The organism is Burkholderia sp. AU4i (assembly GCF_000466765.1).
GTDB classification, from domain to species: Bacteria; Pseudomonadota; Gammaproteobacteria; order Burkholderiales; family Burkholderiaceae; genus Burkholderia; species Burkholderia cepacia.
This window is the reverse complement of the sequence record NZ_ASSI01000014.1, coordinates 1-87749: the sequence shown is the minus strand read 5'-3', so window position 1 is coordinate 87749 and position 87749 is coordinate 1. Positions and strand designations below refer to the sequence as shown.

The following is an 87749-nucleotide window of genomic DNA, read 5'->3' as shown; positions in this document are numbered from 1 at the left end:
TCGACCTCGCCGCGCACGAGCGCCGCAATCTCGATCCCGTACTCGTGCGGACCGCGTGTGAACGATGCCGGCCCGGTGTGGCGTTCGCGTTCGTCGGGCAGGTCGACCCACTCGGCGTCGCCGTGCCCGAGCCCTTCCAGTTCGAGCGCGCTCAGGAAGCCTTTCAGCGCGGCCGCGCGCCAGAAGTCGATGCTGATCGGATGGCGCGGCAACCCGAGCCGCCGGCCGCGCAGATCGCGCACGGTGCGGATGCCGCGCTCGGGCAGCGTGACGATCGCCTGGAACTCGTTGGTCCACGACAGGCCGATCACGCGCGTATCGGCGCCGCGTGCCCGCGCCCACAGCGCCGGAATGTTGCCGCCCTGCCGGAACGAGGACGGGAGGCTGTGATCGAAGTGCGATTCGCGCTTGCCGGCGTCGGCCGTTTCCTGCAGCGAATGCAGCGCGATGCCGTCCGGCCCGAACTCCTCGTCGAACCAGCCGCGGTGCACGGCGATGCCGAGCGCGGTCGGCACCGGGCAGCGCGTGTACCAGAGTGCGTCGCGGGCCGTGGCCTGCGCAGCGAGTGTCGTCATGGTGAATGTCCTTGTCGTTGGAATGCGGGGGAATGCCGTTGCACTCACGCGCCGGCCACGCGCAGCGCCGCCTGCGTGCCGCGCGCGTTCAGCGCGCCGTCGACGAGCGGCAGCACTTCCTCGCCCACGCGGTACGCCTCCTCGAGATGCGGGTTGCTCGCGAGGATGAACGTCGACACGCCGATGTCGACGTATTCCGCGAGCCGCTCGGCCACCTGCTCGTGGCTGCCGACGATCACGCAGCCGGGGCCGCCGCGAATCTGCGACATCCCGGCCCACAGGTTCGGGCCGACGATCAGGTCGTCGAAGTGCTGCGTGTTGCCCTGGTGCAGCGCGAACTGGCGTTTCGCACCGACCGATTCCGACGACTCGCCGCGCCCGCCGAAGCCGTTGCGCGTCGCGTCGCCCACCGTCGCGAACATCTGCCGCAACTCGGCCCACGCCTGTGCCTCGGTCTCGCGTGCCAGGATGTCGATGCGCATGCCGAAGCGCAGGTCGCGCTCGGCGTTCTGGCGATCGAGCGCGCGGCGGGCCGCATCGATCACCTCCTTCTGTTTCGCGAGCGGCTCGCCCCAGCTCAGGTGCACGTCGCCGTGCTTCGCGGCGACCGCGAGCGCGGCATCGCTCGCGCCAGCCAGGTAGATGCGCGGCGGTTTCTGGCCGCTCAGCGGCGGCAGCAGGCCGCCGCCTTCGACGCGGTAAAAGCGTCCGTCGAACGTGAACGGCTCCCCGGCCGCGACACCCTTCACGACGTCGAGGAATTCGTCCGTGCGCGCATAACGGCTGTCGTGGTCGATGAAGTCGCCGTACGCGCGCTGGTCGGGGCCGCCACCGCCCGTGACGACGTTCCACTCCACGCGGCCACGGCTGATCCGCTGCAGGCTCGCGGCCATCTGCGCCGCGTAGACGGGATGCACGAAATGCGGCTGCAGCGCGATCAGGAGCCGCAGCCGGCGCGTCTCGCGCGCCAGCGCGGCCGCCACGACCCACGGCTCCTCCGTGAAGCGGAAGATCGGGATCAGCGCGCCGTGGAAGCCGGCGATATCGGCCGCGCGCGCGACCTGCGACAGATAGTCGATGTAGCCGAATTCGTCGTCGTCGACTTTCGGCGCGACGCGCGACGCGCGCTGGCGGTTCCATTCGCCGCGTGTATGCAGGTCGTGTGCGCGCCTGCCGTCGCCATGCATCGGCAGGCGCCACAGAAATTCAACAGCCATCGGGGTTCTCCTGGTCGGGCCATTCGGATTGCGTGCGGCATCGCCGTGCCGCCCGTGTGCAGCGCTGTAAAGCACGCGGTGTGCCAACCCGTTCGCAGCAACACCTGCGCGGCCGCCTGCAAACCTGCACGGCGCCTTGCACGCCAAGCGCCGACGGCAACCGGATCGCACCCGCCCGGCCGTGGCCGGCACGGTCGCGACAGGCCCGTGCCGTGCTGCTGCATCGGCCGCACCGCTGCTGCGCGCGCAACAGCGGCCCACGCGAATGTTGCTGGCGCAACAGGCCACCCATCGACACACGCATCGGCCTTTCCGCGCGACGCCCGCACCGCGTGCGGCCGCGCCGTTTCCGTTCACTGGCCCGGAACTTGCAACGCTGACCGGCCCGCGCGTGCGCACCGACACCGAGCGGCACCGCGCGCGACCGCGCTTCGACCATGCTTACGCAGAGAGGGAATCTCACACATGACAGACAGGCCCGATTCGTCATCGGACAAGCAGCAGACGTTCTGGTACGCCCGATCGCCCGTGCCGACGCCGCTCGGCATCGCCGTGCATCTCGGCTGGCTCAACGGCGAGACGTCGGCCGACGGCGTCGCGATCCGCTCGCCGCGCGGTGCCACGCGGCACGACGTGTCGTCGATCAGCGACCACACGCTGGCGCAGTCGTTTCGCCAGGGCGGCAGCATCCCCGCGATGTGGGCGCGCTCGAACGGCGCGAACACACGCGTGATCGGGCTGTCGTGGGTCGACGAATCGCAGTTGATCCTCGCGCGGCCCGAGTCGGGCATCCGCTCCGTGAAGGCGTTGCGCGGGCGCCGCGTCGCGATCCCGAGCCGCCCCGACGACCGCATCGACATCTTTCGCGCGTCGGCGCTGCGCGGCTTCGTCAACGCGCTGAGCCTCGACGGGCTGACCACCGCCGACGTCGAACTCGTCGACGTGCGTGCGCGCACGCTGCAGGCCATCGGGCCGGCGCGCGCGGCAGACCTGTTCGCGTCGCCGCACGGCTTCTCGAGCCGCGCGCTGTACGCGGCCGAAGCCGGCGCGCTGCTGCGCGGCGAGGTCGACGCGATCTACGTGAAGGGCTCGACCGGCCTCGAGATCGCGCAGCTGATCGGCGCGCACGTCGTGATCGACATCGGCTTTCATCCGGAGCGCTCGATCCGCAACAATAACGGCACGCCGCGCCCGCTGACCGTCAACGCGGACGTGCTCGCGAACCATCCGGACATCGTCGCCGGCTTCCTGAAGCTCGTGGTCGCGGCCGGCGAATGGGCCGGCACGCATCCCGACGAAACCGCGCACTACGTGGCCGGCGAAACCGCGTCGTCGATCGACTGGGTCCGCGCCGCGTACGGCAACCAGCTGCACCGGCACCTCGGCGTCAACCTCGACGACGAATCCGTCGCCGCGCTCGACGAGTTCAAGACGTTCCTGCACGACCGGGGTTTTCTGGAAGCCGACTTCGACGTCGCCGACTGGATCGACCCGCGCCCGCTCGCCGACGTGCTGCGGCCGTCGCGGCAGAAACGCGCGTGAGCCTCTTTTCCGCCCACTGATCCCGACCATCATGAAACACATGCTCTCCCTCGCTTCGCTGCGCCGCCCGCTGCGTGCGCTGTTCGCCGCGCTGCCGCTTGCCGCGGCATCGCTCGCCGCACCGGCCGCGCACGCGGACGATGCGCCCAAGGTGGTGCGAATCGCCGTCGTCGCCTATTCGGGCGGCGGCAAGACGCAATACGCGGGCGCCTCCGCGCTGATCGACGCCGACAAGTCGCTCGAGAAGGCGCTCGCCGCGCGGCACGTGAAGCTGCAATGGGTACCGGTGTCGACCGCGGCGGTCGGCACGCTCGTCAACGAGGCGTTCACGAACGGCAGCATCGACTTCGCGGGCTACGGCGACCTGCCGTCGGTCGTCGTCAACGCGTCGGGCACGCATACGCGCCTGATCGTGCCGGGCGGGGTCGGCAGCAATACGTATCTCGTCGTGCCGGCCGGCTCGAACGCGAAATCGATCGTCGACCTGAAAGGCAAGCGCATCGCGCTCAATCGCGGCCGGCCGTGGGAAGTCACGTTCAGCAAGCTGCTCGCCGAGAACGGGCTGAAGCTGTCCGACTTCAGGATCTACAATCTCGACCCGCAAGCCGGTGCGGCAGCGGTCGCGGCCGGCCGCGTCGACGGTTTCTTCACGCTGTCCGACGCGTATTCGCTCGTCGACAAGAACGTCGGCAAGATCATCTGGTCGACCAAGACCGCGCCCGACGACTGGAAGATGCGCGCGGAACTGTGGGCATCCGACGATTTCGTGCGGCGCTACCCCGACATCACGCAGCTCGTCGCGACCGCCTACGTGCGTGCCGCGCACTGGATCTCGCAGCCGCAGAACCGCGATGCTTACGTGAAGATCCTGAGCGCGTCCGGCCAGCCGGAAAGCGTCGTGCGCCGCGAATACGCGGACGAATCGACGCCGTGGAAGGAGCAATGGACGCCGCTCTTCACGCCCGCGCTGACCGGTCACTACCGCGACGTGGTCGCGTACAGCCGCCAGGCCGGCCTGACGTCCGCGCCGGTCGACGTGAACGCGCTGCTCGCGCCGACGTTCGTCGCGACCGCGCTCAAGCAGCTCGGCCTCGACGGCTACTGGCGCGCAGACACGGCGCGCGTCGCGAGCCGCTGATGCCGATGCACGCCCTCGCGTCGAACGGCGCACACGCGATCCGCCTGCCCCGCGTCGCGCGGCTCGGCGGGCTCGCGCTGTGGTGGGCCACGCCCGTCGCGTTCGCCACGTTGTGGTGGCTCGCGAGCGCGTTGCGCTGGTTCCCGCCGCAGCTCGTCGTGCCGCCCGGCCGGCTCGCGGCGACGCTGCGCACCCTGCTCGACACCGGCGAACTGCGCGACAACCTGCTGATCACGCTCCATCGCCTCGCGCTCGGGTTCGCGATCGGCGCGGCGGGCGGAGCCGCGTTCGGCATCCTGCTGGCGCGCAGCCGGCTGTTCTCCGACTACCTGCGGCCGACGTTCGACCTGCTGCGGCAGGTGCCGACGCTCACGCTGATTCCGCTGCTGATCCTGCTGATCGGCGTCGACGAGCCGCTGAAGCTCGTCGTCGTCGGCAAGGCCGTGTTCTTCCCGGTCGCACTGGCCGCGTACACGGGCGTGCACGACGCGCCGCGCGACCTCGTCGAGATGGCGCGTCACTACGGGCTCGGCCGCTTCGCGCTGCTGCGCGACGTGCTGCTGCCGGCCGCGCTGCCGCCGCTGCTGACCGGCGTGCGGATCGCGCTTGCGCGCGCGTGGCTCGCGCTCGTCGCGGTCGAGCTGCTCAGCGCCGACAGCGGGATCGGCCAGATGATGGAACTCGCGCGGCAGATGCTGCGGCTCGACGTCGTGCTCATCGACGTCGCGGTGATCGGGCTGATCGGCTTCGCGATCGACCGGTCGATCGCGCTCGTGCAACGCTACGCATTGCGCTGGCAAGCGCCGTCGCGCTGACCTGACTGGATACGCTTCGAAATGACGCTCGCCATACGCTCTCTCTCGCTCGCCCCGCTGCGCCGCCGCGCGCGCGGCCTCGTCGTGCCGGCCCTGCTCGTGGCCGCATGGCAGTTCGCATCGTCCGGCGACGCGGCCCATCAATACGCGTTCGTGCCATTGCAGCAGGTGGGCGCCGCGCTGGTCGAACTCGCCCGCAGCGGCGAACTCGCGACCGATCTCGGCGCGAGCCTGCGCCGCACGACGCTCGGGTTGGGGTTCGGCGTCGCGGTCGGGCTTGTATTCGGCGCGGCGATGGCACGCTCGACGCTCGCGCGCAAGCTCGGCGAGCCGGCGTTCCAGGCACTGCGCTACGTGCCGCTGCTCGGGCTGATTCCGCTGCTGAGCCTGTGGGCCGGCACCGACGAATTCGCGAAGGTGCTCATCATCGCGCTCGCCGCGTTCTACCCGATGACCACCGCCAGCTTCGACGGGCTGCGCCGCGTCGATCCGCGCTACGTCGAACTCGCGCAGTCGTATCGCCTGACGCGCATCGGCCTGTGGCGCGACGTGCTGATTCCCGGCGCGCTGCCCGACCTGTTCGCGGGCGTGCTGCAAGCCGTGCCGTTCGCGTGGATCACCGCGACCAGCAGCGAGCTGCTGTTCAACGCGGGCGCGGGGGTCGGCAGCCTGATGCAGAACGCGCAGGCCGGCGCGCGCGCCGACGTGCTGCTGGTCTGCGTTCTGGGGGTGACGGCGCTCGCCGTCGGCATGAGTGCGCTATGCGAGCGGATCGCGCAGCGCGCGCTGCGCTGGCGCGATCACGCCTGACGGCGCAGCCGCGCGTCGGCGTCTCCTCCGTCACCCGCGTCGCGCGGCTTCAGGATGCCGAGCTGCGCGAGCCGCGCACGCACGATGTTGCGCGACTGGTCGAGCAGGCGCGACATGCGCAGCTGGTTGTGCTCGCTGTACTCGAACACGCTGCGGTAGACGGTGTCCTCGATGTGCTGCCAGAGCGACGGCGTGCCGAGATCCAGCAGCTCGATCACCGCATGGCGCAGCGCGTCGGTCGCCTCGGCCACGTCGCGCGCACGGCGCGGCGGTGCCGCCGCCGGGGCGCGCGGGTCGTCGGCATCGGGCGCGAGCGACAGCGCGGAGAACTGCAGGTCGCCCACATCGATCGCGCCACCCGCACAGATCAGCACCGCGTGGTGGATCACGTTCTCGAGTTCGCGGATATTGCCCGGCCACGCGTGCGCATGCAGCCGTGCGCGCGCGGCGTCCGTGAGCGTCGGCGCGGCGACGCGCAGCCGCTTCGCATAGGTGTCGATGAAGTGTTCGATCAGCGGCGCGATGTCGCCGAGGCGCTCGCGCAGCGGCAGCAGGCTCAGCTTCACGACGTTGAGCCGGTAGTAAAGATCCTCGCGGAAATTGCCGGCGCGCACCGCGGCTTCGAGATTCACGTTGGTCGCCGCGACGAGCCGCACGTCGATCTTCACGGTCTTGCGCGAGCCGACCGGCGTCACTTCGCGCTCCTGCAGCACACGCAGCAGCTTGACCTGCGCGGACAGCGGCAGGTCGCCCACCTCGTCCAGGAACAGCGTGCCGCGATTCGCGGATTCGAACCAGCCGGGCTGGCTGTTGATCGCGCCGGTAAACGCGCCGCGTTCGTGGCCGAACAGCTCGCTTTCGATCAGCGTCTCGGAGAATGCGCCGCAGTTGACCGCCACGAACGGGCCGTCATGGCGCTCGCTCAGCGAGTGCACGAGGCGCGCGATCAGCTCCTTGCCGGTGCCGCTCTCGCCGGTGACGAGCACGGTCGCGTCGCTCGGCGCGACGAGCTGGATGCGCTCGAGCAGCACCCGCGATTTGGGATCGTCGAACGTCAGCGCCTTCGCACGGATCGTGATCGCATGCGAATTCGGGTCCGGCAAACTGAAGATGGCCATGGCACGACCGGCGTATTGAACGGGGAAGGTCCGACGATAGCAAGGCGCGCGCCGGGGATGAACCAATTCATCGAGCTATCGGTATGACGGCGGCCGGATTGCGCCGGCCGCCGCGCGAGCTCACGCGATGTCACGCGAGACCGGTCATCTTCCATTGCTGCTCGAGCGCGCCCGGCCCGAACTCGAGCGAGCCGCCGAGCGGCTCCGCGAGCGCCTGGAAATACGCGGCTTCCTCGAGGATCAGGATGTACTTCGACACGTCGAGGATCGATTTTCCCCAGAAGGTTGCGCCGCCGTTCGCCTCGATGATCGCCGGTACCTCGGGGTCGCGGCGGATCGTGTCGACGATGAAACGCGGCTCGCCGGGACGACGATCGACGTACACCGGAATCTCGCGCGCGCGCGTGTAGCGCGCGGCCGGCGCATAGCGGATCGGCAGCGGGCGATGCGCGCTCGCCCATGCGCCGAGATACGGGCCGTGCACGTGGATCACGACACCGACGTCCGGCGCCTCGCGGAACACGTCCGCATAACGCGGCCCGTTGCCGTCCGCGCGTGCGTCGCCATGCAGCACGTCGCCGTCGAACGTCACGACGACCGGCTGGATCTCCTGCGACGCGGCCCACGGGCTCGGCGCCGACAGCGCGACGACGAGCTCGGTGCCCGGCACGCGCTGGAACGCCTGGAACGTGTTGGTCGCGGACAGCGTGCGCGTGTCCTTCAGCACGCGTGCAGCCTGCGTGAATTCGCGCGTGGCGCGCTCGACGAATGCCACGAGTTCGCCGCTGTCGATGGTTGGGGTGACGGACATGAGGACGGTTTCCTTGATCGGGTGGACGGAAAGGATCGCAACGCGACGTCGCGACTCACGCCGACCGGATCAGCAGCAATCGTGCCAGCCGGGCGCGCACGCATCGAACGCCCGCGCCGCGGTGCGGGCCTGTCATGCACGACGCACGCGGCACGATCCATGCACCCGCCTTTGTTGCGGGAGCAACAGCCCGCCGGCCCGAATTGCTGCGCGACGCGCAGCCGGCGCATGCGCGCGGCGCACGCGGTACGACGCAACGGCCCGTCGCGCCGCGCGCCGCACACGCAACGGATGCGCTGGTTCGAAACTTGCGTCGTGGTCGGCCCGCGCCATGCACCGTCCGGCGCTTCCGATCCGATCTCATCGACCTCCATCCGACCATGACGCTTCCCCCCCTGCGCGGCTGCGCCGCGCGCGCACTGCTGGCTTCGGCGCTCGCCGTATCGTCTTTCCTCTCGCACGCGGCTTCGCCCGGCCGCGTTCCCGCGCCCGACCCGCTGCAGGGCGACGGCCGCGTGTCCGCGTTCTACACGTGGGACCGCGACATTCCGGCGACGCCCGGCGCGCTGCTGCGCACCGAGCCACTGCCCGCGACGCTCGGGCTCGCGAGCGCAGCGCGCCAGTTGCGAATCCTCTACGCGTCGACCGACGGTGTCGGCGGTCACACGCCGATCGCCGTGTCGGGTGCGCTGTTCGTGCCGCGCGGCACACCGCCCGCCGGCGGCTGGCCGATCGTCGCGTGGGCGCACGGCACGTTCGGGATGGCCGACATCTGCGCGCCGTCGTGGTTCGGCCGCTCGTATCGCGACGTGCGCTACCTTAACGCGTGGCTTCAGCAGGGGTTCGCCGTCGTCGCGACCGACTATCAGGGGCTCGGCACGCCGGGCCCGAATCCGCAGCTCAACAACCGCTCGAACAGCTACACGCTGCTCGACAGCGTGCGCGCGGTACTCGGCGGCGTGCCCGGCCTCGCGAACGAGGTCGTGCTCGTCGGCCAGTCGCAAGGCGGCTCGGCCGTATTCGCGGCGGCCGGCTACGCGCCCGCGTATGCGCCGGAACTCGCGATCCGCGCGACCGTCGCCACCGGCACGATCTACAACGCATCGCCCGCCACGCTCGCGTCGCTGCCGAAGTTCGACAGTGCCTACCGGCGCGACCCCGAGCGCGTCGATCCGACACTCGCGTACCAGTTCTACTCGGTGCTCTCCGCCCAGCAGATCGACCCGTCGCTGCGCGCGGACGAAGTGCTGACCGACCAGGCGTTGCCGATCCTCGAACAGGCGCGCATCGGTTGCCTCGCGTCGCTCGAGGACGATGCGGCGCTCGCGCACCTCACGCATGCGAACACCGTGAAGCCCGGCGGCGATGCCCGGCTGAAAGCGTGGTGGGACGCGTACCTGACGTACCCGACGCTGAAGATCGCGACACCCGTCTTCATCGGCGCGGGCGCGGACGACGGGCTCGCGCCGCTCGAACTCGCGCTCGCGAAGGACGCGTGCGCGGCGGGCACGACCGTCGAGGCGCACCTGTATGCCGGCCGCGAACACAACGGCACCGTGAACGCGTCGCTCGCCGATTCGATTCCGTTCGTGAAGCGCGTGCTTGCCGGCGAGACGATCCACCCGGTCTGCACGCCCGCCGCGCAGCAGGCCGTGTCGCGGTAACGCGCGCCGCGCGCTTTGCACGCCGGCGCGAATGCATTTCCGAATCCGTTATTGGATCGCGCCGCCGCGCATTTTTATACTCGTCAGCACTCTCTTCCAAAGAGTGCCAGCCAATCTCGACAGAACAGCACAGGACGAACCTATGAGCCTACGCCCCTTGCACGACCGCGTAATCGTGAAGCGACTCGATCAGGAAACCACCACCGCGTCGGGCATCGTGATCCCCGACAGCGCCGCGGAAAAACCCGACCAGGGTGAAGTGATCGCCGTTGGCCCCGGCCGCAAGGATGCGGACGGCCAGCGCATCGTGCCCGACCTGCAGGTCGGCGAGCGCGTGCTGTTCGGCAAGTACGCGGGCCAGGCCGTCAAGCTCGACGGCACCGAGTTTCTCGTGCTGCGCGAGGAAGACATCGTCGCAGTCGTCAACCAGTAACGGAGCGCAATCATGGCAGCGAAGGAAATCATTTTCAGCGACGTCGCACGGGCCAGGCTGACCGAAGGCGTGAACATTCTCGCGAACGCGGTAAAGGTCACGCTCGGGCCGAAGGGCCGCAACGTCGTGCTCGAACGCAGCTTCGGCGCGCCGGTCGTCACGAAGGACGGCGTGTCGGTCGCGAAGGAAATCGAACTCGCGGACAAGCTGCAGAACATCGGCGCGCAGCTCGTGAAGGAAGTCGCGTCGCGCACCAGCGATGCGGCCGGCGACGGCACCACGACGGCCACCGTGCTGGCGCAGGCGATCGTCCGCGAAGGCCAGAAGTACGTTGCGGCCGGGCTCAATCCGCTCGACCTGAAGCGCGGCATCGACAAGGCCGTCGCGGCGGCCGTCGACGAGCTGAAGAAGATCAGCCGTCCGACCACCACCAGCAAGGAAATCGCGCAGGTCGCGACGATCTCCGCGAACGGCGAGGAATCGATCGGCCAGCGCATCGCGGAAGCGATCGACCGCGTCGGCAAGGAAGGCGTGATCACCGTCGAGGACGGCAAGTCGCTCGCGGACGAGCTCGATGTCGTCGAAGGGCTGCAGTTCGATCGCGGCTACCTGTCGCCGTATTTCATCAACAATCCCGACAAGCAGATCGCCGAGATCGAAAGCCCGTACATCCTGCTGCACGACAAGAAGATCTCGAACATTCGCGACCTGCTGCCGGTGCTCGAACAGGTCGCGAAATCGGGCCGGCCGCTGCTGATCATCGCGGAAGACGTCGAAGGCGAAGCGCTCGCGACGCTGGTCGTCAACAACATCCGCGGCATCCTGAAGACGGTGGCCGTGAAGGCGCCGGGCTTCGGCGACCGCCGCAAGGCGCTGCTCGAAGACATCGCGATCCTGACCGGCGGCCAGGTGATCGCCGAGGAAACGGGCCTGACGCTCGAGAAGGCGACGCTGGCGGAACTCGGCCAGGCGAAACGCATCGAGGTCGGCAAGGAAAACACGACGGTGATCGACGGCGCGGGCGATGCGAAGAACATCGAGGCACGCGTGAAGCAGATCCGCGTGCAGATCGAGGAAGCGACGTCGGACTACGACCGCGAGAAACTGCAGGAACGGGTCGCGAAGCTCGCGGGCGGCGTGGCGGTCATCAAGGTCGGCGGGGCCACCGAAATCGAGGTGAAGGAGAAGAAGGACCGCGTCGACGACGCGCTGCACGCCACGCGCGCGGCCGTCGAGGAAGGCATCGTGCCGGGCGGCGGCGTCGCGCTGATCCGCGTGCGGCAGGCGATCCGCGAACTGCAGGGCGTGAACGCCGACCAGAACGCGGGGATCAAGATCGTGCTGCGCGCGCTCGAGGAACCGCTGCGCCAGATCGTCACGAACGCGGGCGAGGAAGCGAGCGTCGTCGTCGCGAAGGTGGCCGAAGGTTCGGGCAATTTCGGGTACAACGCGCAGACGGGCGAATACGGCGACCTCGTCGAATCGGGCGTGCTCGATCCGACCAAGGTCACGCGCACCGCGCTGCAGAACGCGGCGTCGGTCGCGGGGCTGCTGCTGACGACCGATGCAACCGTCTTCGAAGCGCCGAAGGATGCGGCGCCGGCGGCTGCGCCGGGCGGCCCGGGTGCGGGCGGGCCGGGGTTCGACTTCTGACGGCGAGTCGCGTGTGCCGGTTCGCCGGCATGCGCGACTGGCACGCACAGCAAAACGCAGGCAACGCGTGGCGACGAAAGTCGTCACGCGTTTTTTGCATGGGACTGGCGAAAACGGGCGGCGTGCCGGCACGCCGGCGCGCTCGGGTAAGATGAACGCCCGTCCGCCGCCCGCCGTCCACGCCATGCCGACCGTACAAACCATTCTCGACGACTACGAACGCCTCGGCTGGAGAGGCAACGATCCGATGTCGCAGATGCTGGCGCTGCGACGCGACAATCCGTCCGCGCTCGCCGACCTCGTAATCGCTTCGTTCGATCGGGCGTTGCCACATGCGACGTTCCTCGATGCCGCACTCGACCTGATGGACGACCTCGCTTTCGCGAAGACTGCGGCCGAAGCGTGGCAAGACGTCCGCAACGGCGCGTGGAACGAGCGGCTCGCGAGCGTGTTGTCGAGCGTGGTGATGCAGACGCCGCAGGTATTTTCCGATCACTGGGACGTGTTCCTCGACATCGCCACCACGAAGCGGTCGCCGCGCGTGTACTACGAGGAAAACGCGTGGCGGATGCTCGATCCGGCGACGGTCGATGCATGGCGCGGCCGGCTTGCCGAGCCCCCCTCCGGCGACGACGCGGCGCGCGAACGCGCCATCGCGCTGCTTCATTCGCGACACCCCGCGGCCGTTCGCGACGCGGCGGCGTGGCTGTTTTCCGACGATCCGGGCAAGTGCGCCAACTGGCTCATGTCTGCCGGCTATGCGCAGGAACACGACACGTTGCGCGCGCTGCATGGCGAGTCGCCGCTACACATCGACTTCGGCCCGACGCTGCGTGCGCCGAGGCTCCGCGAGATGCCGAAGTGGAAACGCGAGATTGACGCGCATCACCCGACCTGGCACGCACGCGATTCGCATCGATCGGGCGCGCGCTTCGGCGGCGTGTCGCCGCATCGATGCGGCCTGTGTCACGAGCCGCTGCATCGGTTACTGACGCTACCGCAACCCGCGGCAGCCGGCATCGACAGCGCGACGCCGGTATCGTTCGACACCTGCCTGTCGTGCGTCGGCTGGGAGAGCGACGGCCCGATGTTCCACCGGCACGACGACGCCGGCAACGCCTGCGCGCACCCGTCCCAGCAACGCGACATCGCGATCCAGCCCGAGTATCCGGCGGCCGCGTTCGTGGAAGCAGACGTTGCACTCTTCGCCGCGCCGGCACGCTGGACGCGGCAGGAATGGGGCGAATCGAACGACAGGCAGAACCTGAGCCGTGTCGGCGGCGCACCGTCGTGGGTACAGTCGGCGTGGTATCCCGACTGTCCGGATTGCGGCCGCAAGATGTCATTCGTCATGCAACTCGACTCCCACTTTCCGCAAACGGACGGCGGCGAATGGCTGTGGGGCAGCGGCGGCGCAAACTACACGTTCTGGTGCGCGCCGTGCCGCACCAGCGCGCATCTCTGGCAGTGCACGTAACACGCACCGGCCACGCAACCTTTACGACCTTTTTACTTGCGCCCGCGCATGCGTTCACTAGAATGTGTTCGCAATCGATCCATCACCGAGCACGCACCATGCGCATCCGAAGTCCTCGCCCTCCGAGTTGCTTTTCTGCCTGACAGGCAGGACGCCTGCGTCTCTCTTTTCCCGAGCCACCGTCCTGCCAGCAGGCGGACGGTGCGCGCCGTAGTCATTCCCGTGCACGCTTGAACACGACGTCGATGCGTTGATCGCGCGTCGTGCGGGCAAGCGTGTTCCCGCGGAACATCCCTTGCAACGTCGCGCCATCGATCCGCCCCTCAGGCAACGATCGACTGGCATGCCCGCATCCGGCATGTCGATCAGGTCGCATTGTTTCGCATCCCTTATTTAACCCACTGAGTTTCCCGATACCGGAGCCCGATCATGTTCGAGATCGACAAGCAGTACACCCGCGAATTCATCCATACCGCGTGCGGCGGCAGCAAACAGGCATTCCTGCCGACGAAGAACGGCAAGGTCGTGGCCGCCTGCCTGCGCACGGACCTCAACCCGCACGCACCCGACGTGATCCTCTGCGACGGCAGTGCATCCGCGCGCGCGGCCGGCAGGACGCTCGCCGCGCAACGCGATGCGATTCCGGTGTTCATCCGCATGGCAACCGACGCATACCGTTTCGTCGGCCGGTACGTCGTCAGCGAATCGCTCACCGCACCGCTCGACTGCGCACCCTACGTGCGCAACAGCGGCTTCACGCCCGGGCAGATCTCGCGCGTGCTGAAACTCAAGCGCTGCTGACGCGCGCAGCGCGCGCCTTTCCGGTCGCCTTTCATCAAGGAGCAATCATGCTTGGCCTGACGTTCTGGAAACACGTGATCGGCACACGACCCGATGCCGCCCGCGACGATCGCGCAACGGCACTCGGCCGCCACCGCGTGCGCTCGAGGACGCTGGTGCTGACGAGCGCCGCGGTGGCATTTGCGGCGATCGCGTTCGGTGCGCCGGTCGTCGGCATTTCGGTGTTCCTGCTCACGACGTTGCCGTTCGTGCTGTCGGGTACCTGACGATCTCCTTGTCGGACACGCGGCGGGCGCCAGCGCAATCGATACGAAATTTTAATGCGGCGCCCCCGCGTCTCTGACACCGTCTTTACGCGCTTTTGTCTAGGATTTCCCTGTCATCCCGACACGGAGAGATCCGCATGCAAACGCAGCAGGCCGCCATCGGCGGCCACCCCGACCTTCCCCGCCGCCGCGTCGCCACGCCTGCCGCGATCCGGCTGGCCGACGCGTGCCCGCCGCACAACATCCTGCTCGACGTGCCGGTCGAAAGCGCGACCCAGTTGTTCGACCTCGCCGCGCGACACATCGAGCGCGGCAGCGGTGTGCCGGCGGAGCGCATCAGGACCGAACTGATCAGGCGCGAACAGCTGGGCTCGACCGGCCTCGGCCAGGGCGTCGCGATTCCGCATGCGCGCATCGACGGGCTCGGCTCGGCCGTCGCGCTGTTCGTGCGCGCACTGTACCCGTTCGCGTTCAACGCGCCGGACCGCAAGCCCGTGCGCGAATTCATCGTGCTCGCCCTGCCGAAAGCGGACGATCGCGCGCACCTCGAACTGCTCGCCGACGCGGCACGGTGTTTCAGCGACCGCCCGTTCCGGCAAGCGTCGCGCGACGCGCTGACGCCCGACGAGATTCACCGGCTCATGCAACGCACGCATTGACGCCGCACCGTGCGGCGTCATGCACCCCCTTCATCCTTCCGGATTCCCATGTTCCCAGACCCTGAAAGCTCCACCCTTACGTCGCATCGCGTGGCCGGCCTGGCGCGCTCGCTGCCGTTCATGCAGGCCCTGCACGGGCAGACCGTCGTCATCGTCGACGGCGGCACCGCGAGCGACGCGCGCGCCCGCCACGCCTTCGCGCAGGATGTCGCGCTGCTCGCACTCACCGGTGTTCGCCCGATCGTCGTCCAGGGCGTGCCGGCCGCACCCGGTACGCAATCGATCCACGCCGTTCATGCGGCGATGGCAGGCGTCAATCATGAACTGGTGCACCTGATCGGCAGTCACGGCGCCAAGGCGATCGGCATCGACGGCCACGACGGCGGCCTGCTGGTGGCGAGCGCCCGTTCCGACCGCACTGACACGAGCGCGGTCGCCCGCTTCGACGGCACAGCGCTGACCGCGTTTCTCGAGAACGGGCTCGTGCCCGTCGTGATGCCGGTCGCGCCGGACGATGCCGGCCACGATCACCTGCTGCGCGCGGAACGGCTCGGCAGCCTCTTCGCGCAGCGCACGGGCGCCGTGACGCTGGTGATGATGGTCGACGGCACGCTGCTGCGCGAACTCGGTGAGCTCGCCGGGCTCTATGGCATCACGGAACTCGAGCAATGGCTGGCCGAGCATCCGGCCGCAATCGCAGCGCCTTGCGTGCGGGACGCGCTCGATGCGCTCGCGCACGGCGTGCAGAACGTCCATCTCGCCGATATCGGGCAACCCGAATCGCTGATCGACGAACTGCTGACGGAGGAAGGATCGGGGGTCGTGTTCTGCCGGCGCGGCAACACCGACCTGCTAGCGGAAACCCGCCGCTACTTCGCGGATTCGGCGAGCGTGCTGCGCGACGGCTTCAACGTCGAGCAGAAGCAGGTCGTGCGGTTCTGAATCTTGCTGCAGAAACGCTCGCCGCGCGGTGCGCCGTAACGTCAGAACATCTGGCGCAGGCCGACGGCAGCCCCGACGTTGTTGGTCCTGCCGATCTGGTCGACCTTGCCGGTGAGCCGGTTGGTGGCACCCGGATAGTCGGCCGCGAACGCACCGTTGCCGCGCGAGAAATCGACCGTGCCGTAGACCTCCGTATGCTTGGACAGCGCATACTCGGCCAGCACGGTCGCCGAGTAGTTGATCCCGGAGCCGAGCGTGCCGTCGAGCCGCTCCGCGTTGCGTGCGTGGCCGTAATAGCCGGCCACCGTGATCAGCAGCGGTGCGGTGGCCTGCCAGTTGGCGCCGACGTAGAACGTGTCGTCGATGCGGTTCGGGCTCCCGCCGCTCAACGCCGGTGCGCCGGCCTGCTGCATGTTGAAGTCGGTCGTGCCCGTCTTGTCCTGGCCGTGCAGCCAGCCGGCCAGCAGGCGGACGGAGGGCGTCACCTGATACGCGCCGCTCACGTGCAGAAAGTTCACCTTCGCGCCGTTGGTCGCACTGCCGTTCACGGACGATACCGAGGTCTGCTGGAAGCCTGCATTGATCGACGCGGGCCCTTGCGCGTAGGTGAGCTCGACGCCGTACGTGCTGTCGAGGCCCATCGCACCGGCATGATTGCCGAAGCCGTAGATCGCATCGACGCTGAACCCGTTGTACGTGAATGCGTACTTCACCGAGTTCGGCACCGTCAGGTAGTTGCCAATGCCGTTGTACGCCCAGCTGTCTTGCCAGTAGTCGCCGACGGTCATCGGATCGAATACGTCGCCCATCGTGTCGTACAGCGGCGCGTACTGGTTGCCGAACGTCAGCGTGCCGTATCGGCCGCTCGACAGGCCCACGTAGGCCTGCCGGCTGAACAGCGTGTTCGCGACGTGCAGCTTGCCATCGCCCAGCTCGAAACCGTTCTCGAGACGGAAGATCGCCGAAAGCCCGCCGCCGAGATCCTCGCTGCCGCGCAAGCCCCAGCGGCTGTGCGTTTCCGGGCCGACCGTCATTCCGATCAGGTCCTTGCCGTCAGGGCCGGCATTCGTCTGATAGCGGATCGCCGTATCGACGAGGCCATACAACGTAACCGAACTCTGCGCGAACGCGCACGATGCTGACATGGTGAAAGCGGCGCCGATACAACTGGTGACAACGGTGCGTCTCATGAAAGGCCTCCCTGAGCCATTGATTTTGTAAGCAGTCCGACAGTATTCGTGGACGGACGCCATTACTGCGAACGGGAGAATAATCGGCCATATTCGCGGCACCTATTACCACTTCTGGATTGGACCTTTCCAGCGTCGTCAACAATCGCTGTCGTGCACGATGCGGCGGCCCGGCGCGATCGAGATCCGCTGTCGCGGCCTGCCGGACGGCGGGCGAATCACGTGCCGCCCCGATGAATCGCACCGTGCCGAAACGCGGCACCGACGGTTCGATGCCCGGCTGTCGGAACATGGCCACGGCGTGCAGAGCAGGAACGATCCCGACACGGTGCGTCCTTCGCGACCGGATGCCCCGGCGTCGAATCAGGCTCGGGCGGCATCGATCCGGAATACCGCGATCGTCGCTTCCAGCTGCCCCGCCTGCGCTTTCAGCGCCGCCGCCGCAGCCGATGCCTGCTGCACCAGCGCGGCATTCTGCTGCGTCACCTGATCCATCTGCGCGACGGCCTGATTGACTTGCTCGATGCCTCGCGACTGCTCGTCGGACGCGGCGGTAATCTCGCTCATCAGTACGTCGACCCGTCGCACCGACGCCAGTATTTCCGTCATCGTGCCCGTCGCGCGATCGACCTGCCGTGCGCCGGTGTCGACGCGCCTGAGCGAATCCGTGATCAGTTCCTTGATTTCACGCGATGCCGCGGCACTGCGCTGGGCCAGCGAGCGCACTTCGCCCGCCACGACCGCGAACCCACGCCCCTGTTCGCCGGCCCGGGCCGCTTCGACCGCGGCGTTCAACGACAGGATGTTGGTCTGGAAAGCGATGCCTTCGATCACCGTGATGATCTCGGCGATCTTGCCTGACGATTCCGACAGCCCCCGCATCGTCCTGACGACCTCTTGCGCGGCCTGATTGCCCTGCTCGGTCAGCAGCGCCGCGTCGCTCACCACCTGGCTAGCCTGCTTCGCGTTCTCGGCGTTCTGGCGAACCGTCGACGTCAGCTGCTCCATGGACGCGGCCGTCTCCTCCAGCGACGCGGCCTGCTCCTCGGTCCGTTGGGACAGATCCATGTTGCCCTCCGCGATCTCCCTAGCGGCGGCGTCGATCGCGTGCGAGCCGTTCTGCACCGCCCGGATCGTCTGGAGCAGTTCGCCCTGCATCGTCTGCAAACCGGTCAGCAGTTGCCCCATTTCGTCGGTCGAATGAACCTCCACCCGGGTCGTCAGGTCGCCTTCGGCGATGGCGCCGAAATGGCCCAGTGCGTTCGCCAGCGGTGTGCCGATCGCCCGTTGCAGCGACCACCATGTCAGCGTGGCCGCCCCGAGCGCGACCAGGCTCCCGGCAAACGCCATGCCGATGAACCAGTGGAAGCGCGCCTGCGCGGCATCGAATGTCGCCCGCGAAGCCGTGATCTGGAGCTGCCCGAGCGCATCCATGGCGTCGGACGCGTCGATGAACAGCGACGGCGGGATGCGTCGCCAGACTTCCGGAATCTTGGCCGCATCATGGGTGGCGATGACCTCGAACATCGGCTCCAGCCCGTTGTCGACCAGCGCCTTGAACTTGCTGCCGGCGTCGGCCGCGCGGCGGGCCTCTTCGGGGCCGGAAAACGGCAGCGCACGATAGGCGTCCCATGCCTTCCTCGATGCGGCCAGCATGTCGCGGGCCACACCGGTTTCCTGCGGAACTTCGTCGCTGGCCGGATCGAGCGCGATGCGATACAGCCACAGGCGCGTCCTCGACAGCGCGACATTCGCCTGCCCAAGCGCCTCCGACGAAGCGAGCCGTTCGGAATAGAGCGTCTTCACGTCGTTGTTTCCGATTGCCATGCCGACCACGCCGATGATGCCGCCGACGACCAGCAATACTCCGAGAAAACCCATCGCCAGCGCCAGACGGGTGCGAATGCTGAAATTCTTGATCATGGTCAGGAGAGCGTTGAGCACGCCGCCGGTGCATGCGACGCATGCTCGTGAAACCAGTCGGGTACGGCACGTGCAAGGTCGACTTCTCGATAACGACCAAAGTGACCCCGGGATTAACGCGGAATCCGTAACGGACGTTTCCAGAAGCGGCGAGTTGTGGTCCGCGCAGGTCCGTGATAGCGAGGTGTGCAACGCTCGCACGCCGAATCGTCCGATGAATATCCAGGTGCCCGGGCGCCGGCGCGCGCACGTGTCGCGTGATCGCATGCCGATGCGCCCCTGCGCTCACGTCGGGCTGCTTTCGACCGCGCGCGCTGCGTATCTGCTTCCACGCGAATTGATCTGGAGGCCAAACTATTCAGCCGCCCTGCCCGAAGCGCGCCGATAATGCCGCAGCCACCCGGCGAGCAATCAACCCGCAGGATCGCTGCTCGCCAGCGTCCCGCTGCGCAGCCTGGCCGGGCCATGCCCGAACTTCGTGATCACCGCTTCGACCGCGATCGCGCAGCGCAACGCCGCGCGCCAGCGCGACGACCGGCTCTGGCCGCCGCGGCGGGATGCCAGGCGCAACGCACGGCGCAACGGCGCTCCCTTCGATGTGCCGGTTGCCGATCCGGTGCCAGCGGCCGGGCTATGGAGGATGGAGCGCGACGGATAGATGCTCACGGAACGTCGAGCGGCGCGCCATGCCCGCATCGCCATGCAAATGAGCCCGCTTGCGACAGCCCGTTGCCGGGCGCCACAAGCGGGCTCCTCGCGGACGGCATGCGTCAGCGTCGCGTCGCCAGCCTTCTCACGACGCTCACCAGCGCGTCGACTTCGTCGCACGTGTTGTAGAACGCGAGCGACGGCCGCACCGTTGCCTCGAGCCCGAACCGCCGCAGGATCGGCTGCGCGCAGTGATGCCCCGAGCGCACCGCGATGCCCTCTTCGTTCAGCGCCTGCCCGACTTCCTCGGTCTCATAGCCCTTCAGCACGAACGACAGCACACTCGCCTTGTCGCGCGCGGTGCCGACGAGGCGCACGCCCGGCACCGGTGCGAGCACGCTCGTCGCATACGCGAGCAGGTCGTGCTCGTAGCGCGCGATGTTCTCGATGCCGACCCGGCTCACGTAATCGAGCGCGGCACCCAGCCCCACCGCATCCGCGATGTTGCCGGTGCCGGCCTCGAACCGGTTCGGCGGCGGCTGGAACACCGTGCGCTCGAACGTCACGTCCTCGATCATGTTGCCGCCGCCCTGCCAGGGCGGCATGTCGTCGAGGATCGCGCGCTTGCCGTACACGACGCCGATCCCGGTCGGCCCGTAGATCTTGTGCCCGGAGAACACGAAGAAATCCGCATCGAGCGCCTGCACGTCCACGCGCATGTGCGAGATCGACTGTGCGCCGTCGACGAGCGCCTTCGCGCCCGCCCGATGCGCAAGCTCGACGATCTCCTTCACCGGCACGACCGTGCCCAGCGCGTTCGACACCTGCGTGACGGACACGATCTTCGTGCGGTCGTTGAGCAGCTTCCGGTATTCGTCGAGCAGCACCTGCCCCGAATCGTCGACCGGAATCACGCGCAGCTTCGCCCCCTTGAGCGCGGCAAGCTGCTGCCACGGCACGATGTTCGCGTGATGCTCGAGGTTCGACACGATGATCTCGTCGCCTTCGCCGACGTTCTGCACGCCCCACGACTTCGCGATCAGGTTGATTGCCTCGGTCGTGCCGCGCACGAACACGATCTCGTCCGGCGACGAGGCGCCGATGAAGCGCTGCACGGTTTCCCGCGCATGCTCGTAAGCATCCGTCGCGCGGCCGGCCAACGCATGTGCCGCGCGGTGAATGTTCGAGTTCTCGTGCGCGTAGAAGTATGCGAGGCGGTCGATCACGGCCTGCGGCTTGTGCGTCGTCGCCGCATTGTCGAACCAGACGAGCTGCTTGCCGTTCACGCGCTCCTGCAGGATCGGGAAATCGCGGCGAATCGCGTTCACGTCGAACGGCGGGTGCGCGCCGCGATACAACTGACCTTGCGGCTCGGCGGCGTGCGTCTCGTCGATGAAATAACGCGGCACCTCGCTGCCCGATGCGCGCGACGCCGGCACGTCGCGATGCACGGCGAGCAGTTCGCGCAGCGCGTCGTCGCCCGGCAGCCCGAACGCTTCCGGCGACGCGAGGCCGTTCGACGGCACGACGATGTCCTGCGGCGTCCCCTGCCAGCCCTGCAGCGAACCGTCGGTGAAGTAGTACGGCGATGCCTTCGCCGCACCGTCCGGCGCCGGCGCATTCACCTGCGGCACACCGAGCGCCGCGCCGCCGACGCGCGGTTCGAGCGCGGGCGCGATCGACACGGCGTTGTCGGGCAGCCCGTTCTGCGCGGCCGCATGCGGCGCGAGCGCCGGTACGCGGTTGCCGAGCGACAGCACGTGGGTCGGTGCGGACGGCGCGAGGTTCGCGCCGGGCACTTTCCCTTGCGGGAGCGCGAGACCGGGCACGCCGGTGCCCGCGCCGCCCGGCCCCGCGAGCGGGGAGCCGCCCGGAACCGGGTTGCTCACCGACGCAAGGATCGGCGCGGCGGCCGGCAAGGCCGACGGCACGCCGCCGACCGCACCGCTGCCCGCCGACACCCCGGGCGCGGTGGCCTGCCCGGGCGGCGTCGAGAAGAACTCGGACGCGAGCCGCGCCAGCGTCGCGGGATCGGGCAAGCCGGCCGGCAACGGCGCGTGCGGCAGCGCGTGCGCGTCGCCGCCGGCCAGCCCGGGATTAACGGTAGGTGTCGGGATAGTCATGGAACTTGGCGATTTCGACGTCATCGAGGACAGCCAGCGCATCCGGCGAATGGACCGCGAGCGAGCAATACAGCGAGATCAGGTACGACGCGATCGCCTGGTTGTTGATCCCCATGAAGCGCACCGACAGGCCCGGGCCCTGCTCGCCCGCGACGCCCGGCTGATAGAGGCCGACCACGCCCTGACGCTTGTCGCCGACGCGCAGCAGCAGGATCTTGGTCTTGCCGTCCGCGACCGGCACCTTGTCCGACGGGATCAGCGGAATGCCGCGCCACGTGAGGAACTGCGAGCCGAACAGGCTGACCGTCGGCGGCGGCACGCCGCGCCGCGTGCATTCACGGCCGAACGCGGCGATCGCGAGCGGGTGCGTGAGGAAGAACGCCGGTTCCTTCCACACCTTGGTCAGCAGTTCGTCGAGGTCGTCCGGCGTCGGCGCACCCGTCAGCGGGAAGATCCGCTGGTCGTCGGTCACGTTCGCGAGCAGCCCGTAGTCGGGGTTGTTGATCAGCTGGCTTTCCTGCAGCTCCTTGATCGTCTCGATCGTCAGGCGCAGCTGTTCCTTGATCTGGTCATGAGGACTGCTGTAAAGATCGGAGATCCGCGTATGCACGTCGAGCACGGTGCTCACCGCGTTCAGGAAATACTCGCGCGGCTGTTCTTCATACGGCACGAAGGTCTGCGGCAGCACGCTTTCGTCCTCGAGCTGCGTGCACGCGGCACGCACGGCTTCCGGGTTCTTCACCTGGTTCAGGCGATAGATGCCCGCTTCGACCGGCACCCATTGCAGCAGATGGGTCAGCCAGCGCGGCGTGATCGTGGAAAGCTGGGGGACGGTCTTGGTAGCGTTCGCTAGTTGGCGGGCGGCGTGATCGCTCAGCGCAGCCGTGCCGCTTGCAACGGTCGACATGTGTGGCTCCGGGTTCTTAAGATGAAAAACGGGATTGCTTATGACGCTGGGTGATTATCGGAAGCACGCACCTGCCGGCTCAACATGCTATAGCCGTCATGCCGCGTGCGACCGAAAGGGAAAGGTGACGAGGCGGCCTCAGGTGACGAACGTGCCCGGCAGCAGCGTCGAGATCGATACGTCGAACGCGCGCGCGATCTTGTCGGCCGTGACGATCGACGCGATCGCCTCGCCGCGCTCGATCTCGCCGACATACGAACGGTTCAGCCCCGCATGCTCGGCCAGCTGTTCCTGCGACCACGTGCGCGCTTCGCGCAGCCTGCGCACGTTGGCGCCGAAGTGATGGATGAGGTCGCTCATCGCGCCTCCTAGGCGACACGCGCCGCCGCGCGCGGCGCGGCGTTCGCTTCGCTGCGCAGCACCGCCTGCGTGACGTTCTCGCCGGCCGCCACGTCCTGCGTGAGCCACACGTTGCCGCCGATCACCGCGCCGCGCCCGATCGTCACGCGGCCGAGGATCGTCGCGCCCGCGTAGATCACCACGTCGTCCTCGACGATCGGATGCCGGGCGAGCCCTTTCTCGAGATGGCCGGCCGCGTCGCGCGGAAAGCGTTTCGCCCCGAGCGTGACGGCCTGGTACACGCGCACGCGCTCGCCGATGATCGCCGTCTCGCCGATCACGACGCCGGTGCCGTGGTCGATGAAGAAGCCCGCGCCGATGCGCGCGCCCGGATGGATGTCGATGCCGGTCTCCGCATGCGCCTGTTCGGCGATGATCCGCGCGAGCAGCGGCAGGCCGAGCCCGTACAGCTCGTGCGCGAGCCGGTGATGGATCATCGCGAGGATGCCCGGATAACACAGCAGCACCTCGTCGACGCTGCCGGCCGCCGGATCGCCGTGGAACGCGGCCAGCACGTCGCTGTCGAGCAGCCGGCGGATCTCGGGCAGGCGCGTGGCGAACGCCTGCACGGCCGTCGACGCGACTTCGTCGACATGATCGACCGGCCCGTCGGCATTGCGCTGCCGCGCCGCGTAGCGCAATTCCAGCTTGACCTGCGTGAGCAGCGCGTTCAGCGCCGCGTCGAGTGCATGGGCCACGTGGAAGTTCTCGCTCTCCTGGCGCAGCTCGGGCGGCCCGAGCCGCATCGGGAACAGCACGCCCTTCAGCGCGCCGACGATCTGCGCGAGCGCTTCGCGCGCCGGCAGGTCGCGCCCGCCCGGTTCGAGCGAGCGCCGCTGCTTCTCGCGCCATGCGCGGCGTACGGTCTGCAGCGATTGAACGATGTCGTCGATGTCGAATGCGGCCATGCTGCGTTCTCCCTGTCTCGGCCGTGAATCAGTCCTGTGCCCACGGCAGGCCGCGAAAGCGCCAGCCGTTGCTGCCGCCGCGATGCTGCCGTTCGTCGAGGTCGCCCTCGAACCCTTCGAGCACGTTGAATACCTGCGTGAAGCCGCCCTTCGTCGCGGCCTCGGCCGCCTGCGCCGAGCGGTTGCCGCTCCGGCACAACAGCAGCACGACGGCCGCCTTGCCCGTCTTCGCTTCCAGTTCGCGCACGAAGCGCGGGTTGCGCGTCAGGCTCGTGCCGGTCGCCCACGGCACGTGCAGCGATTCCGGCACGTGACCGACGAATTTCCGTTCCTCGGCGGTGCGCACATCCACCAGCAGCGCATCGCCGGACGAGAACAGCGCCCACGCGACTTCCGGCGCGACACCGCCCGCATAGGGCGTGCCGGCCGCCGCAGCGGCCGCGCGCGCGTCTTCGAGCGCCTGCTGCGCGGCAGTTCGTTCTTCCAGTTCAACCGTCATGACACTTCCTTGTTTTCGCGGATTCGTATGAACAAAAACACCGGGAATGCGGCCGTTGCAGCTTGCGTGCTGTCTATAGCCGTCAGCGCCACTATGCGAGGGCGGCCGGGGAAGCTGAACCAATAAAAATTCATTTCCTAATCAGCGTTGCGGGGAATGCAATGGCAGACGCGCGCTATCGGCGCGGGCTCGCGGGTGAGCAGGACAGGCGCAACGGTGGCCGTTCGATGTCGCGCATCGAAGGCATTCGAAAGGAATCGCGGGAGACGATCAACGCGGCGGGTGGCGCGTTGCGATGAAATCCGAAACGGGATGCAGGCGCTGGCGCGCCTGCATGGATGACGCAAGAAGTCCTGCTGCCGGCACGCGTCTGCACGATGCCTGACGGGCATCGCCGACGCATTCGCTTGTGCGTCTGCCGGTTACTGTACCGGGTCGACCGGCGCAACCGGCACGCCGCGCGCTTCGATGTCGCGCCCGGCGAGCAGGCACAGATCCTCGCGATGATGCGCGGCGACCACCTGCACGCCGACCGGCACGCCATTCTCGAGCGACGTCGTCACGGCAAGCCCCGGCAGCCCCATCGCCGGCAGCGCGCGCAACGTGAGCTGCGCCTCCCACACGCGATCGAATCCGTCCTGCCCCTGCCGGTCGAGATCGTCCGGGAACGGCAGCTCCGACGATACCGGCAGCAACACGACCGCATATTCATCGAGAAACAGCCGCCACTGCCGTGTCAGCGTCGTACGCCGGACGAGCGCGCGGCCGATCACGTCGGCCGGCAGGTCGCGCACCTTGCCGCGCACGGCCTCGACCACCGCCACCGCACCCGGATCGCCGTCGCCGGCAACCGCGTTCGCCAGTGCATCGAAACCGTCGCCGAGCCAGAGCTGCTCCTGCAACAGCGCGGCCTCGCGCATCGGCGGCGTGTCGTCGATCTCGTCGACGGTCCAGCCCGCATCGACCAGCCGTCGCGCGGCATCGCGCAACGCGGCCTCGACCTCGGGCACGACCTGCAGGCCGCCCGGCCGCACGCACAGTGCCGCGCGCTTCGGCACCTCGCGCCCGTCGAACGGCACCGCCACGTGCCACGGGTCGCGTGGGTCGGACGCGGCGAACGCACGCAGCGCGAGCGCGAGATCGTCGATCGTGCGTGCGATCGGGCCGGCCGTCGACATCAACTGCGCACCGAGCCGCCGATGTCGGTGCCGACGGCAAGCGGGCCGATTCCCGCGGCCACGGCCGCCGCCGCGCCGCCGCTCGATCCGCCCGGCGTCAGCGACGGATGACGCGGATTGCGCGTGTGGCCGTGCACGAGATTCGACGTGAACCAGCGCAGCGCGAACGTCGGCGAATTGGTGCGGCCGAGCAGGATCGCGCCGGCTTTTCTGAGGTTGCCGACCACCGGGCTGTCGGCATGCGCGATCAGGTTCTCCTGCAGGCGCGTGCCGTTGGTCGTCGCGAAACCCGCCTGGTCGACGTTGATCTTCACGGTGACGGGCACGCCCGAGAGCGGCCCCGGATCGTCGCCGCGCGCGATCGCGCGATCGACTTCGTCGGCCTGACGCCGCACGTCGTCGGGCCGGTGTTCGATCACCGCGTTGATCGCCGGATTCACCGCGTCGAGACGATCGAGCACGGCGTCCGCGACTTCGCGCGCGGACACGTCACGATGCCGGACGCGTTTCGCGAGTTCGGTTGCCGGCAGTTGCCACAGTTGCGTCATGACTCCTCCTCGTGAAAAGACATCTCCGTCACTCGCGCCACCGCGCTTGCCTGCGAAAGCGCGGTGCCGCGTTCACTCATTGCGTTTCCTGCTTCGCCCGTTCCGCCGCCGCGATGATCGCGTCGGCCACTGCCTTCGGCTGGCTCAGCATCGACACGTGGCTGCCGTTCACGCGCGCGACCGTCGCGCCGATCCGCTTCGCCATCGTTTCCTGCAGCTTCGGGTCGATCATCCGGTCCTGCGTCGCGACGACGAACGTCGACGGCTTCACATGCCACGCGGCCTGCGTGACCTTCTCCGAAATGCACCCGCCGTACCACGGCCCCTGGGTCGCCGCGATGATGCGCTGCTGTGCGGGCGGCAGGTCCGGCGCGAAATCCTGCGCGATCGCCTTGTCCGACAACGTGGCGAAGCCGCCCGCATCCTTGCGCAGTTCGCCGGCCCATGCAGGTGCCGGCAGCCCCTGCGTGACGTCCGCGATCGACTGGCCGTTGTCGGGTGCGAACGCGGCGACGTACACGAGCGACTTCACCTTGTCGTCGTTGCCCGCGTCGCTGATCACGACGCCGGCCCACGAATGGCCGACCAGCACGACCGGCCCCTTCTGCTCGTCGATCGCGCGCTTCGTCGCGGCTGCATCGTCGGCGAGCGAGCTCAGCGGATTCTGCACCGACACCACGTGCAGCCCGCGCGCCTCGAGCAGCGGAATCACGCGGTTCCAGCTCGACCCGTCGGCGAATGCGCCGTGCACGAGCACGACGTTCGTGCCCTTCAGGTCGTCCTTCTGCGCAGCCTGCACCGCGGCCGCACCGAACAGTCCGCCGATCACCGCGGCGGACACCAGAACGCGCTTCATCAAACCGGCCATCGTCTTGCTCCTTGCTCTGTTGTGTTGTGTTGGGTTGTCTGAACGTGCCGCGGTGGCGGCTGCACCTGCGCACGAGGCAGGCGCGGCACCGGATCACGAATGCGCGTACAGGTCGTCGTATGCGTCGTGCGCGGAATGCGCTTGCGCCGCGTCGCGATGGCCGGCACGCGTCGATGCGTCGGCCACGTTGTCGCCTTGCGACTTCGACGGGCCGTTCTGGTCGGAACGCGCGACCTGCAGCGCGGCGGCGACGTCTTCCGGGTAATGCGGTTCGCTACGCGCCGGGTTGTAGCCGGCCTGTTCCAGGCGGACGAGTTCGGCGCGCACGTCGGCACGCGTGAGGCCGTGGCCGGTATCGGCAAACGACAGGGCGGGGACGGCGGCGAGGACGGCAACGGCGAGGATGCGAGCGGCTTTCATGAGGGTTCTCCTTGAAGGAAGTAGGTCGGTCGATCATTCGGCATCCGATCCAGATCGTCTGGCATCGAACGTTTCCTGCATGTCGACAGTAGAACCCGCCCACGTATCCGGCATGTTTCTGAAGCAGGGTTTCAGTGCAATCCGATGTTTCCGAAGCAGCGCTGGATACAGTGCGATACAAACTCGTCGAATTCGCCATGCAGGTACGGACGATATCGACTCAATCACCGGCCGATCAGGACACGGCGCCGCGCACAAGTGCGTCATCCGGCGGCCTCAGCGGATGACGGACCTGACCATCTCAACGGATTGAAAAACCGCTCGCTTCTGCCGCGCTTTTCCAGTGACGAAGCAACACGCCTGATTCCTGCCCGGAAACACATTCTGACAATTTCCGTTCGTCGCCATCGCCCCTGAGCGCATTTTCACGGCATCCGCATTTCACACACGACGATGGGCGGCGGTGCCGGTCGCGATGCGGCTGCGTCCGGCGTAGCGGCCGTTGCCGCCGGTTCGTCGGTGCGCACCGACGACGGTCGCGGATCGAGAAATGATTCGACGGCAATCCGAGGGAGAAGTACTTCGACTATTTCATGCGCGGCAAACTTGACGATCTACCGATGCAGGAATGGGTGCATATGGAAAACGGAGAAGGAAATATGCCCGACGCGATTGTAGATGAACGTGAAGGGGCGTTTTATCTGAAGGTCGGAGGTGCATTTTGAAGGCACTCATCGCTACATGGCAGCGACGTGTCGCTGTTGCCGTTTCGGTATGGCCCATTGCCGCAGTACTCATGGCGTCGCTGATGACGCACGTCGAACAACCCGATCCAGCCCATCTGGAAATAGGAGAATGGATGAAACGAATCGTTGTCGTGCCCGCCCTGGCCGCGCTCATGGTGTTTCTGTTTATCACGGCCATGACGCGTCCTGCACAAGCCGCGCCTGCCCAGGAGCAAGTAGGGAGTACGGTGCTTGAAGATGCAGCGTCGGCGAAGCCGTTCGTCGCGCAGGTTGTCGGCCTGATCTGGATGAATCCATTGCAACGGAGGGACTACCCGACCGAATGGCAATTGTTGTGGACGCAGGGGCTCGCCGCACCCAACAAGAACGACGATATGGTCCGCACCGATCCGAAGTCCTTTACTACGCTGCAAGCGGTAGCGGGTATCGCATACGGCAACGAAGGCGCGGAGACGTTCAAGGGTTTCTATCACAAGTACATGAAGAGGTTCCCTCTGCTGCTTCATTCTCGCTACGCCTCCAATCCAAAATACTTCTACACGGTGAACCCCGACAACAAGAAAGATTGGCGCGAATTGGCAGGCATTCGCGTCGAGCTTGCGATTCCGGAGCGACTCGACGCGGACGAATCGCAGAGCTATTTGCAAAACTCGATTCGAAAGACGTTTTCGATCGGCAATCGGTATTTCCCGACGATGTGGAGCCGCGACACACTGCCCGATGTGCAAATCACGCAAGGCGGCGCGAACGCCGGCTTCGGGGCGCTGAACAAGGCGTTGGACTACTTGCGGGACAACCCCGACAAGACCGTGTGGGTGGTGAACTGGGATGCGCCGAATTTTCCGCCGCTCGACGCGCAGATCAACGAGAACCTCGTCGTGCTGTTTCTCGCCGGCCCGAACTTCGACACGCAGCGCGAACCGCTCGCCTGGATCGGCAAGGCCGCCACCGGCAACACGCAAGCGTTCTCGCCGAAGGTCGGCACGACGCGAACCGTGCAGGCGTGGAAAGCGACCGTCGACCAGGCAGCGCGCAATGCCGGTGTCGCAGTCCCGGATCTCGAGTACATCGTGCACGACGCAGGGAAAGGCAGTGACGTGGCCTCGTCACGTCTCGTCGCACTCGCGCAGACCTTGACGGAAACGCTCCCGGAATACGATCCCCGGCAACAGGCCTTCAACACGGCCGCCCTGCTCGGTGACATGGGAACCGGCAGCGCCTTGACCGACGTTGCGCTGGCGATCGGCCGGATCAATCACTTCGGCGGTAACGCATTGGTCGCCGGCACGACCGACCCGGAGCATCCCGTCGCGGTCGTCGTCAGGCCACCGTCGACGCTCACGCCGATCGATCCGGACAAGGACTGGTTCCGCGCGCGTGGCGGGAACAATGCGTACCTGCCGTGGTGGGGACGCCGGCACGACACCAATTACGGAATGCAGGGCTATTCGTGGTGACGCAGATGGCTCGGAGGCGCGATCCGTGCGACCAGGATCGCGTCGCCGAGTCATTCACGGGAATGGACGCAATACGGGAATCGGCCACCCAGGCGACGCGCCTACGGCGGCCGGGTCGAATCCGGAGCCGGCACGAGCGGGGTTATGGGGCGAGCAGTCGCACACCATTCGCCACCGATGACGGGACGTTAATGAGCCGCGTGTATCCCGGCGACTCACCTTGCTCACGCTTCCGTCACGGCGCCAGCCGCGTGAACACGTAATCGTGATTCTTCACCCGCGCCTGGTGGCACGCAAAGCACGTCTGGTGCTGGCCGATATCGGCCGGCACGCCGTTGATGAACCGCCCGAACCCCCAGCCGCCCGTCGACGCATAGCGGCGCGAGTCCTGCACCATCACCTGCACGGTCGTTGCCTGCCCGGGCACCGTCGCCGGCGCGAACTCGTCGGACTGCTTGCGCTTGTACGCGAGCTTCACCAGGATCGTGCCGTCCGGAAACGGCAGTGTCGCCTGTTCGAGCGCACGGATCGCGACGGGATTGCCGAGCACGACACGCAGTTCATCGAGCGGCGCGGCTTCTTCGGCCGGGGCGACCATTTCCCACTTCCGGTAGCCGGGCGGGATCGTCACGCCGTAAATCGGCGACGCGGCAGCAGCAGCCGGCTTCGGCTGCTCCGCGAACGCGGCCGGGCCGCTCGCCGACCACGCGCCGGCCAGCAGCACGCCCGCGACGAACCCGCGGCGCACGCCGCGCCGCACGCCACCCATGCGCGCCCGCATCACAGGTGCTCCACTTGCAGGATCGCATCCGCGAACGCCTGCGGCGCTTCCTGCGGCAGGTTGTGGCCGATGCCGCCGGTGATCGTGCGGTGCTGGTACTTGCCGGTGAACTTCTTCGCGTACGCGGCCGGTTCCGGATGCGGCGCGCCGTTCGCATCGCCTTCCATCGTGATCGTCGGCACCGTAATCGCGGGGCCGGCCGCGAGGCGCCGCTCGAGGTCGTCGTATTGCGCCTCGCCCTTCGCGAGCCCGAGACGCCAGCGATAGTTGTGGATCACGACGGCCACGTGATCGGGGTTCTGGAACGACGCGGCCGTGCGCGCGTAGGTTTCGTCGGAGAACTGCCATTTCGGCGATGCGAGTTGCCAGATCAGCTTGTTGAACGCATCGCGGTTCGCCGCGTAGCCCAGCGCGCCACGCTCGGTCGTGAAGTAGAACTGATACCACCACTGGAATTCGGCCTGCGGCGGCAGCGGCTTGCGGTTCGCCTCCTGGCTGCCGATCAGGTAGCCGCTCACCGACACCAGCGCCTTCACGCGCTGCGGCCACAGCGCCGCGATGATGTCGGCCGTGCGCGCGCCCCAGTCGTAACCGCCGAACACCGCCCGGTCGATCTTCAGCGCATCCATCAGCGCAATGATGTCGACGGCCGTCACGGCCTGCTGGCCGTTGCGCACCGTGTCGGCCGAGCGGAACGTCGTCGACCCGTAGCCGCGCAGGTAAGGCACGATCACGCGATAGCCGGCCGCGACGAGCAGCGGCGCGACTTCCGCGTAGCTGTAGATGTCGTACGGCCAGCCGTGCAGCAGGAACACGACCGGGCCGTTCTTCGGCCCGAGGTCCGCATACCCGACGTTGAGCACGCCCGCGTCGATCTGGTGGATCGTGCCCAGCGACGCGGCGCCGGCCGCGCGCTTCGCAGGCGCTGCATCGGGCGCCGACTGCGCGTGCGCCAGGGCGCTGAAGCCGAGGTCGGCGAGGCTGAGGCTCGCCAGCGTCGTACCCAGGATCAGGCGGCGGCGGGTGTTCACGGTTTCGGGCATGACTCGTTCTCCAGTGTCGATCGCTAAGGAAGGTGACCGCGGCACGTGCGGGCACTCGGGAATCTGCATTCTCGGCAGCGGCGCATGGCATCGCGCCGCCGTGTGAATCGCTTCACCGGTTTTATACCCGAGCCCTGGCGAGGCTTTGTATCCCAACGTATCTGTCGGCGAACACGACACACGACGATTCAAAAATCGCTCGGGAAATGCGGGTTCGCAGGGGCCACGTGCCACGCGCCGGCCTGCCCCGGCGATGGCATGGCCACGCGCCGGCCTGCCCCGGCGATGGCATGGCCACGCACCGCCTCTCGCTTCGGCGCCGAAACGCGGCGATACTACACCGCTTGCCGTGACAACCCGCCCGATTGCAGGTGACCGAATTGACCGATGCCGACCAACAAGACGCTCCCGTGCGACAGGCGGGCACGAACGGGCCGCCGCTCTGGCTCGCGACCATCCTGACCGCGTTCGGGCTTGCGGCGCTTCTGCTCGCGTGGTTCTCCGGATACGCCACCGCCTACTGCGACACCCTGGGCGGTGCCGTGGTCTGGGTCGTGTTTTTCACGGCGGCTTTCGTTTTTGCCGCCTTCCGGGACAACTGGAACATCTTGCCGGTCGGGCTGGTTGCCTGCATCGCCCTCGCCGCGGTCGTCCGGCGGCTTCCGCGTTTCAAGGTAACGTGGCGTCGATTTTTGATCGTGCTGCCTTGTGTCTATGCCGCGATGATGCTTCTCACGTGGCTGAGGGACGTACACGGCACGTGCCGGATCATCTGACGGCGACGCCGTCCCGAGACATCGCGGCGGCATGACACCGCCTCACTCCGCCGATGAACACGGGCCGCATGCCGGCCGGCGCGCATTCACCGCTCGAACCACGCCGCCGCACGCAGCCGTTCAGTCCTTCCGGTCCGGCAGGATATGCGCGCGAATCGAGCGGCCCCGCCACGAGATGTGGTCGATCCGGGCGCGCAGCGAGTAAAGCGCGACCGACGACAGCGTGTTGAACCGGAGCAGCGCGATGGGGGTGCCGATCCCGGCCGGCACACGCTCGATCGCATCGAACTGCGGGAATCCATGCCGCGCCAGGAACGCGCCGACCTCGTCGTCGCGCGCGTGTTCTTCGACATTGACCAGCAGTAGTTCAGCCATGAGGATTCCTTGCTCGTTCACCCGTCACCGGATCAGCCGGTGCGTATGGCGCGCGATCATCAGTTCTTCGTCGGTCGGGATCACCCACGCCGATACGCGGCTCGATGCCGTCGTGATCAGCGGCCCGCCCGTGCCGTTCGCGTCGACGTCGATCTCGACGCCGAGCCACGCCGCACGGCGCAACACCCCCTCGCGAATCGCCGCCGCGTGCTCGCCGATCCCCGCGGTGAACACGACGGCGTCGACTCCCTCCATCGCGGCCGCGAGCGAACCGAGTTCGCGCGCGATGCGGTAGACGTACAGCTCGATGGCGAAGCGTGCGTGCGGGTCGTCGCTCGCGAGCAGGGTGCGCATGTCGCTCGACAGGCCGGACACGCCGAGCAACCCGGAACGCCGATAGAGCAGATCCTCGACGGCGCGCACGTCCATCCGGAGTGCTTCCATCAGGAAGATCACGACGCCGGGATCGAGGTTGCCGCAACGCGTGCCCATCGGCAGCCCGTCAAGCGCCGTGAACCCCATCGTGCTCGCGACGCTCTTGCCTGCCACGAGCGCGCACATGCTCGCGCCGTTGCCGAGGTGGGCGACGACCGTGCGCCCGCGCGCCGCCGCCGGCGCGACGTCGGGCAGCACGCTCGCGATGTACTCGTACGAGAGCCCGTGGAAACCGTAACGGCGCACGCCCCGGCTGGTGATCGACGCGGGCAGCGCGAACGCCTGGGTCACCGCGGGCTGCGTGCAGTGGAACGCCGTGTCGAAGCAGGCCACCTGCTCGACGCCGGGCCGCATCGTTTCGAGGATACGAATCGGCGTCAGGTTGTGCGGCTGATGCAACGGCGCGAGCGGGGTGAGTTTCTCCAGCTCGGCCACGATCTCGGGCGTGACGCGCACCGGGCCGCTGAAGCGTTGTCCGCCGTGCACGACGCGATGGCCCACCGCCGCGAGACGATGCCCTTCCTGATGCGCGCCCAGGAACGCGGCGATCTGCTCGAGCCCTTCCTGATGGCCGAACGTATCGCCGCCGGCCCATTGCCGTTCGTGACGCTCCGCGTGGCGATCGACGGCGCTGAAGTGCGCCGTGGCCGTGTACAGGCCCTCGACCTGGCCATGCACGATCAGGCCGAGCGTGTCGCCGTGCACGTCGAATGCGGAAAACTTGATGCTCGACGAGCCGGCATTCAACACCAGAATCACGTCTGCCATGGCGTCACCCCACGCGCCGGGCCGCTTCGCGCTGCACGTTCGCGACGAGCATCGCGACCGCGCAGGAAGCCAGCCGGGTGATCAACGAATCGGCACGACTCGTCAGGATGACGGGTACGCGCGCGCCGAGCACGATGCCCGCCGCGTCTGCGCCGGCCAGGAACGACAGGCTCTTGGCAAGCATGTTGCCCGCTTCGAGGTTCGGCACCATCAGCACGTTCGCGTGCCCGGCCACCGGCGAATCGATCTGCTTGATGCGCGCGGCTTCGGGATCGATCGCGTTGTCGAGCGCCAGCGGGCCGTCGACGAGCGCGCCGGTAATCTGCCGCCGATCCACCATCTTGCACAGCGCGGCGGCTTCGAGCGTCGACGGCACTTTCGGGTTGACCGTCTCCATGGCCGAGAGGATCGCCACACGAACCTGCGGGAAATCCAGCGCATGCGCGAGATCGATCGCGTTCTGCAGGATGTCGACCTTTTCCTCGAGCGTCGGCGCGATATTGATCGCCGCGTCGGTCACGATCAGCGGGTCGGCGTGCGCGGGCACGTCCATCACGAAGCAATGGCTGATGCGCCGGCCCGTGCGCAACCCGGAATCGTGCCGCACCACTTCGGCCATGAGTTCGTCGGTGTGAAGGCTGCCCTTCATCAGCGCGGACGCACGGCCGTCGCGTACGAGCCGCACCGCCGCCGCTGCCGACGCCTCGCTGTACGGCGCATCGACGATCTCGTGATCGCCGACCGGCAGCTGCAACTCCGCGGCGGTCGCTTCGATACGCGCACGCGGGCCGACCAGGATCGGCGCGATCAGCCCCTTGCGCGCCGCCTCCAGCGCGCCCTCGAGCGAGCTTCGATCGCACGGATGCGCGACGGCCGTCGGCATCGGCGCAAGCGCCTGGCAGTGCTCGATGAGGCGGCGATATTTCTCGTGTCGGGTTTCCATTGCGGTTCCTCGCTGTCCGTCACTGCACGCGTTCGAGTGTCGCCAGCGGCCCCCTGGCCGGCAGCGTGGCAGGCGGCGCGCCCAGTACCGCGCGAATGCGTTGCAGCGCCGCCCACTGTTGCTCGCTCACCGACGCGCTTTGCACGCGCGCATCGCCCAGCAGCTTGTCCAGCAGCGTCAGCAGCCGCTGGCGGTCCTCCGGCCGGGCAAGCAGCACCGGCAGCGTGGCGACGGCCTGTTGGGGCGCGTAAGTCGCGATGATCTCCTGCTCGCCATAGATGCGCCGCCACTGGTCGGGCGGCAGGTTCGGCAGGTATTCGGCGTAGGTTTCGGCAAGCTCGCGCTCGGCCGCAAGCTGCGCCAGCGGAAACGGTTCGCCGTTGCGCTCGAGCAGGAACGCCGCCCGCGCAACCGCTTCGGTGTAGCCGCCACGGTCGATCGACGCGAGCGCCGCCTTCACGAACGGCAGGTCGCGGGGGTCCGCCGCCGCCGGCGCAGCCGCGTGGCGGTCGCGATACTGCTCCCCGAAATGAAGCAAGGCCGGCTGGGTGTACAGCGTGAAGAACAGCGACTCGATGCTTGCATCGCGCATCGCGCGGAAACAGTCGAGCGACGCGCTGACGATATCCGAGCCACGCCGTTCGAGCTTGCGCCATGGCTCGATATCGTCGGCCGGCTGGCGGTGGGCCCTGAGCGTGTCGGCGGCGGGCTTCAGCCAGCGAAGCCAGGGATTCAGGTCCGAAAACGCCCAGCGCTGGAAGCGCAGCGGATGAAAGTCGCGCAACAGGTGCGCGGTGGTCTCGTTCGATGCCTGCTGCACGTATGGCTGCATGAACAGTTCATACGCGCGCTGCGTGAATTCGGACAGCGCGGCGACGGCCTCGAACGCTTGTTCGTCCTTGCGCCCGAAGCGGTTGAAGTATTGCGCGATCTCTTCCAGACGGTGCTCGGCGAAGGTGACGTCGTACGTGACCTTCCCGTCGGCGCCCTTCACTTCCTCGATCGACATCGCATAGAGGCCGGGCGGCAGCGTTTCGACGGCATCCAGCACGCTGACGATCTGCGCGTGCTCCTTCTTCGCGACCTTGCCGGACACGAAGATGCCGAGATGCCCCACGTCCTCTTCCACCAACCCGATGATGACCTGCCCGCGCGCCTTGATCTCCTCCGTGCTGCCGTAGATGTCCGCGACCCAGTTGAACGCCTGCTGCGGCGGCGTGATGTTGTCGCCCATCGACGCGAACAGGATGATCGGCGAGCGGATCTCGCGCAGGTCGAACGCCTTGCCCGATCCGTCTTTCACTTCGCCGGACCAGAGCTTGTTGCCGATGAACAGGTTGCGCGTGATCCATTCGATCTCGTCGCGGTTCATCAGGTAGTAGCCGCCCCACCAGCGCTCGAACTCGAGGAAGCGCGGCGGCTCGGTGTCGATGTGGTCGTACACGTGGTAATACTTGTCCCACAACGTGTTCGCCGGGTTCAGGTTCTCGAAGTTCTGCACGAGATAGGCGCCGTCGAACTTGCCGTTGCCCAGGTCCGACGCAAACGACGCGAGCCACGTGCCGCCGAGTATGCCGCCGGCATAGCGCATCGGATTGTCGCCGGGCCCCTCGCTCCACGCGCCGCTCCAGTACGACATCGGGGCGCCGTTGATGACGATCGGGCCCGTATCGTCCGCCGACGAACTCGCGAGCATCATCGCGGCCCAGCCGCCCTGGCAGTTGCCGACGATGGCCGGCTTGAGGCTGTCCGGATGCAGTTCCCGCACTTTCCGGACGAACGCCTGTTCCGCGGCACACACGTCGAGCAACGTCTGGCCGGGCTCGGGCTCCTGGAAGAACACGACGAAATACACGGGATGCCCCGCGCGCAACGCCACGCCGACTTGCGAATCGTCCTTGAAGCCGCCGATACCGGGGCCGTGCCCCGCGCGCGGATCGATGATCAGGTAGGGCCGCTTGCCGGCGTCGACGATCACGCCATCCGGCGGCTGGATGTGAACGAGTGCGTAATTGACGGGCCGTGCGAACTGCCGGCCGTCGAGCACGACGTCGTAGTCGAAATGCAGCACCGGCTTGAGCCCCTCGGCCATGCGCTCGACATATTGCGTGCCGCGCTCGCGCAGCGTGTCCCAGAACAGCAGCGCGCGCTGTGCGGCGTCGACCGCGTAATGCCACGCGCCCAGCGGCGAGAATGGCATGGCAAACGGATCGGCGCCCGGCGCCCGGCCGGGGCCGTCGCTGCCGTCGAACGCTTCGCCCAACCGATTCCCGTACTGTTCCAGCGCGTGCTGCGTGCGCTTTTGCAGGACGTGGACAATCTCCGTGGCGATCTCATGACTGCGCGCCAGTTGCTTGGCAGCATCCATAACACTGTTCTCCAGAGGGGCAAGGTGAATCTCGACGCATTCCGGGAGCGGCCGCCTCGCGCCAGGCGTCAGCCGAGCACGTGCATCCCCGCGTCGATGTAGTGAATACCGCCGGTCATCGCGCGTGCGGCATCGCCGGCGAGAAAGGTGCACAACGCACCGACGTCGTCGATGTCGAGCGGACGGCGCAATGGCGCACGCCGGGCGGTGTCGTCAAGCAGATGATCGAAGTTCGGCAGCCCGGATGCCGCCCGCGTGGCCAGTGCGCCGGGCGACACCGCATGCACGCGAATGCCGGCCGGCCCCAGCTCGACAGCGAGGTATCGGACGGTGGCCTCCAGCGCCGCCTTGACCGGGCCCATCACACCGTACTCCGCGATGACCTGGTCGGCTCCGATATAGGTCATCGCCATCAGGCTTCCACCGGACGTCATCAACGGCTCGGCCAGTTTCGCCATCCTGATGAACGAGTGGCAGGAGGTATCCATCGCGAGCGCGAACCCTTCCGGCGAACTGTCGACGACGCGCCCGTGCAGATCGGCCCTGGGTGCATAGGCAACGGCATGCAACAGAAAATCGAGGCCGCCCCACTGTTCGCCGATCGTGTCGAACACCTCGCGCATCTGGTCGGCCCGGCTCACGTCGAGCGGCATCGCAATCGCCGGCTTCAGCTGGTCCAGCAGCGGCTCGATGTACGGCAACGCCCGGTCGGATTGCCAGGTCACCGCCAGTTCGGCACCCGCCGCGCGAAATGCGCGCGCACATCCCCACGCGATGCTCTGCTCGTTCGCCAGGCCGACGACGATGCCTCTTCGACCTTCAAGCGGGCGCATGCCGTCGCAAGCCATGCGTGACTCGCGCACGTCGTTATTCGTCATCGCGAAACCTCGGGTCGTATTTTTTTACCGGGTGAAACCGTGAAAAAGCCGATTCGGCTTTTTGCCGCGTGCCAATAAACAGGATGATTTGTCCGCACTCAGGTGCAGTCGCGGATCATTGTATTGAGGGTTTCAATACATCAGTCAATTCACGCGACATATTTTGATTTTTATCAAAATCGCTTTTTAATCAAATAATTACGATGGAATGTTTCTTCCATAACGGGTTTTGTTCATCGATATGTCATTCAATCGTGAACGGAAGCGCCGTGCTGTTTCTGCCGTAAAACGGCCGCTTAAACAGGTAACGCCGGCAGCAATAACGACGCCGCGGTGAATTCAGGAACGTGCACGACGGAAGCAAACGCCGACCGCATCCGCGCCGGCCCGCGTTCGCCCGTCCTCCCTCGCTTACACGCGCCGCAGCGGCCGGAACCCGGCGCGCACTTCACGCGCGAACAACTCCGGTTCCTCCCATGCCGCGAAATGCCCGCCCTTGTCGACTTCGTTGAAGTAGATCAGGTTGTGATAGCTGCGCTCGGCCCAGCTGCGCGGCGCCTGGTAGATCTCGCCCGGAAACACCGTGATCGCGGCCGGCAACGCGATATCCACCGCATTGAAGTTGTTCGAGTGATCCTCCCAGTAGATCTGCGCGGCGGACGTCGCGGTGTTCGTCAGCCAGTACAGCGAGATGTCGTCGAGAATCTCGTCGCGCGGAATCGAACGCTCGGGCACGCCGCCGCTATAAGTCCACTGCGAAATCTTGTCGTACATCCACGCTGCCTGCCCGGACGGCGAATCGGCGAGTGCATAGCCGACCGTCTGCGGGCGCGTGACCATCATCGCCGAGTACCCGCAGTTGTCGCGATAGAACGTCGCGAGCTTCTCGTATGCGGCCTTCTCCTTCGGCGACAGCGACGCCGGCGCGGGTGCATCGGTCGCGAGCAGCGTCGCGATATCCGGCGGCACCGTCGCCGGCATGTTCACGTGAATCCCGGCCAGGCCCTGCACGCGCTGCATCGCCATCCGGTGCGAGATCACCGAGCCGCAGTCGCCGCCCTGCGACACGAAGCGCGTATAACCGAGCCGCGCCATCAGCTCGCCCCACGCGCGCGCGATGTGGTCGGAACCCCAGCCGGTCTGCGTCGGCCGGCCCGAGAAGCCGAAGCCCGGCAACGACGGCACGACGACATGGAACGCATCGTCGGCGCTCGCGCCGTGCGCGGTCGGGTCGGTCAGCGGGCCGATCGCCTTCAGCAGCTCGAAGATCGAACCCGGCCAGCCGTGCGTCATGATCATCGGCATCGCGTTCTCGTGCCGCGAGCGCACGTGGATGAAATGAATGTCGAGCCCGTCGATTTCCGTGATGAACATCGGGAAACCGTTCAGGCGCGCCTCGCCCTTGCGCCAGTCGTAATCGGTGCCCCAGTAGCGCAGCAGCGCCTGCATGCGCGCCAGCCGCACCCCCTGCGATTCGTCGGCGACGGTCTCGCGGCCCGGCCAGCGTGTTGCCGCGATGCGGCGGCGCAGGTCGGCGACGGCTTCGTCGGGAATGTGCGCGGTGAACGGGCGTATGCCGCTCGCGCCGGTCGCGGCATGCAGCGCCGTGGGCAGCATCGCGGAGACCCCTGCGGCCACGGACGTGGCAAGCAGGTGGCGACGCATCGGGGAAAACGGTGTGGAAGACATCGTTCGGCATCTCCTTTCGTGAAGTGGAAAGTGAACATGCCGCGCGCGGGGCCGCGCCTTCGCTTTCAATCCGGCGCGCCCGGCTCACGCGGCGTCGCCCATTTGAAAGGTCTGATGTATCCCGGATTTGTCTGGTTTGTACGCGTTTGTAGCGACTGCGCGGCGAGCGGCCCGGCCGCTTCGGCCGCTCGCCCGCGCGACGCTCAGAGCGCCTTGACGATCGCGCCGTCGACGCGAATGTTCTGCCCGGTGATGTAACCCGCGCCGTCGGACAGCAGGAACGCGACCGTCTTCGCGATCTCGCCGGTCTTGCCGAAGCGGCCGGCCGGGATGCGTGCGACGATCTCCGGCGTTTCCGGCCAGCTGTCGATGAAGCCCGGCAGCACCGCGTTCATCCGGATGTGCTCGGCCGCGTAACGTTCCGCGTAAAGACGCGTCCATGCGCTCAGCGCCGCGCGCAGTGCCGACGAAACGGGCATCGGCTGCTCGGGCGCGTCCGCCGCGAAGCTCGAGATGTTGACCACCGCGCCGCCGCCCTGCTTCTGGAAGACCGGCGTCACACGGCGCATCACGCGCACCACGTTCAGCAGGATCAGGTCGAGCCCCGCATGCCAGTTGTCGTCGGTGATCGCCAGCAGCTCGCCCTTCGGCGGATGCCCGGTGTTGTTCACGACCGCATCGATGCGGCCGTAGCGCGCGAGCGTTTCCTGCACCAGCCGGTCGATGTCGGCTTCTTCCGTCACCGAACCCTGGATGCCGAATCCGCCCAGTTCCTCGCCGAGCGCCACCGCGCTGCCCGACGGCGACATCAGCGCGACGCGATAACCCGTCGCCGCCAGTTCGCGCGCGATCGCCGCGCCCATGCCCTTGCCCGCCGCCGTGATCAACGCCACTTTTTCTACAGTCACGATCTGCTCCTCATTCGAATCCTGCCGCCGCGCAACCGCCGTTCGGTGCGCCATGGTGGTAATGTAGGCGCATCGATACCGACTGTCGAACCAGTATTTCTGCCTCCAGCCGATAGTTTTTCTACAGCCTGACGATGCCGCCTCGCCCCTCCCGCCTGCCGCCGCTGAATGCGCTCCGCGCGTTCGAAGTGTCCGCGCGGCACCTCAATTTCCGCGCCGCCGCCGACGAGATCGGCGTCACGCAGGGCGCCGTCGCGCAGCAGGTTCGCCACCTCGAGGACGTGCTCGGCCTGAAGCTGTTCGAACGCCTGCCGCGCGGCCTCGCGCTGACGCACGACGGCGCCGCGTATTTCTCCGACGTGCAGCGCGCGCTGCACGCGATCGCCGACGCGACCGACAAGCTCGTGAAGCGGCGCGCCGCGCTGACCATCAGCACGACGCCGTCGTTCGCGTCGAAGTGGCTGATTCCGCGGCTCGCGCACTTCACCGACGCGCATCCCGACTACGACGTGCGCGTGATCGCCGACCCGCAGATCGCGACGTTCCGCCATGACGGCGTCGATCTCGCGATCCGTTACGGCAAGCCGCCGTTCGGCAAGCATCTCGCCACGCATGCGCTGTTCCCGCTCGACGTGTGTGCCGTGTGCAGCCCCGCGCTGCTGGCCGCGCCGGCGTCGCCGCGCGCGCTCGCAAGCCACGTGCTGCTGCACGACGCGCACGACCTGTGGCCCGAGTTCCTCGCCGCGATGCCGGAGCCCGTCGACCTCGATCCGCACAAGGGGCTGCGCTTCAACCAGACGTCGCTCGCGATCGATGCGGCCGTCGCCGGCCAGGGCATCGCGCTCGCCACCGATCCGCTCGTCGAGCGCGACATCGCCGCCGGCCGCCTGTGCAAGCCGTTCGATTTCGCGTTTCCGCTGTCGATGGGGTTTTATCTCGTGTATCCGGCCGAGCGGCGCGATGACGACGCCATCGTCGTGATGCGCGAATGGATGACCACGCAGGCGGCATCGGACGGGCGGCCGCCCGATTCACCCGATTCGGCGGGCAGCCGTGGTGCGGGAAGGAGCGCGTAGGCGCCGTGTGCGATCCCGGGCAGCCGGCGGCGAACCCCGCAACGGGCGATATGCGGCGAGGAGATGATCCGATGGAATGGGAAGAACGACACGGCGGCATCTGGACGGGCGTGCTGATGCCCGGCGAGCAACCCGTTGCCGAAACGCACGTCGCCGATCGGCATCTGGTCACGCTGATTGCGCAACGGCCCGATGGCCTGTATCGGGCCGTCGTCCTGGGGCATCACCCCGATCCGCAGTGGCGTCTGCCGTTCTGGGGAGAAGTCAGCGCGCCCGCGATCGTCGGGTCGATCGACGACGGCGAGCAGTACCTCGCCGCGGCATTGGCCCGTCACGTCGAAAGCGGTGCGTGAACGTCCGGCTCAGGGCGCGATCCACCGCCCTTCGTAGCCGCCTTCGTGCAGGTCGAACACCGCGCGGCGATGGCCGGCGCGCGCGAGTTCGAGCCAGTCGATGCGCGTCACGTTCACGTGAAGCAGGCAGAAGTTCTCGTAACCGTCGTCGTCGGGATTGGCGCGCGGGCTCGCCGACACATGCGCGGCTTCGGGCGACTCGACCGGCGTGCCCGGCGGCAATGGTGCGCGATACAGCAGCAGCGTATGCGGGCGGCTCGATTGCCAGATCGCGCGGCGTTGCGCTTCGTCGTCGCAGACCGACGCAACGCCCTCCACGCGAATCTGCACGAGCGCATCGAGATCGCTGGCGACGAGCGCGATGCGCGGATCGCGGCGCAGCTCCGCGACCTTCTCCGAACGCGCATCGGTATGAAACGACAGCACACGATCGGCACGGTTCACCTGACGCAACACGATCGTGCGTACCTTCGGCGCGCCGTCGATACCGAGCGTCGCGGCCTGCAGCATCGTGAACGGCGAACGCTGCGCGCTCACGCCGGATGCGAGGCAGGACCAGAGGCGCTCGTATGTTTGCGCGAGCGATTCGGAAGTTGAGTCGGACATGGCGAAGCGGCGATCGTGCGTGTTGCGATCGCGCAAGCTTAACCGCTTGCGGCGGCGCCGGCATGCATGCAGCGCGCCGGCCGTCGCCGCGCGGCTCAGTTGTAGCCGAGCACGACCGATGCCGCGTCGCCGATGTCGTCCGCCGGCTGTGCGCCGAAGCGGCCGAGCACGTCGGCCACATACTGCGGCCCTGCGCTGATCTGCGACGAGCGGTGCGCGACGGGCCGGTTATCGCCCGCGCGCGGTGCCGCGCCCATCGATACGGTGTCGTTGACGGTGATGTTCACGTTGCTGTCTCCTCACGCGGCGAGCGCCGCTCCATACGCGCGCACGAGGCGCGCGACGCCTTCCCGGATCGCATCGACGTCCGGCGCGGCGAACGACAGGCGCAGCGATGCCGCGTCGACGTTGTCCGCGAAGAATGCCTTGCCCGGCACGAACACGATCTTGTTCGCGATCGCCTGTTGCAGCAGCACGTCCGACGACACCGCGCCGATCCGCGCCCACACGAACATCCCGCCTTCGGGACGATGAAACTCGATCGCATCGCCGAGGCCGTCGCGCAATGCGTCGCACATCGCAGCGCATTTGCGCTGGTAAGCGGCCGTGATGCGCGGCAGATGGCGTTCGAGCGCGCCGTCGGCCAGATACTCGGCGGCGGTCGCCTGCGTCCACGGCGTGCTGCACAGGTCGACCGTCTGCTTCGCGATCACGCAGCGGCGCGCGATCTCGGCCGGCGCGATCGTCCAGCCCACTCGCAGCCCCGGCGCGACGATCTTCGACAGGCTCGCGAAATGCACGATCCAGTCGCGTGCGCCGTCCACTTCGTCGGCCAGCGCAAGCATCGACGGCACGGCTTCGCCCGCGAAACGCAGGTCGCCGTACGGATCGTCCTCGACGATCAGGAAGCGGTATTGCACCGCGAGACGCAGCAGCTTCAGCCGTCGTTCGCGTGTGAGCGTCGCGCCCGTCGGGTTCGCGAAGGTCGGGACCGTGTAGAGCAGCTTCGGCTGCGCGATCGTGCCGGAGGAAAGCTGTTCGCCGAGACGATCGACGTCGAGCCCCGCGCCGTCGACCGGAATCGTCACGATGCGCGCCTGCTGCAGACGCATCGCCTGCAGCGTCGCCGGATAGGCCGGCTGCTCGGTCAGCACGACGTCGCCGGGCGACACCATCACGCGCAGCAACAGGTCGAGCCCCTGCTGCGAACCGGTCGTGACGAGCAGCTCCGCCGCCGTGCACGCCACACCGCGGCGCGCCATCAACGCGATTAGCTGCTGCTTCAGTTCGGCGAGGCCATCGGTCGGGCCGTATTGCAGGCAGCGCACCGGCTGCGCATACGCGCGCACGGCGGCCGCGTTCAGGCCGTCGACGTCGAACAGGTCGCTGGCCGGATAGCCGCCCGCGAAGGAAATCATGCCCGGTTCGGACAGGTACTTGAACAGTTCGCGGATCGGCGAGCCGGCGGGATTCTGGAATGAGGGAGTGAACGCGTACATGTCGTCGTGAGCTGGATGGCGCGGACGGCCGGGATAGCCGCCAGGTACCGGCCACCGCGGCACTTCTGGCGCCACGGCGGCGAAATCGAGCCACGATTGTCGATAGTCATTAAGGCCGCGGCAAACGATATCTATGCACTAGGTCTTGCGGTTTGGTCATCAAATGGGGGGGCGCGGGAGCAGCAAATGGACGATCGGCCGCGTACGCCGGCATGCCGGCGCCGGGTGCCGGGCACGCGTTGCCGCCGGAAAGCCGATCCGCCCGATTGTTTCGCCGCACGCGCGCCCTGGCCGCCCCGCTCGCCGGGTCCGAACCGGGTCAGTGCGCCGTGCCCACCGGCGCGGCCGGAGGTGGCTTCGGCTTCCACGTCGAGAGCGTGCGCGTGAGGTCGTCCGACACATAGTGCGGACCATCGAACAGGTAGACGGGATAACCGCGATACGCCAGCAGTTGCTTGCCCAGCTCGTCGGCGCTGGCCGAACGGAATCCGCCCCGTTCGGCAGGCCTGAACGCCTCGGCGATGACCCGCACGCGTCGCTTGCCCAATTTTGCAACCAGTTCGTCGAGGTAGGCGCGCGCGACATACGGCTCGCGGGCATAGACACCGCAGCCGTCCTGGAAGAACACGCCGACGTCCGCGGGCAGCCACGCCGCGAGCCAGTCCGCGAGCGCCTTTCCGCCGATGTTGGTCTGGTCGTACACGCTCACCCAGAGCGGCCGCGGCAGCCGTTGCAGGACGGCGGCGAGCTTTGGCGCGTCCTGCCAGGTCGGATCGATCTCGACCGGAAAGTAGTAGCCGGCGACATGCAGCGGAACCGGTGCGCGCGCCACTTCCAGCGACTGGTCGGCGAGCGTCGACAGATGGGTGCGCGCCCGTTTTTCGTCCTGGTAGCCGGCCAGCCCCAGGATGACGTTCCTGGCCCACGGCTCACGACCGATGCGCTCCCAGTCGGGCAGGTGCGCGGCAGGCTGGATCGAGGTGCCGGCGATGAACGCGGTGTCGTCGACGACGGTCCATTGAATCAGCAGATCGTGAATGCCGAGCATCTGCCAGTTGCCGACCGGATTCGTCGTCGAGTTGTCCACCTGCCAGACGATGCCGTCCGCGTGCACGTCGTGCGCGGTCCAACTGCAGGCGGCCACGACGAGCGAGGCGCCGATCGCCGCGAGCGTCGCCGCCCGGGGTGAACGCGGCGCGACTGAAAGCGGGCCCGGTCGCGCGGCGAGCCGAAGCCGGCCCATACGCCGTTGAATCCTGCGCCAGGCCGGGATCGCGTACGTGGTCATCGCTGGCTCTCCGGAAGCATGCCTGCGCGTCATCGTAGCCGATCGAACGCAAACGAGCGACCCGCATCGGCAATGCGGGTCGCACAGGGCTGCCGCTACGCCTGCATCACTTGGCCGTCGTGCCGTCCACCCACGTGTAGCCGAGATTCGTAATGCCGGTAATCATGCTCTGGAAGTCCTGGAACGCCGGCAATCCGAGATCCGGTTCAAGCCAGTACGGATGGAAGAAGAACGACGCGAAACCGTCGCGTACCGCCAGGCCATACCGGGCATTGGTCACGATTTGCTGCCACGTGTACGTGATGCACGAGAACGGGTCGATATTGCAGATGTTGTACTGCACGCTGCCCAGGTTCTCCGGAACGATCCGCTGCCCGTAGTAATCGGCGTTGATGATGTACGGGAAAAACTGCCCGGCCGAAAAGTCCTGGTTGGCGGCACCCGTTCCGAGTTGCGGCTTGGTCGACGTGTAGTACACGGCCCGCTGGAACGTGGTCGGGAACGTGAGGGCCGTCGCCGACGACGCGGCCGGCGACATCTGGTACTGCGGCGCGGCCCAGCCGACGATCTTGTAGCCGTTGAGCGTGAACTCGAGCAGCCCGTCGGCCATTCGGCCTTCCGCCCACGGGATGGAGTCCTCATCAACCGGCCGGTTCTGCACCGCGTACCAGAACTCGTAGTCGCTGCCGCTGACTGCATTCAGCAGGTTCGGCGTCGAATCGTACTGGTGCGTATAACCGTGCATCACGATCGAGCCGCCTCGCGCGAGCGCGTAGTTCAGCGCCCTCTTGAGGCCCGTTGCCTGCGCCAGATGGATCGTCTCCGGCACGCCGCCGTTGTAATAGCCGTTCGGGTCCGTATACAACGGGATGGTTGCCATCGTGAACGGAATGTGCTTTGAGTACATGTAATTCGTCAGCTGCTGCATCGAACTCGTCGTCGTATACGCGTCGAGGTCTTCCAGACGGACGAGCGCACGATGATTCACCGGTGCATTGGTCTGCAGGATGTCGTGCAGGATGTCGCAGATCACCAGGTAGCGATCCGTCGGGCCGATGTAGGAAAACGGCATGTCCGCGAAGTACCAGAAGTTGCCCGAGCGCATAATGTACGGCGCGGTTGCGCCGCTCTGGCTGTTCTTGATGGTGACGAGCGCTTGCGCCTTGGTGGAATCGACGACCTGGGTCAATCCGATGTCCGGATCCGCGCTGATGACGCCCGTCGACGCGTTATAGGCGTAGTACTTGACCATCGACAGGTTCTTGTACGTGACCGTATCGTAGAAGCCCGGATTCGGATTGCTCGCCGACGGCGTCGCGTTCATCCCCGCGAGGCCCAGGAAGCTGAACCCGAAGGTCTGATTGAACGTAAAAGCCGTGTTCCAGGCCAGTTGCCACAGGTTGTACTTGAACCAGACCACCGTCTTCTTGGTGGTCATCACGTCGCTCATGAACGCCGTCGGAATCGGGTTGTTGTAGTAGTCGCCGATATAGAACGTGACGTCGTGGCTGCCGACCATGCCGGACGTGTAGTTCTGGATCGGAACCAGATCGATCGTCGCATTGAAATGGCCAAGCAGGTTCCTCAGCATGATGCTGTACATCAGGCCGAGCTTCGAATAGGGGTCGTTGGCCGGGTTGTCGTACAGCACGAGCGTATGGGCAGTGGTGGCCTGCGCGTGCGCGGTGCCGGGCAATGTCATTTGCGCGAGCCCCGCTAGCAGGGCGATGACGAGCAAGATCTTTTTCATGGCCGTTTCTCCCTAGTCGCGTTCCACATTGCCGTTGAGTTTCTTGACGGAATTCTTGGTGAACTTCGGGCGCCCCGTTTCCTTGTATGCCTTCTCCCAATCCTCGTCGGCCATCCCCGCTTTCACGTTGACGTGAGCCGAGCCGTTCGGGAGCGGAGGCGGCTTGATATTCATGACGGAAGCGTTGCCTGTCGCCTGCGCATTCGCATCCTGAACGCCGACGGCGATGGCGAACATGGTGATCAATGCGACGAGTGATCCGGCGATGCTCAACCCGTTTCGAAAAGATTCATTGCGATGCGAAGGCATGATTTTCATCCTTTGATATGCAAAATAAGTTCATCTCGCTCACGAGACGAGCATGGAGAATCACCCTCCGGAATCGGGGCGCCATGTCGTTGATTTTTGCTGCGCAATTGAAACCAGACAAATAAATCCGGGAGGAGATGGCTTTACTTTCAAGCTAGATCCGTACCATCGGTCGCAAATGGGCTTGCGTTAAGGGGGTGAAATTGACGCATCGACGCCACTCAAAAATTGCGTCGATAAAACGTTTCAGGCGTGCAACGCGGCGGTGTCATGAATTTAATCGGACAAACGCGCGAACCCTGTTCGTACGATTCAGGGAAAACCAGTCAATCGCCGAGCTTCGCCGAGCACGACGCGAAAATTTCCTCCGACGACATGCATGTGCAATGACGACTGAAGCACCGGCTTTCCGGTTCGACGCCGGTTCATCCGGCTGGTCACCGCCGGAATCGCGTGACGATTTCCCGACAGCGACAATCGAGGCCCGGCAGCGGGTCGGGAAACGATGTGTCATCCGGTCGATCGACGGCGTGTTTCAGCACTGAAACATTTGGCTCGGATTCGGCGGGCCGATCCCGTTCGGCTAGCCGCGATGTACGTAACGTCAAGGGTCGCGCAGCGATGGCGCACGACTTGCTACATGACCTGTGTGCTGCGGAGTCGGTGCGCGGGGGCACTGCGCAAGCGTCGGGTGGAGAGCGGCTGCAGGCGATCAGGAATGCAGGGACGGAGGCAGGCAAGCGGTAAACGGGCAGTCAAAAAGTCATCCACTGAACACGTTGCATCGTTCGCGATGCAACGTGACCACATCGGGAAAGCTCGCGTGCTGCCGGCTTTTTCGAACGGCGGGAATTCGCGCGGCGCAAGCCACGGAGTGGACGTGACGGGGCCGGCGAGGACGGGGAACTTTCGTCTTTCGTCGATACGAGGGGAAATAATCAAATAAAAGATAAAATCGCGGAAAAAATGATGGATAACATGATTTGGAGTGCGTACTTATACGCACTTAACCTTGTCGCCATTGTGACCGCAATTGTCATCCTGGTGAGCACACTGGATGACCTCACGCTGGATGCCTGTTACTGGTCGTTTGAAATCCGGCGCATCCTGCGCCGTGAAAAATCGCAAACGATCGATATCGGCATGCTGCGCGGGCTGGAAGAACGGCATCTGGCGCTGATGGTTCCGGCCTGGAAGGAATACGACGTGATCGCCAAGATGATCGAAAACACCTTGGCGACCCTCGAGTACGAGCGCTACGTGATATTCGTCGGCACCTATCACAACGATGCCGAAACCACGGCCGAGGTCGAACGCATGGTCCGCCGGTACCCGGGCAGGGTCACGCGCGCGACCGTGATGAACGACGGGCCGACCTGCAAGGCGGACTGCCTGAACTGGATCATCGAAGCGATCCTGCGCTACGAAGCGGTTCACCGGATTCAATTCGCGGGCGTCGTCATGCACGACTGCGAGGACGTCATTCATCCGGTCGAACTCAAGTACCTCAACCACGCAGTGGCGGATAGCGACCTGGTCCAGCTTCCCGTGCTGTCCTTGCCGCGAAAATGGAACGAGTTCGTCGCCGGATGCTACCTGGACGATTTCAGCGAAACGCACCAGAAGGACGTGCCGGTTCGGGCCCGCCTGACCGGCATCGTCCCGGGCGCGGGCGTTGCATCGTGCTACAGCAGGCGCTCGATCGAAGCGGCGATGAAGGAACGCAACGGCTCGCCGTTCAACACCAGTTCGCTGACCGAGGACTACGACTTCAGCTTCCGGTTGAGAGACCTGGGGATGAAGGAAACCTTTGCATGCATTCCATTGACGGGCATCACGCGCGATGCAGCGGAAAGACGCGCAACGGGTCGCGTCACCAATCGCAACCTGCTGGCCACGCGCGAGTATTTTCCGAAGACATTTCGTACCGCGTACCGTCAGCGCACGCGCTGGATCCTCGGCATCGCCTTTCAGGGCTGGGAGCAACTCGGCTGGAAAGGCAATCTTCTCACCCGATACATGTTCTTCCACGATCGCAAGGGCATCGTGACCTCGCTGTTTTCGGTCATTGCCTATGGCGTGCTGGTCAACTTCCTGTTGCTCGGCGCACTTCAGCGATCCCTCCATGTCATCCCCGTCGGCGCCCCGCTCTTCATGGCGAGCCACTGGGTCGCGCCGCTGCTGTGGATCAACACCGCCATGCTGTTTGCGCGGGCCGGGCAGCGCTTCCATTTCGTCAGCAAGCTGAACGGCCCGACCCAGGGGCTGTTGTCGATCCCGCGGATGTTTGTCAACAACCTGATCAATTTCTATGCGGTTTGCCGTGCGTGGCGCATCTACATCGGCCACCTGGTGACCGGCAAGCCCATCGCGTGGGACAAGACCAGCCATACCTACCTGTCGAACGAAGCGCTCGGGAAAGCGCGCATGAAAGTCGGCGAGATCCTGGTCGGCTGGGGCGTGGTCACGCTGGAGCAATTGCAGGCAAGCCTCGAGAAGCAGCTGACCTGCGGCAAACGTCTCGGTGAACTGCTGGTCGAAGGCTGCGCGATATCCGCCGAATCGCTCGCGGATGCAATCGCCGAGCAAGCCGAACTGCCCCGGGTGAGCCTCGGCAACGTCGCGGTGGGCCACTTCGCGGATTCGCTGGCATTCGAGCTGCAGTACGCGTACCACGCCGTGCCGTTTTCGACCGCGGAAGACGGCACGTTGAACGTTGCGGTCGGGCGACCGCTCACGCCGGACGAACAGGACGTCGTGCGGCGCGGCGCCCGATCGAATGTGGCCTACTTCATCGCCTGCGATGCGGAGATTGCCGCCGAACTCTCGCGGCACTCGCGCTTCGTCGAACTCGCCCGCGCACGCGACGGCGACCCGGCGGCGCAGCAGGGCGCCCTCGTGACGAAACCGTCGGGAGAACAGGCATGAAGCATTCGAAACCCCCGATCGCGGCCGGCCTCAAGCGCTGCGCCCGGTTGAGCGCACTGGCGATCGCCGTGTCGCTGGCGTGGCACGCGCCGGCCTCCGCCGCGCAGCCGCTGACGCCCAAGGCCTACCGGCTCGCCGACAGCGCCTACAAGGCGATCAATGCCGGCGACCTGCCCCTCGCGGAAGTGTATGCGTCGCGCGCCATCCGGATTCAGCCCGGTAGCGAACAGCTCGGGCTGCTGCTCGTCGACGTATACAGGCGGGAAGGAAAGGTCGACGAAGCGGACGCCTTGGTGGAATCGCTGATGGTTCGTTTTCCGAAGAGTGCGGCGGTGCGCGCGCAGCACGGCTACCTGGCGCAGCGGCAGATGCGCTACGACGTCGCCTGCAGCGATTTCTCGGCCGCCGTCGCAACCGGGACATGGAGCAAGGAGCAGCAGCGCAACCTGCGTCTCGCCTGGTCGGACAGCGCGCTCGCGGCGAATCGTCCGCATGAAGCCGGCATTGCGCTGGCCCCGCTCGCCGATGAAAAATCGGCCGTGGTGCAGCTGCGCATCGCGCAGTTGAGCCTGCAGGCGGGCGACCGCGATACCGCGATCCGGATGGCGGATCTCGCGGCCGGCGATGCGACGACCGAAGGCGAGCGCAACATGGCCGCGTCGATCGCGGCGCAGGCACGGCAGGCAGACCAGCCCGCCCAGGCGCCGGTGGACAATACCGCGCAACAGAAATTGCAGGAAGCCTATGACCTGCTGCGCGACCACAAGGATCGCGAGGCACTCGACGCATTCCAGGAGGGATTCGCCGGCGGCGCCGGCAACGCGATGAACTACGCGGACGCGGGTTATGCCGCCAAGCGGATCGGGTTGAACGACGAGTCCATCGACCTGTTCGAGCACAGCCTCGACGCCGACGAGAACGAACACAAATTCGATGCGCAGCACAAGTTCGGCTATCGACGGGAAGTCGAGCAGCTTCAGCGCACCTGGGGGTTCGTGCTGAGCGCGCCGTACCAGTCGGCCGCGTTCGGCCCGCAAGGCACGATCAGCGTGTTGCAGCCGGGTATCGAAGCGTATTGGCAGCCGCCGAAGATCGGCTACCAGAACGGCCGCATCTTCCAGTTCTTCGTGCGTGGATACGGCACGGCCTACGACGGGACGGGCAACGTGACCGGCATGCCGACCGTGCAGGGTTCGGTGGGCGCGCGCTACAAGCCGCTGCCCGACCAGAACGTCGTGCTGACCGCCGAGCGGCTGTTCCACGTCGGCAGCCTGTCGATGACGGACTGGCTGATGCGCGTGGGTTATTCGTCGGAGGCCGGGACCGACCTGAGGGTCACCGAACCGAGCTGGCGCAGCTGGCAGGCGTATGTCGAGGGCGCGTACTTCATCAGCGCGGGTCGATACATCATTTATTCGGAGCTGCGTTACGGGCACACCTGGCGTTTGCCGATGATCAGCGATCGGCTGACCATCTACCCGCACGCCGCGGTGGCCGGCGATCACGACAATCGACAGCCGGAAAAGACGGCGATCGGCGCCGGGCCCGGCATCCAGTTGCGGTACTGGTTCCGCGAAGGGCGGTACAGCGCGCCGGCAAGTTATCTGGACGTCACGGTGCAATACCGGTTCGGATTGACGTCAGCGGCACGCGCACGTGGTCTCGTGGTACGCGCGACATTGTGGTTCTAACCAACGACGCTGACGCTTGCTCCTGGATGGCGCTTTTCGCTTAGTTGGGCGCCTTGAGCGTGATGATCGTCTGACGCAACAGCTGGAAGTACGAGCTCGTCGAATACGGGAGCATTTGCTCGACGTAGTTCCACCAGAAGAATCCGCCGATGAAACGCGGATCGGCCATGCTGTTGACCATCGGGTAGTAGGTCTTGATCAGGTTCTGCTGCACCGATGCGGGCGCGGAAATATCCGAGGTGCCGATTTCGCCGAAGCCGACCTTCGCGTTCGGGAAGATGCTTTCCAGCGCCGCGAAATCGTTCTTCCACGTCGGGTTCAGCCCCGGGCAATCCTGATACGGGTAGTAGCTGAACAGCGCGTAGTCGGCCTGCTGGCGGACCGTAGACGACAGGAACGTGGTCGGCCACGTCTTCCAGTAATCCTGCGGCTTCTCCCAGCAGTTGTTGCCCTTGCTGTCGTCGTTGTAGTACAGCGTGACGGCCGTCTTGCCGCCGTTCGATTTGACGATCTGGTTGGCCGCCGCAACCATCTGGCCGATCTGCTGCTCTTGCGAGTTGACCACGGAATTCGTGCCGCTCGGGTTGTTACGCAGCCATTCGCCGTTGATTTCGTTCGCGATCTCCCAGACGTCGACGGTGTTCTTCAGCTGCGACACCAGTTCCTGCGTTCGCGCCTGATACGTGGCGAGATCCGTCGGGAAATAGTAGGAATCGTAGACTTCGCCCATCACGTACGCGACTGCGTGCAGGCGCAGCAGAGGCGCGTAGTAGTCGGCGGCCGACGTACCCGGATCGAACACGACACGCACGGTGGGCTTGTACGGCAGGTTCTGCAGCGACGCGACGATGGCGTCCAGTTTGGTCAGGTCGTCGAGGGTCACACCGTAGACGGGATTCTTCAGAGGTTCGACCTGGGCTTCGGCGGGCCGGGATAAAGGCATGAGCCCGGCATAAGCGACGCATGCGGCGATGGCCGTGCGCGAGATATTTTTCGTCAGTCCTTTCAAAACGCTTTCCGTTATAAAGTAAGAGGAAGCGCGATTTTAGACGAAAATAAAAGCTAATTATCGGATGATACGCGAAGTAGCGAGCCCTAAAACTTCGTTAGGATTGGTATCGAATACGTGCTACCCGGCGTGTCGCGACGGGCAATTGTTACGAAATACTGATTAAATCGGCGCGAGGCGCGGAGACGCGGTGGAGGCGTCCAAGGGTTTAGCCGATATCCGGGTGGTTGCTTGCAAACGATTGCGGACATCCCAAGCCGGTAACAACGGATTTCGACTGACAAGCGCGGCAGCGTGAAGGGAGCCGCTCGCCAGGGCCGCGCCTCGAGGTTGAAACGGCCCGAAGAAATCAGGGCGGCCGGAACGTCCGTCGCGAGAGTGAGATCAGACGGGTAAGTCAAAACCCTGATCTCTCGGCCTGCGTCAGATCAGACCTGGGATTGCTTCGCCGTCACGCCACCACGGACCGTGATCGACCCGAAGCCGACGTACGCCGGCGCATTCGCTGATGCCGAGAGCGAATGCTCGATTGAATATTCCGATTAGTCCGCGCCCCGAAGGGTTTCGGCGAATGGCCCGGACTTCACGCATCCGCCGAGCGTTCGACCGTGAACCGATCGCCGATCGAGGAGCCGACCGGGCCACCGGCACCCGGCAGGCTTCGCAAACGCGTGCGCCATCACGCTCCCCAACGCTTGAAGACGACACTGGCGTTCACGCCGCCGAAGCCGAAACCGTTGGCCATCGCGTGAACGATCGGCATGTGCCGCGGCGCATCGCGCACGATGTCCAGGCCTTCGGCGAGTGCGTCCGGCTGTTCGAGGTTCAGCGTCATCGGGACGACCTGATCGCGCAAGGCCAGGGCGGTGAAGATCGCCGCTACGCCACCGGCCGCGCCCAGCAAGTGGCCCGTCGCCGACTTGGTGGAGGTGATGGCGAGCGGGACGTCGACGCCGAACAGGTCGCGCACCGCGGCCAATTCGCCCAGGTCGCCGACCGGCGTCGAGGTCGCGTGAGCGTTGAGATGCTGCAGGTCGGACGGAGTCAGGCCGGCCTGCGTCAGCGCCGTCTGCATCGAGCGTCGCGCGCCGCTGCCGTCTTCGGGGCCGGAGGTAATGTGAAACGCATCGGCGCTGGTGCCATATCCAATGAGCTCGACCAGGGGCGCGGCGCCGCGCGCAAGCGCGTGCTCGAGCGATTCGATCACCAGCATGCCGGCACCTTCGCCCATCACGAAACCGTCGCGGGCCCGGTCGAAGGGTCGCGATGCGCGGGTGGGTGTGTCATTGAAGCCGGTGGACAAGGTCTTCGCTGCGGCGAAGGCGCCCAGGCTGACGCGATCGATTGCGGCCTCGGCGCCACCGCACACCGCGATGTCGGCCTCGCCGCAGCGGATCAGCCGCGCCGCGTCGCCGATGGCCTGGATGCTCGCGGCACAAGCCGTCACCGGGGCGCCCATCGGCCCCTTCAGGCCGTGCCGGATCGACACGTGGCCCGCGGCAAGGTTGACGAGGAACGAGGGGATCGTGAACGGCGACAGACGCTTCGGTCCGCGCGTCTCGGTCGTCCGCACCGCGCCCGCAATCGCCGGAAATCCACCGATGCCCGACGCGATGACCGTGGCGGTGCGCCGCTGGGACGCTTCGTCGGCCGGAGCCCATTGCGCCTGCGCGAGTGCCTCTTGCGCGGCGGCGAGCGCGAAGGCGATGAAGCGGTCGATCTTGCGCTGGTCCTTGGTCGACACGAAGCGGTCGATGTCGAAGCCGCCGCACCCGTCCTCGTGCACATCGGGCACCACACCGCCCACGCGGGCCGCGATGTCCGCCGTCATCGAATCCGGTAGCCGGCGCAAGCCCGACTGGCCGGCCAGCAGCCGCTGCCACGCCAGTTCGACTCCGCACCCCAGCGGCGAGACCATTCCCATCCCGGTGACGACGATTCGGCGGTTCGCAGTGGGCGTGATGTGCATGGATTCTGTCCTGATCGATCTATTGATGATGATCGACATCATACAGTATTGAGTATGATTGTCATCAACACGCAATGCCATGCGCACGAAAGGATCTTCATGAAAGTCTCGAAAACGCAGGTGGCCGAGAACCGCCTCGCCATCCTGCAGGCCGCGGCCCGGCTGTACCGCGAACGCGGTTTCACCGGCGTGGGAGTGGCCGACATCACACGCGAGGCCGGGCTCACCCACGGCGGGCTGTACCGGCACTTCGAATCGAAGGATGCCCTGGCGGCGGAGGCCGCGGAATATGCGTTCGAGTGGAAACTCTCCGAGCTGGAGACACCGGATGCCGATGCGAACACCGACGCCGACGGGTTCCTTCGAACCGGCGTCGCAAATTACCTGTCGCCGCAGCATCGCGACAGCGTCGGCCAGGGCTGCCCGGTGGCCGCGCTCGCGGCAGACGCGGCACGCGAAACGGGCGCGATCGCAGACGCTTTCGCCCAAGGCATCGGGCGCTACATGACGCTGTTCGCGCAGCGGAGGCCCGATGGCACCGAGGCCGCGCAGATCGAACCCGAGGACCGGGTTCGAGCAATTTCGATGCTGTCGACAATGGTGGGCGGATTGATCCTCGCCCGAGCCACCGCGCGGGGATTGCCCGAGCTATCGGACGAGATTCTCGCGACCTTGCGCGATCATCTTGCGGCCACATGGGGCCTCGATGAAGCCAACGTCGACGGGCGCGACTAGAAAGCCATCGCCGAAGGGGCGAGTCCCCCCGAACCACACAGCGTCCGGTGAACCCGCCCCCTTCCGGTTTCCGCTCAAACAGACGCGTTCCGGTTCGCCTCGATCACCGTCAACGCCGTCATGTTCACGATCCGCCGCACCGTCGCGCTGGACGTCAGAATGTTCACCGGCGCGTTGACGCCCAGCAGGAACGGTCCCACCGCCACATTGCTGCCCGCCTCCGTCTTGAGCAGGTTGTACGCGATATTCCCCGCATCCACGTTCGGGCACACGAGCAGGTTCGCCGCCCCCTTCAGCGGCGACATCGGGAGCAGCCTCGACCGCAAGCCCTCGTCGAGCGCGCAGTCGCCATGCATCTCGCCGTCCGCCTCGATATCGGGCGCCTGCTCCCGGATGATCTCCAGCGCCCGGCGCATCTTCACGCCCGACGCCGCACTCCCCGACCCGAAGTTCGACCGCGACAGCAACGCCGCCTTCGGCGTGAGGTTCAGCCATTCCATCTGACGAGCCGCGGCAATCGTGAATTCCGCGATCTGCCCGGCATCGGGATTGTCGTTGACGTGCGTGTCCACCAACGCGACCGTCCGCTGGTCGAGCAACAGGATGTTCATCGCCGCATACGTGGACGCACCCGGCTTCCTGCCGATCACCTCGTCGACGAACCGCAGGTGGTTGTGATATTCGCCGACCGTGCCGCAAATCATCCCGTCCGCATCGCCGAGCCGCACCATCATCGCGCCGATCAGCGTCAGGCGGCGCCGCATCTCGACCCGCGCCATTTCCTTCGAGATGCCGTCCCGGCAGCGCAGTTCCCAATACGTCGTCCAGTACTGCGGGAACCGCTCGTCGTACTCGGGGTTCGTCACCTCGACATCCTGGCCGAGCCGGATCCGCAAGCCGAACCGCTCGATGCGCGCCAGCAGCACTTCCGGGCGCCCGACCAGGATCGGACGCGCCAGCTTCTCGTCGACGATCACCTGCACCGCACGGAGCACGCGCTCGTCCTCGCCTTCGGTGAAGACGATCCGCGCCTTGCCGCCGTCACGCACCAGCCGGCGCGCCGTCGCGAACAGCGGCTTCATGAACGCGCCGGAGTGATAGACGAATTGCTGCAGTTGCTCGACATACGCGTCGAGATCCGTCAGCGGGCGCTTCGCCACGCCGCCTTCCATCGCCGCCTTCGCCACGGCCGGCGCGATACGGACGATCAGGCGCGGGTCGAACGGCTTCGGAATCAGGTATTGCGCGCCGAACGCCACATCGTATGCGCCGTAGGCCGCCGCGACGACTTCGTTCTGCTCTTCCTCGGCCAGCCCCGCGATCGCGTGCACCGCGGCGATCTCCATGTCGCGGGTGATCGTCGTCGCGCCCACGTCCAGCGCGCCGCGGAAGATGTACGGGAAGCAGAGGACGTTGTTGACCTGGTTCGGGTAGTCCGAACGGCCCGTCGCGATGACGACGTCGTCGCGCGTCGCATGCGCCAGTTCCGGGAAGATTTCCGGCGTGGGATTGGCCAGCGCGAGAATCAGCGGGCGCGGCGCCATCTCCTTCAGCATCTCGGCACTCAGGATGCCGCCGACCGACAGGCCCAGGAACACGTCCGCGCCGCCGATCACGTCGGCCAGCTTGCGCGCATCGGTTTCCTGCGCAAAGCGCGACTTGGCCGGGTCCATCAGCGCGGTGCGCCCGCGATAGACGACGCCTTCGATATCGGTCACCCACACGTTCTCGACCGGCAGCCCGAGGTCGACCAGCAGGTCCAGACAGGCCAGCGCGGCGGCCCCTGCGCCCGACGTCACGACCTTCACTTCCGAAATCGACTTGCCGACGACCTTCAGCCCGTTGATGAACGCGGCGGACACGGTGATGGCGGTGCCGTGCTGATCGTCATGGAAGACCGGGATCTTCATGCGTTCGCGCAGCTTCTGCTCGACCGTGAAGCATTCGGGCGCCTTGATGTCCTCGAGGTTGATGCCGCCGAAGGTGGGCTCGAGGCCCGCGATGATGTCGACCAGCTTGTCCGGATCGGTTTCGTTGATCTCGATGTCGAAGACGTCGATCCCCGCGAACTTCTTGAAGAGCACGGCCTTGCCTTCCATGACCGGCTTGGACGCGAGCGGGCCGATGTTGCCCAGACCCAGCACGGCCGTGCCGTTCGTGATCACGCCGACCAGGTTGCCGCGGCTGGTGAAGCGGTGCGCCTGCAGCGGATCGGCGGCGATGGCCTCGCACACGCCCGCCACGCCCGGCGTGTACGCCAGCGCGAGATCGCGCTGCGTCACGAGCGGCTTGCTGGCGACGACCGAGATCTTTCCCGGGGTCGGAAATTCGTGATAGTCGAACGCTGCCTGCTGCTGTGTCTCAGTCTGTTTCATGTTTTTCGATCCGGGCACGGGCGCCAGGCCAGTCCCGGCGCGATCCATGAAGGTGATTCTAGGGATCCGCCATAAGGTGATGATTCTGTTTTAATATCGCTCCATCACTTTTTCATGATGAATACGTGACCAGTCAATGACTTTTGACGCGAACGACGTGGTCAGGCGGCTGGGCGCGCGCCTGAAGATGCGGCACCTGGTGCTGTTGCTGCAGATCCAGCAGCACGGGTCGCTGACGCGTGTCGCGGAGCACATGGCCAGCAGCCAGCCGGCCGTGACGAACGCGCTGTCCGAGCTGGAGAGCATGTTCGGCACGCCGCTCTTCGAGCGCTCGTCGCGCGGCATGCGGCCTACCGCGCTCGGCGCGGTCGTGCTCGAGCGGGCGAAGGCGATGATCAAGGATCTCGACCACCTCGCCCGCGAAATGGAGGCCGTCGCCGCCGGGCATGCGGCCCACCTGCACATCGGCGTGATTCCGTTCATTTCCGGGCAGATGCTGTCGGCGGCGCTCAAGCGGCTGCAGGCGCGCATGGAACGGCGCCTGACCGTGACGATTCACGAAGGCACCAGCGATCAGCTCCTGCTGCAGCTCAAGGATCACAGCGTCGACATCGTGATCGGGCGGGCGTCGTCGGCGATCGACCTGGGGCAGGTTTCCTTCGAGGTGCTGTACCAGCAGCAGCCGCGCATGATCGCGAGCCGGCGTCTTGCCGCGAAACTGGCCCGCACCGCGCTGGACTGGCACAAGCTGCACGCGCTCGACTGGATTCTCGGCGCCCCGCATACGCCGATGCGGGAACAGGTCACCGACCTGTTCCTGTCGGCCGGCATCCCGCCGCCCGTGCCGATCGTCGAAAGTTACTCGTCCAAGCTGATCGGCGAGATGATCGCGTCGAGCGACGAGGCCGTATCGATCGTGCCCGCCGACATCGCGGAAGAACTGGTGCGGATCGCCGGCGTGGCGATCGTGCCGTACTCGCTGGTCTGGACGCTCCCGCCCATCGCGCTCTTTACCCGCGCCGCCGATTCGCGCTCGCCCGCGCGGGATCTGCTCGTCGACGCGTTGCGCGAGGTATGCAGGGAGACTTATGGGGAAGCGCAGCGATGAGGCCGCGGGCGGCCGCCTGAACGGCGGTTCGCCCTCGCCGGCAACCCACGCGCGCGGCGGCGGAGGCTCGCCGCAGCGGCAGCGCGCTACTTGCTGGCGGCGAGGTGACGCAGAATGTCCGCACGCTCGGCGCTCAACACATGATCCGAGCCCTCGCCGCGGTCATAACGCTTCGCGGTGCGGTAGGAAAACCGCTTCCTGTACTGCCCGATGGCGGGATCGAACGTCCACGCGTCGACGACGAAAAAGTGCTTGCCGAAATGATCCTCGTCGTCGGCCCACACGAAATCCGCCCGCACGAACACCGGATAGGGTGACACGTCCGGCACCTTCCACATCGCGCGATCGGCCGTCTCGGTCTGGGTGACTTCCGGCATCAGGTTCTCGATCTTGCCGTTCGCGCCATAACGCAATATCGCCACGCGCTCCAGCATCCCGCTGCCCCCGCCCGAGAACATCCCCGAGAAGAACACCCACGAGCCGCCCGACGCAATCGGCAGCCGCTCGGACCGCGGCATCAGACCGAACTGGTAAAGCTCCTTCGACGAATGGGGAACCGGCTCGGGCGGCATCTCGAAGCATGGCGCACGATCGGGCAGCACGCAGAGTTTCACGCCGGACAGCGGAAGCCCGTCCGAATCCTGCCGGCCCTCCGCCTGGGTGAAACGCGGGAATGCCGGTTCGCTCGGGGCGGCCTGCGCACCCGCGATGCCGGCGACGGAAATGCCCAGGATCACCCCGAGCGACTTGACGACCCTGCGCATGCACCTGCCCTCTCTCTCATGTTTTGATAGCCGCGAATTGTCGATGATCCGGCCGCTTCTGTCGAATGGGCGGTTGCGGCCGGCGCTGCGCGTCGCGCCGGTTCGTCAGACCGTCGCCAGAACCAGACGCCCCGGCGACGCGCCGATGTGCAGCCCGTCGGCGCGATTCGCGAGATAACGCCGGTTCAACTCGTCCGGCGTCCATGTGTTGCTGTGGCTGAAGCCCAGCGCGGCGAGCCTCGCGGTCAGTGCGTCGGGTTCGAAGAAGCTTTTCCACGGCTCGCCACGCTCGGCGAATCGCGCCGTCATCTGCTCCATCGCGATGCGCATGATCGGCGGCAGGCTCGACAGCGGAACCACATATTCGAGCAGGACCGCGCTGCCTTTGGCACACCCGGCGATGAAGCGCAGCGTGTCGATCACCGCGGCCTCGTCGAGATACATCGTCACGCCGAGCCAGCTGAACAGCGCCGGCGCATCGGCATCGAAACCGGCGCGCGCCAGCCCTTGCGCGAGACCGACCCGCTCGAAATCGACCGGCACGAATTGCAGCGACGGCGGCACCGCCATGCCCGCCTCGCGCAAACGTGCCTGCTTCCACGCCTGCGTCGCCGGCAGGTCGACCTCGAACACGCGCCCCGGCGCATCGGCTCGCCGGTATGCGCTGGTATCGAGCCCCGCACCCAGCACCACATACTGGCGGATGCCGCGTTCGATCGCGTCGGCCCATACGTCGTCGGCAAGCCGGCTGCGTACCACCACCGTGCTGCGCATGCCCACCGTCATTGGCTGGCGGAACTTGTCGAGGTTGTCGCGCAAGGCTTGCGCCTCAGCCGCACCGAGCACGGTCAGCGCGGCCGGATCGTCGAGCACCAGCGGCCGGTCGAGCAGCTGGTGCGCGGCCCGCTGCGTGGCCACCAGCAACGCGCTCGGCTTGGGCCCGGCGTTCACCGGCGTCGTGTCGTGGCCGACGACATGCGCCCGGTTCAGATAAGCAAGCAACGCATCGTCGAGGCCGATGCCCAGTTGCAGATCCGGTTCGCGCATCATCGCATCGCGCACGCGTGCTTCGAGCGCCGCGTCGTCGCCGCAGAAGCTGTCGAGAAACAGCTGCTGCCAGCGCCTGACGATCGCCTGCACCGGTGCGGCGCCGGCGTCGACGCCCGCATCCATTTGCGCTCTCAGTTCGGCCACCAGCGCCGGCCACGCTCGATGCTTCATGGCGGCGAACTGGCGCCGCCGCACCTCGTCGGCCTGGGTCGGGTCGAGGTGTTTCGCAAGCAGCGCGCAGCGCGCGTGCACGAACGCTTCGTCGATCCATGCCAGCATCTCCGCCGTGATGCCGACGATTTGCGGAGCACGCGGTTCGTCGAGCTGAATCGCCATCAGCTTGGTCGCGAGCGTCGGGTCGTTGCGGGTCATCCGGACCACGAGCCGGATCCAGCGCCACGCCAGTGCCTGGGCGGCCTCGCTGCCGGCCGGCAGCGCCTGCTGCCGGGCAACGCGAACTTCTTCGATCAGCGCGGCCCACGACGGATCCGTCGGCGCGATCGTATCCGGCCCGGATGCGAGCAACACATCGAGTTCGTCGTCTTCAAGGTGTTTTTGGATCATGTTCATCCACTCCAGAGCGTTCAGCCAGTCGGTCGCCGTGGTCTCGTCGCCGGCGGCGATCATGTCCACGATGTATTGCAGGTGACGACTCAGGCGCTGCGCGCGCGATGCCTGTGCATCGAGTTCCGCGATCTGGCGCTGCAGAAGCTGGAGCGGCGAGCCGGCCAGTTGGCTGTCGAGGCTCGCCTTGATGTCCGGCAGCGAATACCCGAAGCGTTTCAGCGCCTCGATCCGATGCAGCCGGATGAGGTCGTCCCGCCCATACAGGCGCGCGCCGCCGTCCGTGCGCTGCGTCGGCGACAGCAGCCCGATCGCATCGTAGTGGTGCAACGCACGGACGCTCAGTCCCGCCTTCTTCGCCAGATCGCCGATTTTCAGTCGCATTTTTTTCCCGGTCGTCGGTGTCGACCATAAAAGCTGACGTAGCGTCAGGTGCAAGGGAAATCGAACGGGGCGTATCCAGTTGAACGCCAAGGAGCGGGTTTCTCGTACAGCGACCAGACAATCCCGTCCGATATCCACCCCACGCGAATGAAGCCAAGCGACTCGTAATAAGCGCAGAGCGTCACGTTTTCGACGGCGCAATCGAGCCGGACATAATGCCGGTTCAAGCTGCTCACCTTGCGAGCGCACCAGTCGAGCATGAAACCGCCGAGCCCGAGCCCGTTGAAGCCTTGCCGCACGCAAAGCCCGTGCACGTAACCGGCGATCGGTGCCTGCGGCCCCCAGTGCCGGTCTTCGCCGAAGCCGAGCGAGAACGTTCCGGCCGGCGTGCCGTCCAGCTCGACGACATACACGTCCTTTTCAGAAACGTTGCTCCGCACCCACCGTTCGGAGAATCCGTCGCCTTCCTTGCCCCACGCATGGTCGCCGTACGTGAGCTTCTTCGCGTGTGCGTCGTTCCGGATCCGCGTCAGCGCCGGTACGTCGTCTGCCGTTGCCCTGCGGATGCTTGTCGAAGTCATCGCCCGTTTCTCCGTGGCGTCGTCACGTCGCGGCTCGACAGCCGCCATCCCGTCACGCCGTATTTTCGACAGCGGGCACTCGCCCGGTCAGCCGAAGGCACGACGCTCTCATGATGCTGCCGCCTGGAACCAGCGCGTACACGGGCCCGTGTAAATGAGCACGGTCGCGATCGCATTGGCGAGAAAGCCCACTTCGATCAGGCTCAGCCTGAAAGGGAGCCCCATCACGAGAAGGGCCATCGTCGTGACGACCGTGAGCCCCAGTTCCAGCACACGCGCCAGCTTTTGTCGCTGGCACAGGCCCACGATCAGGCTCGCGTTCAGCAAAAGCCAGAAGGCCTGGATGATCCCGATCATCGCAGCGCCTTTGCGCATGAGTACGGCTTTCGCCGCGGGGATTTCGCCAGCCTGGTCGAAACCCAGCATCGTGAGCCAGACGGCGAATCCGGCCTCGATGAGCCAGACGATCGTGAAGAGCGCGATAGCGTGACGGATCTGCAGCGGTGCGTCGGCGCGAAACGCCGGCATGGCCTTCAACTTGCTGATTGGCATCGTCTCTTTCAGGAAGCTTGCGCTCCCCGCCCCGGATTGTGTTCGTATCGTATTTGCCGCTTGCCGATTTCACGACGCAGCGAGTTTCGGCCGAGTCTAGTCCATCCGCGATCGCCGCAGACGCGTACGCGCACGCGCACGCACGCCGAACACGCGTCTAGTGCGAAGCATTCAAGCCCTGCCGGAGAGCCTCGTAGATCCCCGCGCCGGCATCAACGATGAACAGGAGTGCAATGGCAACGCACACAACGCGCCCGATACCGCGCAGGCGCGCCACGCCGACATACAACCCGACAGCGCCGACGCAAAGCGTCACGGGCCAGTAGATGGCCCCCATGAGAATCGCGATGACGGGAAAAGGCAGGTCAATGGCGATGTCACTCATCCCGGAAAGCTCCGTTGCTCGCATGAAGCAAGCGTTCGCTCATCGATTCGACGGCGTCGGTCGACCGCCGTCCCTCCGCACCTGACCTTGCAAGCCGCCGCGCCGCCCCATGCTGCCCGACAGGGCATCACCCCTGCGCCTGGTGGCACACCACCTCGATATTGTGCCCATCCGGCCCGATGACAAATGCCGCGTAGTAGTTCGCGTGATAATGCGGCCGCAGCCCCGGCGCGCCATTGTCCTTCCCGCCCGCCTCCAGCGCCGCGCGATAGAACGCATCGACCTGCTGCCGGTCGTCGGCCACGAACGCGATGTGAAGATGCGCCGGCTTCTCCGACGTCTGGAACAGGCACAACGATGGTTTGCCAGGTGGCGACATCTCGATGCCGTACGACGGATCGCCCTCACCCACCACCACGACGCCAAGCGGTTCAAGTGCGTTGAGGAAAAACGTCTTGCTGGCTGCAAAGTCGCTCACGCCGAATTTGACATGGTCAAACATGACTCCCCCTTCGGATGGATGGGCCTGCCGGCACCCGGATCGGATGTGCAAATCACCGCGATGTTGCCACATGCAGCGATCGGTGGCACACCTGCCCGCCCTCGAACACAAAAAGCCCGACACGGTCGGGCCAACGAGCGGGATACAAGAAGAATCCCGCTCACCCCTCATCGAGCGGTCACACCGCGCTGCCTGACGTCATCACGATCCGGGCAAGAGCCGACGATTGCACACGACGTTGCGACCGATCGTCGATCGTCAGGATTCCATGAAAGGGTTCGGAAAGAATGGCTATGGCGAAACGGGGGGGCCGGATGACGCACCCGCCGGCAGGGTCGGGAGCGGAACGGCCGGTGGCGCCCGCCCGAAAAAATTGGCCCGCACCTGAAAACCTGAAAGCGCGGGCCAAGCCGAGAACACACAACACCTTGGGGGGGTATCAAGGCGAGACCAGTCTAGCCCGAGTCGCCGGAAAGAAAATTTCAGGCCGGATTACAGCTATTACTCCACATGACGAAGCATCGGCCGCCGCCGTGTGCGGGCCAAGAGGCGACACATCGTCCGCGAGCGCGTGCGGCATCGCGGCGTGCCGTTCGCCGGTGTCGCTTCGTGCGGGCGATGGATGCGGTCGCGCCTCGGCATGCGTTGCCGCCTTCCCCGCAAACGCAGGCACCACCGAAGCCGGCGGTATCGCCATTCGCGCAAGCCGTGGACACCGCACGCACGCGCCGCAACCGGTCAGGTCAGCACGCGCCGGACAGATGCAGCGTGAACCACGCCACCGCTGCCCGGCTCGTTTCGTCGAAATGCTCGATATACGGCGTGAAATGCCCGCCCTTGATCTGCAGCAGGCGCTTCGGCTCCAGCGCGTTTTCCCACGCCTTGAGGCACAGGTCGGTCGGCGTCAGCAGATCCTCGTTGGCCACGATCATCAACAACGGGGTCGGCGAGATGCGATCGACATACTGGCCCGGCTCGTTCTCGCGCGACATCTCGGCGCTGCGCAGCGTCACTTCGTTTTTCCAGTTCGGCGCACACCGCGCCGCCGACTCGGTGAAGAACCGGTACGCATCCGCGCCCGCCATCGCGCAGGCTGTCGCGGGGTCCGCACTGACTGCCGGCAACATCGCCGGCACGCCGCCCGCGAATCGCTGCCTGCGATCTTCATCGAAGCGAGCCAGCGCCGCGGGCACCAGATCGGAACGCGTGCGGCGCAACGCCGACTGATATCCGCTGATCGTCGGCACCTGCGACACCACGCATTTGACGCGCCGGTCGATGGCCGCGACTTCGAGCACGTGGCCGCCGCTGTAGCTGGTGCCCCAGATGCCGATGCGTGCGGCATCGACGTCCGGGCGCGTCAGCAGATAGCTGATCGCATCGCGATAACCGCGCTTCTGCTGCACGGGGTCGATCTCCTGACGCGGGTACCCGTCGCTCGCACCGAAATTCCGGTGATCGTAGAGCAGCACGCCAAAACCGCCGGCGGCAAACACCTCGGCGTAGCGGTCCAGATATTGTTCCTTCACGCCGGAGAAGCCGTGCGCCATCACGATGGCCGGATACGCCTGCGTGCCGGCGATGCGCTGCGCCGGTTCGTAGTACCAGCCTCGCAGCGTGGCGGCTTCGGACAGGAATTCGATGTCGTGTCGCGTCATGTCGGCTTGCCTCGTTCGGTCAGTGGATTCGATGACCGACACGATAAGCGAGCGCGCCGCGCCCCGCGTTTGCTGGAAAGACGTTTGCTACGCGGAATCGGACAGTTTCGCGTACGCGCTGGGTGTCATGCCGGCAAACCGGCGAAACACGGTCGAGAAGGCGCTCGTGGTTTCGTAGCCGAGTTCGGCCGCGACGGCGATCACGGAGCGTCCCGAGGCCAGCAGCGGGCGCGCGGCCGAAATCCTGGCCTGCTGGCGCCACTGGCTGAACGACAGCCCGGTTTCGGCAGTGAACAGCCGGGCCAGTGTCCGGCTCGACGCACCGACTTCGTCGGCCCATTGCGTCAGCGTTCGCTGATCGGCCGGATTCGCTAGCATCGCGTCGCAGACCCGGGCAAGACGCCGGTCCTGGCCGGACGGCAGCCGCAACGGTTGCTCGGGGGACCACTCGATTTCGGCGAGCATGAGCTGGATGACGAGCGCGTCGCGTCCGTCGGGATCGACCTCGACCGGGAACGACGACGCACGCACGATCAACTCGCGCAGCAGCGGCGAAACGTTGACCAGGCCCGGCTGATCCGGGTACGCGGATCGGCAGGCTCGCGGGTCGACGTAGGCGGTGCGCATTTCGAGTTGCCCGTGTGCGCGCATCGCGTGCGGCAGGTCGGGTGGAATCCAGAGTGCGCGATGCGGCGGGATCATCCACAGCGACTGGCAGGCGATGACTTCGGCGATACCTGTCGTGGTGTAGACGAGTTGCGCGCGCGTGTGCCGGTGCTCCGCGACGACGAAGCCGTCGGGAAATGCTTTCGGCATGACGGCCGCGACAGCGGGTGCATGCTGGTAGTCGCGCGGGTCGGTACTCTTCGTGACCGGTGGGACGCCGGCCCGCTTCGGATCCGCCGCCTCGCCGTGCCCGATCGCTTTGCCGTGGCCGCGCCTTTCGACCTTCATCGCTCGTCCTTTCATGTGTGCGGAATCGCCGTCGCGTGCGATCCGGCGAACCGGACGGATGATACGGGAATGTCGGAATGAAGCAGTAAATCGGCAACCCGATCTCACCGCCATACCGCAAACTCGACAAGCAGCGCCGGACTTCCGGTGTCGCCGGTTTCAGCGGCATGCCGCGCGAACTTGGAAGTTCGATTCCGCGCTGCTATCGTTGTGCACGCAATTAATTTTCCGGAGCAGCCGATACATGCCCTTGATCTTGCGCCGTGCGATGGCGGCCGATGCCGCGGAGGTGGCTGACGTGTATCTGCGGTCGCGCAACACGCTCGCGTCCTACGCGCCGCTCGCGCACTCCGAAGCCGCCGTCCGCGACTGGATTGCCGACGTACTCGTACCGTCGGGCAACGTGACCGTTGCGATGAACGACGATCGCATGGTCGGCATGGCCGCACACGTCATCACCGACGGTACCGCATGGCTCGACCAGTTGTACGTGTGCCCCGAATTCAAACGACAAGGGATCGGTTCCGCCCTCCTGGAATCGGTGAAGTCGCAGACGGTTGGCAAGCTCCAGCTCTATACGTTCCAGATGAATCGCGATGCCGCCGCGTTTTATGAGCGGCATGGTTTCGTAGCCATTGCATATAACGACGGAAGCAGGAACGAGGAAGGTTGTCCCGATGTGTTGTATTGCCTGACGCGGTAGCTTCCGTCCGCATGCTCCACGTCGCCGGTCTGTCGTCGGTGGGATTGAAGCGGGCTCGGAGCCGGAAAAGACGGGGTAATTCGTCGGCGAACGGCCGTGTTGTGGCGGCCATCTCGATCCGGTGTTGCCATCACGTGTCACAAAAGCCGTAGCGACATGCGATCCGTCAATTGCCTGCTGGCTTTCCAGGCGTTTGCGTCGCATGAAGTCGCGCGCTGGCCATCCGCTTATGCGCCTCGCACACACAAGAACGAACCGGCTCCCGATGCGCCACAGGCCGCTGGTCCAATATATGATTCATCACCATTCAGCCGCTTCAGGTCGAACGAATGCCCAACTTCCCCCCGGATCTTCGCCAGTGGTATTACTTCGCGGCCGTTGCCGAGGAGCGGCACTTCGGCCGTGCGGCTGCGCGCCTCTCGATGACCCAGCCGCCGCTGTCGCAGGCAATACGCTCGCTGGAACGCGAGCTCGGCGTCGAGCTCTTCGCACGCACGAAGCGTGCGGTCGCGCTCACAGCAGTCGGCGAGGCGTTGCTTCCGACGGTGCTGAAACTGCTTGCCGCGGCCGAGGAGCTTCCCGCCCTGGCAAAGAGCCTCGCCCTCGGCGAGACCGGAAGACTGTCGCTCGCGTTCGTCTCGATTGCCGATTACGGGCTGCTGCCCTCGCTGCTGCGCGAATTCGGCATGCGCTATCCGCTGGTGCGATTGCAACTGACCGAAGCGACGAGCGACGTGCAGATCGAAGAGCTGGTCGCGGGCCACATCGACGCGGGCCTGATCATTCCGCCGTTGCCGCCACGCTATGTGGCCGAGCTGTCGTATCTGCCGCTCCTGAGCGAGCCGCTCGTGCTCGCGATGCCTAGCGCCGCGTCGACGGCACCCGACGATGTGCCGATTCACCTGAAGGAAGTTGCGGACCTTCCGCTCGTGATTTTTCCGCGCCGTCTCGCCCCGAGGTTTTACGACGCGATCATGGAGTGCTACAGCGACGTCGGTGTCGTCCCGCACATCGGTCAGGAAGCAATCCAGATGCAGACGATCGTCAGCCTCGTGTCCGCCGGCATGGGCGTCGCGCTGGTGCCGCAATCGTTGCGCAATCTGCGGCGAACGGGTGTCGTCTATCGCCCGCTCGCACACGGCTCGTTCGTCGTCGAAACCGGCCTCGTCTGGCGCAAAGGCGATATCGGGCACGTCCTTGCCAGCTTCATCAATATCGTGCGGACACTGGCCTCGGCATGACGCCGGCCGCACGCCGATCCGTTCCGGCATGTCAGGGCCGATTCGCAGGCCACTCGCCGCGCGACGACGCGCGGGAAGCCGTCGACGCACGGCCGGCGCGTCCTCGCTCGCGGACGCGCCGGCCGACGCTCACGCCTTGCCGTGCCCCTGCGATCCCGGGCCCGACGAGAATTCGCGGACACCATCGCGATTGATGCCGAAGCCGAGGCCCGGCGTGTCGGGCAGTGCCAGCGTCCCGTTCTGCTCGGCCGGCAGGCCGGTAAACAGGTTCCGGCAGATCTCGACCGCGACGACGTGCCACTCGACCGAGCCGCCGTTCGCGAGCCCGCCGTGCAGATGCATGTTGTGGAACGGGAACGTGCCGCCATTGTCGATCGGTACGCCGAACGCCTGCGCGAGCGCGGCCGCGCGCGCCGCGACGGAGAAGCCGCCGCACACGCACACGTTTGGCTGCAGGATGTCGACGGCGTCGTTCACGAGGAAATCCTTGAACCGGAACAACTGTCCCTCGCTTTGCCCGGTGGCGACCGGAATGCCGCCACGCTTTCTCAGGTCGGCGAGCTTCGCGGGGTCGTTCTCGGCGATCGGCTCCTCGAAGAAGCCGATGTCGCAATCGGCCACGCGCTCGGCAAGCCGCAGCGCGTGATAGTGGTCGAGCCCGCAATTCGCGTCGATGTAAATCTCGGCGGCGGCGCCCACCGCATCGCGCACCGCGCGCACGCGCGCGACGTCGTCCGCGACGACCTGGTCGAGCGAGCGCCCTTCGTCGCGGCGCGCCAGCGCGTGATAACCGACGATCATCTTGATGCGGCGATGTCCGGCGCCGACGAGCGCACGCGCGGCATGTATCAGCTCCGGGCGCTCGAGCGACGCGAAGCCGAACGTCGTATACAGCGGCACGACCGGGCGCGCGCCGCCGAGCATTTTCCACACCGGCAGCCCGGCGATCTTGCCGATCGCGTCCCAGACCGCGATGTCGATCGCGGAAATCACGTGCCCCGCATAGCCGGTCTGCCCGCGCGGGCATAACAGCCAGTACAGCCTGTCGAGAATCCGCTCGCGCTCGACGACGTTCATCCCGACCAGGTTGGGTGCGGCGACGTGATCGATCGCCGCGGCCACGACCGCTTCGTCGGTAATCGCCGTGAAGCCGTGGCCGACCACGCCCTGCGATGTCTCGATTTCGACGATGACGCCCGACAGCTTGCCGGACAACCGCACGCCGGCGATCTCCGCGTCGCCGCGCGCGAACACCGGCGTCGCGGTCACTTTCACGATGTTGTGCTGCATCTCTTCTCCGTTTTTTTGAGGGAATGGCAGAACTGCGGGGGCCGCGTCGTCGCGCGGCATCACCGGCCCTTCTCGCGACGCAGCACGAACGTCAGCCCGATGCCGGTCAGCAGGCCCCAGAACGCGCCGCCGATGCCGAGAAACGCATGGCCCGCCATCGTCACGAGGAAGGTCAGGATCGCGGCCTCGCGCGCGTCCTTGTCGGTGAATGCGTTGAGCAGCGCGCCGCCGAGGGCGTTCATCAGCGCGAGGCCGGCAACCGCTTCGATGATGATCGGCGGCGCGACCGCGATGAACAGCGTCGCGGCGCTCGCCGCGAACCCGTACACGATGTACGCGGCACCGCAGACGATGCCGGCCCAGTAGCGCCGCGATTCGTCGGGGCCGGCCTCCTCGCCGGCGCACAGTGCGGCGGTGATCGCGGCCAGCCCGATCGGCGGCGCGCCGAAAGGCGCCGCGAGCAGGCTGCACAGCCCCGTGGCCGTGAACAGCCGCGACGCTTCGGGCCGGTAGCCGTTGACGTTGAGCACCGCGACGCCCGGGATGTTCTGCGACGCCATCGTCACGATGAAGAGCGGCACCGCGACGCTCACCATCGTCGATGCCGAGAACACGGGCCCGACGAGCGCGAGGTGCGGCAACATCCCGGTCACGCCGACGCCACCCGTCTTCGCGATGAACGCGATCACGATCAGCGTCGCGACCGCGGCGCAAGGCACCGCGAGAATCTTGCGGACCCGCATCATCACGACCCACACGAGCAGGACCGGCGCGACGTACAGCGGATACTGCTCGAGTGCGTGCACCGGGGCGACGCAGAGGTTCAGGATGATCCCCGCGAGCATCGCGTTGGCGATCGGCAGCGGAATCCTCGAGATCGCGCGGCCGAGCGGCTTCCACAGCCCGGCCAGCGTGAGCAGCACGCCGGTCAGCACGAGCGCGCCGACCGCGGCCGGATAGCCGCCCTTCACGGCGCCCAGGCCGAGCAGCAGCGCGGCGCCGGGCGTCGACCACGCAGCGCTGACGGGCATCCGGGTCCGGTAGCTGAGCACGATGCCGGCCAGCCCCATCACGATCGAGACGGCCATCAGGCCGGACGCGGCCTGCGCGCGCGTTGCGCCGACGTTCATGAGCGCATTCACGATCAGCGTGAACGTCGATGCAAAGCCGACGAACGACGCCAGCGCGCCCGCGCCGGCCGCCCGCGCCGAGAACCCGCGATCGGTCTTCATTTCCGCGATACTGCTCATCTGTCCTCCGTGAGATGGATTCGATACGGCGACGCCGTATCAGTGCGCACCATGTGTCGGCTCGCCGCACTCCTGGTTCAGCGTTCCCGCGTGATACGCGGCGAGAAACGCGTCGAAGTTGCCGATCTGCGTGCGCTCCAGGTCGGCCTGCCGGCTCAGCGATTCGGCCGCGATCGCGTCGAAACGCGCCTGCACGTCGGCCGGCAGCGGACGCGCGCGGAACGCCCCGGTATGCGCGAGCGTCTGCCGCATCCCGAACGCGAAGCACGCGCCGCCCGGATCGTCGCGCAGCGTGTGCAGTGCATCGAGTACGCGCGCCGACGGCGTCGCCCGCGGATCGTCGAGCTTCGCGTATTGCGCGTCGAGCGCGGCGGTCGTGCGTGTGTCGCCGCGCTGCAGATCCAGCACGCCGGCCGCCTCGTTGATTCGCGCGAGCAGTTCGTGCGCCCACACGCGCAGCGCGACCCGCTCGCCGCCACGCTGCAACTCGAGCCCCGGGCGCCGACCTTCCCGCGCGACCGCCGCGAAGTTGCGCCGGCACGCGTCCTGCTCGGCACCGGCGAGGCACGGGCTGTCGTCGAGCGCGCAGAACAGCAGGAACGCGTCGACAAAGCGCAGCGTCGTCTCGGCGACGCCGTGCGGCGCGAACGGATCGATGTCGAGACAACGCACCTCGACGTATTCGACGCCGCGGCTGCGCAGCGCGTCGAGCGGCCGCTCGCCGCTGCGCACCGTGCGCTTCGGGCGGATCGACGAATAGAACTCGTTCTCCATCTGCAGCAAGTGCGTGCTGAGCTGCAGCCATTCTCCGTCGCGCTTCGCGCCGATTGCCTGGTACTCGGGGCACGGCTGCGCGACGGCTCGCGCGAGGCCGTCCAGGTACGCAGGCAGGTTGTCGAGGCACGGCGCGAACGCACCCTGCACCCGGTTCTGGTAGCCGAGGTCGCTCATCCGCAAGCTCGTCGCGTGCGGCAGGTACAGCGTCTGCGCATCGAATGCGTCGAGCCCGTGCCGGTCGCCGGCGACGAAACCCGCGCACAGCGCCGGCGACGCGCCAAACAGATACAGCAGCAGCCAGCCGTAGCGATGGAAATTGCGGATCAGGGCGAGATAGCCTGCCGAGCGCATGTCGCGCGCGTCGCGGCCGGCAGGCTCGCATCCGTCGCGCACATCGCGCAGCAGAGGCCACACGGCATCGGCGAGCGAATAGTTGTAGTGGATCCCGGCGATGCACTGCATCGCCTTGCCGTAGCGGAACGCCAGCCCGCGCCGGTACACGTGCTTCAGGATGCCGATGTTCGACGTGCCGTACCACGCGATCGGAATGCGCCGGTCGTCGTCGAGCGGGCACGGCATCGACTGACTCCACAGCAGCTCGTCGCCGATCGCGCGGCACGCGAAGCGGTGCAGCTCGTCGAGCCGCTCGATCACGTCGGCCGCGTCGTGCTGCGGCGGCGTGACGAACTCGAGCAGCGGCTCCGCGTAGTCGGTCGTGATCGACGGGTGCGTGAGCGCCGCGCCGAGCGCGTGCGGGTGTTGCGTCAGCGCGAGCCGGCCGGCGGCATCGACGCGCAGCGTCTCGCGCTCGACGCCGCATAACCCGTCGCCCAGCAGTGGCAGGTGTGCGGCGTCGCTCAGCACGCCGAGCCGGCGGCGGTACGGCGTCGTCATCCATGTGGATCGGGGTGAATCGTGGGTCATTGCGGTCTCCCGGAACGAAATCTGGCGACGCGCCGCTCAGTCGAGCGGGCTCTTCGGCCGCGGCAGGCCGATGTGTTCGCGCAGCGTCGTGCCTTCGTAGCGGGTGCGAAACAGCCCGCGCCGCTGCAGCTCCGGCACCACCATCGTCACGAAGTCGTCGTAGCCGTCAGGCACCGTATAGAACACGACGATGAAGCCGTCGCACGCCTCCGTCATCAGCCACTCCTCCATCTGGTCGGCGATCTCGGACGCGGTGCCGACCATCTCGCCGGTGCCGGATTCGGCCGCCCGCTTCGCCAGCTCGCGCACCGTCAATCCCTCGCGGCGCGCGAGCGCCGCCCATTCGCGCTGGTTGCCCTGCCCCTGTTCCGTGTGCGGCAGCTCGGGCAACGGCTTGTCGGGATCGAACTTCGAGCAGTCGACGCCGAGCCGGATCGACAGGTTCGGGATGTTGCTGTCCACGTGGACGAGATCGTCCATGTAGCGCTTCTTCGCGAGCGCCTCCGCGCGCGTGCGGCCGACATACACCTGGTTGGCGGGCAGGATCTTCACGTGATCGGGGTTGCGCCCGGCCGCGACCGCGCGCGACTTCACGTCGCGGTAGAACGCACGGCCCGTCTCGATGCTGCGCGCGTTGCCGAACACCAGGTCGGCCGAACGCGCGGCCATGTCGCGCGCTTCCTCCGACGCACCGGCGAGCGCGATCACCGGCCAGCCCTGCACGGGCCGCGCGATGTTCAGCGGCCCCTTGACCGAGAAGAACTTGCCCTTGTGGTTGAGCGGCCGGATCTTGTCGAGATCGGAGAACACCCCCGCCTCCTTGTCCATCACGAGCGCGTGATCGGACCAGCCGTCCCACAGCCCCGTCACGACGTCGAAGAACTCCTCGGCGCGCTCGTAGCGTTCGGCGTGGCGCAGCGCGGTCTCGAGACCGAAGTTGAGCGCGGCCTCCGGGTTCACCGTCGTGACGATGTTCCAGCCCGCGCGGCCGCCGCTCAGGTGGTCGAGCGACGCGAAGCGGCGCGCAAGCAGGTACGGATCCTCGTAGCTCGTCGTGCCGGTCGCGATCAGGCCGATGCGGTCGGTGCATGCGGCGATCGCCGACAGCATCACGAGCGGGTCGTACGACGTGATCGTGCCGCTGCGCTTGAGCGCATTCGGCGGCATCGGCATCACCGCGAGGTGGTCGGCCGTGAAGACCGCGTCGAAGCACGCGTGCTCGAGCTTCTGCGCGAGCGACCGGATCACCGGCCAGTTGAAGTTCGCGAGCGTCGGCGCGCTCGGGTGCCGCCACCACGCCGTGTGCAGGCAGATGGGGCGCATGAATCCACCCAGGCAGAGTTGCTTCGTCATACGGGGTTCCTCGTCATTGGAATGCGGCGCGAAACGTGCGGGCCGTGCGCGTGCTGCTCGTGTCGGCGTCAGCGCGCGGCGTTGAAGCGGGCGAAGCCGGTCTCGAGGTCGCCGATCAGGTCGTCGGCGTTTTCGAGCCCGATGTGAAAGCGCACGCACGGGCCGCCCGGGTCCCAGTGCGACGCGGTGCGGTACGCACTGCAGTCGAACGGCATCGCGAGGCTTTCATAGCCGCCCCATGAATAGCCGAGCCCGAAATACGCGAGCCCCTCGAGCAGCGCGGCGACGGCCTGCGCGGGCGCCGGGCGCAGCACGACGGAGAACAGCCCCGTCGCGCCGCCGAAGTCGCGCACCCACAGCGCATGGCCGGGATCGTCCTCGAGCGCCGGATGGCACACGCGCCGCACTTCCGGACGCGCGGCGAGCCAGCGTGCGACACGCAGCGCGTTCGCCTGGTGCTGGCGAAGCCGCACGCCGAGCGTCCGGATGCCGCGCAGCGTGAGAAACGCGTCGTCCGAGCCGACGCACTGCCCCGTGTCGCGCTGATACTGTTCGAGCGCCGGCAGCGCGCGCGCGGACGCCGACACCATGCCGATCATCACGTCCGCATGACCGGCCAGGTACTTGGTGCCGGCCTGGATCACGAGATCGGCGCCGTGCGCGAACGCGTCGAAGAACAGCGGCGTCGCCCACGTGTTGTCGAACAGCACCACGAGCCCGCGGTCACGCGCGAGCGCGGCGAACGCCGGCACGTCGCACAGCTCCATGCTCTGCGACGCGGGCGCTTCGAGATACAGCGCGCGCGTGTTCGGCCGGATCAGCGCGGCGAGCGCGTCAACCGACGCGAGCGGATCGAAGTAGGTCGTCTCGATGCCCGCGCGCCGCAGCACGCCGTCGCACAGCTGGCGCGCGGGCTTGTACACCGCATCCGTCATCAGCAGATGGTCGCCGGCCGACAGGCACGACGACAGCGCGGTCGTGATCGCGGCAAGCCCCGACGGGCACAGCACGACACCCGCGCCGTGATCGAGCGCGCGCACCGCGTCCTGCAGCGCGGCCGTGGTCGGCGTGCCGCGCCGGCCGTACACGTACGGCTGCGTGTAGCCGAGCAGGTCGGCCACGCTCGGCGCGAGCACCGTCGAGCCGCGATACACCGGCGGGTTGACGAAGCCGTGATGCGCGGCCGGCGCGCGGCCGCCCGTGACGAGCACGGTGTCGACCTGCGCATCGGCCGCCGGATGGTTCGGGGCGGGCCGCACGGTCAGCCCTTCACGATCCGCACGGCGCCGCGCGCCGCGCTCGTCGTCATCGCCGCGTATGCGCGCAGCGCGCCCGACACGCGGCGCTGCCGCTTCTCGGGCTGCCACGCACGCGCGCCGCGCTCCTCCATCGCCGCGCGGCGCCGCCGCAGTTCGTCGTCGGACACGAGGACGTTGATCGAGCGGTTCGGGATGTCGATCTCGATCGCGTCGCCGTTCTCGAGCAGCCCGATCTCGCCGCCCTCCGCCGCCTCGGGCGATACGTGCCCGATCGACAGCCCCGACGAGCCGCCGGAGAAACGACCGTCGGTGATCAGCGCGCACTGCTTCGCGAGCCCCTTCGATTTCAGGTAGCTGGTCGGATAGAGCATCTCCTGCATGCCCGGGCCGCCCCGCGGCCCCTCGTAGCGGACGATCACGATGTCGCCCGGGCCGACCGCACCGCCGAGGATGCCTTCGACCGCCTCCTCCTGCCCTTCGAACACGCGCGCGGTGCCGGTGAATTTCAGCATCCCGCCGTCGACGCCCGCGGTCTTCACGATGCAGCCGTCGCGCGCGATGTTGCCGAACAGCACCGCGAGCCCGCCGTCGCGCGAGAACGCGTGTTCGGCATCGCGGATGCAGCCGTTCGCGCGGTCGAGATCGAGTTCGTCGTAGCGGTTGTCCTGGCTGAACGCGACGTGCGTGCGCACGCCGCCGGGCGCCGCGCGATAGAAGCGCGACACCGAATCGACGCGGTTGCGCATCACGTCCCAGCGCGCGAGCACATGCGCGACGCTCGGCGCATGGACGGTCGGCAGCGTCGTGTTCAGCAGCCCCGCGCGATCGAGTTCGCCCATGATCCCGATCACGCCGCCGGCCCGGTGCACGTCCTCCATGTGGACGTCCTGCACCGACGGCGCGACCTTGCACAGCACCGGCACGCGGCGCGACAGCCGGTCGATGTCGGCCATCGTGAAGTGCACCTCGCCTTCGTGCGCGGCGGCGAGCAGGTGCAATACCGTATTGGTCGAGCCGCCCATCGCGATGTCGAGCGTCATCGCGTTCTCGAACGCATCGCGCGTCGCGATCGAGCGCGGCAGTACGCTCGCGTCGTCCTGCTCGTAGTAGCGGCGCGCGAGATCGACGATCGTGCGCCCGGCCTCGATGAACAGGCGCTTGCGCTCGGCATGCGTCGCCAGCACCGAGCCGTTGCCGGGCAGCGCGAGCCCGAGCGCCTCGGCGAGGCAGTTCATCGAGTTCGCGGTAAACATCCCGGAACACGAGCCGCAGGTCGGGCACGCGACGTTCTCGACCGCGCGCACCTCGTCGTCCGTCACCTGGGAGTCGGCCGCCACCACCATTGCGTCGATCAGGTCGAACGCGCGGCGCTTGCCGCGGAACGTCAGCTTGCCGGATTCCATCGGGCCGCCCGACACGAAGACCACCGGGATGTTCAGGCGCATCGCGGCCATCAGCATCCCCGGCGTGATCTTGTCGCAGTTCGAGATGCAGACCATCGCGTCCGCGCAGTGCGCGTTGACCATGTACTCGACGCTGTCGGCGATCAGCTCGCGCGACGGCAGGCTGTACAGCATGCCGTCGTGGCCCATCGCGATGCCGTCGTCGATCGCGATCGTGTTGAACTCCTTCGCGACCGCGCCGGCCGCTTCGATCTCGCGCGCGACCAGCTGGCCGAGATCCTTCAGGTGCACGTGACCGGGCACGAACTGCGTGAACGAATTGACGACCGCGATGATCGGCTTGTCGAAATCGGCGTCGGTCATCCCGGTGGCGCGCCACAGGCTGCGCGCGCCCGCCATGTTGCGGCCGTGCGTGGAAGTGCGTGAACGATAGGTGGGCATCGTGATCCTCGGTTGATTCGTTGCGAAATGGGGCGGGCGGCGAACTTCCGTCAATGCGGCCTGCCGGCCGCGCCCCAGTTGTTGTCGTTCTTCGCGAGCGTCGGCAGCACGAACGACAGGATCTTTCTCCGGTCGAGATCGGACGACACGCTGAGCTTGTATTCGAGCGCCGTCAGCTTGATCACGATGGACCTGAGCGCCTGGGTCAGGCGTTCGTAGCCCCCTTCGAAATAGAGTGAGCCGCCACGCTGCGCGATCACGCCGTGACGGGACAGGTAATGAAACAGCGCGACCGACGAGCGCGCGTCGTAGTTGTCGAGCGGCGGCGCCTGCAGCGGGTAGCGGATCAGGCGCTCGGCCAGGATGTACTGGATCGAGGCGCGCAGCACGCGGTCGTCCGAGCGCAGCCGGAACAGCGCGAGGATCGACAGGATGTCGACCCGCAACTCCTCCGCGCCCGCACCGTTGCGCGTGCTCTTCGCATCGAGGTACTCCGGGATCGGCAGGAAGCCCGTGCGATGGTGGTACTCGTGCAGATGGACCCAGATCGCGCTCGCCTGCGTCAGCAGCTCGTCGTCCGCCGAGAGCAGATCCGGGAACGCGGTGGGCGACCAGTTCGCTTCGATTGCCGGGCGCGTATGGCGCTTGAAGCGCTCGACGAACTTGTCGATGAAGTAGTACGCCTTGTGATACGCGCGCAGGTCGGCGTCGATGAAGTTCTCGCCGAATACCGCGACCGCGAGCGGATTGAGAAAGCCGTCCGTGCACATGCGGATCTGCACCGGCAACGCGTTGCCGTCCGGCGCGATCGCGAGCACGCTCGGCGGAATCGGCACGGGCGCGATCGCGGCTGCCTCGAGGAACGCGTCGGCGTTGTAGGGCACGTCGAAGAACCCGAGGATGAAGCTCGGGTCCACCGAGTACGTGAGATCGAGCAGGCGGCCCGATGCGAGGCAGCGGTTCTCGAGCGCCACGAGCAGCGCTCGCACATGCGGGTTGTCGGCATAGTCGCCGAGATGCGCACGTGCGCACTGCGCGATGCGCGCGACGTCGGTGCGAAAACCGCCGGCGAGGATCTCGCCGCGGCAGCGGTTGGTGGCTAGTACGATTTCGCGTTTCATGTCGGTCATCCTGTCGGCACGCGTCGTCACACGACGCGGAACTCCCGCTGCAGATAGACGAGCGTGTCGTCGTCGGGCGCCGCACAGTGCAGCGCCACGACTTCGCCGACCAGCAGCTCGTGCGTCGCCGCGCTCATCGACGCGACGAGCCGGCAGTCGAGCGCGATGCGCGCGCTCGCCAGCACCGGCGCGCGCGTCGCGAGCTCGCCCCATTCGCCCACCGTAAAGCGCGCATCACGCGCATGCGCGGTCCGGCCCGCGAACACGTCGGCGAGAAACCGGTCGGCGGCGCCGAGCGTGTTCACGCAGAACACCTCGTTCGCGATCAGCCGCTGCGCCGATACGCTGCCGCGATTGACGGACACGAGCACCGTCGGCGGCGCATCGGACACCGACAGCACGGCGGTCGCCGTCATGCCGCAGCGCCCGGCAGGTCCGTCGCTCGTGAGTACGTGAACGGCCGACGCCACGCGGCACATCGCGTCCCGAAAGCGCTGCGGCGAGGCGCCGATCGACTGGTCGGGGAACAGTGCGGGTTCGTTGTGGATCATGTCCTGTCTCCGTGCATGGGGGAAAAGCCGCGCATCGCTACCGGTTCACCAGCGCCTTCGGCAGCAACAGCGCGAGCAGTCCGCCCAGCGCCATGCAGCCGGCCATCATGTAAAGGCCCGCGTCGTTCGATGCGGTCAGTTGCTTGAGCAGCCCCATCAGGTAAGGGCCGAGGAAGCCTGCGAGATTGCCGACCGAATTGATCATCGCGATCCCGGCGGCGGCCGCGGTGCCGCCGAGGAACGCGGTCGGCAGGCTCCAGAACAGCGGGATCGCGGTGAGGATGCCCATCGTCGCGAGCGTCAGCGCCGCGATCGCAAGCCCCGTCTGATGCGCCCAGCCGACCGCGAGCACGAGCCCCACCGTGCCCATCGCACCGGGCACCGCGAGGTGCCAGCGGCGCTCGCGAAGGCGATCCGAACTGCGTGCGATCGCGATCATCGCGACCACCGCAAGCGCATACGGCACCGTCGACAGCAGCCCGATCGTCAGCGGATCGGCCACGCCCGTCGCATGGATGAGTGTCGGCAGCCAGAAGCCGACGCCGTACAGGCCGATCACGAACGAGAAGTAGATCGCGCACATCAGCCACACGCGCGGATTCGCGAGCACCGCCCCGAGCGACAGGTGGGACTTGACCGCGTCCTCGGCATTCACGTTGCGTTCGAGCAGCGCGCGCTCCTCGTCGCTCAGCCACTTCGCCTGCGCGATCCGGTCGTCGAGCAGCGCGTAGACGAGCAAACCCGCGACGATCGACGGCAGCCCTTCGAGCAGATACAGCCACTGCCAGCCGTGCCACCCGTTGATGCCGTCGAACGCCTTCAGGATGTAGCCGGAAATCGGGCCGCCGACGACGCCCGACAGCGCAACGGCCGTCATGAACACCGTCGTGATCCGCCCGCGCCGATGGGCCGGATACCAGTACGTCAGGTACAGGATCACGCCCGGAAAGAAGCCGGCCTCGGCGGCGCCGAGCACGAACCGCATCGCGTAGAACGCCGTCGGCGTCGTGACGAACATCGTCAGCGCGGACACCGCGCCCCACGTCACCATGATTCGCGCGATCCAGACGCGTGCGCCGATGCGGTGGAGGATCAGGTTGCTCGGCACCTCGAAGATGAAATAACCGAAGAAGAAGATGCCGGCGCCGAGCCCGTAGGCCGCGTCGGACAGCCCGAGATCGCCGGCCATCTGCAGCTTCGCGAAGCCCACGTTCACGCGGTCGAGATACGACACCAGGTAACAGAACAGCAGCAACGGCATCAGCCGCCACGCGACCTTGCGATAGGCGGCGTCTTCCGACACCCCCGCTGCGGGCAATACGGTCGATACGAGCGTCTCCATGATTTTTTTCCTTGTTTGCGATCGATTGTCATTCGTTGCGCACGGCGTCTTGCACGCGTCGCCCGACGGCGGCACCCGCGCTCCAGCGCACGAGGCGGCGAGCCGTCCTCCTCCGGTCGGCGCGTTCTCGCATGCGGGGTGCCGCGTGCCGCACACCTGTGTGCGGCACGCCGGGCGGGTGTCGATCCGGCTCGCGGGCGCGGATCAGGTGCGCATCGGCCTCGCGAGGTTCGTTCGTGGCGTTGCTGCGGATCCGGGGGCTCGTTGTACGTCGTTGTGCCCGGGCGCTGCGTCGCAGGCAACGCGCAAGATGCGCATGACGCGCGGATGGTCGAAAGCCTGGTTCATGTTCAACCTTTTGCTCACATGCCCGCTTAGGGCGCCTTTAAAACGCTCGTCGACGTTCGAAGTCGCGAACGCACCGCTGGATCGGGCGCTCTTGTGGAGCGCACGATGCCTTGATTCCGTCATGCCGCACGCGGCGGCCGATCGCGCAGCCCCGCCATGTAGGCGACCGTGCGCTCGCGATACGCCGCCGACACGCCCGCGTCGGCGAGCCCGCGAACCAGCAGGTCGCGGTAGCGCGCGCTCGGCGCGGCGTCGCAATCGAGCGTGACCGCACCGCGATACGTCAGCGCATGTACGCGCCGCCCGCCGGCCGCCAGCACTTCGACCGCGTAGCGCACGTAGCGGCCGAGATGCACGCCTTCGCGACGCTCGAGCGCGTCGAGCATGCGCATCGGCAACCGATACAGCGCGCCCTCGACGATCGCACCGGCAGCCGGCTCGATGTTCGCGCAGCAGACCGGCTCGTTGAGCGACGCGTAATTGAACGCGAGGCGATGGCCGTCGAGCCGCGCCGCGCCCGCGAAGTACGTCGCCGCGTCGCAGCCGAGCGACGTCGACAGGCTCGCGAGGTTCATGCACGAGCCGTATGCGAAATACGTGAACGACTCGTCACGAAGCAGGTCGTCCGGCGTCATCGCGACGCGCTCGCGGCATGCGGCGTGCCGAGCACGTAGTGGTCGTAGATCGCCGCGACCGACGCGATCGAGTCGAGCACGAAGTCGCCGATCGGGATGTCGATCCTGAGCGTCTGCTCGATGAACAGCACGAAGTGCACGAGCGACAGCGAGTCGAGCAGGTTGGCGTCGAGCAGGTTCGTCTGCGCGGTCACGCGCGCCGGCGCGCCCGGGTCGATCCCGGCCAGAAACGTCTTCACGCTGTCGATCAATTCGTCGAGGCTCATCATCCGCATCACGATCACGCTCCAGAAACGCACGTTCATCCCGGCCCGCGCGCATCGCACTGACCGGCTTCGTCTTACCGAACCGCAAGATCCTTCACATCGTCCTTCGCTTTTGACTTTCGATCGGGCGTCATGCACCATGCGACGCGTCGACACGACAAACCCGGTCAGCATCTCCACCAGAGATAAATAGGAGACTTAATCAATATGACAACTCATACGCTGTTCTACTGCCCCGGCCATCTTTCGTTTGCACCGCACGTCATCCTGCGCGAGCTGGGCGAACCATTCGAACTCGCACTCGTCTCGATCAAGGACGGTGCGACGCAGAGCGCCGAATTCCGGCAGCTCAACCCGAAAGGCAAGGTGCCCGTGCTGCACACCGGCGACGAAGTGCTGACGGAGTCGTCGGCGATCCTGCTTTATCTCGCGCTGCGCTTTCCGCAGGCGCGGCTCGTGCCCGATACCCCGATGGGCCTCGCACGTGCCGTCGAGTGGATGAACTGGCTGGCGTCAGTGTTGCCCGGAACGGTCGCGCTCAACTTCCATCCGTCGCGTTTCAGCGAGGACCCGGCTGCGCACGACGGCATTCGCGCGAAAGGCCGCACGGGCATCCTCGCTGCGTATGCGCAGATCGACGAACGGCTCGCGGCGCGCGACTGGGCGCTCGGCGAGCACTACTCGATCGTCGATCCGATGCTGCTGATATTTTTCAAATGGGGGAACATACTGAAGCTCGACATGCGCGGGTTCGAACATTGGGCCGCGCATACGGAGCGCATGCTCCGCCGCCCTGCCGTCGCGACCGCGTTGTCGGTCGAACAGATCTCGATCTGGGCGTAGCGGCGAAGCCGGGTCGGGTTTGCGCCCGATCCGGAATGCCGCCCGCGTCCGTCGCGTCTCCTTCATCTTCTCAGGTCCTTTTCGCCGCTTTTCTTTGTCTGTTGCGCCGATCCTGCATACGCGCGCGCACAGGCATCGCGCACGCCGCGGATCGTCCAGGCCGCGACTCCGGGAACAGGAGCCACGACCGCAATCGCATATGACGTTCTCTGCTTGTGCGGCGCTACACCGCTCAGCTCATTTTCTGCGATCGCATCGAATGCGTGAACAATGCAACATCCATTTCGTGACGTCCAATATATTTTTCGTCTTCCACTAAGTCGCCACACATATTAATCAGCGATTGGCCGGCGAGTCCGATATTGCCAATCCTTGCGAATTGATTGCAACGGATGGAGTGGGATTAGCGTGCATTGCCGGGGCAAAATTGGCTTCAACTGGCGATCAACCCCGAGCAGTTTCGATATAGCACGTCAGCAACGCAATCGAGCTTCCGGATTTCGTTGAGTGCATTCGCTGAATGGTTCGGCTGCCGACGTCGTGCCGACTTGTTCCGCCGAGGTCGTTGTTAGCGCAACGAAAGCTACGATGACCGTGCGGAGCAGCGGCCCGTCGCTCGCGAACGACAAAGTCGAGCCCGGGTGCGCATTGCTGCGTATCGCCGGGTATTGCCGAACGCACGGCGCCAGCCGACCTGTGGCCTATTCGGATCGTCGATGCCGACGCGGCGGCGCAGGTGCGCCGTGCCGCCGAATAAAAGGAAATTGACCGGCTCGCCATCGGCAGCAAACGCGTCGCCGCCTGGGGCCGTGAACACGACAACGAAAAGCACGCGCGCTCAGTGAAAAAGCGTGTCGACAAACTCGAGGAAGACCGGACCGTCGCCACGATGAGCGACGGTGAGCACGCACATCTACTGTCTCCGGCATTGTCGACGGCCAGCGATCACCTGCGACGATCGGCCTCCCGCACGCTACGCAATCCGCAGGAACATCCCCGCCTTCTCCGGCAGCGATGACGGCTGAAAACCATAGCGTTCGTAGAACTTCGGTGTACCGTGATCGGCCATCAGGCTGACATACGCGGTCGGCGGTGCATTCTCGTGAACGTAACCCATCAGCGCCCGCATGATCAGGTCACCTACGCCTTTCTTCTGGTGAGCGGGCAACACCGCGATGTCCACGATCTCGAAGAAACAGCCGCCGTCGCCGATGACCCTGCCGATTCCGACCGGCACACCGTCGCAGTAAGCCACGACGCTGAAGAGCCCGTTCTTCAACCCGATCGTCGCGGCCTGTTCCGACTTCCTGCTCAACCCTGCGGCGAGACGAATGGCGATGTAGGTGGATACCGGCGGAACTTCGTGTCGAATGATGTATGCCATGCGAGCCTTTCAGATAAGCCGTACAGGCGGATGGATCGGCCCCGCCGCGGATGAGTCCGTCGAACCCGGAGCCCGGGCGCACACATCGAACGAGACCATGAAAACGAATCGGGCGAGGCGGCAGGCCGCGGGTACAACGCCCCACCGCCCACAGCCTCGCCCAGGTCCGCAAAGCGGCTTAGAGAATCCGCTCCAGCGCGTCGGCAAACCGCGCAACCGCACCGTCGACATCATGCAGCTTGTCCAAACCGAACAACCCCAGACGGAAGGTCTTGAAATCCTCCGGCTCGTCGCATTGCAGCGGCACGCCGGCCGCGATCTGCAAGCCCACGTCGGCGAACTTCTTCCCCGATCGAATCGCGTCGTCGTCCGTGTAGCTGACCACGACACCCGGCGCCTCGAAGCCTTCAGCCGCGACGCTCCGGAAACCCTTGTCGGCCAGCAGCGCGCGAATGCGCTTGCCGAGCTCGAGCTGCTCCGCCTTCACCTTGTCGAACCCGTATGCCTCGGTTTCCTTCATCACGTCGCGCAGCGTCGTGAGGCTGTCCGTGGGCATCGTCGCGTGGTATGCGAACCCGCCGCCCTCGTAGGCTTCCATGATCTGCAGCCACTTGCGGAGATCGCACGCGAAGCTGGTGCTGGTCGTGCCGTCGATGCGCTCGCGGGCGAGCGGGCTCAGCATGACCATCGCGCAGCACGGCGACGCGCTCCAGCCCTTCTGCGGCGCGCTGATCAGGATGTCGACGCCGCTCGCCTGCATGTCGACCCACACCGTGCCGGACGCGATGCAATCCAGCACGAACATGCCGCCGACCGCATGCACGGCGTCGGCCACCGCGCGCAGATACGCATCGGGCAGCATCATCCCGGACGCGGTCTCGACGTGCGGCGCAAAGACCAGATCCGGCTTGTGTTCCTTGATCGCAGCGACCACTTCGTCGAGCGGGGCCGGCGCATACGCGGCCTGCCGCCCCGCTTCGACCGGGCGCGCCTTCAGCACCGTCGTTTCGGACGGAATGCTGCCCATGTCGAAAATCTGCGACCAGCGGAAGCTGAACCAGCCGTTGCGGATGACCAGGCACTTCTTGTTCGTTGCAAACTGCCGCGCGACGGCTTCCATGCCGAACGTCCCGCTGCCCGGGACGATCACGACCGACTTCGCGTTGTAGACTTTTTTCAGGGTGCCGGAGATGTCGCGCATGACGCCCTGAAAGCGTTGCGACATATGGTTGACCGAGCGATCGGTGTACACCACCGAATATTCGAGGAGCCCCTCGCGGTCAACATCGGGAAGTAAACCTGGCATGCTCGCCTCCGGTGAAAAATGAACGATGAATTCCGGGCAAGCAGTGTCCGCGACGCGATACCGCCCTGCCCCAATGCAATTGCGCTGTTTCCTCGACGACAGCAGATTCTAACGAACGCCGCCCGCCGCTTGGGGCATATTTTGGCGGCTGCCCGGCGCAGGCCCGGCATGACGCACCGCAACGCGGCTGCCGTGGCGCCCGGTTCAATCTCCTGCCCCGTGGCCGCCCGCGCCGGCCGGTGCGGCGCACGAAGCCCTGTTCGACGTATGGATAAACGCCTCTTCCGGCGCATGCCGCCTACCATGTCGGCTCACCTTTCACGACAGAGTCTTCGATGATCCCCAACCGCGCATCATCCCGGCAGCCGTCGGCCGATTCCGCACTCGCCGAGCGCGTCGATGCGGTACTGTCCCGTCAACTCGAAACACATCGCCTCGTCGGTGTGGTCGTCCTGATCGCACGCGACGGCGAACTCGTCTATCGCCGCGCGGCCGGGTTCGCCGATCGCGAAGCGCGCACGCCGATGCGCGAGGACACGCTGTTCAGGCTCGCATCGGTGACGAAGCCGATCGTCTCGGCGGCCGCCATGGCGCTCGTCGCGCAACACAAGCTGTCGCTCGACGACGACGTCACGCGCTGGCTGCCCGAATTCCGCCCGGCGCTGCGCGACGGCAGCGTGCCGGTGATCACGGTGCGCCACCTGCTCACGCATACGGCCGGCCTCGGCTATCGCTTCACGGAAGCCGACGCGACCGGCCCCTATGCACGCGCGGGTGCCTCCGACGGGCTCGATGCCGCATCGATCACGCTCGCCGAAAACCTGCGCAGGATCGCGAGCGTGCCGCTGCAGTTCGCGCCGGGAACCGGCTGGAACTATTCGCTTTCCATCGACGTGGTCGGCGCGCTGATCGAGGCCGTCAGCGGGCTGCCGCTCGCCGACGCCATCGACACGCTCGTGCTCCGCCCGCTCGGCGCCCGCGACACGGGATTCGTCGCACGCGATCCCGCGCGGCTCGCGACGCCCTACGTCAACGACACGCCGCAACCGCACCGGCTCGCCGAAAACGAGACCGTGCCGATCTTCGACGGAACCGTCGGCGTGACGTATTCGCCGTCGCGCGCGCTCGACGCGGATGCCTTCCCGTCGGGCGGCGCCGGGATGGTCGGCACCGCCGGCGACGTGCTGAACCTGCTGGACACGCTGCGTGCCGGTGGCGGCTCGCTATTGCCGGCCGACCTGGTCGACGAGATGGGCCGCATCCACACCGGCAACCTCGAATTGCCCGATCTTCCCGGCGCGGGGTTCGGAATCGGGTTCTCGGTATTGCGCGACCCGCTCGCGGCAGCATCGCCGGAGTCGGTGGGCACGTGGCGCTGGGGCGGCGTGTACGGGCATTCGTGGTTCGTCGACCGCGCCCGGGGGCTCACCGTCGTGTCGCTGTCGAACACGCTTTACGAAGGGATGAACGGCCAGTACACGATCGATCTGCGCGACGCGATCTACGGCGCCGGCTGACACGCGCAACAAAAAAAGGCCCGACACGGTCGGGCCAATGAGTCGAGACACAAGGAGAATCCCGCCCACCACACGGGGCGGGGTACGCCGCGCTACACGACGTTCTTTTCGACGATCGGCCGGTTTTCCAGCACGCGCGCCCAGCCGAGCGACGACAGGTCGAGCGTGTCGTAACGCCCGCCCAGAATGAGTTCGCTGACCCCGCGCCCCGTCGCCGGCCCTTGCTGCAGCCCGTGACCGCTGTAGCCGTTCGCGAACACGACGTTGTCGAGGTCCGGGTGATACCCGATGATCGCGTTGTGGTCGAACACGTTGTACTCGTAGTACCCGGACCAGCAGTTCTCCACGCGCAGCGCCTCGAACTCCGGCACGCGGTTCGCGAGCGTCGGCCAGATCACCTCGTCGAACAGGTCGTGGTCGACTTCGTCGAGCGGCAGGTCGTCCGGATCGCGATCCGGGCTCGGCGACGTCCCGCAGATGTACGTGCGCCCTTCCGGCCGGAAATACACGCCGGTCGGGTCGATCAGCAGCGGGCAATCCGTGAGCCTGGCGGGCGACGACACGTTGAAGATGCTGCGCCGCCGCGCATGGACGGGGATGTCGATGCCCATCATCGACGACAGCGTGCGGGCCCACGCACCGGCCGCGTTGACGAGCGTGTCGCACGCATGGCGTTCGCCGTCGGCCGTGACCGCATGCGTCACCTTGCGGCCGTCGCGCACCACCGCCGTCACGTCGGACGGCACGTAGCGCGCGCCCAGCGCCTGCGCCTTCTTGCGCAATGCCTGCACGAGCCCGTAGCCGTCGAACCAGCCTTCGCCGCTCACGCCATATGAGCCCGATACGAGATCGTCGACGTTCAGCCACGGAAACTTCGCGCGCAGCGCATCGCGGTCCATCAGCCGGATATCCGCGCCGAGGCTCGTCTGCAGCGCATGGTTCTCGCGCAGCGTCGCGTCGCCTGCCGGCGTCGCGAGGAACAGGTAGCCGCCTTCGTGCAGGTCGA

General features: G+C 66.7%; 79 protein-coding genes and 1 pseudogene. 25 read left to right on the top strand and 55 right to left on the bottom strand.

The window, feature by feature from the left end:
- Nucleotides 1–575 (bottom strand): ABC transporter substrate-binding protein (locus L810_RS02350; RefSeq protein ID WP_162175277.1); only part of this gene is annotated, 575 nt, incomplete at its 3' end.
- Nucleotides 576–619: 44 nt separating this feature from the next.
- Complete coding sequence (locus tag L810_RS02345; RefSeq protein ID WP_021156762.1) at nt 620–1792, bottom strand: LLM class flavin-dependent oxidoreductase; 1173 nt, start codon at nt 1790–1792, stop codon at nt 620–622.
- 465 nt (nt 1793–2257) lie between these two features.
- Here L810_RS02345 and L810_RS02340 point away from each other — a divergent pair, with 465 nt between their 5' ends.
- Genes L810_RS02340 through L810_RS02325 form a run of 4 tightly spaced genes read left to right on the top strand, consistent with a single transcriptional unit; the run spans nt 2258 to nt 6097 of the window.
- Nucleotides 2258–3334: an ABC transporter substrate-binding protein gene (locus tag L810_RS02340; protein ID WP_021156760.1), complete on the top strand. Its 1077-nt coding sequence runs from the start codon at nt 2258–2260 to the stop codon at nt 3332–3334.
- 40 nt (nt 3335–3374) lie between these two features.
- A complete protein-coding gene (locus L810_RS02335) occupies nt 3375–4472 on the top strand; it encodes a PhnD/SsuA/transferrin family substrate-binding protein (protein ID WP_021156759.1) in 1098 nt (365 codons plus the stop codon).
- Nucleotides 4472–5287 carry an ABC transporter permease gene (locus L810_RS02330; protein ID WP_021156758.1) on the top strand — a complete coding sequence of 272 codons (816 nt, stop codon included), beginning with the start codon at nt 4472–4474 and terminating at the stop codon, nt 5285–5287. The genes L810_RS02335 and L810_RS02330 overlap by 1 nt, the downstream gene beginning before the upstream one ends.
- A 21-nt stretch (nt 5288–5308) precedes the next feature.
- Nucleotides 5309–6097 carry an ABC transporter permease gene (locus tag L810_RS02325; protein WP_021156757.1) on the top strand — a complete coding sequence of 263 codons (789 nt, stop codon included), beginning with the start codon at nt 5309–5311 and terminating at the stop codon, nt 6095–6097.
- Here L810_RS02325 and L810_RS02320 read toward each other — a convergent pair.
- The gene (locus L810_RS02320) at nt 6088–7215 is read right to left on the bottom strand and encodes a sigma-54 interaction domain-containing protein (protein WP_021156756.1); all 1128 of its coding nucleotides are present in this window, start codon (nt 7213–7215) and stop codon (nt 6088–6090) included. The two genes, L810_RS02325 and L810_RS02320, sit on opposite strands and share 10 nt — an antisense overlap.
- 130 nt (nt 7216–7345) lie before the next feature.
- On the bottom strand, nt 7346–8026 hold the full coding sequence (locus tag L810_RS02315) for a class II aldolase/adducin family protein (protein WP_021156754.1): 681 nt from the start codon (nt 8024–8026) through the stop codon (nt 7346–7348).
- 380 nt (nt 8027–8406) lie between these two features.
- On the opposite strand from L810_RS02315, the gene L810_RS02310 reads away from it, so the two are divergent.
- From L810_RS02310 to L810_RS02275, 8 genes are all read left to right on the top strand, one after another.
- Nucleotides 8407–9690, top strand: a complete 1284-nt coding sequence (locus L810_RS02310; RefSeq protein ID WP_021156753.1) for a lipase family protein — start codon at nt 8407–8409, stop codon at nt 9688–9690.
- Nucleotides 9691–9832: 142 nt separating this feature from the next.
- Nucleotides 9833–10123, top strand: coding sequence for a co-chaperone GroES (groES, locus tag L810_RS02305; protein WP_027790739.1), 291 nt, complete (start codon nt 9833–9835; stop codon nt 10121–10123).
- 12 nt (nt 10124–10135) lie between these two features.
- Complete coding sequence (gene groL / locus L810_RS02300) at nt 10136–11776, top strand: chaperonin GroEL (RefSeq protein WP_021156751.1); 1641 nt, start codon at nt 10136–10138, stop codon at nt 11774–11776.
- Between the two features lie 184 nt (nt 11777–11960).
- The gene (locus tag L810_RS02295) at nt 11961–13253 is read left to right on the top strand and encodes a hypothetical protein (protein ID WP_042972876.1); all 1293 of its coding nucleotides are present in this window, start codon (nt 11961–11963) and stop codon (nt 13251–13253) included.
- 429 nt (nt 13254–13682) lie between these two features.
- Nucleotides 13683–14054, top strand: a complete 372-nt coding sequence (locus L810_RS02290) for a DUF6697 family protein (RefSeq protein ID WP_021156747.1) — start codon at nt 13683–13685, stop codon at nt 14052–14054.
- A 47-nt stretch (nt 14055–14101) separates the two neighbouring features.
- On the top strand, nt 14102–14320 hold the full coding sequence (locus tag L810_RS02285) for a hypothetical protein (RefSeq protein WP_021156746.1): 219 nt from the start codon (nt 14102–14104) through the stop codon (nt 14318–14320).
- 137 nt (nt 14321–14457) lie between these two features.
- Entirely contained in the window at nt 14458–14979 is a 522-nt protein-coding gene (locus tag L810_RS02280) for a PTS sugar transporter subunit IIA (RefSeq protein WP_021156745.1), read from the top strand.
- 48 nt (nt 14980–15027) lie between these two features.
- Nucleotides 15028–15921: an acetylglutamate kinase gene (locus L810_RS02275; RefSeq protein ID WP_042972859.1), complete on the top strand. Its 894-nt coding sequence runs from the start codon at nt 15028–15030 to the stop codon at nt 15919–15921.
- 41 nt (nt 15922–15962) lie between these two features.
- On the opposite strand, the gene L810_RS02270 is transcribed toward L810_RS02275, so the two are convergent.
- The 11 genes and pseudogenes from L810_RS02270 to L810_RS02225 form a co-directional block, all read right to left on the bottom strand.
- Nucleotides 15963–17111 (bottom strand): porin, encoded by a 1149-nt coding sequence (locus L810_RS02270; RefSeq protein ID WP_021156743.1) that lies wholly within the window; start codon nt 17109–17111, stop codon nt 15963–15965.
- A 363-nt stretch (nt 17112–17474) separates the two neighbouring features.
- Complete coding sequence (locus L810_RS02265; protein ID WP_306415627.1) at nt 17475–19301, bottom strand: methyl-accepting chemotaxis protein; 1827 nt, start codon at nt 19299–19301, stop codon at nt 17475–17477.
- Nucleotides 19302–19445: 144 nt separating this feature from the next.
- Nucleotides 19446–19700: a hypothetical protein gene (locus L810_RS46820; RefSeq protein ID WP_155631514.1), complete on the bottom strand. Its 255-nt coding sequence runs from the start codon at nt 19698–19700 to the stop codon at nt 19446–19448.
- Between the two features lie 104 nt (nt 19701–19804).
- Nucleotides 19805–21805 carry a family 2A encapsulin nanocompartment cargo protein cysteine desulfurase gene (locus tag L810_RS02260; protein ID WP_021156740.1) on the bottom strand — a complete coding sequence of 667 codons (2001 nt, stop codon included), beginning with the start codon at nt 21803–21805 and terminating at the stop codon, nt 19805–19807.
- Nucleotides 21780–22712, bottom strand: coding sequence for a family 2A encapsulin nanocompartment shell protein (locus L810_RS02255; protein ID WP_021156739.1), 933 nt, complete (start codon nt 22710–22712; stop codon nt 21780–21782). The genes L810_RS02260 and L810_RS02255 overlap by 26 nt, the downstream gene beginning before the upstream one ends.
- 138 nt (nt 22713–22850) lie before the next feature.
- A complete protein-coding gene (locus L810_RS02250) occupies nt 22851–23072 on the bottom strand; it encodes a helix-turn-helix domain-containing protein (RefSeq protein WP_021156738.1) in 222 nt (73 codons plus the stop codon).
- Nucleotides 23073–23080: 8 nt separating this feature from the next.
- Nucleotides 23081–24019 (bottom strand): serine O-acetyltransferase EpsC, encoded by a 939-nt coding sequence (gene epsC, locus L810_RS02245; protein WP_021156737.1) that lies wholly within the window; start codon nt 24017–24019, stop codon nt 23081–23083.
- A gap of 28 nt (nt 24020–24047) precedes the next feature.
- Nucleotides 24048–24518, bottom strand: a complete 471-nt coding sequence (locus tag L810_RS02240; RefSeq protein WP_021156736.1) for a rhodanese-like domain-containing protein — start codon at nt 24516–24518, stop codon at nt 24048–24050.
- A 422-nt stretch (nt 24519–24940) separates the two neighbouring features.
- A pseudogene (locus L810_RS02235) lies at nt 24941–26244 on the bottom strand (amidase family protein).
- Nucleotides 26245–26320: 76 nt separating this feature from the next.
- Nucleotides 26321–27112 (bottom strand): alpha/beta fold hydrolase, encoded by a 792-nt coding sequence (locus L810_RS02230; RefSeq protein ID WP_021156732.1) that lies wholly within the window; start codon nt 27110–27112, stop codon nt 26321–26323.
- 93 nt (nt 27113–27205) lie between these two features.
- Nucleotides 27206–27532, bottom strand: coding sequence for a DUF4148 domain-containing protein (locus tag L810_RS02225; RefSeq protein WP_021156731.1), 327 nt, complete (start codon nt 27530–27532; stop codon nt 27206–27208).
- Nucleotides 27533–28125: 593 nt separating this feature from the next.
- On the opposite strand from L810_RS02225, the gene L810_RS48870 reads away from it, so the two are divergent.
- Both L810_RS48870 and L810_RS02220 read left to right on the top strand, forming a co-directional pair.
- Nucleotides 28126–28257 (top strand): hypothetical protein, encoded by a 132-nt coding sequence (locus L810_RS48870; protein ID WP_021156730.1) that lies wholly within the window; start codon nt 28126–28128, stop codon nt 28255–28257.
- 134 nt (nt 28258–28391) lie between these two features.
- Nucleotides 28392–29735 carry a virulence factor gene (locus L810_RS02220; protein WP_081712783.1) on the top strand — a complete coding sequence of 448 codons (1344 nt, stop codon included), beginning with the start codon at nt 28392–28394 and terminating at the stop codon, nt 29733–29735.
- Nucleotides 29736–29970: 235 nt separating this feature from the next.
- Here L810_RS02220 and L810_RS02215 read toward each other — a convergent pair whose 3' ends face one another.
- Complete coding sequence (locus tag L810_RS02215; protein ID WP_021156728.1) at nt 29971–30516, bottom strand: cytochrome P460 family protein; 546 nt, start codon at nt 30514–30516, stop codon at nt 29971–29973.
- Entirely contained in the window at nt 30516–31559 is a 1044-nt protein-coding gene (locus tag L810_RS02210) for an alpha/beta fold hydrolase (protein WP_021156727.1), read from the bottom strand. Before L810_RS02210 ends, L810_RS02215 begins: the two co-directional genes overlap by 1 nt.
- A 371-nt stretch (nt 31560–31930) precedes the next feature.
- Here L810_RS02210 and L810_RS46815 point away from each other — a divergent pair, with 371 nt between their 5' ends.
- Nucleotides 31931–32335, top strand: a complete 405-nt coding sequence (locus L810_RS46815) for a hypothetical protein (protein ID WP_021156725.1) — start codon at nt 31931–31933, stop codon at nt 32333–32335.
- Nucleotides 32336–32455: 120 nt separating this feature from the next.
- On the opposite strand, the gene L810_RS02200 is transcribed toward L810_RS46815, so the two are convergent.
- The 7 genes from L810_RS02200 to L810_RS02170 all read right to left on the bottom strand — a co-directional run bounded on the left by L810_RS02200 (nt 32456) and on the right by L810_RS02170 (nt 40699).
- Entirely contained in the window at nt 32456–32710 is a 255-nt protein-coding gene (locus L810_RS02200) for a hypothetical protein (protein ID WP_021156724.1), read from the bottom strand.
- Between the two features lie 24 nt (nt 32711–32734).
- Entirely contained in the window at nt 32735–33913 is a 1179-nt protein-coding gene (locus L810_RS02195) for an acetate/propionate family kinase (RefSeq protein WP_021156723.1), read from the bottom strand.
- A 4-nt stretch (nt 33914–33917) separates the two neighbouring features.
- A complete protein-coding gene (locus tag L810_RS02190; protein WP_021156722.1) occupies nt 33918–34856 on the bottom strand; it encodes a phosphate acetyltransferase in 939 nt (312 codons plus the stop codon).
- Nucleotides 34857–34875: 19 nt separating this feature from the next.
- The gene (locus L810_RS02185) at nt 34876–37224 is read right to left on the bottom strand and encodes a DUF3141 domain-containing protein (protein WP_021156721.1); all 2349 of its coding nucleotides are present in this window, start codon (nt 37222–37224) and stop codon (nt 34876–34878) included.
- Nucleotides 37225–37292: 68 nt separating this feature from the next.
- Nucleotides 37293–38102 (bottom strand): enoyl-ACP reductase FabI, encoded by an 810-nt coding sequence (gene fabI, locus L810_RS02180; protein ID WP_021156720.1) that lies wholly within the window; start codon nt 38100–38102, stop codon nt 37293–37295.
- Between the two features lie 411 nt (nt 38103–38513).
- Nucleotides 38514–39791 carry an epoxide hydrolase family protein gene (locus L810_RS02175; protein WP_021156719.1) on the bottom strand — a complete coding sequence of 426 codons (1278 nt, stop codon included), beginning with the start codon at nt 39789–39791 and terminating at the stop codon, nt 38514–38516.
- A 203-nt stretch (nt 39792–39994) separates the two neighbouring features.
- Nucleotides 39995–40699 carry an SDR family oxidoreductase gene (locus tag L810_RS02170; protein ID WP_027790713.1) on the bottom strand — a complete coding sequence of 235 codons (705 nt, stop codon included), beginning with the start codon at nt 40697–40699 and terminating at the stop codon, nt 39995–39997.
- 134 nt (nt 40700–40833) lie between these two features.
- Here L810_RS02170 and gcvA point away from each other — a divergent pair, with 134 nt between their 5' ends.
- Complete coding sequence (gcvA, locus tag L810_RS02165; RefSeq protein WP_021156717.1) at nt 40834–41775, top strand: transcriptional regulator GcvA; 942 nt, start codon at nt 40834–40836, stop codon at nt 41773–41775.
- 71 nt (nt 41776–41846) lie between these two features.
- Nucleotides 41847–42128, top strand: coding sequence for a hypothetical protein (locus L810_RS02160; protein WP_021156716.1), 282 nt, complete (start codon nt 41847–41849; stop codon nt 42126–42128).
- 9 nt (nt 42129–42137) lie between these two features.
- Here L810_RS02160 and L810_RS02155 read toward each other — a convergent pair whose 3' ends face one another.
- The 6 genes from L810_RS02155 to L810_RS02130 all read right to left on the bottom strand — a co-directional run bounded on the left by L810_RS02155 (nt 42138) and on the right by L810_RS02130 (nt 47589).
- Nucleotides 42138–42734, bottom strand: a complete 597-nt coding sequence (locus tag L810_RS02155; RefSeq protein ID WP_042972867.1) for a pyridoxamine 5'-phosphate oxidase family protein — start codon at nt 42732–42734, stop codon at nt 42138–42140.
- Nucleotides 42735–42829: 95 nt separating this feature from the next.
- Nucleotides 42830–43021, bottom strand: a complete 192-nt coding sequence (locus tag L810_RS02150) for a hypothetical protein (protein WP_021156714.1) — start codon at nt 43019–43021, stop codon at nt 42830–42832.
- Nucleotides 43022–43033: 12 nt separating this feature from the next.
- On the bottom strand, nt 43034–44233 hold the full coding sequence (locus tag L810_RS02145; protein ID WP_021156713.1) for an aminotransferase-like domain-containing protein: 1200 nt from the start codon (nt 44231–44233) through the stop codon (nt 43034–43036).
- A 319-nt stretch (nt 44234–44552) separates the two neighbouring features.
- A complete protein-coding gene (locus tag L810_RS02140) occupies nt 44553–45521 on the bottom strand; it encodes a hypothetical protein (protein WP_042972855.1) in 969 nt (322 codons plus the stop codon).
- A 106-nt stretch (nt 45522–45627) separates the two neighbouring features.
- Nucleotides 45628–47271: a DUF2334 domain-containing protein gene (locus L810_RS02135; protein ID WP_021156711.1), complete on the bottom strand. Its 1644-nt coding sequence runs from the start codon at nt 47269–47271 to the stop codon at nt 45628–45630.
- A gap of 12 nt (nt 47272–47283) precedes the next feature.
- Nucleotides 47284–47589 carry a hypothetical protein gene (locus tag L810_RS02130; RefSeq protein WP_081062585.1) on the bottom strand — a complete coding sequence of 102 codons (306 nt, stop codon included), beginning with the start codon at nt 47587–47589 and terminating at the stop codon, nt 47284–47286.
- Nucleotides 47590–48546: 957 nt separating this feature from the next.
- Here L810_RS02130 and L810_RS02125 point away from each other — a divergent pair.
- Together L810_RS02125 and L810_RS02120 are read left to right on the top strand one after the other, a co-directional pair.
- Entirely contained in the window at nt 48547–50508 is a 1962-nt protein-coding gene (locus L810_RS02125; protein WP_021156707.1) for a glycosyl transferase family protein, read from the top strand.
- Nucleotides 50505–52199, top strand: coding sequence for an NfrA family protein (locus L810_RS02120; RefSeq protein WP_021156706.1), 1695 nt, complete (start codon nt 50505–50507; stop codon nt 52197–52199). The genes L810_RS02125 and L810_RS02120 overlap by 4 nt, the downstream gene beginning before the upstream one ends.
- A gap of 40 nt (nt 52200–52239) precedes the next feature.
- On the opposite strand, the gene L810_RS02115 is transcribed toward L810_RS02120, so the two are convergent.
- A complete protein-coding gene (locus tag L810_RS02115; RefSeq protein ID WP_257008774.1) occupies nt 52240–53142 on the bottom strand; it encodes a hypothetical protein in 903 nt (300 codons plus the stop codon).
- A gap of 745 nt (nt 53143–53887) precedes the next feature.
- On the bottom strand, nt 53888–55177 hold the full coding sequence (gene fabF, locus L810_RS02110) for a beta-ketoacyl-ACP synthase II (RefSeq protein ID WP_042972851.1): 1290 nt from the start codon (nt 55175–55177) through the stop codon (nt 53888–53890).
- A gap of 99 nt (nt 55178–55276) precedes the next feature.
- Between fabF and L810_RS02105 the strand changes: the two genes are divergently transcribed.
- On the top strand, nt 55277–55912 hold the full coding sequence (locus L810_RS02105) for a TetR/AcrR family transcriptional regulator (RefSeq protein ID WP_042972866.1): 636 nt from the start codon (nt 55277–55279) through the stop codon (nt 55910–55912).
- A gap of 74 nt (nt 55913–55986) precedes the next feature.
- On the opposite strand, the gene L810_RS02100 is transcribed toward L810_RS02105, so the two are convergent.
- Nucleotides 55987–58287: an NADP-dependent malic enzyme gene (locus tag L810_RS02100; protein WP_021156702.1), complete on the bottom strand. Its 2301-nt coding sequence runs from the start codon at nt 58285–58287 to the stop codon at nt 55987–55989.
- 136 nt (nt 58288–58423) lie between these two features.
- On the opposite strand from L810_RS02100, the gene L810_RS02095 reads away from it, so the two are divergent.
- On the top strand, nt 58424–59395 hold the full coding sequence (locus tag L810_RS02095; protein WP_021156700.1) for a LysR substrate-binding domain-containing protein: 972 nt from the start codon (nt 58424–58426) through the stop codon (nt 59393–59395).
- 86 nt (nt 59396–59481) lie between these two features.
- Here L810_RS02095 and L810_RS02090 read toward each other — a convergent pair whose 3' ends face one another.
- From L810_RS02090 to L810_RS02055, 8 genes are all read right to left on the bottom strand, one after another.
- Nucleotides 59482–60159, bottom strand: coding sequence for a hypothetical protein (locus tag L810_RS02090; protein WP_021156699.1), 678 nt, complete (start codon nt 60157–60159; stop codon nt 59482–59484).
- 105 nt (nt 60160–60264) lie between these two features.
- Nucleotides 60265–62157 carry an SAM-dependent methyltransferase gene (locus L810_RS02085; RefSeq protein ID WP_042972849.1) on the bottom strand — a complete coding sequence of 631 codons (1893 nt, stop codon included), beginning with the start codon at nt 62155–62157 and terminating at the stop codon, nt 60265–60267.
- 44 nt (nt 62158–62201) lie between these two features.
- On the bottom strand, nt 62202–62786 hold the full coding sequence (locus tag L810_RS02080; protein WP_257008773.1) for a GNAT family N-acetyltransferase: 585 nt from the start codon (nt 62784–62786) through the stop codon (nt 62202–62204).
- A 60-nt stretch (nt 62787–62846) separates the two neighbouring features.
- Complete coding sequence (locus L810_RS02075; RefSeq protein ID WP_059627684.1) at nt 62847–63290, bottom strand: hypothetical protein; 444 nt, start codon at nt 63288–63290, stop codon at nt 62847–62849.
- Between the two features lie 157 nt (nt 63291–63447).
- The gene (locus tag L810_RS02070) at nt 63448–63675 is read right to left on the bottom strand and encodes a hypothetical protein (RefSeq protein WP_021156695.1); all 228 of its coding nucleotides are present in this window, start codon (nt 63673–63675) and stop codon (nt 63448–63450) included.
- A gap of 127 nt (nt 63676–63802) precedes the next feature.
- Complete coding sequence (locus L810_RS02065) at nt 63803–64177, bottom strand: VOC family protein (RefSeq protein ID WP_021156694.1); 375 nt, start codon at nt 64175–64177, stop codon at nt 63803–63805.
- Between the two features lie 743 nt (nt 64178–64920).
- Entirely contained in the window at nt 64921–65835 is a 915-nt protein-coding gene (locus tag L810_RS02060; RefSeq protein ID WP_021156693.1) for an alpha/beta hydrolase, read from the bottom strand.
- 87 nt (nt 65836–65922) lie between these two features.
- The gene (locus tag L810_RS02055) at nt 65923–66789 is read right to left on the bottom strand and encodes an AraC family transcriptional regulator (RefSeq protein WP_081712782.1); all 867 of its coding nucleotides are present in this window, start codon (nt 66787–66789) and stop codon (nt 65923–65925) included.
- 268 nt (nt 66790–67057) lie between these two features.
- On the opposite strand from L810_RS02055, the gene L810_RS02050 reads away from it, so the two are divergent.
- Together L810_RS02050 and L810_RS02045 are read left to right on the top strand one after the other, a co-directional pair.
- Nucleotides 67058–67492, top strand: a complete 435-nt coding sequence (locus L810_RS02050; protein WP_218921726.1) for a GNAT family N-acetyltransferase — start codon at nt 67058–67060, stop codon at nt 67490–67492.
- A 329-nt stretch (nt 67493–67821) separates the two neighbouring features.
- Nucleotides 67822–68733: a LysR family transcriptional regulator gene (locus L810_RS02045; protein ID WP_021156690.1), complete on the top strand. Its 912-nt coding sequence runs from the start codon at nt 67822–67824 to the stop codon at nt 68731–68733.
- A 129-nt stretch (nt 68734–68862) separates the two neighbouring features.
- Here L810_RS02045 and L810_RS02040 read toward each other — a convergent pair whose 3' ends face one another.
- From L810_RS02040 to L810_RS43850, 11 genes are all read right to left on the bottom strand, one after another.
- The gene (locus tag L810_RS02040; protein WP_021156689.1) at nt 68863–70023 is read right to left on the bottom strand and encodes a mandelate racemase/muconate lactonizing enzyme family protein; all 1161 of its coding nucleotides are present in this window, start codon (nt 70021–70023) and stop codon (nt 68863–68865) included.
- Nucleotides 70024–70082: 59 nt separating this feature from the next.
- Nucleotides 70083–71273, bottom strand: coding sequence for a benzoate/H(+) symporter BenE family transporter (locus tag L810_RS02035; RefSeq protein WP_021156688.1), 1191 nt, complete (start codon nt 71271–71273; stop codon nt 70083–70085).
- 39 nt (nt 71274–71312) lie between these two features.
- A complete protein-coding gene (gshA, locus tag L810_RS02030; protein WP_021156687.1) occupies nt 71313–72944 on the bottom strand; it encodes a glutamate--cysteine ligase in 1632 nt (543 codons plus the stop codon).
- 66 nt (nt 72945–73010) lie between these two features.
- A complete protein-coding gene (locus tag L810_RS02025) occupies nt 73011–74327 on the bottom strand; it encodes an LLM class flavin-dependent oxidoreductase (RefSeq protein ID WP_021156686.1) in 1317 nt (438 codons plus the stop codon).
- Nucleotides 74328–74395: 68 nt separating this feature from the next.
- Nucleotides 74396–75586, bottom strand: a complete 1191-nt coding sequence (gene metC, locus L810_RS02020) for a cystathionine beta-lyase (RefSeq protein WP_021156685.1) — start codon at nt 75584–75586, stop codon at nt 74396–74398.
- 2 nt (nt 75587–75588) lie between these two features.
- On the bottom strand, nt 75589–77430 hold the full coding sequence (ilvD, locus tag L810_RS02015; RefSeq protein ID WP_021156684.1) for a dihydroxy-acid dehydratase: 1842 nt from the start codon (nt 77428–77430) through the stop codon (nt 75589–75591).
- Between the two features lie 50 nt (nt 77431–77480).
- Entirely contained in the window at nt 77481–78551 is a 1071-nt protein-coding gene (locus tag L810_RS02010) for a DUF6421 family protein (protein ID WP_224052039.1), read from the bottom strand.
- 26 nt (nt 78552–78577) lie between these two features.
- Nucleotides 78578–79102 carry a flavin reductase gene (locus L810_RS02005; protein WP_021156682.1) on the bottom strand — a complete coding sequence of 175 codons (525 nt, stop codon included), beginning with the start codon at nt 79100–79102 and terminating at the stop codon, nt 78578–78580.
- Nucleotides 79103–79139: 37 nt separating this feature from the next.
- Nucleotides 79140–80444, bottom strand: a complete 1305-nt coding sequence (locus tag L810_RS02000; RefSeq protein WP_021156681.1) for an MFS transporter — start codon at nt 80442–80444, stop codon at nt 79140–79142.
- Between the two features lie 467 nt (nt 80445–80911).
- Nucleotides 80912–81427: a gamma-glutamylcyclotransferase family protein gene (locus tag L810_RS01995; RefSeq protein ID WP_021156679.1), complete on the bottom strand. Its 516-nt coding sequence runs from the start codon at nt 81425–81427 to the stop codon at nt 80912–80914.
- Nucleotides 81424–81732 (bottom strand): acyl carrier protein, encoded by a 309-nt coding sequence (locus L810_RS43850; protein ID WP_051392129.1) that lies wholly within the window; start codon nt 81730–81732, stop codon nt 81424–81426. Before L810_RS43850 ends, L810_RS01995 begins: the two co-directional genes overlap by 4 nt.
- A gap of 168 nt (nt 81733–81900) precedes the next feature.
- Here L810_RS43850 and L810_RS01985 point away from each other — a divergent pair, with 168 nt between their 5' ends.
- Nucleotides 81901–82536 (top strand): glutathione S-transferase family protein, encoded by a 636-nt coding sequence (locus L810_RS01985; RefSeq protein ID WP_021156677.1) that lies wholly within the window; start codon nt 81901–81903, stop codon nt 82534–82536.
- Nucleotides 82537–83509: 973 nt separating this feature from the next.
- Here L810_RS01985 and L810_RS01980 read toward each other — a convergent pair.
- Nucleotides 83510–83920, bottom strand: a complete 411-nt coding sequence (locus tag L810_RS01980) for a GNAT family N-acetyltransferase (RefSeq protein WP_021156675.1) — start codon at nt 83918–83920, stop codon at nt 83510–83512.
- Between the two features lie 178 nt (nt 83921–84098).
- Nucleotides 84099–85226: an aminotransferase class V-fold PLP-dependent enzyme gene (locus L810_RS01975; RefSeq protein WP_042972847.1), complete on the bottom strand. Its 1128-nt coding sequence runs from the start codon at nt 85224–85226 to the stop codon at nt 84099–84101.
- Nucleotides 85227–85561: 335 nt separating this feature from the next.
- Between L810_RS01975 and L810_RS01970 the strand changes: the two genes are divergently transcribed.
- Complete coding sequence (locus L810_RS01970; protein WP_021156673.1) at nt 85562–86743, top strand: serine hydrolase domain-containing protein; 1182 nt, start codon at nt 85562–85564, stop codon at nt 86741–86743.
- 92 nt (nt 86744–86835) lie between these two features.
- On the opposite strand, the gene L810_RS01965 is transcribed toward L810_RS01970, so the two are convergent.
- The coding region (locus L810_RS01965; RefSeq protein ID WP_042972845.1) for an NAD(P)/FAD-dependent oxidoreductase at nt 86836–87749 on the bottom strand (914 nt) is incomplete at its 5' end.

Coding starts and splice junctions, on each gene's coding strand:
- L810_RS01975 (WP_042972847.1), bottom strand. CDS start 85,226: ATGCCAGGTTTACTTCCCGATGTTGACCGCGAGGGGCTCCTCGAATAT.
- L810_RS02315 (WP_021156754.1), bottom strand. CDS start 8,026: ATGTCCGTCACCCCAACCATCGACAGCGGCGAACTCGTGGCATTCGTC.
- L810_RS02125 (WP_021156707.1), top strand. CDS start 48,547: ATGATGGATAACATGATTTGGAGTGCGTACTTATACGCACTTAACCTT.
- gcvA (WP_021156717.1), top strand. CDS start 40,834: ATGCCGCCTCGCCCCTCCCGCCTGCCGCCGCTGAATGCGCTCCGCGCG.
- L810_RS02005 (WP_021156682.1), bottom strand. CDS start 79,102: ATGATCCACAACGAACCCGCACTGTTCCCCGACCAGTCGATCGGCGCC.
- gshA (WP_021156687.1), bottom strand. CDS start 72,944: ATGACGACGCCGTACCGCCGCCGGCTCGGCGTGCTGAGCGACGCCGCA.
- L810_RS02040 (WP_021156689.1), bottom strand. CDS start 70,023: ATGCAGCACAACATCGTGAAAGTGACCGCGACGCCGGTGTTCGCGCGC.
- L810_RS02240 (WP_021156736.1), bottom strand. CDS start 24,518: ATGACGGTTGAACTGGAAGAACGAACTGCCGCGCAGCAGGCGCTCGAA.
- L810_RS02345 (WP_021156762.1), bottom strand. CDS start 1,792: ATGGCTGTTGAATTTCTGTGGCGCCTGCCGATGCATGGCGACGGCAGG.
- groES (WP_027790739.1), top strand. CDS start 9,833: ATGAGCCTACGCCCCTTGCACGACCGCGTAATCGTGAAGCGACTCGAT.
- L810_RS02090 (WP_021156699.1), bottom strand. CDS start 60,159: ATGCGCAGGGTCGTCAAGTCGCTCGGGGTGATCCTGGGCATTTCCGTC.
- L810_RS02080 (WP_257008773.1), bottom strand. CDS start 62,786: ATGGCGGCTGTCGAGCCGCGACGTGACGACGCCACGGAGAAACGGGCG.
- L810_RS02050 (WP_218921726.1), top strand. CDS start 67,058: ATGGCGGCCGATGCCGCGGAGGTGGCTGACGTGTATCTGCGGTCGCGC.
- L810_RS43850 (WP_051392129.1), bottom strand. CDS start 81,732: ATGAACGTGCGTTTCTGGAGCGTGATCGTGATGCGGATGATGAGCCTC.
- L810_RS01985 (WP_021156677.1), top strand. CDS start 81,901: ATGACAACTCATACGCTGTTCTACTGCCCCGGCCATCTTTCGTTTGCA.
- L810_RS02130 (WP_081062585.1), bottom strand. CDS start 47,589: ATGAAAATCATGCCTTCGCATCGCAATGAATCTTTTCGAAACGGGTTG.
- fabI (WP_021156720.1), bottom strand. CDS start 38,102: ATGACGAATAACGACGTGCGCGAGTCACGCATGGCTTGCGACGGCATG.
- L810_RS02340 (WP_021156760.1), top strand. CDS start 2,258: ATGACAGACAGGCCCGATTCGTCATCGGACAAGCAGCAGACGTTCTGG.
- L810_RS02200 (WP_021156724.1), bottom strand. CDS start 32,710: ATGGCTGAACTACTGCTGGTCAATGTCGAAGAACACGCGCGCGACGAC.
- L810_RS02185 (WP_021156721.1), bottom strand. CDS start 37,224: ATGGATGCTGCCAAGCAACTGGCGCGCAGTCATGAGATCGCCACGGAG.
- L810_RS02255 (WP_021156739.1), bottom strand. CDS start 22,712: ATGTCGACCGTTGCAAGCGGCACGGCTGCGCTGAGCGATCACGCCGCC.
- L810_RS02295 (WP_042972876.1), top strand. CDS start 11,961: ATGCCGACCGTACAAACCATTCTCGACGACTACGAACGCCTCGGCTGG.
- L810_RS02220 (WP_081712783.1), top strand. CDS start 28,392: ATGAAACGAATCGTTGTCGTGCCCGCCCTGGCCGCGCTCATGGTGTTT.
- L810_RS02120 (WP_021156706.1), top strand. CDS start 50,505: ATGAAGCATTCGAAACCCCCGATCGCGGCCGGCCTCAAGCGCTGCGCC.
- L810_RS02175 (WP_021156719.1), bottom strand. CDS start 39,791: ATGTCTTCCACACCGTTTTCCCCGATGCGTCGCCACCTGCTTGCCACG.
- L810_RS02155 (WP_042972867.1), bottom strand. CDS start 42,734: ATGTCCGACTCAACTTCCGAATCGCTCGCGCAAACATACGAGCGCCTC.
- epsC (WP_021156737.1), bottom strand. CDS start 24,019: ATGGCCGCATTCGACATCGACGACATCGTTCAATCGCTGCAGACCGTA.
- L810_RS02250 (WP_021156738.1), bottom strand. CDS start 23,072: ATGAGCGACCTCATCCATCACTTCGGCGCCAACGTGCGCAGGCTGCGC.
- L810_RS02290 (WP_021156747.1), top strand. CDS start 13,683: ATGTTCGAGATCGACAAGCAGTACACCCGCGAATTCATCCATACCGCG.
- L810_RS02230 (WP_021156732.1), bottom strand. CDS start 27,112: ATGGCCGGTTTGATGAAGCGCGTTCTGGTGTCCGCCGCGGTGATCGGC.
- ilvD (WP_021156684.1), bottom strand. CDS start 77,430: ATGCCCACCTATCGTTCACGCACTTCCACGCACGGCCGCAACATGGCG.
- L810_RS02210 (WP_021156727.1), bottom strand. CDS start 31,559: ATGCCCGAAACCGTGAACACCCGCCGCCGCCTGATCCTGGGTACGACG.
- L810_RS02010 (WP_224052039.1), bottom strand. CDS start 78,551: ATGAAACGCGAAATCGTACTAGCCACCAACCGCTGCCGCGGCGAGATC.
- fabF (WP_042972851.1), bottom strand. CDS start 55,177: ATGCACATCACGCCCACTGCGAACCGCCGAATCGTCGTCACCGGGATG.
- L810_RS02100 (WP_021156702.1), bottom strand. CDS start 58,287: ATGAAACAGACTGAGACACAGCAGCAGGCAGCGTTCGACTATCACGAA.
- L810_RS01970 (WP_021156673.1), top strand. CDS start 85,562: ATGATCCCCAACCGCGCATCATCCCGGCAGCCGTCGGCCGATTCCGCA.
- L810_RS02195 (WP_021156723.1), bottom strand. CDS start 33,913: ATGGCAGACGTGATTCTGGTGTTGAATGCCGGCTCGTCGAGCATCAAG.
- L810_RS02265 (WP_306415627.1), bottom strand. CDS start 19,301: ATGCGATCACGCGACACGTGCGCGCGCCGGCGCCCGGGCACCTGGATA.
- L810_RS02095 (WP_021156700.1), top strand. CDS start 58,424: ATGACTTTTGACGCGAACGACGTGGTCAGGCGGCTGGGCGCGCGCCTG.
- L810_RS02275 (WP_042972859.1), top strand. CDS start 15,028: ATGTTCCCAGACCCTGAAAGCTCCACCCTTACGTCGCATCGCGTGGCC.
- L810_RS02000 (WP_021156681.1), bottom strand. CDS start 80,444: ATGGAGACGCTCGTATCGACCGTATTGCCCGCAGCGGGGGTGTCGGAA.
- L810_RS01980 (WP_021156675.1), bottom strand. CDS start 83,920: ATGGCATACATCATTCGACACGAAGTTCCGCCGGTATCCACCTACATC.
- L810_RS02335 (WP_021156759.1), top strand. CDS start 3,375: ATGCTCTCCCTCGCTTCGCTGCGCCGCCCGCTGCGTGCGCTGTTCGCC.
- L810_RS02310 (WP_021156753.1), top strand. CDS start 8,407: ATGACGCTTCCCCCCCTGCGCGGCTGCGCCGCGCGCGCACTGCTGGCT.
- L810_RS02160 (WP_021156716.1), top strand. CDS start 41,847: ATGGAATGGGAAGAACGACACGGCGGCATCTGGACGGGCGTGCTGATG.
- groL (WP_021156751.1), top strand. CDS start 10,136: ATGGCAGCGAAGGAAATCATTTTCAGCGACGTCGCACGGGCCAGGCTG.
- L810_RS02135 (WP_021156711.1), bottom strand. CDS start 47,271: ATGAAAAAGATCTTGCTCGTCATCGCCCTGCTAGCGGGGCTCGCGCAA.
- L810_RS02330 (WP_021156758.1), top strand. CDS start 4,472: ATGCCGATGCACGCCCTCGCGTCGAACGGCGCACACGCGATCCGCCTG.
- L810_RS02075 (WP_059627684.1), bottom strand. CDS start 63,290: ATGCCAATCAGCAAGTTGAAGGCCATGCCGGCGTTTCGCGCCGACGCA.
- L810_RS02280 (WP_021156745.1), top strand. CDS start 14,458: ATGCAAACGCAGCAGGCCGCCATCGGCGGCCACCCCGACCTTCCCCGC.
- L810_RS02215 (WP_021156728.1), bottom strand. CDS start 30,516: ATGCGGGCGCGCATGGGTGGCGTGCGGCGCGGCGTGCGCCGCGGGTTC.
- L810_RS48870 (WP_021156730.1), top strand. CDS start 28,126: ATGCGCGGCAAACTTGACGATCTACCGATGCAGGAATGGGTGCATATG.
- L810_RS02190 (WP_021156722.1), bottom strand. CDS start 34,856: ATGGAAACCCGACACGAGAAATATCGCCGCCTCATCGAGCACTGCCAG.
- L810_RS02270 (WP_021156743.1), bottom strand. CDS start 17,111: ATGAGACGCACCGTTGTCACCAGTTGTATCGGCGCCGCTTTCACCATG.
- L810_RS02105 (WP_042972866.1), top strand. CDS start 55,277: ATGAAAGTCTCGAAAACGCAGGTGGCCGAGAACCGCCTCGCCATCCTG.
- L810_RS02320 (WP_021156756.1), bottom strand. CDS start 7,215: ATGGCCATCTTCAGTTTGCCGGACCCGAATTCGCATGCGATCACGATC.
- L810_RS02145 (WP_021156713.1), bottom strand. CDS start 44,233: ATGTACGCGTTCACTCCCTCATTCCAGAATCCCGCCGGCTCGCCGATC.
- L810_RS01995 (WP_021156679.1), bottom strand. CDS start 81,427: ATGACGCCGGACGACCTGCTTCGTGACGAGTCGTTCACGTATTTCGCA.
- L810_RS02025 (WP_021156686.1), bottom strand. CDS start 74,327: ATGACGAAGCAACTCTGCCTGGGTGGATTCATGCGCCCCATCTGCCTG.
- L810_RS02060 (WP_021156693.1), bottom strand. CDS start 65,835: ATGACGCGACACGACATCGAATTCCTGTCCGAAGCCGCCACGCTGCGA.
- L810_RS02225 (WP_021156731.1), bottom strand. CDS start 27,532: ATGAAAGCCGCTCGCATCCTCGCCGTTGCCGTCCTCGCCGCCGTCCCC.
- L810_RS02140 (WP_042972855.1), bottom strand. CDS start 45,521: ATGACCACGTACGCGATCCCGGCCTGGCGCAGGATTCAACGGCGTATG.
- L810_RS02085 (WP_042972849.1), bottom strand. CDS start 62,157: ATGCGACTGAAAATCGGCGATCTGGCGAAGAAGGCGGGACTGAGCGTC.
- L810_RS02065 (WP_021156694.1), bottom strand. CDS start 64,177: ATGTTTGACCATGTCAAATTCGGCGTGAGCGACTTTGCAGCCAGCAAG.
- L810_RS02260 (WP_021156740.1), bottom strand. CDS start 21,805: ATGACTATCCCGACACCTACCGTTAATCCCGGGCTGGCCGGCGGCGAC.
- L810_RS02070 (WP_021156695.1), bottom strand. CDS start 63,675: ATGAGTGACATCGCCATTGACCTGCCTTTTCCCGTCATCGCGATTCTC.
- L810_RS02045 (WP_021156690.1), top strand. CDS start 67,822: ATGCCCAACTTCCCCCCGGATCTTCGCCAGTGGTATTACTTCGCGGCC.
- L810_RS02115 (WP_257008774.1), bottom strand. CDS start 53,142: ATGCCTTTATCCCGGCCCGCCGAAGCCCAGGTCGAACCTCTGAAGAAT.
- L810_RS02035 (WP_021156688.1), bottom strand. CDS start 71,273: ATGAGCAGTATCGCGGAAATGAAGACCGATCGCGGGTTCTCGGCGCGG.
- L810_RS02285 (WP_021156746.1), top strand. CDS start 14,102: ATGCTTGGCCTGACGTTCTGGAAACACGTGATCGGCACACGACCCGAT.
- L810_RS02055 (WP_081712782.1), bottom strand. CDS start 66,789: ATGAAGGTCGAAAGGCGCGGCCACGGCAAAGCGATCGGGCACGGCGAG.
- L810_RS02325 (WP_021156757.1), top strand. CDS start 5,309: ATGACGCTCGCCATACGCTCTCTCTCGCTCGCCCCGCTGCGCCGCCGC.